This is a genomic window from Sinomicrobium sp., assembly GCA_029266035.1.
Taxonomy (GTDB): Bacteria; Bacteroidota; Bacteroidia; order Flavobacteriales; family Flavobacteriaceae; genus Sinomicrobium.
In genome coordinates this window covers 1-115343 of sequence record JAJUFH010000005.1, presented here as the reverse complement: position 1 = coordinate 115343, position 115343 = coordinate 1, and the positions used below count along the sequence as shown (strand labels likewise).

97 protein-coding genes and 1 tRNA gene (1 of these 98 running past the window's edge) are annotated in these 115343 nt (G+C 42.4%); 53 read left to right on the top strand and 45 right to left on the bottom strand.

The features are described 5' to 3' along the window. Positions 1-1696, bottom strand: partial view of an ATP-dependent DNA helicase RecG gene (gene recG, locus ACYZZR_RS04840; protein ID WP_461532883.1) — the 5' portion only. Its footprint begins 410 nt before the window's first position; the window shows 1696 of its 2106 coding nt (coding positions 1-1696); it begins with the start codon at positions 1694-1696; its stop codon lies off the left edge, out of view. Positions 1697-1928: 232 nt separating this feature from the next. On the opposite strand from recG, the gene ACYZZR_RS04835 reads away from it, so the two are divergent. From ACYZZR_RS04835 to ACYZZR_RS04825, 3 genes are all read left to right on the top strand, one after another. Continuing rightward, positions 1929-3980, top strand: a complete 2052-nt coding sequence (locus tag ACYZZR_RS04835) for a M1 family metallopeptidase (RefSeq protein WP_461532872.1) — start codon at positions 1929-1931, stop codon at positions 3978-3980. Between the two features lie 133 nt (positions 3981-4113). Continuing rightward, positions 4114-5013 (top strand): patatin-like phospholipase family protein, encoded by a 900-nt coding sequence (locus tag ACYZZR_RS04830; RefSeq protein ID WP_461532871.1) that lies wholly within the window; start codon positions 4114-4116, stop codon positions 5011-5013. 114 nt (positions 5014-5127) lie between these two features. After that, positions 5128-6039, top strand: a complete 912-nt coding sequence (locus ACYZZR_RS04825; protein WP_461532870.1) for a patatin-like phospholipase family protein — start codon at positions 5128-5130, stop codon at positions 6037-6039. Here the strand turns inward: ACYZZR_RS04825 and ACYZZR_RS04820 are convergent. Further along, a complete protein-coding gene (locus ACYZZR_RS04820; protein ID WP_461532869.1) occupies positions 6017-7138 on the bottom strand; it encodes a GNAT family N-acetyltransferase in 1122 nt (373 codons plus the stop codon). The genes ACYZZR_RS04825 and ACYZZR_RS04820 overlap by 23 nt on opposite strands. A 6-nt stretch (positions 7139-7144) precedes the next feature. After that, positions 7145-8194, bottom strand: a complete 1050-nt coding sequence (locus ACYZZR_RS04815) for a transporter (protein WP_461532868.1) — start codon at positions 8192-8194, stop codon at positions 7145-7147. A gap of 252 nt (positions 8195-8446) precedes the next feature. On the opposite strand from ACYZZR_RS04815, the gene ACYZZR_RS04810 reads away from it, so the two are divergent. The 5 genes from ACYZZR_RS04810 to ACYZZR_RS04790 are packed head-to-tail and all read left to right on the top strand — an operon-like array spanning position 8447 to position 13057. After that, complete coding sequence (locus ACYZZR_RS04810) at positions 8447-8719, top strand: DUF4834 family protein (RefSeq protein WP_461532867.1); 273 nt, start codon at positions 8447-8449, stop codon at positions 8717-8719. A gap of 25 nt (positions 8720-8744) precedes the next feature. Next, the gene (locus tag ACYZZR_RS04805; RefSeq protein WP_461532882.1) at positions 8745-11168 is read left to right on the top strand and encodes a YfhO family protein; all 2424 of its coding nucleotides are present in this window, start codon (positions 8745-8747) and stop codon (positions 11166-11168) included. 21 nt (positions 11169-11189) lie between these two features. Beyond that, entirely contained in the window at positions 11190-12500 is a 1311-nt protein-coding gene (locus ACYZZR_RS04800) for a glycosyltransferase (RefSeq protein ID WP_461532866.1), read from the top strand. A 47-nt stretch (positions 12501-12547) separates the two neighbouring features. Then, a complete protein-coding gene (locus tag ACYZZR_RS04795; protein ID WP_461532865.1) occupies positions 12548-12796 on the top strand; it encodes a type II toxin-antitoxin system Phd/YefM family antitoxin in 249 nt (82 codons plus the stop codon). Continuing rightward, positions 12797-13057 (top strand): Txe/YoeB family addiction module toxin, encoded by a 261-nt coding sequence (locus ACYZZR_RS04790; RefSeq protein WP_461532864.1) that lies wholly within the window; start codon positions 12797-12799, stop codon positions 13055-13057. Positions 13058-13125: 68 nt separating this feature from the next. On the opposite strand, the gene ACYZZR_RS04785 is transcribed toward ACYZZR_RS04790, so the two are convergent. Next, positions 13126-14298, bottom strand: coding sequence for a hypothetical protein (locus ACYZZR_RS04785; RefSeq protein WP_461532863.1), 1173 nt, complete (start codon positions 14296-14298; stop codon positions 13126-13128). Positions 14299-14374: 76 nt separating this feature from the next. After that, complete coding sequence (locus tag ACYZZR_RS04780; protein ID WP_461532862.1) at positions 14375-15031, bottom strand: ABC transporter ATP-binding protein; 657 nt, start codon at positions 15029-15031, stop codon at positions 14375-14377. Positions 15032-15264: 233 nt separating this feature from the next. On the opposite strand from ACYZZR_RS04780, the gene folE reads away from it, so the two are divergent. The 6 genes from folE to ACYZZR_RS04750 all read left to right on the top strand — a co-directional run bounded on the left by folE (position 15265) and on the right by ACYZZR_RS04750 (position 19100). Next, positions 15265-15861, top strand: a complete 597-nt coding sequence (folE, locus tag ACYZZR_RS04775; RefSeq protein ID WP_461532861.1) for a GTP cyclohydrolase I FolE — start codon at positions 15265-15267, stop codon at positions 15859-15861. Positions 15862-15877: 16 nt separating this feature from the next. Continuing rightward, positions 15878-16204 (top strand): hypothetical protein, encoded by a 327-nt coding sequence (locus tag ACYZZR_RS04770; protein ID WP_461532860.1) that lies wholly within the window; start codon positions 15878-15880, stop codon positions 16202-16204. 142 nt (positions 16205-16346) lie between these two features. Continuing rightward, the gene (locus ACYZZR_RS04765; RefSeq protein ID WP_461532859.1) at positions 16347-16973 is read left to right on the top strand and encodes an ABC transporter ATP-binding protein; all 627 of its coding nucleotides are present in this window, start codon (positions 16347-16349) and stop codon (positions 16971-16973) included. Then, on the top strand, positions 16970-18175 hold the full coding sequence (locus tag ACYZZR_RS04760) for an ABC transporter permease (protein ID WP_461532858.1): 1206 nt from the start codon (positions 16970-16972) through the stop codon (positions 18173-18175). The genes ACYZZR_RS04765 and ACYZZR_RS04760 overlap by 4 nt, the downstream gene beginning before the upstream one ends. Then, the gene (locus ACYZZR_RS04755; protein WP_461532857.1) at positions 18168-18608 is read left to right on the top strand and encodes a hypothetical protein; all 441 of its coding nucleotides are present in this window, start codon (positions 18168-18170) and stop codon (positions 18606-18608) included. Before ACYZZR_RS04760 ends, ACYZZR_RS04755 begins: the two co-directional genes overlap by 8 nt. Positions 18609-18698: 90 nt before the next feature. Continuing rightward, positions 18699-19100, top strand: coding sequence for a Fur family transcriptional regulator (locus tag ACYZZR_RS04750; protein ID WP_461532856.1), 402 nt, complete (start codon positions 18699-18701; stop codon positions 19098-19100). Positions 19101-19114: 14 nt separating this feature from the next. On the opposite strand, the gene ACYZZR_RS04745 is transcribed toward ACYZZR_RS04750, so the two are convergent. From ACYZZR_RS04745 to ACYZZR_RS04730, 4 genes are all read right to left on the bottom strand, one after another. Continuing rightward, the gene (locus ACYZZR_RS04745) at positions 19115-19423 is read right to left on the bottom strand and encodes a DUF6787 family protein (RefSeq protein WP_461532855.1); all 309 of its coding nucleotides are present in this window, start codon (positions 19421-19423) and stop codon (positions 19115-19117) included. A gap of 109 nt (positions 19424-19532) precedes the next feature. Then, positions 19533-20372, bottom strand: coding sequence for an OmpA/MotB family protein (locus ACYZZR_RS04740; RefSeq protein WP_461532854.1), 840 nt, complete (start codon positions 20370-20372; stop codon positions 19533-19535). A gap of 111 nt (positions 20373-20483) precedes the next feature. Beyond that, positions 20484-21485: a glycosyltransferase family 2 protein gene (locus ACYZZR_RS04735; RefSeq protein WP_461532853.1), complete on the bottom strand. Its 1002-nt coding sequence runs from the start codon at positions 21483-21485 to the stop codon at positions 20484-20486. A gap of 73 nt (positions 21486-21558) precedes the next feature. Then, positions 21559-22005, bottom strand: a complete 447-nt coding sequence (locus ACYZZR_RS04730; protein ID WP_461532852.1) for a type I restriction enzyme HsdR N-terminal domain-containing protein — start codon at positions 22003-22005, stop codon at positions 21559-21561. Positions 22006-22089: 84 nt separating this feature from the next. Between ACYZZR_RS04730 and holA the strand changes: the two genes are divergently transcribed. Beyond that, the gene (holA, locus tag ACYZZR_RS04725; protein WP_461532851.1) at positions 22090-23094 is read left to right on the top strand and encodes a DNA polymerase III subunit delta; all 1005 of its coding nucleotides are present in this window, start codon (positions 22090-22092) and stop codon (positions 23092-23094) included. A gap of 57 nt (positions 23095-23151) precedes the next feature. Here the strand turns inward: holA and ACYZZR_RS04720 are convergent, their stop codons facing one another. From ACYZZR_RS04720 to rplS, 4 genes are all read right to left on the bottom strand, one after another. After that, on the bottom strand, positions 23152-23532 hold the full coding sequence (locus tag ACYZZR_RS04720; RefSeq protein WP_461532850.1) for a DoxX family protein: 381 nt from the start codon (positions 23530-23532) through the stop codon (positions 23152-23154). Between the two features lie 209 nt (positions 23533-23741). Continuing rightward, a complete protein-coding gene (locus ACYZZR_RS04715) occupies positions 23742-25964 on the bottom strand; it encodes an NADP-dependent isocitrate dehydrogenase (protein ID WP_461532849.1) in 2223 nt (740 codons plus the stop codon). A 337-nt stretch (positions 25965-26301) separates the two neighbouring features. Then, positions 26302-27336, bottom strand: a complete 1035-nt coding sequence (locus tag ACYZZR_RS04710) for a PDDEXK nuclease domain-containing protein (protein ID WP_461532848.1) — start codon at positions 27334-27336, stop codon at positions 26302-26304. Positions 27337-28159: 823 nt separating this feature from the next. Next, complete coding sequence (gene rplS, locus ACYZZR_RS04705) at positions 28160-28510, bottom strand: 50S ribosomal protein L19 (protein WP_461532847.1); 351 nt, start codon at positions 28508-28510, stop codon at positions 28160-28162. A 334-nt stretch (positions 28511-28844) separates the two neighbouring features. Here rplS and ACYZZR_RS04700 point away from each other — a divergent pair, with 334 nt between their 5' ends. The 5 genes from ACYZZR_RS04700 to ACYZZR_RS04680 all read left to right on the top strand — a co-directional run bounded on the left by ACYZZR_RS04700 (position 28845) and on the right by ACYZZR_RS04680 (position 38262). Continuing rightward, on the top strand, positions 28845-29417 hold the full coding sequence (locus ACYZZR_RS04700) for an RNA polymerase sigma-70 factor (protein WP_461532846.1): 573 nt from the start codon (positions 28845-28847) through the stop codon (positions 29415-29417). A 147-nt stretch (positions 29418-29564) separates the two neighbouring features. After that, positions 29565-30533 (top strand): FecR family protein, encoded by a 969-nt coding sequence (locus tag ACYZZR_RS04695; protein ID WP_461532845.1) that lies wholly within the window; start codon positions 29565-29567, stop codon positions 30531-30533. Positions 30534-30722: 189 nt separating this feature from the next. Then, positions 30723-34241, top strand: coding sequence for a SusC/RagA family TonB-linked outer membrane protein (locus ACYZZR_RS04690; RefSeq protein ID WP_461532844.1), 3519 nt, complete (start codon positions 30723-30725; stop codon positions 34239-34241). A 16-nt stretch (positions 34242-34257) separates the two neighbouring features. Then, a complete protein-coding gene (locus ACYZZR_RS04685; RefSeq protein ID WP_461532843.1) occupies positions 34258-35745 on the top strand; it encodes a RagB/SusD family nutrient uptake outer membrane protein in 1488 nt (495 codons plus the stop codon). Between the two features lie 90 nt (positions 35746-35835). After that, on the top strand, positions 35836-38262 hold the full coding sequence (locus ACYZZR_RS04680) for a S9 family peptidase (RefSeq protein ID WP_461532842.1): 2427 nt from the start codon (positions 35836-35838) through the stop codon (positions 38260-38262). 96 nt (positions 38263-38358) lie between these two features. Here ACYZZR_RS04680 and ACYZZR_RS04675 read toward each other — a convergent pair whose 3' ends face one another. Continuing rightward, complete coding sequence (locus ACYZZR_RS04675) at positions 38359-39996, bottom strand: M1 family metallopeptidase (protein WP_461532841.1); 1638 nt, start codon at positions 39994-39996, stop codon at positions 38359-38361. A 54-nt stretch (positions 39997-40050) separates the two neighbouring features. Then, on the bottom strand, positions 40051-41679 hold the full coding sequence (locus tag ACYZZR_RS04670) for an acyl-CoA carboxylase subunit beta (RefSeq protein ID WP_461532840.1): 1629 nt from the start codon (positions 41677-41679) through the stop codon (positions 40051-40053). Between the two features lie 96 nt (positions 41680-41775). Between ACYZZR_RS04670 and ACYZZR_RS04665 the strand changes: the two genes are divergently transcribed. Both ACYZZR_RS04665 and ettA read left to right on the top strand, forming a co-directional pair. After that, positions 41776-41955, top strand: a complete 180-nt coding sequence (locus ACYZZR_RS04665) for a CAL67264 family membrane protein (RefSeq protein ID WP_461532839.1) — start codon at positions 41776-41778, stop codon at positions 41953-41955. Between the two features lie 46 nt (positions 41956-42001). Beyond that, positions 42002-43693, top strand: a complete 1692-nt coding sequence (gene ettA / locus ACYZZR_RS04660) for an energy-dependent translational throttle protein EttA (protein ID WP_461532838.1) — start codon at positions 42002-42004, stop codon at positions 43691-43693. A gap of 310 nt (positions 43694-44003) precedes the next feature. Here the strand turns inward: ettA and ACYZZR_RS04655 are convergent, their stop codons facing one another. The 4 genes from ACYZZR_RS04655 to ACYZZR_RS04640 form a co-directional block, all read right to left on the bottom strand. Beyond that, positions 44004-44753, bottom strand: coding sequence for a C40 family peptidase (locus ACYZZR_RS04655; RefSeq protein ID WP_461532837.1), 750 nt, complete (start codon positions 44751-44753; stop codon positions 44004-44006). A 36-nt stretch (positions 44754-44789) separates the two neighbouring features. Continuing rightward, positions 44790-45968 (bottom strand): acetyl-CoA C-acyltransferase, encoded by a 1179-nt coding sequence (locus ACYZZR_RS04650; protein ID WP_461532836.1) that lies wholly within the window; start codon positions 45966-45968, stop codon positions 44790-44792. Positions 45969-46083: 115 nt separating this feature from the next. Then, complete coding sequence (locus ACYZZR_RS04645; RefSeq protein ID WP_461532835.1) at positions 46084-46653, bottom strand: hypothetical protein; 570 nt, start codon at positions 46651-46653, stop codon at positions 46084-46086. Then, positions 46650-47345 carry an SIR2 family NAD-dependent protein deacylase gene (locus tag ACYZZR_RS04640; protein WP_461532834.1) on the bottom strand — a complete coding sequence of 232 codons (696 nt, stop codon included), beginning with the start codon at positions 47343-47345 and terminating at the stop codon, positions 46650-46652. The genes ACYZZR_RS04645 and ACYZZR_RS04640 overlap by 4 nt, the downstream gene beginning before the upstream one ends. A gap of 242 nt (positions 47346-47587) precedes the next feature. On the opposite strand from ACYZZR_RS04640, the gene ACYZZR_RS04635 reads away from it, so the two are divergent. Further along, the gene (locus ACYZZR_RS04635) at positions 47588-47755 is read left to right on the top strand and encodes a hypothetical protein (protein ID WP_461532833.1); all 168 of its coding nucleotides are present in this window, start codon (positions 47588-47590) and stop codon (positions 47753-47755) included. Between the two features lie 72 nt (positions 47756-47827). Further along, positions 47828-48484 (top strand): TrmH family RNA methyltransferase, encoded by a 657-nt coding sequence (locus ACYZZR_RS04630; RefSeq protein ID WP_461532832.1) that lies wholly within the window; start codon positions 47828-47830, stop codon positions 48482-48484. 42 nt (positions 48485-48526) lie between these two features. Here the strand turns inward: ACYZZR_RS04630 and ACYZZR_RS04625 are convergent, their stop codons facing one another. Both ACYZZR_RS04625 and ACYZZR_RS04620 read right to left on the bottom strand, forming a co-directional pair. Then, positions 48527-49294, bottom strand: coding sequence for a carboxypeptidase-like regulatory domain-containing protein (locus ACYZZR_RS04625; RefSeq protein ID WP_461532831.1), 768 nt, complete (start codon positions 49292-49294; stop codon positions 48527-48529). 280 nt (positions 49295-49574) lie between these two features. Further along, positions 49575-51299 (bottom strand): DEAD/DEAH box helicase, encoded by a 1725-nt coding sequence (locus tag ACYZZR_RS04620; protein WP_461532830.1) that lies wholly within the window; start codon positions 51297-51299, stop codon positions 49575-49577. A 198-nt stretch (positions 51300-51497) separates the two neighbouring features. Between ACYZZR_RS04620 and ACYZZR_RS04615 the strand changes: the two genes are divergently transcribed. Then, a complete protein-coding gene (locus ACYZZR_RS04615; protein ID WP_461532829.1) occupies positions 51498-52373 on the top strand; it encodes a phosphatase PAP2 family protein in 876 nt (291 codons plus the stop codon). A 49-nt stretch (positions 52374-52422) separates the two neighbouring features. Here the strand turns inward: ACYZZR_RS04615 and ACYZZR_RS04610 are convergent, their stop codons facing one another. Together ACYZZR_RS04610 and rlmH are read right to left on the bottom strand one after the other, a co-directional pair. Next, positions 52423-52995 carry a non-canonical purine NTP diphosphatase gene (locus tag ACYZZR_RS04610; RefSeq protein ID WP_461532828.1) on the bottom strand — a complete coding sequence of 191 codons (573 nt, stop codon included), beginning with the start codon at positions 52993-52995 and terminating at the stop codon, positions 52423-52425. Positions 52996-53021: 26 nt separating this feature from the next. Then, on the bottom strand, positions 53022-53495 hold the full coding sequence (gene rlmH / locus ACYZZR_RS04605; protein WP_461532827.1) for a 23S rRNA (pseudouridine(1915)-N(3))-methyltransferase RlmH: 474 nt from the start codon (positions 53493-53495) through the stop codon (positions 53022-53024). A gap of 215 nt (positions 53496-53710) precedes the next feature. Between rlmH and nadC the strand changes: the two genes are divergently transcribed. From nadC to priA, 4 genes are all read left to right on the top strand, one after another. Next, the gene (nadC, locus tag ACYZZR_RS04600; protein WP_461532826.1) at positions 53711-54574 is read left to right on the top strand and encodes a carboxylating nicotinate-nucleotide diphosphorylase; all 864 of its coding nucleotides are present in this window, start codon (positions 53711-53713) and stop codon (positions 54572-54574) included. 60 nt (positions 54575-54634) lie between these two features. Further along, the gene (locus tag ACYZZR_RS04595; protein WP_461532825.1) at positions 54635-55576 is read left to right on the top strand and encodes a YihY/virulence factor BrkB family protein; all 942 of its coding nucleotides are present in this window, start codon (positions 54635-54637) and stop codon (positions 55574-55576) included. Between the two features lie 61 nt (positions 55577-55637). After that, positions 55638-56069 (top strand): DUF2147 domain-containing protein, encoded by a 432-nt coding sequence (locus ACYZZR_RS04590; protein ID WP_461532824.1) that lies wholly within the window; start codon positions 55638-55640, stop codon positions 56067-56069. A gap of 50 nt (positions 56070-56119) precedes the next feature. Beyond that, positions 56120-58594: a replication restart helicase PriA gene (gene priA / locus ACYZZR_RS04585; protein WP_461532823.1), complete on the top strand. Its 2475-nt coding sequence runs from the start codon at positions 56120-56122 to the stop codon at positions 58592-58594. A gap of 6 nt (positions 58595-58600) precedes the next feature. On the opposite strand, the gene ACYZZR_RS04580 is transcribed toward priA, so the two are convergent. Continuing rightward, positions 58601-59290, bottom strand: coding sequence for a LytR/AlgR family response regulator transcription factor (locus tag ACYZZR_RS04580; protein ID WP_461532822.1), 690 nt, complete (start codon positions 59288-59290; stop codon positions 58601-58603). Positions 59291-59505: 215 nt separating this feature from the next. Here ACYZZR_RS04580 and ACYZZR_RS04575 point away from each other — a divergent pair, with 215 nt between their 5' ends. Further along, positions 59506-60561 carry an NAD(P)-dependent alcohol dehydrogenase gene (locus tag ACYZZR_RS04575; protein ID WP_461532821.1) on the top strand — a complete coding sequence of 352 codons (1056 nt, stop codon included), beginning with the start codon at positions 59506-59508 and terminating at the stop codon, positions 60559-60561. Between the two features lie 60 nt (positions 60562-60621). On the opposite strand, the gene ACYZZR_RS04570 is transcribed toward ACYZZR_RS04575, so the two are convergent. From ACYZZR_RS04570 to ACYZZR_RS04535, 8 genes are all read right to left on the bottom strand, one after another. Next, entirely contained in the window at positions 60622-61305 is a 684-nt protein-coding gene (locus ACYZZR_RS04570; protein WP_461532820.1) for a hypothetical protein, read from the bottom strand. 68 nt (positions 61306-61373) lie between these two features. Further along, positions 61374-62873 carry an SLC13 family permease gene (locus ACYZZR_RS04565; RefSeq protein ID WP_461532819.1) on the bottom strand — a complete coding sequence of 500 codons (1500 nt, stop codon included), beginning with the start codon at positions 62871-62873 and terminating at the stop codon, positions 61374-61376. A 92-nt stretch (positions 62874-62965) separates the two neighbouring features. Continuing rightward, positions 62966-64189: a porin gene (locus tag ACYZZR_RS04560; RefSeq protein WP_461532818.1), complete on the bottom strand. Its 1224-nt coding sequence runs from the start codon at positions 64187-64189 to the stop codon at positions 62966-62968. A gap of 17 nt (positions 64190-64206) precedes the next feature. Next, entirely contained in the window at positions 64207-65766 is a 1560-nt protein-coding gene (locus tag ACYZZR_RS04555; RefSeq protein ID WP_461532817.1) for a M14 family metallopeptidase, read from the bottom strand. Between the two features lie 11 nt (positions 65767-65777). Then, on the bottom strand, positions 65778-67088 hold the full coding sequence (locus ACYZZR_RS04550) for a porin (protein WP_461532816.1): 1311 nt from the start codon (positions 67086-67088) through the stop codon (positions 65778-65780). 16 nt (positions 67089-67104) lie between these two features. Continuing rightward, positions 67105-68247 carry a beta-aspartyl-peptidase gene (gene iadA, locus ACYZZR_RS04545; protein WP_461532815.1) on the bottom strand — a complete coding sequence of 381 codons (1143 nt, stop codon included), beginning with the start codon at positions 68245-68247 and terminating at the stop codon, positions 67105-67107. A gap of 11 nt (positions 68248-68258) precedes the next feature. Next, positions 68259-69623: a C4-dicarboxylate transporter DcuC gene (dcuC, locus tag ACYZZR_RS04540; protein WP_461532814.1), complete on the bottom strand. Its 1365-nt coding sequence runs from the start codon at positions 69621-69623 to the stop codon at positions 68259-68261. Positions 69624-69643: 20 nt separating this feature from the next. Further along, positions 69644-71263 (bottom strand): lamin tail domain-containing protein, encoded by a 1620-nt coding sequence (locus ACYZZR_RS04535; RefSeq protein WP_461532813.1) that lies wholly within the window; start codon positions 71261-71263, stop codon positions 69644-69646. A 247-nt stretch (positions 71264-71510) separates the two neighbouring features. Here ACYZZR_RS04535 and pdxR point away from each other — a divergent pair, with 247 nt between their 5' ends. From pdxR to menD, 5 genes are all read left to right on the top strand, one after another. Continuing rightward, positions 71511-73004, top strand: a complete 1494-nt coding sequence (gene pdxR, locus ACYZZR_RS04530) for a MocR-like pyridoxine biosynthesis transcription factor PdxR (RefSeq protein ID WP_461532812.1) — start codon at positions 71511-71513, stop codon at positions 73002-73004. A 93-nt stretch (positions 73005-73097) separates the two neighbouring features. Then, positions 73098-74009, top strand: coding sequence for a hypothetical protein (locus tag ACYZZR_RS04525; RefSeq protein ID WP_461532811.1), 912 nt, complete (start codon positions 73098-73100; stop codon positions 74007-74009). A 150-nt stretch (positions 74010-74159) separates the two neighbouring features. Continuing rightward, entirely contained in the window at positions 74160-74582 is a 423-nt protein-coding gene (locus ACYZZR_RS04520) for a PaaI family thioesterase (protein WP_461532810.1), read from the top strand. Between the two features lie 16 nt (positions 74583-74598). Next, complete coding sequence (locus ACYZZR_RS04515; RefSeq protein WP_461532809.1) at positions 74599-75735, top strand: isochorismate synthase; 1137 nt, start codon at positions 74599-74601, stop codon at positions 75733-75735. A 97-nt stretch (positions 75736-75832) separates the two neighbouring features. Then, positions 75833-77503 carry a 2-succinyl-5-enolpyruvyl-6-hydroxy-3-cyclohexene-1-carboxylic-acid synthase gene (menD, locus tag ACYZZR_RS04510; RefSeq protein WP_461532808.1) on the top strand — a complete coding sequence of 557 codons (1671 nt, stop codon included), beginning with the start codon at positions 75833-75835 and terminating at the stop codon, positions 77501-77503. A 6-nt stretch (positions 77504-77509) separates the two neighbouring features. On the opposite strand, the gene ACYZZR_RS04505 is transcribed toward menD, so the two are convergent. Together ACYZZR_RS04505 and ACYZZR_RS04500 are read right to left on the bottom strand one after the other, a co-directional pair. After that, on the bottom strand, positions 77510-78790 hold the full coding sequence (locus ACYZZR_RS04505; protein WP_461532807.1) for a mechanosensitive ion channel family protein: 1281 nt from the start codon (positions 78788-78790) through the stop codon (positions 77510-77512). 153 nt (positions 78791-78943) lie between these two features. After that, the gene (locus ACYZZR_RS04500) at positions 78944-79771 is read right to left on the bottom strand and encodes an OmpA/MotB family protein (RefSeq protein WP_461532881.1); all 828 of its coding nucleotides are present in this window, start codon (positions 79769-79771) and stop codon (positions 78944-78946) included. A 258-nt stretch (positions 79772-80029) separates the two neighbouring features. Here ACYZZR_RS04500 and fabF point away from each other — a divergent pair, with 258 nt between their 5' ends. Beyond that, positions 80030-81268, top strand: a complete 1239-nt coding sequence (gene fabF, locus ACYZZR_RS04495; RefSeq protein ID WP_461532806.1) for a beta-ketoacyl-ACP synthase II — start codon at positions 80030-80032, stop codon at positions 81266-81268. A gap of 78 nt (positions 81269-81346) precedes the next feature. Here fabF and ACYZZR_RS04490 read toward each other — a convergent pair whose 3' ends face one another. Further along, positions 81347-83491 carry a TonB-dependent receptor gene (locus ACYZZR_RS04490; RefSeq protein WP_461532805.1) on the bottom strand — a complete coding sequence of 715 codons (2145 nt, stop codon included), beginning with the start codon at positions 83489-83491 and terminating at the stop codon, positions 81347-81349. Between the two features lie 660 nt (positions 83492-84151). Here ACYZZR_RS04490 and ACYZZR_RS04485 point away from each other — a divergent pair. Next, positions 84152-84233 (top strand) — tRNA-Tyr (locus ACYZZR_RS04485). Positions 84234-84477: 244 nt separating this feature from the next. Here ACYZZR_RS04485 and miaA read toward each other — a convergent pair. The 5 genes from miaA to ACYZZR_RS04460 all read right to left on the bottom strand — a co-directional run bounded on the left by miaA (position 84478) and on the right by ACYZZR_RS04460 (position 89523). Further along, positions 84478-85398, bottom strand: a complete 921-nt coding sequence (gene miaA / locus ACYZZR_RS04480; protein ID WP_461532804.1) for a tRNA (adenosine(37)-N6)-dimethylallyltransferase MiaA — start codon at positions 85396-85398, stop codon at positions 84478-84480. Next, entirely contained in the window at positions 85395-86777 is a 1383-nt protein-coding gene (locus tag ACYZZR_RS04475) for an exonuclease domain-containing protein (RefSeq protein ID WP_461532803.1), read from the bottom strand. Before ACYZZR_RS04475 ends, miaA begins: the two co-directional genes overlap by 4 nt. Positions 86778-86838: 61 nt before the next feature. Then, a complete protein-coding gene (locus ACYZZR_RS04470; protein ID WP_461532802.1) occupies positions 86839-87498 on the bottom strand; it encodes a YggS family pyridoxal phosphate-dependent enzyme in 660 nt (219 codons plus the stop codon). Between the two features lie 159 nt (positions 87499-87657). Continuing rightward, entirely contained in the window at positions 87658-88545 is an 888-nt protein-coding gene (locus ACYZZR_RS04465) for a 3-hydroxyacyl-CoA dehydrogenase family protein (protein WP_461532801.1), read from the bottom strand. Between the two features lie 18 nt (positions 88546-88563). After that, positions 88564-89523 carry a Gfo/Idh/MocA family oxidoreductase gene (locus tag ACYZZR_RS04460; protein ID WP_461532800.1) on the bottom strand — a complete coding sequence of 320 codons (960 nt, stop codon included), beginning with the start codon at positions 89521-89523 and terminating at the stop codon, positions 88564-88566. Between the two features lie 239 nt (positions 89524-89762). Here ACYZZR_RS04460 and ACYZZR_RS04455 point away from each other — a divergent pair, with 239 nt between their 5' ends. The 10 genes from ACYZZR_RS04455 (at position 89763) to ACYZZR_RS04410 (ending at position 102541) form a co-directional block, all read left to right on the top strand. Further along, positions 89763-90404, top strand: coding sequence for a protein-L-isoaspartate(D-aspartate) O-methyltransferase (locus ACYZZR_RS04455; RefSeq protein ID WP_461532799.1), 642 nt, complete (start codon positions 89763-89765; stop codon positions 90402-90404). Positions 90405-91012: 608 nt separating this feature from the next. Beyond that, the gene (ilvD, locus tag ACYZZR_RS04450) at positions 91013-92686 is read left to right on the top strand and encodes a dihydroxy-acid dehydratase (protein WP_461532798.1); all 1674 of its coding nucleotides are present in this window, start codon (positions 91013-91015) and stop codon (positions 92684-92686) included. A gap of 71 nt (positions 92687-92757) precedes the next feature. Next, positions 92758-94491, top strand: a complete 1734-nt coding sequence (gene ilvB, locus ACYZZR_RS04445) for a biosynthetic-type acetolactate synthase large subunit (protein WP_461532797.1) — start codon at positions 92758-92760, stop codon at positions 94489-94491. A gap of 33 nt (positions 94492-94524) precedes the next feature. Beyond that, positions 94525-95049 carry an acetolactate synthase small subunit gene (ilvN, locus tag ACYZZR_RS04440; protein WP_461532796.1) on the top strand — a complete coding sequence of 175 codons (525 nt, stop codon included), beginning with the start codon at positions 94525-94527 and terminating at the stop codon, positions 95047-95049. Positions 95050-95123: 74 nt separating this feature from the next. After that, the gene (ilvC, locus tag ACYZZR_RS04435; protein WP_461532795.1) at positions 95124-96593 is read left to right on the top strand and encodes a ketol-acid reductoisomerase; all 1470 of its coding nucleotides are present in this window, start codon (positions 95124-95126) and stop codon (positions 96591-96593) included. Between the two features lie 90 nt (positions 96594-96683). Then, positions 96684-97415 (top strand): class I SAM-dependent methyltransferase, encoded by a 732-nt coding sequence (locus ACYZZR_RS04430; RefSeq protein WP_461532794.1) that lies wholly within the window; start codon positions 96684-96686, stop codon positions 97413-97415. A 53-nt stretch (positions 97416-97468) separates the two neighbouring features. Continuing rightward, positions 97469-98731, top strand: a complete 1263-nt coding sequence (ilvA, locus tag ACYZZR_RS04425; RefSeq protein ID WP_461532793.1) for a threonine ammonia-lyase IlvA — start codon at positions 97469-97471, stop codon at positions 98729-98731. 57 nt (positions 98732-98788) lie between these two features. Then, complete coding sequence (locus ACYZZR_RS04420) at positions 98789-100378, top strand: NADP-dependent glyceraldehyde-3-phosphate dehydrogenase (protein WP_461532792.1); 1590 nt, start codon at positions 98789-98791, stop codon at positions 100376-100378. 208 nt (positions 100379-100586) lie between these two features. Continuing rightward, positions 100587-101873, top strand: a complete 1287-nt coding sequence (locus ACYZZR_RS04415; RefSeq protein WP_461532791.1) for a hemolysin family protein — start codon at positions 100587-100589, stop codon at positions 101871-101873. 23 nt (positions 101874-101896) lie between these two features. Next, positions 101897-102541 (top strand): DNA alkylation repair protein, encoded by a 645-nt coding sequence (locus ACYZZR_RS04410; RefSeq protein WP_461532790.1) that lies wholly within the window; start codon positions 101897-101899, stop codon positions 102539-102541. A gap of 248 nt (positions 102542-102789) precedes the next feature. Here ACYZZR_RS04410 and ACYZZR_RS04405 read toward each other — a convergent pair whose 3' ends face one another. After that, positions 102790-104097, bottom strand: coding sequence for a dipeptidase (locus ACYZZR_RS04405; RefSeq protein WP_461532789.1), 1308 nt, complete (start codon positions 104095-104097; stop codon positions 102790-102792). Between the two features lie 324 nt (positions 104098-104421). On the opposite strand from ACYZZR_RS04405, the gene ACYZZR_RS04400 reads away from it, so the two are divergent. Then, positions 104422-105789 carry a tetratricopeptide repeat protein gene (locus tag ACYZZR_RS04400; protein WP_461532788.1) on the top strand — a complete coding sequence of 456 codons (1368 nt, stop codon included), beginning with the start codon at positions 104422-104424 and terminating at the stop codon, positions 105787-105789. 60 nt (positions 105790-105849) lie between these two features. On the opposite strand, the gene ACYZZR_RS04395 is transcribed toward ACYZZR_RS04400, so the two are convergent. After that, positions 105850-106986: a HEPN domain-containing protein gene (locus ACYZZR_RS04395; protein ID WP_461532787.1), complete on the bottom strand. Its 1137-nt coding sequence runs from the start codon at positions 106984-106986 to the stop codon at positions 105850-105852. A gap of 205 nt (positions 106987-107191) precedes the next feature. Here ACYZZR_RS04395 and ACYZZR_RS04390 point away from each other — a divergent pair, with 205 nt between their 5' ends. Further along, positions 107192-108037 (top strand): universal stress protein, encoded by an 846-nt coding sequence (locus ACYZZR_RS04390; RefSeq protein WP_461532786.1) that lies wholly within the window; start codon positions 107192-107194, stop codon positions 108035-108037. A gap of 279 nt (positions 108038-108316) precedes the next feature. On the opposite strand, the gene ACYZZR_RS04385 is transcribed toward ACYZZR_RS04390, so the two are convergent. The 3 genes from ACYZZR_RS04385 to ACYZZR_RS04375 all read right to left on the bottom strand — a co-directional run bounded on the left by ACYZZR_RS04385 (position 108317) and on the right by ACYZZR_RS04375 (position 111620). Continuing rightward, on the bottom strand, positions 108317-109015 hold the full coding sequence (locus ACYZZR_RS04385) for an OmpA family protein (protein WP_461532785.1): 699 nt from the start codon (positions 109013-109015) through the stop codon (positions 108317-108319). A 21-nt stretch (positions 109016-109036) separates the two neighbouring features. After that, complete coding sequence (locus ACYZZR_RS04380) at positions 109037-109522, bottom strand: lipocalin-like domain-containing protein (RefSeq protein WP_461532784.1); 486 nt, start codon at positions 109520-109522, stop codon at positions 109037-109039. A gap of 94 nt (positions 109523-109616) precedes the next feature. After that, the gene (locus tag ACYZZR_RS04375) at positions 109617-111620 is read right to left on the bottom strand and encodes an alpha-ketoacid dehydrogenase subunit alpha/beta (RefSeq protein ID WP_461532783.1); all 2004 of its coding nucleotides are present in this window, start codon (positions 111618-111620) and stop codon (positions 109617-109619) included. Positions 111621-111797: 177 nt separating this feature from the next. On the opposite strand from ACYZZR_RS04375, the gene ACYZZR_RS04370 reads away from it, so the two are divergent. From ACYZZR_RS04370 to ACYZZR_RS04355, 4 genes are all read left to right on the top strand, one after another. Then, positions 111798-112748: an isopenicillin N synthase family dioxygenase gene (locus ACYZZR_RS04370; protein ID WP_461532782.1), complete on the top strand. Its 951-nt coding sequence runs from the start codon at positions 111798-111800 to the stop codon at positions 112746-112748. 20 nt (positions 112749-112768) lie between these two features. Next, on the top strand, positions 112769-113122 hold the full coding sequence (locus tag ACYZZR_RS04365) for a translation initiation factor (RefSeq protein WP_461532781.1): 354 nt from the start codon (positions 112769-112771) through the stop codon (positions 113120-113122). Between the two features lie 151 nt (positions 113123-113273). Further along, positions 113274-114200, top strand: coding sequence for a DUF1835 domain-containing protein (locus ACYZZR_RS04360; RefSeq protein ID WP_461532780.1), 927 nt, complete (start codon positions 113274-113276; stop codon positions 114198-114200). Between the two features lie 19 nt (positions 114201-114219). Next, complete coding sequence (locus ACYZZR_RS04355; RefSeq protein ID WP_461532779.1) at positions 114220-115092, top strand: nucleoside phosphorylase; 873 nt, start codon at positions 114220-114222, stop codon at positions 115090-115092. Positions 115093-115343 lie beyond the last annotated feature (251 nt).

The window sequence follows — 115343 nt, the reverse complement described above, 5'->3', positions numbered from 1 at the left end:
TCATCACAGAGGCATTGGGCACGTTTACACCAACTTCTATTACCGTAGTAGCTACCATAATCTGAGTTTCACCCTTGGCAAATCGCTCCATCTCATAATCTTTGTCGGCCGCCTTCATCTGTCCGTGAACAATAGAAATCTGATATTGCGGTTTTGGAAATTCTCGTTCTATACTGGCATAGCCGTCCATCAGATCTTTATAATCCATTTTCTCCGACTCCTGAATGAGCGGATACACCACATACACCTGTCTGCCTTTGGTTATCTCTTCGCGCATAAAAGCAAATACTTTAAGCCTATTGCTGTCGTATCGGTGTACGGTTTTTATAGGCTTCCGGCCTGGGGGGAGTTCATCGATCACCGAAATATCGAGATCGCCATAAAGGCTCATAGCCAGTGTGCGCGGTATGGGCGTAGCGGTCATAACCAGTATATGTGGCGGGGTAGTATTTTTATGCCACAGCTTGGCGCGTTGGGCTACTCCAAACCGGTGTTGCTCGTCGATAATGGCGAGTCCGAGATTGTGAAAACGCACCTTGTCTTCCAGAACAGCATGAGTACCGGCAAGGATGTGCAGACTGCCATTTTCTAATGCTTCGTGTATCTCTTTTCGCTCTGAAGTCTTGGTTGAACCCGTTAGTAGTTTAATGTTTATTCCCAGTGGTTTAATCAATTCTAAAATTCCATTGAAATGCTGAGTAGCCAAAATCTCGGTAGGTGCTACTATACAGGCTTGAAATCCGTTGTCTATGGCGAGGAGTATTGACATCAGCGCGACGATGGTTTTTCCGGAACCCACATCGCCCTGCAAGAGACGATTCATCTGCGCTCCGGTTCCCATATCGTGACGAATTTCTCGGATTACCCGTTTTTGTGCTCCGGTGAGATCGAAGGGGAGGTGATGGTCGTAAAAATCCTTAAAAAGTTCGCCAACCCTGTCAAATACAAAACCCTTAATTTTCTGTTTGTTCAGAAGGTTTCGCATCAATAACTGTAGTTGAATAAAAAACAGCTCTTCAAATTTGAGTCGAAACTGTGCCTTGGCTAGTAGCTCTTGACTTTTTGGAAAGTGAATATTGAACATCGCCTCTCGCTTGGATAGCAATTGGAGCTGATGTATTAGTGGTTCCGACAGCGTTTCTGCAAAGCGTCCGCCGGTTTCTATAAACAGCTGTTGTATTATCTTGCTGATTATCCTATTGCTCACTCCCTTATTGGCCAGTTTTTCGGTAGAAGGGTATACCGGCTGCATGGCGGTGCGCAGATTTTGCTCGTGTTCCGACAGCAATTCCATTTCCGGATGAGGCATAGAGAATACACTTCCATAGCGGTTGCACTTTCCGAAAATCACATAGGGCACATTGATTTTGATACTTTCCTTTATCCATTTGTGTCCCCTGAACCACACCAGTTCCATCTCTCCTGTATCGTCTCTGAAGGTGGCTACCAGTCTTTTCCCTCGTTTCTGTTCTACCATTTTAAGGTGTACGACCTTGCCTACAATTTGCACTTCCGACGAATTGTCTTGTAATTGCCTTATTTTGTAGTAAGCGGTACGGTCTATATAGCGGTTTGGAAAGAGCTGGATAAGATCGCCGTAGGTGTATATGCTTAGCTCTTTTCGAAGCAAATCGGCCCGACTGGGACCCACTCCCTTCAGATAATCGATAGGTGTTTGTAGTAGCTGAGCACTCATAAGAGCGAAGATAATCAGAAACTGTTTAAAATTAAACTCTTTATTGCAGGCTTGTATAATTTTGTACACAAATCCCTAAATCAGCTTAGCCATATCGTTTTCTGATCCAAAATGAGTTAATTGTACGAGGAAAAATTTTTGAATTGCTCCCGAATGTGTATTTTAGATGCTTATGTGTACCACTACTCTAAAAAACCAACTTTTTTACTGCGTGCTTCTGGTCTTTTCTATCTTGAAATTACCAGCACAACAATACCGCGATGTCGATTTTACCCGAGCCGAGGCTCAACTTAGTATAGATCCGTATAAAAGAGAAGTTTCAGGAACCGTGAGTTATGATTTCCAATTGCGCAAACAAGTAGATACTGTATACTTAGATGCGCGAAATATGAAGTTTGACAAGGTGGTACTTAACGGCAGTCCGGCACAGTATACCTACAACGGTCGTTATCTGGTGTTAAACGATAGTTTTGAGAATTTGTCGAAAAACAAGCTGGAACTGACCTATCGGGTTAATCCGGAAAAAGCGATGTATTTTATTGGATGGAACGACAGTAGCGGTATCGGAAAAAAACAGCTGTGGACACAGGGACAGGGGCGATATGCCAGTCATTGGATACCTACTATAGACGACAGAAATGAAAAGGTGGAATACGATCTGTGTATATGTTTTTTAAAAGGGTATAATGTTCTGGTTAATGGTGAGTTAAAAGATGTTAATGATAATGATACTTTAACCAAATGGTGCTATGATATGAAGCGTCCTATGAGCAGTTATCTATTGGCTATAGCTATAGGAAATTACCATAAGACTACTGCGGTATCGCGCGGAGGAGTACCGCTCGAATGTTATTTTTATCCAGATGATGAAGAGCTGGCAAAATATACCTACAAACACAGTACAACTATATTTAATCATCTGGAAGAGGAGATCGGAGTAAAATACCCTTGGCAAAACTACAAACAGGTTCCGGTACGTGATTTTCTTCACGCGGGAATGGAAAACACTACTTTAACGCTGTTTTCAGATAATTTTATGGTCGATTCTATCGGACTTAAAGATAGGGACTACTCCAATGTATGTGCTCATGAGATGGCTCATCAGTGGTTTGGCAATCTGGTTACCGCTCGCAGTGATACTCATCATTGGTTACAGGAAGGTTTTGCTACTTATTACGCTCTGTTGGCCGAACGAAAGCTATTGGGAGACGATTATTACTACTGGAAATTGTACCGCTCTGCCGAAATGCTTGCAGAACAGTCGGCCGAAGGTATGGGAGAAGCGGTGATGGATCCCAAGGCCAACAGTCTTACTTTTTATGAGAAAGGAGCGCTTGCACTTCACCGTTTGAGAGCGATAACAGGAGATGCTGCATTTAGAAAGGGGGTGAAGGATTATCTTCAAAAGCACGCTTACAGCAGTGTAGAGACCTCCGATTTTTTGGATGAGATTGCAGCGAGCTCGGGCAAAGACCTCACTGGCTTTTATCAAGTATGGCTTCAGGACAGCATTTTCCCTACCGAAGAGATAATGAGCGACTTGAGAAAAAACAAGTTTGTAGATACCTATATGCGATTGGTAGCTGGTGAGTTTTCTGAAAAAGAGGAAAACGCCTTGTTGGAAGCTGATGTGTATTACCCCGTAAAACAGTATATCATTGCTAAGAGAAATGCAGATACCGTAGATGTGGCGTGGAATAGAAAATTGTTTGCATCAGGCGATTTTCATCTCAGGCAGGTACTGGCTATGAGTTTGGAGCGTATTCCTCCGGACTTGAAGTCGGAATACGAAAGTCTGTTGCAAGACCATAGCTATATTACCGCAGAACAGAGTTTGTTTCGCCTGTGGCGAAATTTTAATGCAGATGCTCCACGCTATTTAGACCAGACAAAACAGCTGAGTGGTTTTAGAGATAAGAGCCTGAGAATACTTTGGCTCGCTCTTGCTATACTCACACCCACCTATCCCGATGTAGCTGAAAATAGAGAGGAGGCCAAAGCGAGATGGCGGAATGAATTGTTGGGGTACACTTCAGAAAACTACGCCTTTGAAGTGAGACGTAATGCTTTTGCCATCGCTTCACAGATTGGATTGTTTAAAGATAATGCTGCACTGAAAAACCTAGTCAATGCCTGTGTGCACCACGTCTGGAGTTTTGCCAGCACTTCGAGAAACACTTTGGTTAAATTGCTGAAGGAACAAGAGTATAAAGATCGATTGGAAGAACTTTTACCACAGTTGGAAGCTAAGGAGAGAAAATATTTAGAAAGTGTTTTGAAGTGAATTTTGTGATAAGGATTTTGTCCCGAGCATAGTCGAGGGATCTCTGGTCTTGACGATGAGCCGGTTAAAAACCATTAAACCAAAAGAACTAACAACTACGAACCAAAAAACTAAAAAACTAAAAAACTAATCTATGAAAGCCCTGGTGATTTCAGGAGGTGGGAGTAAAGGAGCCTTTGCAGGTGGTGTGGCTCAATATCTGATAGAGGATATGCGGAAAGACTACCAATTGTATCTCGGTACCTCTACGGGAAGTTTACTGGTGTCTCATCTCGCCCTGGAGAAGGTGGAAAAGATAAAAGAGGTGTATACTTCGGTAAACCAAAAGAGTATTTTTAGTCATAATCCTTTTCGGATAAAACAGAAGTATCAAGGGCAGCAAATCGCTATCAATCACTTGAATGTGTTGTACAATTTTTTGAGGGGTAGCAAGACTTTTGGCGAGAGCTATAATTTGAAATCTCTGATTAGAAACACACTGACTCCCGACGAATTTGAGAGACTTACGGAGTTGAATAAAGATATTGTGATTACGGTGTCCAACCTTTCTCTCAATCAGGTGGAGTACAAGTCGATCAACGATTTTGAATACGACGATTTTTGTGAATGGGTGTGGATATCCTGTAATTACATACCGTTTATGACGCTAGTTCGAAAGAATGGCTGTGAGTATGCCGACGGCGGACTTTCGACTATGGTGCCCATAGAAGAAGCTATACGGAGAGGAGCCAAAGAAATCGACGCCATTATATTGCACACCGAAGTAAATTATATGAACAGAATGCCTTCTCGAAACGCTTTCGATTTGATGACTACCATGTTCAACTATATGCTCGATCGTATAGAATACCAAAATATCAAGATCGGGAAGTTTGTCGCTTCACATCAGGGTGCAATTATTAATTTTTATTACACCCCTACGGTCTTAACCACAAATTCTCTTATCTTTAACAGAAATAAAATGACAAAATGGTGGCAGAACGGTTATGATTACGCCCGCTTGAAAAATCACAGCACTTCGGAGATACAGTGATTGTCCACTGTCATCCCGACGGTAGGCCTGTCCGCCGAAGGAGGAAGGAAGGAATCTCAGACCACAAACCACAAACAATAAACCACAATAAACTACAAACTAAACAACTAACCTATGAAAGCTCTGGTAATTTCAGGAGGGGGGAGTAAGGGTGCTTTTGCCGGTGGGGTAGCTCAATATCTACTTGAAAAGGAGAATAAAAAATACGATATGTTTCTCGGAACTTCTACCGGAAGTCTTCTCATTCCTCATTTGGCTGATAATAATGTTCCGAAAGTGTACGACATTTACACTTCTGTAACTCAGCGCAAGATATTTAGCAATAATCCTTTTGTAGTGAAAAAAAAGGACGGACGGGAGTATGTGTCTATCAATTATTTCAATGTGATATGGCAGCTTATAAAGGGAAAAAGAACTTTTGGAGAGAGTAAAAACCTCCGTAAGAATATCAGGCGCAACTTTACCAAGGCTGAATTTGAACGTTTGCGACAAGACAAGGAAGTGATAGTCACCGTGTCTAATCTCTCTAAGAACAGAGTGGAGTATAAATCGATCAAGGAGTGCAGTTACGAAGATTTTTGCGATTGGATATGGATATCTTGTAATTATATACCCTTTATGTCTTTGGCCAAAAAGGAAGGTTTTGAATACGCTGATGGCGGTCTTGGGTGTGTGGTCCCCATACGGGAGGCTATAAAGCGAGGAGCCACTGAGGTAGATGCTATTATTCTGGAAGCTGAAAATATGGAGTACAACAAGGTATTGGGTAAAAACCCATTTTCCCTTATGGTGAGTCTCTTTGGTTTTCTACTCGATCAAGTGGAGTTTCACGATATAGTAGAAGGCAAATTATCGGCCATAAACAAGAATGTGAAGCTAAACCTGTACTATACACCAACCAAGCTGACAGAGAATTCACTGGTGTTTAACAAAAAACTTATGGCCACGTGGTGGGAGCAGGGGTACGTCTATGCAGGAGAAAGAATTAAACAACAGCAAGAGGCTAAAGATCCTTCACCCAAGTAACCCTTCTCTTGTGCTGTTCGTTCTTTTCGTAGTGTTTCCACATAAGTTGCGCGGCGGTATTCTCTTCCAATTCGGGATTGCACTCTACAACATCTATATTTCTATTCTGAAATACCTTGGTGGTCTCTTTAAAAATAATAGAGGTAACCCCCTTGTTCTGAAAAGCCGGATCTATACCGATAAGGTATAGCGAAGCTTTTTTGCTCTTTTTCTGAGCTCTGAGAATATGGATAAAACCAAAGGGAAACAGGCGTCCGTTAGCTTTTTGAAGCGCCTCGGAAAAGGAGGGCATGGTGATAGAGAATGCGACCATCTTACCGTTTTCATCTACGATAAACTTGACGAAATCGGGATGTATAAACTTTAGGTATTTCTTTTTGTAAAGTTCGATTTGAGGTTTTTGAATAGGGATAAAAGACTGCAAATGCTTAAACGACTGGTTCATCAGTTCAAACATATCGTCGGCATAGGCGATCAATTCGGAAGACGATTTGAACTTTAGTACTTTGAGGTTGTAACGTTTGAGGATGATATCGGCAAATTTATTTATCTTTTCAGGTATTTTATCGGGTATGTAAATGCGGTATTCCACCCAAGCCGCTCCTTCTTTGAATCCCAGTTGCTTAAAGTGTTCGGGGTAATACGGATAGTTGTAAATGGTGGTCATATTGCTGATTTCGTCAAAGCCTCTTACCAGCATTCCCGCCTTGTCCATATTTGAAAATCCCACAGGGCCTTCTATGTATTCCAGTTGGAGTTCCTTGCCTTTTTCTTCAGCTTTTTTCAGTAGAGCAGCGGTTACTTCTACATCGTCTATAACGTCAAACCATCCGAAGCGAACTTTTCTCTTTTGCATTTCGTCAACTTCAAGGTGGTTGATTATCACAGCGATACGTCCTGCGATCACTCCGTCTTTATAGGCGAGGTACAGCTGAGCCTCTCCATTTTTATAGGCCGGGTTTTTGTCGGGGTCGAACGATTCCATTTCCTCGTCGATAAGGGGAGGTACCCAGTATGGAGATTTTTTGTAAAGTCTGAATGGAAATTTTACAAAGGCTTTTAGATCCTTTTTATTTTTTACTTCTTTAATTGTAATCATGATGGCTTAGTAGTTGATGTCGAAAGGATTGGACTTCTTTCTCTTCTTCCTCACCTTTTTTTGTTTGCGTTTGTCTTCTCTTGTCTTTTTGCCAGCCTTGTGGTGTAAAGTCTTTTTCTTCTCCTTCTTTTCGCTGTCTAATGTACCATTTTTATCTTCTTCTTGTATGGGTTGGGGGATAAGAAAGTCTTTGTGGTAGTCCAATCTGTACGACAGTCCGATTCCTCCAAACACTCTTGAAGGGGTATTTTTAGTATTGATACCTGCCGAGAGGTCTACTTGTATATTGCTGTTGATAAGTCTCGCACCACCAATGCGAAAGATACCGTCGCTATACGATGAGCTACTGTAACCCTGGTGTTCTACGAAAACCGAATAGCGGCCGTCGTAGAGCGCATGAGTAAGGGTAAGCGCATAGTTAAACAGTTCTTCATCACCCCCGAGGCGGTCGATAAAAAAGTTGGTGGTAAGCACCCATCTTCCTGCAAAATGACTTTGAGTAATGACTCCTGCCTTGACCGAAATACTTCCCGATTCGTTAGGAAAAAAAGGGTTATCTCCAATAAAGATATTGGTTCCCAAATATACTGAGACGGCAGGAATCAGGTCTCTAATATCAAAATTAGTGTGGTTTGCCCGCCAGCTGTACAGGTTGGGTTCGCGGGATTTAGGTTCAAAAATCAAGTATTTAGCACCTATGGTATTGTCGTAAAAATTGTGCTGGTTTAATGTATGTGGATCTTGACCGTCGTGTTGTGTAAACCGATCCCAGAGATAGGTACCCCTCCACGACAATTCCAATTTTTCTTCGAGCATCCCTACTCTCAAGGCGAAATCGGTACCAAATTGGCTGTTTTCGGTATTGAGTTTGTCGTGCTCTCTACGCTCGTAAAAACCGCCGATTTCTATCTGATATACTCCGTTTCCAGGAGCATAGGCACTCATAGACCTGCCGGGACGATCGGAATTGATAATATCGGTGTATTGAGCCTGTGTCGTCAAGCCTACACTAAGTAAAATTGTAGTGAAAATGTACTTTATTGAAGTGTTTCTCATGAGTTGTTTGTCAAAATATTGCCTCAGTTTAGCGCCTTTGTAGTTGAATACTACAGATCTGGATAGTGATAACGTCAATAGTTGGGGTTATGGTATAATATGCCATCACCAGTTTTTCTGTTTGAGAGATCTGTATATTATCTTCGGGATAATGGGCCAAATATATAGATTTTATTATTTTTTTATGAAATTGAAGGGGGTTTTAAGGCAATAGAATTGTATTTTTGACCTAGAATCAATATCGTGTTTTGAATGCAGTTACTGAGAACCATATTTGTTATAGTTATCGTTTACTATGTGATTCGGTTTTTGAGCCGGATTTTTGCCCCTGTGCTCATGCGTTATGCTGCTCAAAAAGCACAGGAAAGATATCAAGGGCAATATCGCAGAGATACTCGGGCAGACTACAGACAGCGTGAAGGAGAGGTGGTAATCGATAAGATGCCTGAGAATAAAACCAATCGAAAAGCACCTACATCTGGAAAAAAGATAGGAGAATACATTGATTTTGAAGAAGTAGACTAACTGAAACCAAATCTTTTTTATGCGCATTAAACCTATAGTTCTTCATCTGCTTGTACTCCTTGCTTTTGTCGTAATCTCTGTAGGATATTTTTCGCCCGTACTACAGGGGAAAAAGATATTTCAGAGCGATATTGTTCAGTTTAACGGTATGGCCAAGGAGCAGCGGGACTTTAAAAGGAATACCGGACAAGAAACATATTGGACCAACAGCGCTTTTGGAGGGATGCCTACCTACCAACTCGGAGCCAATTACCCACACGACTATATCAAAAAACTGGATCGACTTATACGCTTTTTGCCCAGGCCGGCCGATTATCTCTTTTTGTATTTTATAGCCTTTTACGTTTTGATGCTCGTGCTGAGGGTAGATTACAAACTTGCCTTTCTCGGGGCATTGGCTTTTGGGTTTTCTACCTACCTCATTGTTATACTCGGTGTAGGCCATAATGCCAAGGCTCATGCCATTGGGTATTTTCCTTTGGTACTATCGGGTATTATTTTGGCTTTTAGAAAGAAATATATAGCGGGCTTTTTACTCACCGCTTTTGCCATGGCTTTGGAAATCAGTGCCAATCACATACAGATGACCTATTACCTGATGCTATTGGTACTCGCTTTGGGAGTAGTATACCTGATAGACGCAGTGAAAAAAAAGGAGCTTCCCACATTTTTCAAGACCTGTGGTATATTGCTCGCTGCTGTAGTGCTTGGAGTGCTCACCAATGCGACCAATCTTATGGCTACTCGCGAATATGCCGAGTGGAGTACCCGAGGCAGCAGCGAACTTACGGTAAATCCGGACGGTTCGCCTAAACAGCAGTCGGCGGGATTGGACAAGGCCTATATCACGGAGTACAGCTACGGCATAGTCGAAACTCTAAACTTGTTTGTACCCCGTCTTTTCGGAGGTTCTAACGGGGAGAAACTGGGAGAAGATTCTGAAACATACCAGTTTTTAGTGCGCCGTGGAGTACCTAGGGTACAAGCCCTCGATTTTACCGACAACCTGCCTTCTTATTGGGGCAGCCAACCCATAGTTGCCGGTCCGGCTTATATAGGAGCAGTAGTGTTTTTTCTGTTTGTGCTGGCGATATTTTTGGTGAAAGGAAATACTAAAAAGTGGTTGATTGCAGGAGTACTGATGTCTCTATTGTTGTCGTGGGGTAAGAATTTCGGATTGCTCACCGATTTTATGATAGACTATTTCCCCATGTACAACAAGTTTAGAGCAGTATCTTCTATACAGGTAATTTTAGAGCTCTGTGTACCGGTATTGGCAGTGTTGGGTGTAGCTCGTTTTTTGGATGGCAATGTGTCTAAAGAAGAAAAGCTAAGAGCCTTGAAATGGGCTTCGGGTATAGTGTTGGGATTGGTAGTACTTCTGTTTTTAGGAAAGGGAGGTTTTGACTTTGTAGGAGTAAACGATCAAGCTTATCGGCAGTATTACGGCAGTGAGGTTGTAGATGCGATAAAAGCCGATAGAAAAGCCATGTACAACAGCGATTTGTTCAGATCTTTATTGTTCGTTTTGCTTTCGGCGGCTTTGCTGTGGGTAAGACTAAAAGGGGTGGCAAAACGTATACATATAGTGGCAGGGCTCACCGCGCTGTTGTTGATTGACCTAGCCGGAGTGGCTAAGCGCTATGTAAACAGTGACGATTTTGTACAGGCAAAGGCTATGGATATGCCTTTCCAAGCTACCGCAGCCGATCAGGAGATTATGAAGGATAGTTCGTATTTTAGAGTCTTCGAACCGGCTATAGGACTCAACGGAGCCCGTACTTCTTATTTTCACCATTCTCTTGGAGGATATCATGCGGCAAAGCCCGGAAGATTACAGGAGCTCTTTAACTATCAGATGACAAAGAATAATATGGAGGTGCTCCATATGCTCAATGTAAAATATATTATTCAGAAAAACCAAGAAGGTAAGGAGCAAGCGATACTAAACGAAGAGGCTGCAGGAAATGCCTGGTTTGTAAAAAGCTTAGTTGCCGCAGATGATGCCGACGGCGAAATGAATGCATTGGATACACTGCAAATTAAAAATACTGCGGTTTACGACAGCAAGGCTTTTGGAGATGTAATATCGGGAGAATCTTCGTATACAGTTGGTCCTGAAGCTTCGATAAAATTGGTGAGCTACAGCCCGGACAAGTTGGAATACCGTTCGGAAAATACAGATGACGGACTAGCAGTGTTCTCAGAGATGTACTATCCCTACGGATGGAAGGCAACCATAGACGGAGAGGAAGTACCTTTTATTAGAGTTAATTACACTTTAAGAGCGCTCGAGGTTCCGGCAGGTACACATACCATCACTTTTAGTTTCGATCCGGATGTGGTAAAAAGAGGAAGTATGTTTGCCTTGGCAGGCAATATAGTACTGTTTCTCGCCTTGGCGGGAGGAATCTTATACGGGATTAAAAAGAGAGAAAAGGAAGACTAGAGCGGGGAAATTACAGCTGTTTTGAACAATCAGAAACCAAAAGTACTCATCATTACCTACTACTGGCCTCCTGCAGGAGGGCCGGGAGTGCAACGCTGGTTAAAACTGGTAAAATACCTGCCCGATTTTGGGGTCGTGCCGGTGGTATACGTACCTGAAAATCCGACCTACCCTATGGTAGACGAAGGTTTCGTGAAAGAGGTGCCCTCCGATCTTAAGGTGGTAAAAGGTAAAATCTTCGAACCCTATGCCTTGGCTTCGCGATTCTCGGGCAAAGAAAAGACGAAAGAGATCAGCGCGGGGGTTATCGGGAGTGAAAAACAGTCGTTTGCAGAAAAGCTGATGTTGTGGGTGAGGGGGAATGTCTTTATTCCTGATGCCCGAGTGCTTTGGGTAAAACCTTCGGTACGGTTTCTAAAATCGTATTTGAAAAAAGAAAATATAAAAGCAGTCATCACTACCGGTCCGCCTCACAGTCTTCACCTGATCGGAATGAAGCTCCAACAGCAGTCTGGCGTAAAGTGGATAGCCGATTTTCGCGATCCGTGGACTACCATAGGCTATCACCAAAAACTAAAACTGTCGTCTTATGCTCGTAAAAAACATATAGCTCTTGAAAATGGCGTATTGAAGAAGGCCGACAGGGTAGTGGCTACCAGTTATACTACGGCCGACGAATTCCGTGAAAAGTCGGGCAGGGCTGTAGAGGTGATTACCAATGGTTACGACAGCACCTATACCGGAACGGTAGAACCCGATGAAACCTTTACCATAGCGCATATCGGTTCGCTGCTCACCGAGCGAAACCCTGTGGTAGTTTGGGAAGCTCTGTCTGAATTGATTGCCGAACACAAAGATTTTGCCGACAATGTGGTACTCAAATTTGCGGGTACGGTAAGCGAAGAGGTCGTTGAGACGATAAAGGGATACGGATTAGCACCTTATTTGCAATTACAAGGCTATGTGTCTCACGCGGAAGCCCTGCGACTGCAAAGGGCATCGTCGGTATTGTTGCTTATAGAGATCGACAAAGCGGAGACCAGAGCTATCATCCCCGGTAAACTCTTTGAATACCTCGACGCCAAAAGGCCGATTATTGCTGTGGGTCCACAAGGATGGGATGTGACCCGTATTATGGAAGAAACCGGAATGGGACCTACCTATACCTACGAGCAAAAGGAATTGATAAAAAGCAGAATTTTTAAGTGCTACGAGCGATTCCTCGCCAAAAAATACATCATGACTCCCTCCGGTATTCAAAAGTACAGCCGAAGATCACTCGCCAACCGTATGGCCAATTTGGTGTTGGAAGTCTTGGGAGGGGAGGGGTAGATTAAATAAGGTACTTAATCAAGTACTTTTTTTAGTATATTTGTACTATGGAGACAGTGAATTACACAGAATTTCGTTCCAATCTAAAGCATTGGCTGGACAAGGTAATCAATGATATGAGTGATATCGTTATCAAACGTAAAAACGGTAAAGATTTGGTATTGATATCATTGGACGAATACAATTCTTTAAAAGAAACCACTTATTTATTGACCGGGGCAAACAGAGATGTTCTATTAAACTCTATCAAAGAACTAGAGGCTGGCAAAGGCATTCAAAAGGATTTGATCGAATAGATGAGATTGGTTTGGTCTACATCGTCTTGGGAAGACTATTTGTATTGGCAAAAGTTTGACAAAAAAATCGTAAAACGCGTTAATGAATTGATTAAAAGCGTTATGCGAACTCCTTTTGAAGGCATAGGGAAACCCGAGGCATTAAAGGGAGATTTACAAGGCTATTGGTCGAGACGGATAACCTCAGAACATCGATTGGTTTATAAATATGAAAATGGCGAAATCCTGATTGCAGCCTGTCGTTATCACTACGGAAAGTAAAACAAATCAATAAAAAAGCCTGCAGACCGAAGTACTGCAGACTTTTCATCTTTAACCTAAAAAACTAACTATCTTCGGCTTCTTACCGATGAAGATGAAGCTCTTCTCGGAGTACTCGCCTGTCTTTTTACCGTAGTTCTGGCAGACTTTTGCACTTGTCTAGGCGCTGTAGATCTCCTTACCTGTCTGGGCGCCGTAGATCTCCTTACCTGTCTGGGCGCCGTAGATCTTTGTACCTGTCTAGGAGCTGTAGATCTTTGTACCTGTCTGGGTGCTGTAGATCTCTTTACCTGTCTAGGAGCTGTAGATCTTTGTACACTATTATTACGTGTATTCCGCTGTGTACTAGTAGCTGGTCGCTGTACGCTGTTACTTCTTCTTGCAGCGGTATTACTCACACTCCGCGATGCAGCAGTGTTTCTGTAGGTAGAACGAGTGTTTGCACTGTTGCCATTGGGTGTAGTATAACTTCTTCTGTTGTTACTGGTTTGTCTCACCGTAGTCGGACCACTTTCTCTACTGCTTCTGCTGGCGAGTTCTCTCCTGTAAGAAGTATAGTCTTGTCTTTTTACCCTACGGTCGTTGGCGTATATACTTCTTCTGTTGTTTTCTTTGTAGTGATAAGTTCGCCCCACTCTGGCATACACACGTCTTGAATTATTGCGATAAGGTTTGTAATAGCTGTATCGCACAGGGTTGTAATACCTTCTGTAAGGACGGGTATTTATGATACAGTATTGAGCCATAGGCCTTGCAAAATAACGGTGAAACGGATTGTATACATAGGTTCTGTTGTACACATTGATATAACCTGTAAAGCGGCTAAAGGCTCCGTAGGCATCGTAATAGACATGCAAACCACCTATTCGTACAACTCTGTTGACATCGTAATACACATTTATCGATCCGATTCGAGAAACACGACCGTAATAATCGTAAAAAACAGGAGTGTTTAATACCTGAATAACAGCTCCGTAATCGTCGTATTGCACATAGGCGTCGTAGTTGTATCCGGAGTTAAAACTGATGTTTACATTACCTAGATTTACACCGGCACTTATATGAGGGCTGTTGTCTACATAAAAGTCGAATTCTCCATTTGGAAATACCGAAAATGTAATACCGTCTTCTACAAATATAAAGGAATCGTTATACCTAGCGGATCCGGGAGCCGAGGCCGACACCAAAGCTGGGCTCAGGCTCAGGACTATAACCGCGATTGTCATCATTATTCGTCTCATAGCTTCACTTTTTAAATTAAGAAATAACGGGGCAGTTATTAGCAGTGTATCAATGAGCGTGCCAAAATGATTTTTCCTAAATGATATTGCCGTCAACCATCACGAGTTTTCGGTCGGCCATATCGGCTAATTCCTCGTTGTGGGTGACGATTACGAAGGTTTGTTCGAATTCGTCGCGAAGTTTAAAAAAGAGTTGATGAAGGGCTTCTGCCGATTCGGAGTCCAAATTACCACTGGGTTCGTCGGCAAAGATAATGTCGGGTTTGTTAATCAAAGCTCTCGCCACGGCTACGCGTTGCTGTTCGCCTCCCGATAAAGCTTTGGGCTTGTGGTTTTTGCGGTGAGAGAGATTTAAAAAATCGAGGAGCTCAACAGCTCTAGCCTCGGTTTCTTTGCGTGCTTTTCCGGCAATAAAGGCCGGTATACAAACGTTTTCAAGAGCGGTAAACTCGGGTAAAAGCTGGTGAAACTGAAAGATAAAACCTATATGTGTATTTCGGAATCGAGCGAGCTTGCGCGCGTTGAGCCCCGATATTTCTATGTCGTTTACAAATAGTTTTCCGTCTGCATTACTCATGGTATCGAGGGTGCCGAGAATTTGCAGCAGGGTTGTTTTTCCCGCTCCAGAAGCACCTACTATAGAGACGATCTCTCCTTTGGCGATATCGAGAGAAACTCCCTTGAGTACTTCGAGATCTCCGAAGCATTTGTGGATATTTACAGCTTTTATCATAGCAATAGTTGTTTCCGCTTTTTAGAGCGTGAAAGTTCAAAAATAACTTTTATATGGGAGTTGTAAACAAAATGGGATGTGAATTTTTATTATTACCTTTAAAACGGACTTAAAACAACGCTGGAATAAGTCGGTCGGCAGGGAAGGCACAGATGTAATCAAGTGGATTGGTCTGTAGCGTTGGGTGTGGATTTGGCGAAGAATAATATTAGATACAATACAATAAACAATATATGGGATACAGAAAATTTGAGGAATACAACCTCGAGGTGACCGATGAGATAAAGCAACGTTATCAAACCATAATTTCAGATTTGGGAGAAGACCCCACACGGGAAGGACTTCTCAAAACTCCGGAGCGGGCAGCCAAAGCCATGCAGTTTCTCACCCAAGGGTATCAACAGAATCCGCAAGAGATATTGAAAGCTGCTACCTTTCGCGAAGGCTATAACGATATGGTGGTGGTAAAAGATATAGAGGTTTATTCGCTTTGTGAACATCATATGCTTCCTTTTTTCGGCAAGGCACACGTGGCTTATATTCCGAACGGACAGATTGTAGGCTTGAGCAAGATTCCGAGGGTGGTAGATGTGTTTTCCAGGCGTTTGCAAGTTCAAGAAAGACTCACTCACGACATACTGGAATGTATCAATTCAACATTAAAACCACAGGGAGTTGCCGTAGTGATCGAAGCTTGCCATATGTGTATGATGATGAGAGGAGTACAGAAACAGAATTCGGTGACCACCACCTCGGGCTTTAGAGGTGTTTTTGAAAAGGTAGAGACGAGAACAGAGTTTCTCCGCCTTATCGGATCGGATCTTTCTTAAACATATCGTTGTCGATATGACAAAACTCGAAAATATGAGTGGAAAATACAAAAAATTGCTTCTCGGTTTACTGTTCGATGCCCTTGGATATCTGTCTTTTGCAATCCCAGGTGTCGGAGAGTTTACCGATGTGATATGGGCCCCAGTTTCGGCCTGGCTAATAGCTAGAATGTACAAAGGACAAACCGGTAAAATTGCTGCAGTGGTGTCACTGGTAGAAGAATTGGCACCGGGATTTGATGTAGTGCCGACTTTTACCTTAACTTGGCTCTATGTTTATGTGATCAAAAAAGAAGCCCCGGAAGTGATAGAGGTAGATACTACAGATGAGCTGGATAAATAAGTGTTGGGTGTATAAAGTACGGCTTGCCTGAGTTCGTGTACCGCAGTGTGCGAATATAATTAACTAAAATTTAAATGCAACAAAATTGCATTAAAGAAAGTCTTTTATACCTTTGTGACAGTTATAAAACCCTTGTACTACTATGATAAAAACCACTGGTCTCCGTTTTGGATATGACGACCAACACAGCTTTGACTTTCCCGATATAGCAATAGACAAACACGGCTATCTCCTTATTTTAGGGGAGTCGGGGGTAGGGAAAACCACTTTTCTCCACCTTTTGGCGGGCTTGCTTCGTCCGCAAAAGGGGAAGATACAAATAGGGGAGACAGATATAAGTACACTGTCGCAGCGGAAACTGGACCAGTTTAGGGGACAACACATAGGCATAGTGTTTCAAAAATCTAGGTTGGTAAAAGCACTTACGGTAGTGGAGAACCTACTGTTGATACAACATCTTTCCGGGGTGGGACAAGATCGCAAAGGCGTCATGGAAATACTGGAACGACTCAATATAGGCGATAAGGCGAGTGCTTATGGGGCAAATTTAAGCGAGGGACAGAAACAGCGGGTTTCTATCGCAGCAGCCTTGGTAAACAAGCCCGATCTTATTCTGGCAGATGAGCCTACCTCTAGTTTGGACGACAAGAACTGTAGTGCAGTGATCAATTTGCTGAGAGAGCAGGCCGAACAAACCGGAGCAAGCCTGCTGGTAATTACCCACGATAGTCGTTTATCTTCTCAATTTTCCAATAGTATCCGATTATGAACATATATAAGTTAGGTATAAAAAACGCCTTGTCCAATCCGCTGAGCACATTGCTTAGCATTGTATTGATGTTGTTGAGTATTGGCCTTATTTCGCTGATGTTTCAGGTAACCCGACAGCTAGACAACAAGCTGGCTGGTAATATCAGAGGAATCGATATGGTGATGGGAGCTAAGGGGAGCCCGTTGCAACTGGTATTGTCGTCTGTATTGCACGTAGATGTCCCTACCGGGAATATCAATTTTGCCAAAGCTAAAAAGATAGTGCGAAATCCGCTGGTAAAGCAAGGGATACCGGTTTCTTATGGCGACAATTACAAAGGCTATCGCATATTGGGTACCGAAAAGCCGTTCTTGGAGTTATACCATGCAGAGATCTGGGAAGGACGTGTATGGGAGAAACCTCTTGAAGTAGTGGTAGGTGCTCTTGCCGCAGAACGGTTGCAGCTGGAAGTAGGCAGTACTTTCTCGGGCTCACACGGACTGATGGACAAGAGTGCGGAACATCACGACCACCATCCTTTTACTGTAGTGGGGATACTTAAGCCCACTAATACAGTGGCAGACCAGTTGATTATTTGTGATTTACAAAGTGTGTGGATGGTACACGATCACGGAGAAGAGCATCGCGAGCAAGCGCCAATTGCTGACGCTGATAGAGAGATTACCTCTATGCTTATCAAATTTAAAAATCCTATGGGGATGGTAAGTTTGCCGCGAATGATAAACGACAACACCAATATGCAGGCCGCCTTGCCCAATTACGAGATTGAAAGGCTTACCACTTTGCTGAGTGCAGGGAGCAGGGCTATTGCGTTTATTGCCGGGGTAATTATGTTGGTATCGGGTATCAGCATTTTTGTGAATCTCTACAAGGCGGTGAGGGAACGAAAATACGAAATGGCACTGTTGCGTACCTACGGGGCATCGAGAGGACAGCTGTTGTTGGCTGTAGTGGTAGAAGGACTGCTAATCGGTGTTGTAGGTTTTCTGGCAGGCATTGTTTTCAGCAGACTGGGAATGTTCGTACTCGGCAGTTATGTAGAAGAGAGTTACCGCTATGCTTTAGGGAGTGCAGGCATAATGAAAGAGGAGGTGTTTTTGTTTATTTTTACCGTAATATTGACGATATTTGCTACGGTATTGGCCGCAGTGCCGGTCTTTTATCTGAATGTGTCTAAAATTTTATCTGAGGATGATTAAAAAAATAATATACAGTACAGCATTGTTATTGTGGGGCTTGTGTAGCGCACAGGCACAGCAAGAAGTGACTTGGGACGATCTGACCGATGTTGAGTTTGCTTCAAAATACTTCGACGATAGCGATGGATATTTTCTGGTACCCACTTTCGGACAAAGTGTAAAAGCATTGGAGGGCAAAGAGATTTCTGTAACTGGCTATTTTCTAAACCTGTCGCCTGAAGATGGGATATTTATGCTCTCTCAAAACCCTATGGCTTCTTGTTTTTTCTGTGGTGGTGGCGGACCGGAATCGGTAATTGAAATCAAGTTTACCGAAACCCCTGAGTTTAAGACCGACGAGGTAGTCACCATTACCGGTGTGTTGGAGCTCAATGTAAACGATATAAACCACTGTAACTACATTTTGAAAAATGCCAACGGTTTTGCCCTGTAGGGGGATGGCTCGTCCATCGCCTCCCATTCCACAGCATATTTTTTATAGGGAAGGATATGGACACGGACACAGATGATGACGATTTGACGTATGGAAAAAGCAATAGATCATATTTTAAAAAACAATCGACTTAAACGGACTACCACTCGTATCGATATTTTGTCGTTGTTGCTCAACAGCAGTCACGCCATATCTTATAACGATATCAGCGAAGAGTTGGGAGAGGGCTTTGATAAATCTACCGTGTATCGAACTTTAAACAGCTTTGAGGACAAGGGGATAATCCACGCGGTAAACGACGGTAGTGGCGGAGTTAAATACGCTCTGACCTTACAAGAGGGCAAAGCGGCTCATGTGCATTTTAAATGCGATAATTGCGATCAGACCTATTGTCTTCCCGATACTGAGATCCCGGGGGTACACACTCCAAAAGGATTTGTAGTCAAAAAATCGTCTTTGTTGTTGAGTGGTATCTGCGAAAATTGTTCTTGAATACAGACTTGGTTTTATTCGTTTCCGAATATAAACCCCAGTCCCATACGCCTTAGCATTTTCTTTTCAAAATTCCAGAAAAAGGCAAACTGACCAAATAGCCACCCGAATAACACGAGTAATACTTGGTATATGGGAAAAATAAGTACTAGGCGCAGTAACCAGTACAATGCACTGTGCATACTGTCTTGATCTAACTGTAAAAATTCGAGTAGAGGTCCGGACAGCTTAGCGGAAGAAGATCCTGTAATTGCAAACACCACAATGATAACGAAGAGTTGTATATTGGAATGGATCCCCCAGCGCTTTTTTAGTCTGTTCATGCTTAGCTAAACTTGTGATATTGTAGCAAAGATAGTCATTAATTACCATAAAAAAAGGGCTGCTCAAATGCGAGCAGCCCTTTTCTAAAGCCTTGTAAGAAAGGTCTAATTATTTCTTAGACATATCTTTCATAGTATCTTCAATCATACCGTAAAACTGATCCAATTTGGGCAGTACAACGATACGAGTTCTTCTATTTCTAGCGCGTCCGGCTGCGGTGTCGTTATCGGCTACGGGAATGTAGTAGCTTCTACCTGCAGCTGTCATTCTTTCAGGAGATACGTTAAATTCGTTTTGCAATATGCGCACTACTGCAGTAGCTCTGTGTACACTGAGATCCCAGTTGTCTTCTATACCGGCGCGTTTGATAGGCATATTGTCGGTGTGACCTTCTACCATAAACTCAAAATCGGGTTTGTTGTTTACTACTGTAGCCACTTTTCCGAGTACTTCTTTAGCTCTGTCGGTTACCGTATAGCTTCCGCTTCTAAACAACAGTTTGTCTGAAATAGAAACAAATACCACACCTTTTTCAACACTGATTTCGATGTCTTCGTCGTTGAGGTTGCCCAAAACACCTTTCAAACTGGTAACCAAAGCGAGGGTTACAGAGTCTTTTTTGGTCATAGCATCTTGAAGACGCTGAATACGCATGTCTTTTTCTCTTAGACTTTCCAGTGATTTTTCTAGGTTTTCAGCACCTTTTTTAGACAAGGTGGTCAGATTTCCCATATTGTCGATAAGTGCGTTCTTTTCCGATCTCAAACTTTGATTGTCGGCTTCGAGTCTCGATTTACTCTCCAAACAAGAATTCAATTTCACTGTAGCTGAATTCAGCAAGTCTTGGGTTTCTTTTTGTTTTGCCTCTAGTTCTGAATACTTCTTTTGCGATACGCACGAAGAAAAGAAAATGGCAATACCTGCTCCAAATAATACTATTTTTTTCATCTTTTTAAAATTTATGCCTGCCTTAGCAGATCTGTTTTTGTGATTGCGTTCATTCGGTTTAAAATTCGCCTCAAAAGTATTAAAATCTTCTTATTATTCAAGATGTTTTTATTAATCTTTAAACAATTTCGGGTATACTCTTATACCGGCAATATAATACGACCAAACTACCGACCTAATAACGTAATAATACCCCGTCTTATTACTCTTAGTTCGTTTTTTTAGTATTTTTTTCAGATTTGCATAATAACTAAAATGGGCTTTTACAATAGCCCAACAGTGGTTGAACTTTAGTTGAAACACAAAACGTATACCCGCAATTCCATCCAACAACAAACGTGCCAAAACAAGGGGGAAAATACGAATTGCAGGCGCATTTTTAGTGAGTGAGAATAGCGAATTCCTAAAGTTGAGAAAGGTTTTTCTCGGGTTCATATTGTTCAGGGTAGCTCCTCCCATGTGATAGATATGACTTTTTCCGGTATACAACACCACATATCCTTTGTTTTTGGCTCTCCAGCAAAGGTCTATTTCTTCTTGATGTGCAAAGTAGTCTTCGTCAAATCCGCTCAACTCGTGAAACACTTCACTTCTTATAAACATAGCGGCACCGGTTGCCCAGAATATCTCACAGCTATCGTCGTACTGACCGAGATCTTGTTCGAGGGTTTGAAACAGCCGTCCTCTGCAAAACGGATATCCTAGCATATCTATAAATCCGCCGGCAGCACCAGCGTATTCAAACATATCTTTGCGGTAGTAATCCAGTATTTTAGGTTGGACGATGGCGATCTCTTCTCCGGATTCAAAGATCTCTAAAATGGGAGATAACCAGTTTGGGGTCACTTCTACATCGGAGTTGAGCAGACAATAAATGTCGGCATCTACCTGTTGAAGAGCATCGTTGTACCCTTTGGCAAATCCGCCGTTTTCTTTATTTCGAATAATTTTGACTTCGGGATGGTTGGCGTTTAAGTAGGCGATAGAATCGTCGGTAGAAGCATTGTCGGCCACATAGATATCGGCCCCTTTAGTGTGCTGTAATACAGAGGGAATAAATTTTTCCAATAGCGATCTTCCATTCCAGTTGAGTATAACAATAGCGGTCTTCATAGTTAAGGCTAGGCGATGTAAAATAGCAGAGAACACGCCGTCTGTATGTAATTTTATCGGTCAAGGTTGCAAATTAACGACTATAAACGGGAATATCAGGCAAAAAGATATATTTTTCCTGTTGGTAATCCATTCGGCAAAAATAATGGCGGATTCCGTTAGTTATCATCAGGAATTGTCCGTTGAGTGCGAGATTGTATCTGGCTATTTGGTCGAAGGTCTGCTGTGAGATTTCTACCGAAGGGGCCTTGCATTCTACAATAAGGGTGATTTCTCCTAGTGGACTGTATACCACAACATCGTAGCGTTTCTTTAAACCGTTTACCCGCAATTCCCTTTCTACGTTGATCAGTGAGACAGGGTAGTTCTTTTCGGTGATTAGAAATTGAACCACGTGTTGCCGTACCCATTCTTCTGGTTGGAGTTGGACGAATTTTTTACGGATGCTATCAAAAATATAGGTTTTATTTTCTCTATTTTTGAAGCGAAAGTCGTATTGTGGAAAATTTAAAGACTGCATACGACAAATATAGGGCGTTATCGGTAATTGGAGGTGAAAATATAACTAAAGCCGAAAGATAATACCATTAAACAAACAATAAATATGGAAGAGGTAAAACGGATCGTATCGGAGATCAAGTCCGGTAATATAAAACCACTTTATGTTTTAATGGGGGAAGAACCGTATTACATAGATCGAATAGCCGAATTTATAGAAGACAACGTACTCGCCGAAGAAGAAAAGGGATTCAACCAAATGGTGATGTACGGCAAAGACGTGAGCGTTGGGGATATCGTAGAAGCGGCTAAGAGATACCCTATGATGGCAGAGCGACAGGTGGTGATTGTAAAAGAAGCTCAGGAGCTCTCCCGTACTATTGAAAATCTCGCTCCATATGCCGAACAACCGCAACCCTCTACAGTATTGGTTATTTGCTATAAGTATAAAACCTTAGACAAACGCAAAAAACTGTATAAGGCCGCGAAGAAAAGCGGAGTGTTGTTTGAGAGTAAAAAACTCTATGAAAACCAGGTGGGCGACTGGATACGACGAGTACTCGCCGGTAAGAATTACAGTATAAGCCCTAAGGCAGCGTCGATGCTGGTAGAATTTCTCGGTACCGATCTCGGAAAGATCAATAACGAATTGGACAAGCTGCAGTTGGTATTACCTAAAGATACGGAGATTACTCCCTTGCATATAGAAGAAAATATTGGAATAAGCAAAGACTACAACAACTTCGAATTGCGGAAGGCAGTAGGGGAGCGCGATGTGGTCAAGGCGACGAGAATTATTAACTATTTCGGACAGAACACTAAAGACAATCCTTTTGTGGTTACGGTATCTTTGCTGTTTAACTTCTTCTCACAGTTGCTGCAGTATCACGGACTTAGCGACAAATCACCTAAAAATGCGTCATCGGTATTGCGAATCAATCCCTATTTTGTAAAAGAATATGAAATCGCCGCGAGAAATTACCCTATGAAGCGAGTAAGTGCAGCAGTAACGGCATTGCGGGAACTGGACATGAAAGGAAAAGGAGTAGGAGCCGCCAATATGCCGCAATCTGATCTGCTCAAGGAATTACTCGTGAAAATTATGAATTGATTGCTATTGTATAGATGTGAGGAAAGCCAGTAATTCTTCATCGGTGATATACTTTTGTTACCTCCCGTCTATACTCAATTTTCCCGGACCACAAAGTGCGATGCTGGCAAAGACAGTGAGATATGCCAATGCCAATTCTTTGATTTGAAGTGCATCGTTACCGTGAACGATAAAAAATGCAGTGGCCATAGTGATAATAACCGGGATACACGCCCATCTTGCCTTAAAGCCGAGTATGATAAATATCGGAGCTATAAATTCGGCCAGTGAGGCGAGAACGAGAGAAGGGATTGTACCCAAGCCTAAGGGATTAGGAAATTGTATCTCTCCTCCTTGAAACAACATTTGTACCTTGCCGAAGCCGTGTGTCATCAGCAATACAGAGGGAACGATACGAAGCAGTGCGAGACCGATATTAGATAGGTTACTTTTTTTCATAGTATAAATCTTATGTCTTAGTGATAAACTCGTTTTTAATTGTGGCCTTTTGCCTCAATGAAATAATCCGCAACGAGTTGTATTGCTAAAGTAGGAAAATATATGGAATATCGCCTCATTTTTTATAGTGACAGTAATATATGATAAAAAAACGACTGCCCGGAAATTTTCAGGCAGTCGCTTCCTCAAAGCTCTACAAGCTATACTTTTTATTTTTCCAATATCTTGTTAAATTCCTCTATAGGACGCATAGCGCCGTTGGCCAGAGCTTCGTCGGGTAGGTAATATCCACCTATATCTGTGGGCTTGCCCTGTACGTTGTTAAAGCTGTCCACTATTTGTTGTTCTTTGTCTTGTAATTGGCTGGCTATCGGACCGAATTCAGCTTTGAGTTCACTATCTTTATCCTGTGCAGCTAGAGCCTGTGCCCAGTATAAAGCCAGATAAAAATGACTGCTACGGTTGTCGGGCTCACCTGCTTTACGCGAGGGTGAACGGTCGTTTTCCAAGTACTTTTCGGTGGCGATATCCAGCGTTTCGGCAAGTACAATAGCTTTGTGATTGTCGTATTTATTTCCGAGGTGCTCTAAAGAAACCGCAAGGGCGAGAAACTCTCCGAGTGAATCCCAACGCAGGTGGTTTTCCTGGAGGAATTGCTCTACGTGTTTTGGTGCAGATCCGCCGGCTCCGGTTTCAAACAGTCCGCCTCCACTCATCAGGGGAACGATGGAAAGCATTTTTGCACTGGTACCCAATTCGAGTATAGGGAAGAGGTCTGTGAGGTAATCTCTCAGTACATTTCCTGTTACCGAAATGGTATCTTGTCCCGCTTTTAGACGTTGCAGCGTATATCTCGTGGCCTTTGCAGGAGAGAGTATCTGTATGTCCAATCCGCTTGTATCGTGTTCTGGAAGGTATTGATTTACCTTTTTGATGAGTTCGGCATCGTGTGCGCGATTTTCATCCAACCAGAAAACCACAGGGGTTTGTGTTGCCCTGGCTCGGTTTACGGCCAACTTTATCCAGTCTTGTATAGGAGCGTCTTTGGCCTGACACATACGCCAGATATCACCTTGTTCTACTTTGTGTGACATGATAACAGTACCAGATGCATCGGTGACTTCTACTGTACCATCTGCCGCGATTTCAAAAGTCTTGTCGTGCGATCCGTATTCTTCAGCTTTTTGAGCCATAAGTCCTACGTTGGGAACAGTACCCATAGTGGTGGGATCGAAAGCGCCGTGTTCTTTACAGAAGTTTATAGTTTCTTCGTAAACACTGGCATAACTGCTGTCGGGAATTACCGCTTTGGTGTCTTTTGTTTTTCCTTCGGCATTCCACATGCGTCCGGAATTTCTTATCATCGCAGGCATAGAAGCATCTATGATGACATCGCTAGGCACGTGGAGGTTGGTAATTCCTTTATCGGAATTGACCATAGCCAAATCCGGACCATTGGCGATACAGCTTTCTATCTCCGCGAGTACTGCTTTTCTGTCGGTTTCATCGAGGCTTTCTGCTGCGGCTATAATATCGCCCAAACCGTTGTTGGGGTCCCCGCCGACTTTTTCCAGTAATGCACCGTATTTTTCAAATACAGAGGCAAAGAATACTCGTACTGCATGGCCAAAGATGATAGGATCGGAAACCTTCATCATAGTGGCTTTCATGTGTAGTGAAAACAGTACGCCTTGCGCTTTTGCTTCTTCTACTTGTTGCTGTAAGAACGCAATCAGCGCTTTTCGATTCATCACCGTGCCGTCTACAATCTCTCCTTTTAATACGGAAAGCCCTTCTTTGAGTACTTGCACACTGCCGTCATTCTTTTTCAGGCTTATGGTAAGCGTATCATCTTGAGATAGGGTGTGCGATTTTTCGTTGTGCATAAAATCTCCCTCGCTCATAGTGGCTACGTGAGATTTAGATGATGCCGTCCAAGCCCCCATAGAATGAGGGTGTTTTTTGGCGTAGTTTTTAACAGCTTTTGGAGCCCTACGATCGGAGTTACCCTCCCTCAATACGGGGTTTACAGCACTACCTTTTATTTTGTCGTAGCGCGATTTGATCTCTTTTTCACTCTCGTTTTGAGGATCGTCGGGATAGCTGGGAATGGCAAATCCCTTGTCTTGTAATTCTTTGATGGCAGCAGTGAGCTGTGGTATCGAAGCACTGATATTGGGGAGTTTTACAATATTGGCTTCAGGAGTTTTGGCAAGTGCTCCCAATTCTGCCAAAGCGTCGTTTACGCGCTGTTCTTCGGTGAGAAAATCGGGAAAGGCAGCCAGTATACGTCCGGATAAGCTGATGTCTTTGACTTCGATCTCAATGCCGGAAGACTTTGTAAACGATTGAATTATGGCCAATAAAGAACGTGTAGCCAGGGCAGGAGCCTCATCTGTTTTTGTGTAGATTATCTTGGGTGTATTCGACATGATTTTAAAAGGTGATTTTGTGTAAGACAATATGCGTTCAACGCTTTTAAAGCGTAGCAAATATACGATTAAAATGTAAAAGAGGACGAAGTGAAAAATTCAAAAAAAGCAAGTAAATATTTTCAAATTGACAAAGGAGAATACGATAAGGGTAGAATGATATAAAGGTGTTGGTTAGTTGGAGAGGAGGAGATTTAGAGGTGAAGAGACGCGGTGATTCGTTATCACTCATTAACCCAATAACCCTCTCCTAAAAAGATTTAAACGAAGTCTGTTTTATGATTCTTTTCCTGAAAATTGGAGTTGTGCAACGGTTAACTTGTTATGGGCTGGTTTTTTAATAGTTTTCGTCTAACAATTTATTCAGTTCGTTTTCTAGCTGTTTTTTGTCTGGCAAGTAAAGTTGATACTTGCTTATGAACAATTGATTGCCGATACTTTCGGTGGCATATTCTACTAAAATGTTGTGTTTTGAAGCTCCTAAAACAATTCCGATTGGTGGATTGTCGCCCTCTGTGTTTTGCTCTTTTCTGAAATAGTTGAGATATAAATTCATTTGTCCAACGTCTTGATGTGTTACTTCACCACGTTTCAAGTCTATCAGAACAAAGCATTTCAAAATACGATGATAGAAAACCAAATCAACGTAAAAGTGTTTTCCACCTATTGATATTCTGTATTGTCGTTTTTCAAACGTAAAACCTTTACCAAGTTCCAATAAGAAATTTTGCAAGTTAGAAATCAGTTTTTCTTCTAATTCGCCTTCAAGGTATTGAAAATTTTCGGGAAGGTCCAAAAATTCCAATACGTAAGGGTCTTTCAAAATGTCTTCCGATTTTTGAATTTCCTGTCCTTGTTCCGAAAGTTCCAAAACTCCTTTTTTATCTTTGCTCAAAGCCAAACGATGAAACAACATACTTTTCATTTGTCGTTTGAGTTCTCGAACGCTCCAATTTTCTTTTTCAGATTGTTTGATGTAAAAACTGACTTCAAGGTCGCTATCTGCTTTTAAGATTTCAATGTAGTGGCTCCAACTTAATTTTGATTGGTATTTAGTGCTTTCAAATTGTCCAGACAGCGTCTGGATTTTTGAGAAACGCAAATAAAACTGTCTGATTTGAAATACATTGGAACGGCTAAACCCTTTCCCATATTGCTTCGAAAGGTCTTTGGAAAGTTGGTCTAAAAGTTGACTGCCATAATCCGCTTTTTCTTTTCCTCCTTGTTCAAACTCAACAATATGTTTGCCGATTAACCAATATGTTTGCACTAAAATTGTATTTACAGAATGAGCAACCTGCTCTCTGCCTTTTTGTAGCAAAGTGCCAATTTCGTTAATTAGTTCGGTATATTTTGATTGTTCAACACTCACTTTTTCTGGAAATCTGATTTCACAAATATAACGAAAAGGCCCTGTTATAATAATAAGAAAACTTTGTGTTTTAAGTTTTATTTCGGAAAATTATTCAATATTAAATACTAGAATTGTTTGGCTTAATAAGCATTCATAGCCTTTTGAAATTGTTTCTGTAGTCTGCAGTCAGATAGTTATTAATCAAACTTTTTGTTATTTCAAACGAAGTTTTTCCGTCAAATCCTTTTCCATTGTTTTCTTGTAGACTATTGTTTTTAAGTGTGTTGCTTCGTTTTGTGTCAAGACAAAATGAAGGAAGGGAATGTGTTGGCACGGAGACTTGGAGATGGAGAGGCGCGGAGGTGAGGAGATTAGGAGACATGAGGTAGTCGATTAGTTGGTGGTTCGTAGTGTTTTTATCGTTTTTCTGTGCTTTTGTTTTTCGTTTTGAAGTGCTGACATTCCGATTATTCCCAAGTTCGAAGCCTTTTCAGAAATAAGCTGAATTCCCGCGGAATCGCGTTTGCGATAGCAAAAGTAGCGTGGAGCGAGAATTCAGCTGGTTCCCCGCGATAGCTGGGGAAATTTCCTTAAAGGCTTCTTGATTTTTTGCTTCGTTTTGTATCAAGACAAAATGAAGGAAGGGTTTTGTTGACGCGGAGACTTGGAGATGTAGAATTCTTGTTCTTCTAAAGATTCATTGATCTTGGTTGGAGATTCATCACTCCGCTATGGCTCCGATCTGAATGACATTGAGCTCTCTCACAATAACCCAACAAAAAAAGACCGCCTTAAAAAAAAATTAGACGGTCTCTTTTGTCTTTTTGAGCTAAAAAGGAAATTATTTTCTGATTTCCTTGATTCTCGCTTTTTTACCTCTGAGATTTCTAAAGTAGAATATACGAGCTCTTCGTACTTTACCTTTTTTGTTTACCTCAATTTTCTGTAAGGCAGGCATATTCACAGGGAATATACGTTCCACGCCTATAGTACCAGACATTTTTCGGATGGTAAAGGTTTCAGAAGCTCCGCTCCCTCTTCGCTGAATTACCACTCCTCTAAAAAACTGAGTACGTGTTTTTTCACCTTCCTTGATTTCGTAGTACACTGTAATAGTATCTCCTGCAGCAAACTCAGGGAAATCTTTTCGGGTTACAAATTCGTCCTGTACAAACTTTACAAGATCTTCCATGTTTAAAGTGTTTATAAACAATTAATTCGAACCAACATTCACGTCCCTCGCCAGAGGTTGATTTGAAATTGGCTGCAAATTTAAATATTTCTTTTATTTTTACAAAATCGTTTTTGAAGTATGATTGCATCTAAAACCTTTTGTGTTTGCAAGCGCCATCTTGTAAGGCAAAATTTACTTTGCGGGTGAGCGATAAATGTTTTACACTTTTATCAGTAGGTGTTTTATTGCAGTGTTTTCAAAGAAGTATTCAGTTTCATAACTTTGCTTTCTCCACAACACCAGCCAAACAGAGTTTTTTGTAATTTTATGATTAATAAAAAACTATTGTACATTGAACATTAGCGAGACAAATGACTTATTATACAAAGTGAGTAAAGGCGATAGGAAGGCTTTTGAGACTTTGTATCATTTGTATGCCAACAATCTCTACGTCATTGCGAAGTCTTATTGCAAGGACAATTATGTAGCGGAAGAAATTGTACAAGGAGTTTTTGTGAATTTATGGGATAAAAGAAAAAAGCTCAATATAGAAAGAAACGTAGGAGGATATCTCTATCAGATGGTTAAAAATCGATGTATGGATGTTTTGAGAAAACCACTGAAAGTGATTTCTATCGAGGATGAAGATAAACTGAAAGAACAATACATAAGCATCAAAGCCCTTCAAGACGAAAGAGCTTCTGAACTTTTGGAAGAAGAGCTGAAAAAAAGAATATCTGATGCCGTAGCACTACTTCCCAAAACCTGTAAAAAAGTATTCGTAAAGACAAAACTGGAAGGACGAAACTACAAACAAACGGCCGAAGAACTCAATATTTCCGTAAAAACTGTGGAGAGCCATATGACCAAAGCTCTCAAGCATATGAGGCTCCATCTACGTGAATTTCTTTCATGCCTGTTATAACTGCACTAAATATTTTACTGTAAAAAGACCTAGTATTCAGTGTGTTGTGTGTTTTGAGTTAAAAAAATCAAAAAAAAACTCAGGGTACACCCTTTTCTTAACGTCTTATTAATACAGGTTTAACAGTTGTTTAAATAAACAATAAAAATGGATGACGAGATACTGATCCGATTTGTCAAAGGTCAGCTTTTTGGTAAAGAAAAGTCTGAGGTTATAAACTGGATTCGGAGATCGGAAGCAAACCAAGAGCACTACAATATGCTTGTAGCGCGATACAGTGCTTCACAATTTAACTCCAAAAGTCTGGATACTATCAAGTCGTATCAAAAGGTAAACCGAGCCACAAGACGTTTTAAACCTACCGACATACAGAAAACTCTTGGTGCAGCGGCGGTATTACTGATTGGTGTTTTATTGTTTGGAGTGTTGAAACCCGACACTCTCGATGTTTTTGATGGGGGTGATGGACAGTTGGTAAGAGCTGTAACTCCAAGGGGAGTGAGTAGGACGGTAACCTTGCCCGACGGCACCGTAGTTCAGCTCAATGTAGACAGTGAGTTGAGCTACCCCAAAGAATTTCAAGACAGTATTAGAGAAGTACATCTTATAGGAGAGGCTTATTTTGAAGTGAAACGAGACGAACAAAGACCTTTTGTAGTATATGCCGGAGAGATGAATGTACGGGTGTTGGGAACTTCGTTTAACGTGCGTTCGTATCGCAATGACAGCGAGATTAAGACCACCTTGGTAGAGGGGAGTGTTAAGCTGGAAAACAACAATATGAAGCCGATAATACTAGAACCCATGCAAACGGCATTATTTGACCGCAGCGAAAAACAGCTCGACATACGGGATATATCTGTAGAAGAGGCAGTGTCGTGGAAATCGGGAAAACTGGTGTTTAAGGGAACTCCGCTTAAAGATGTACTTGAAGATTTAGAACGCAAATACGATGTCCATTTTAGAGTTGACGATAGCAGTTTGTACGATAATCTGTTTACCGGAACCTTTGACAACCTCAGTGTTGAGGAGGTGCTTCGGGTGTTTCGGATATCGTCGTCTATAAGTTTTGATAAGAAAGGAGGTGAAATAATTTTATACAAAAACAGACGATAAGAACATTTTTTTAAAAAAATGAAGAAGGTGCTGCAACACCTTCTCCATAGGTAGTAAATTAGTAGAAATCAGCGTTGTCTGACGCCAAAATCACGTAAAAGTATGAAAAAAAACAATTGTCTAAAATTGTTGGGGGGAGGAGTATGCCCATATCCCGGAAAGATCTTTCCAACCCAAATTGTCAGGATCATGAAAATTTATGCCTTATTGGCGTTTTTTACACTCGGTGAACTTCTTGCCACCAATGTCAAAGCACAGGTGGTTTCACTTGAACTAGAAGATCAGAAACTCTCTGATGTACTTGCCAGCATAGAAGAACAGACAGAATACCATTTCTTTTACAACAATTTGTTGGTGGATGAGACTATACTGGTATCTATTGCTGCGGAAAAAAGAAATCTGGACGAGGTTTTAAAAGAGCTTTTTGAACATACGGATATAGATTTCAAAAAGGTAAAAGATCAAATTGTACTCTATCCTCGCGGGGATGAGAGTATGGCTAAGATGATGGAGGAATTTATCCGAAGGAATGAAAAGACATCTGGAAATGGGATGTTGTTTCAGCCTGTACCCTCTTTGTCGGTCAGAAGTTCTGACCTTCAAGCCGAAATTCAAGCCTCAATTTCCGGTACGGTGGTCGATCAAGACGGACTGCCATTGCCTGGAGTTAATGTGGTTGTAAAGGGAACCACTGTGGGGACTCAAACCGACTTTGATGGAAACTATACCATTGCTGCCACTGAAGGGCAGGTACTTGTATTTACCTATATCGGGCAGGAAACGGTAGAGATGACCGTAGGAAGTTCGGATGTAATAGATGTAACTATGAAAGAAGATGCTCAGCAGCTGGAAGAAGTTGTTGTTGTGGCTTATGGTACTCAGAAAAAAGAGACCATGGTAGGTGCTTCTGCAGTAGTTAGTACAGAACATATAGAAGACAGACCGCTTACCAACGTGGCCAAATCTTTGGATGGTAATGTTCCTGGGGTACAGGTAGCAACCTCTACCGGACAACCTGGTGAAGGTCTCAGTGTAAGGGTGAGAGGAGTCTCTTCTTACAATCTTTCCAACGAGCCGCTATACATTCTTGACGGAGCCATTTTTTCTGGTAGTCTCGCTGATATTAACCCCAATGATATCGCTTCTATCAACGTGCTGAAAGACGCTTCTGCAACCTCACTATACGGTGCAGCTGCAGCAAACGGGGTAGTGATGATTACCTCTAAAAAAGGCGGAAAAGGCGGAAAAGGGACTTTTAATTTTAACGCCTATACGGGAGTGGTTACCCGAGGTATTAAACAATACGACAGGGTAGGACCCGAAGATTACTATAAGCTCACCTGGAATTCTATGAGGAATGGTTATCTTCAGAGTGAAGATGATGCAACACTTGAAGAAGCAAACGCTTATGCTTCCTCAGAACTGATCTCCGGAAATCTTCAAAACAATATTTACAATGTTCCAGACGATCAGCTAATTATTGATGGGGCACTAAATCCCGAAGCATCCATGCTGTACGACAACTTTGATTGGGAAGGTCCGCTAACCCGTACAGGTATCGTTCAAAAATACGATCTCAGCTATGGAAATACCACCGAAAAAGGGAATTTCTTCAGCTCTTTCTCTTACAACAACGAAGAGGGATATGTCATCAAATCCGACTTCGAACGTTATACGGCAAGAGTCTCGACAGATCGACAGGTAACAGACTGGCTGAAACTCGGAGTGTCTATCAACGGTAACTCTTCGCATAGCAATCTGGCCGAAGACGAAGGTTCGTCGTCCTATATCAACCCCTTTTACTTTTCTCGTGGAATGGGACCAATTTACTCTCCCTATCTCTACGATGAGAACGGAAACATGGTAATGGACTTGTACGGAAATCCGGCATACGACGGTGTAGATACCAGAGGTAGAGGAGCAGGAGCCAGTTCAGGGAGGAATGTGATACAGGAAACCCTGCTAAACAGAAGATACTTTGAGGTAAACAGTATAATGTCTCGAGCTTTTGCAGAGTTTACCTTGGCTGAAAATCTGGTGTTTACCACCAATGCGACATACGATATTCGCAATCAAAAAAGGAGCTATTACCAAAATAAAGTGATTGGTGATGCAGCCGGTACCGGAGCCTTGGCACATACTAAATACAAGTATACAGGTGTAACCTTTAACCAATTGTTACAATACAGCAAGTCTTTTGACAGACACCACTTCGATATATTAGTAGGTCACGAATCGTTTGAATACGGTTATGATTACGAATACGCCAGAAAGACAGATCAGGTGGTTGATGGCATATACGAATTTGCTAACTTTTTAAATACTACCAGCAATAATAGCTACAATAGAAAGCTGACTAAAGAATCTTGGTTTTCTCGTTTGAATTACGATTTTGACAGCAAGTATATCGCCTCGCTTTCTGTGCGTAATGATGCAACTTCTCGATTTTCTGATAGTCGTAATAACGGTACTTTTTGGTCTGCCGGATTGGGGTGGAATGTTAGTCGTGAGGATTTTATGGCCAACAACAATGTCTTTGATTTCTTAAAACTTCGTACTTCTTATGGACAGGTGGGTAACGATGGAGGTATTGGTACCGAACCTGGATGGCAAGCCGATCTTAACCTCTACAATCTCGGATCGTATTTCAATGTAGGCGAACCGGGAGTGTACTATAGTCAAACCGGAAATGCCATGCTTACTTGGGAGTCTAACAACCAGTTTGATGTAGGGGTAGAATTTGCCATTTTAGACAATAGAGTGAGTGGTTCTGTAGAGTATTTTAATCGCAAGACTAAAGATATGATTTTTGAACTTCCGGTAAGAGGATCAGCTGGAGACCCAGGTAATGGAATTTTTACCAATATAGGAACGATGAAAAATACCGGATGGGAGTTCTTACTCAATTTTGAGATTCTTCGAAATGACAACGACGAAAACAGAGTAAACTGGAATCTCGGACTGTCGGCCTCACTGTACGATAACGAGGTGTTGAAATTGCCTCAAGACGAAATTATTAACGGTACAAAAAAGCTAAAAGTAGGTCGTTCTATCTACGATTTTTGGCTCAGACAATGGTATGGAGTAGACCCTTCTGATGGAGCTCCACTCTTTTTGCAGGACCCAGATATTGCTGATGATTCCGATACTCGCGTTATGGACAATGGCAATAAGGTTACGACAAATCAATCTAATGCCAAATACGACTATTCCGGATCTGCAATACCAGATGTTATAGGGTATTTTAGCACAGATCTCTCGTATAAGAGGTTCTATTTTAATGCCCTGTTTACCTATCAGCTCGGAGGTAAGATATACGACAGCAATTACAGTATGCTGATGCTTTCTAATCCGGAAGGTGATGCACTGCATACCGATATGTTGAAAGCCTGGCAAAATCCAGGTGATATAACCGATGTACCAATTATGAGTACTGAAAATGCCGTCGATGCAGCTGCACAATCTTCACGATGGCTTTCTGACGCCAGTTACCTGACCTTTAAGACTGCAACCCTCGGATATAATTTTGATCAATCCCTTACAGAGAGTTTAGGACTTTCTAACCTGAAAGTTTATCTCAGTGCAGAAAACTTGTTCTCCATTACGGATAGAAAGGGATTAGAACCAGCGCAGTCCTTTAATGGAACAACTACCTATAGGTACACTCCATCGAGAATATTTGCGCTTGGACTTAATGTTGCATTTTAACTCAAAAATCAGAAAGATGAAAAAAAATAAATTTCAAATTATATATATTGCATTTTTCAGCAGTTTGATGCTCGGCTCGTGTAGTGATGACTTTCTGGATATAAACCCTACCGATTCTGTCAAAGAAGAGGACGTGTACTCTACAGTGGAGAATCTCTATGCCGCCATCAATGGTATGCATAGAAATATGTATGTAAGGCAGAATGACAGTCAGGGACAAAACGGTTATACTGCCCAAATCATCAATGCAGATGTTATGGGGGAAGATTTGATTTTTCCAACTACAGGTAATGGCTGGTTTAGAGATATTCTACGCTGGTTACACACCGATAATGAATCGTCTACCTATACTGCCTATCCATGGAATTTTTGGTATTCTATGATAAAAAATGCCAACCTGATTATCGTCAATGGAGGCGACGCCGAAGGTGATCAGGAATTGCTTGAAAAAGTGATGGGAGAAGCTTATGCTTATCGTGCTTTTGGTCATTTTCAATTGGTGCAAACCTACGGTAAACGCTATGTGATGGGGGGCGATAACAGCAATCAGGGAGTGCTTATTCAGACCGATCCCGAAGATAGAGACCCTAAGCCAAGAGCTACTGTGGAAGAAGTTTATGCACAAATATGGAGCGATCTTGAGGAGGCTGAAAAGCGTCTCGAAAATGCAGACCAAGACAATAATTCGCACTTCTCAGTAAGCAACGTTCGCGGACTGATGGCTCGTGTGGCATTGGTACAGCAGGATTACCTGAAAGCTGAACAGTATGCCGCGATGGCGAGAGAAGGCTATAGCTTGATGTCTGTAGAAGATTACAAAATGGGCTTTAACGATTATACCAATCCGGAGTGGATGTGGGGTGTACACATACGTGAAGATCAAACTGATTATTTTGGAAACTTTCACGCCTATATGTCTAGAAACTACAATTCTACCCAAATTAGACAAGCTCCAAAGGTCATGAATGTCAACTTGTATGATGCTTTTCCTGATAGTGATGTCAGAAAACAACTGGTAGATCCTACCGGAGAGCACGAAGAGTTGAATCTACCAGATAACTTTAGCAAGTTTCCCTATACCTCCCAAAAGTTTTTGTCTGAATCTACGGCATCTAGTTTGGGTGATGTTCCTTTCATGAGAGTTGCAGAAATGTATCTGATAGAGGCCGAAGCAAAATACCAAAACGGAGATGAACCTGGATCAAAAGCAATATTGGAAGAACTCGTAGAAGCCAGAGATCCAGATTTTTCCGGATTTTCTATTACTGGTGAGGCCTATTACGAAGAAATTCTCATACAAAGACGTATGGAGCTATGGGGAGAAGGTTTCCGATTTTTTGACTTAAAACGCCTCGGAAGAAAAGTTGATCGCAACGGCACCAATGCTGTAGGAAGTGTAATCAACAATCTTTGGGAAGTAGAAGCTAATGATAGTCGTTGGCAATGGGCCATTCCAATACAGGAAATTAACGCCAACCCAGAGATAGACCAAAATCCGCTATAGCGGAACAAATTTAAGCTTAATTTTTACTAAGCCGCCGTATTTTTTGCGGCGGCTTTTGTATATTTATTCCTTGACCTAAAAAATATTTTTATGAAATTCAGATTACTTTTACTCTACAGCTTGTGTATTGGATTGTCGATACCCGTTGTAGCACAAGAACACCTGACCTATCAAAAACCTCCTAAAGAAATTGTCGACTTGGTCGATATAAAGAGACCGCCTTCGGTAATGACCGACAGCAAAAAGGAAAATATGCTGCTGCTGTATCGCAACAGTTTTAAAACCATAGCGGAACTCTCCGAAGACGAATTGCGCTTGGCAGGGCTTCGCATCAATCCGAAGACCAATATCTCCAGCAGAGCGAGGTATTACAACAATATAGAGATAAAGAAAATAAAAGGTCCTGAAGCAAAACAAGTACAGGGTTTGCCCGAAAATGCCAGACTTGCCAATTTCCGCTTTTCTCCCGACGAGAAAAAACTGGCATTTACACATACGGCAGCAAATGGTGTAGAGATATGGGTGCTCGACATAGCTTCGGCCACGGCAAAAAGACTTACCGATGCTACAGCAAATGCCAATATGGGTAATCCCATCAGCTGGTTTAAAGACGGGAAGTCGATGCTGGTGCGTATGTTGCCCAAAGAGCGTCCGCAATTGATAGACGAAGAAGAGATGGTTCCTGAAGGACCTACCATTACCGTGAGTAGTGGTGTATTGGCCCAAAATAGAACTTATCAAGATTTGTTGAAAAACAAAAATGACGAATACAATTTTGAGGTATTGGCAACCTCAGAGCTGTATAAGTTGGACTTGGACGGTACCCAGACTCTGTGGAAAGAGAAAGCAATGTACAACAGTTTGAGTTTTTCTCCAGACGGAAAGTACGTCAAAGTAGTCACTGTACAACGCCCGTTTTCGTATATCGTTCCCCTTAGTCGTTTTCCCAGAACTACTGCGGTATACGACGCGGCAGGAGCTCTGGTAAAAACCATAGAAGAAACTCCGCTTATCGAAGATTTACCACAGGGCTTTATGGCTACGCATACTGGAAAGCGAAACATCAGCTGGCGCACCGACCAACCTGCTACTCTTGCTTGGGTAGTGGCCCTCGATGGGGGAGATCCGGCTAAGGAAGTACCTTTCAGAGATGAATTATTTACCCTAGATGCCCCTTTTAGCGGGCAGCCCGTATCGCTCGTAAAGACGGTAAATCGCTTTTCTAATATTATCTGGGGCAACGACCATTATGCGGTGATTACAGATTCCTGGAGGGTAAACAGGAATACTAAAACCTATGTTTTTAATCCTTCTACTCCAGGAAAACAGGGAAGAGTAATATCTGACAGGAATTACCAAGATCGCTATAGCGACCCGGGTAAATTTCAAACTGAAGAAAACCAATACGGAGTAAGAGTGCTAAAGATGGACGGATCTAAGGCTTATCTTATAGGTGATGGCTATTCTGAAAAAGGACAATTCCCCTTTGTGGACGAAATAGACCTTTCCAATCTCAAGACAAACCGATTGTATCAATCGGCTTTTACCGATAAGTTGGAGGAAATCAGTGCTTTGATAGACGCCCAAAGAGGCGAGTTGCTCGTACGTATAGAATCTAGCAGCGAGTATCCCAATTATTTTATACGTAACCTTCGTAAGCGAATAGCTCCCATTCCTGTTACCGATTTCAAAAACCCTTTCGAGAGTATTAAGGATGCCTATAAGGAAGTGATTAGTTATAAACGAGGCGACGGACTAGAATTGAGTGGTACGCTCTATCTGCCTCCGGGATACGACATGGACAAAAAAGAAAAGCTTCCCATGATACTCTGGGCATACCCTCGGGAGTACAAAGACAGAAACAGTGCCGCTCAGACTACCGCCAATGCTAATTCGTTTACTTATCCCAGCTATGGCTCTCCGGTTTACTGGATTACCAGAGGTTATGCAGTATTAGACAAGGCGGCATTCCCTATCATTGGTGAGGGCGACCAAGAGCCAAACGACACCTTTAGAGAGCAGTTGGTAGCCAATGCAAAAGCTGCCATAGACGCCGTAGATGCCCTGGGATATATTGACCGTAATCGAGTAGCTGTGGGTGGACATTCGTATGGGGCTTTTATGACAGCCAACCTGCTCACGCATTCCAATCTGTTTGCTGCGGGTATTGCGCGCAGTGGGGCATACAACCGTACCTTAACACCTTTCGGATTTCAAAGTGAAGTGAGAAATTACTGGGAGGCCCCCGAGATATACAACGGGATGTCGCCTTTTATGCACGCTGATAAAATGAAAACTCCGCTATTGCTGATCCACGGCGTGGCCGACAACAATTCGGGAACTTACCCCATGCAGAGCGAGCGCTACTTCAATGCTTTGAAAGGTTTTGGTGCTCCGGCACGACTGGTGATGCTCCCTATGGAAAGTCACGGTTACACTGCCTTAGAATCTGTACTCCACGTACTGTGGGAACAAGATCAGTGGTTGGAGAAATATGTGAAGAATAAGGGGGAGTAAGTTATGGGGTTATTGAGTTAATGAGTTATTGGGTTATTGGGTTATTGGGTTATTGGGTTATTGAGTGCTGACTAACTAACCTAATAACTTAGTAGCCTAATAACCAACAACCTCAACCCCAATAAAGAATTTATCCGTAGCCACTTTTATATCATCAGAATTTAAGGCTTCATCCAATTGCTGCCATTGAGTAGTGGGGTGAAGCCTTTTCTCTTGGTCTTTGACAGTGATATCTACCGGCATTTTAAAATTGTTTACATCAACTGCCCAGCGGTAAGAGGTGATACTGTTTTCTGTTTTAAGTTCTAAAACGGGAATGTCTTTGTAGCGGAGGTATTGGTCGAATACCGGTTTTAGCTCGATACCGGTTTCGTGTTCAAAGAAATTGACCACCATATCGGTATCTACTATCATGTGTTTAAAAGTCTCACTGTAGTCTTTTATCAATTTCCACCAAGCCTCGTCATCGTTTACTATATGTCTTATGGTATTGAGCATAAGTGCTCCTTTTGGATACATATCTCCCGAACCTTCCTTGTTCACCCCGTAATCGCCGATAATAGGACGGTCGTTTCTCACATTTCTGCTAAGTCCATTGATGTATTTCTGTCCGTCTTCATATCCCCATCGACATTCTACATAAACCGACTCACTGTATGACGTAAAGCCTTCGTGTATCCACATATCGGCAATATCGGCAGCGGTAATGCTGTTGCCAAACCACTCGTGTCCGGATTCGTGAACGATGATATAGTCCCATTTAGTCCCTATCCCCGTTCCGGAGAGATCTCGGCCGAGATAACCTTCCATATATCGGTTTCCATAGGCGACAGCACTTTGGTGTTCCATACCGAGGTGGGCGGTTTCTACCAGTTTGTAACTGTCTTCCTTAAAAGGGTACTCCCCGAACTTTTCCTGAAAGCAGTCCATCATGAGTTTCACTTCTTCAAAGTGTTTTTTTGCTTTGTTTAAATTATAACTCAACACATAGAAATCCATGTCCAATCCCTTGTAGTTTTCTCCAAAATGCGCATAATCGCCTATATTGAGTGCCACGTCGTAATTGTTGATAGGGTTTATCACTTTCCAGTCCCATCGAGTATAGCCATTTCCAAGATCTTTTTTGCCAGTAAGTCTTCCGTTGGAAACATTCATCAGTCGGTTGGGAACAGCTACTTTTATAGTCATACCATCTTCTGGTTCATCGCTTTGGTGGTCTTTATTCGGCCACCAGGCACTGGCTCCGAGCCCTTGTACCGCAGTGGCGATCCAGGGATTTCCGTTATTGTCTGTCTTCCAGTCGAAGCCACCGTCCCAGGGCGCTCTTTTTGCGGTAACAGGCTGTCCGGAATAATAGAAAGTAATACTGTCTTTTTTGTTGTTGGCAAAGCCTTTAGGGTAATCTATAAACACTGCATTAAACTCCCGACGATAAGTCAGTTGTTGTCCGTGGGCAACAATAGAATCGACCTGCAAATTGTCGAAAAGGTCAATTTGTATGGTATTTAGTTTTTGCTGAGGGACAAATACTATGCGATTGTATCCGTAGATGTAATGTTTGTCTGGGTTTACCGTGATATTGAGGTGATAGGCTCTTACATCGAAATTGCGCTCTGTGCGCAGCGATCCTCTCAGAGTATCACCTCGAGTATAGCGATCTTTCTCATGCAAAAGTTGAGCTGTAGCGGTTTGAAATCCGATACTTATCAGTAGTAGATAGAAATTTTTTTTCATGGTGTTAAAGGGTTTGTTTTTAGAGACATTCTACAAGGAGAAGTCCGTTTTCTGTCATACCTGAATCACTCCCGGGTTATAAGGTCTTTCAATAGGAGCATGGTCTGCGGCTTCTATTCCCATGCTGATCCATTTTCTGGTATCTGCAGGGTCTATCACAGCATCGGTCCACAATCTCGCTGCGGCATAATAGGGGGAGGTCTGTTGGTCGTAGCGAGATTTTATATCGTTGAACATCGCTGCTTCTCTCTCTTCGGTGATAGGCACTCCCTTTTTCTTCAGGGAGGCTTTTTCTATTTGTAGCAATACTTTTGCTGCCTGTGCACCTCCCATAACTGCCAGTTCGGCGCTGGGCCAGGCAAAGATAAGTCGGGGGTCGTAGGCCTTTCCGCACATGGCGTAGTTTCCGGCTCCGTATGAATTGCCTATTACTACGGTAAACTTTGGTACTACACTATTGCTCACGGCATTGACCATTTTGGCTCCGTCTTTTATGATACCGCCGTGCTCGCTTTTACTACCCACCATAAAACCGGTGACGTCCTGTAGAAAGATAAGGGGAATCTTTTTCTGATTGCAGTTGGCGATAAATCGAGTGGCTTTGTCGGCACTGTCGGAGTAAATCACTCCTCCGAACTGCATTTCTCCCTTTTTGGTTTTTACTACTTTCCGCTGATTGGCCACTATGCCTACAGCCCAGCCGTCGATACGGGCATAACCAGTGAGTAGGGTTTTGCCATAACCAGCCTTGTACTCTTCAAACTCCGAACGGTCGACCAGGCGTTTTATAATCTCTCTCATATCGTACTGATCGGCTCTCGATCGAGGGAGAATACCATATATATCTTCCGGATTTTCGGAAGGTAGGGAAGGAGTGATACGATTAAATCCCGCCTTGGTATAGTCTCCTATTTTATCTATTATATTTTTGATTTTATCCAAGGCATCCTTATCGTCCTTAGCTTTGTAGTCGGTAACCCCGCTTATCTCGCAATGCGTAGTGGCCCCTCCTAAGCTTTCGTTGTCTATGCTTTCGCCTATGGCAGCTTTTACCAGATAGCTCCCCGCCAGAAATATACTTCCCGTTTTATCGACAATAAGTGCCTCATCACTCATTATAGGAAGGTAGGCACCCCCTGCTACACAACTACCCATTACCGCGGCAATCTGTACGATACCCATACTGCTCATCACAGCGTTGTTCCTAAAAATACGTCCGAAGTGCTCCTTGTCGGGAAAAATCTCGTCTTGCATGGGAAGATATACTCCGGCACTGTCTACCAAATAGATGATGGGCAGTCTATTTTCCATGGCGATTTCCTGAGCTCTCAGGTTCTTTTTTCCGGTGATGGGAAACCAGGCACCAGCCTTTACTGTAGCGTCGTTGGCCACTACTACACACTGCCTGCCTTTAATATATCCAATTTTGACTACCACTCCCCCCGAAGGGCAACCGCCGTGTTCTTCATACATACCATCTCCGGCAAAAGCACCGATTTCTATACTTTGACTGTTTTTGTCTAATAGGTAATCGATACGTTCTCTCGCTGTTATTTTCCCTTCAGAATGCAGCTTGTCTATACGTTGCTGTCCGCCTCCTTTTTTGATACGTGCAAGCCTGTTACGGCATTCAGAGACCAATAGTTTGTTGTGGTCTTCGTTCTTGTTGAAATTGATATCCATAGCTTTCAGTTAGCATGAGGCTAAAATACAAAAAGAAGCCCGAAGTTCTAAGTTCCGGGGATATTCCGTAAATTGCCCCTTTTAATAGAGATCACAATGGGAATGAATAAAAATACCATATTTGGCTGGGCCTCCCTTATCATGTTCCTCGTAGGTACTGCTTTAGTACTCTTGGGAGTGTTGAAATACCAAGATTACGCCATAGGATTTTCGGTAGTAGGAATAGGCTTTTTTGCCATGTCGTGGATTTTTAATGCGCTCAAAGGGAGGGTTTAGATATTTAAGACTAAAAAGCTACAAACGAACAAACTAATACAACAAAATGTCAGACGATAAAAAGGTTATTTTTTCGATGTCGGGCGTTTCCAAAACGTACCAGAGTACTAATAAAACAGTACTCAAAGATATTTATTTGAGTTTTTTCTACGGAGCTAAGATCGGTATACTAGGTCTTAACGGTTCGGGAAAATCTACCTTGTTGAAGATTATAGCCGGCGTAGAGAAAAATTACCAAGGCGATGTAGTATTTGCTCCGGGGTATTCAGTGGGGTATCTCGAACAAGAGCCGCAACTGGACGAGAGCAAAACCGTATTGGAAATCGTAAAAGAGGGGGTAGCCGAAGTAGTCGCTGTTTTGGACGAGTACAACCAAATCAACGATATGTTCGGACTGCCTGAGGTATACGAAGATGCCGACAAGATGCAGAAGTTGATGGACAGGCAGGCGGAATTGCAGGACAAAATCGACGCTACCAATGCCTGGGAACTCGACACCAAATTGGAAATTGCTATGGATGCATTGCGTACACCAGATCCTGAAACTCCGATAAAGGTGTTGTCCGGTGGAGAACGCCGAAGGGTGGCGCTCTGTCGACTGTTGTTGCAACAGCCCGATGTACTCTTGCTCGACGAACCTACCAACCACCTCGACGCGGAGTCGGTACTGTGGCTGGAACAGCACCTTCAACAGTACAGCGGTACGGTAATAGCCGTGACCCACGACCGCTACTTTTTAGACAATGTGGCCGGATGGATACTGGAATTAGATCGCGGCGAAGGTATACCGTGGAAAGGGAATTATTCTTCTTGGCTAGATCAAAAGGCGAAACGACTCGCTCAGGAACAAAAACAGGCTTCAAAAAGGCAAAAAACACTCGAACGAGAGTTGGAATGGGTGCGTATGGCGCCAAAGGGACGTCAGGCCAAACAAAAAGCACGTCTGAACAACTACGACAAATTACTCAACGAAGATCAAAAGCAGCTGGATGAAAAGCTGGAGATTTATATTCCTAACGGCCCCCGATTGGGTACCAATGTTATCGAAGCCAAAGGGGTAGCCAAGGCTTTTGGTGAAAAATTGCTGTATGACGATCTCAATTTTAAATTGCCACAGGCCGGTATTGTGGGGATTATCGGTCCGAACGGAGCGGGTAAGACCACTATCTTTAAAATGATCATGGGCGAAGAAACCCCCGATAAAGGACAGTTTGAAGTAGGGGAGACCGTAAAAATTGCTTATGTGGACCAGCGTCATGCCGATATAGATCCTGAAAAGTCGATATGGGAAAATTTTTCCGACGGACAGGAATTGGTGATGATGGGAGGGAAGCAGGTAAACTCGCGAGCCTATCTCAGTCGTTTTAATTTTTCTGGAAGTGAACAAAACAAAAAGGTATCTACCCTGTCTGGTGGAGAACGCAACAGGCTACACCTGGCGATGACCCTCAAAGAAGAGGGAAACGTGTTGCTACTTGACGAGCCCACCAACGATCTGGATGTAAACACCCTTAGAGCGCTTGAAGAAGGCTTGGAAAATTTTGCGGGATGTGCCGTAGTCATCTCACACGATCGCTGGTTCTTAGATCGTATATGTACCCACATTCTCGCTTTTGAAGGCAACTCAGAAGTGTATTTCTTTGAAGGAGGCTTCTCCGACTACGAAGAGAACAAACGCAAGCGACTCGGTACCGATGTGACTCCTAAACGTATTAAGTATAAGAAGTTGATAAGGTAAAAGTAATTATAGGGAGTTTTGGGTTGTAACGATAACACACCCTGTAAGGGCAACTCACTTTAGCCTAATGCAGTACATTGAGTAAAGGTACACAATGCGAACAAAGCCCTGAAAGGGCAGCTAACCTATAAAGATTGAGCTCGGCTTTCAACCCGACGAGATGGTCACGTCGCTTTGCGCTCCTCGCCATGACGATTTCTTGTGGTTGATTAGTTCGTAGTTTGTTAGTTGTTAGGGATTTTCTCCTCGTCTCCTCGTCTCCCCATCTCCAAGTCTCCTCGTCATAACGAGTTATCCAGCAAAACCTCCCTCACACAATTTTTTTTATCACTCTCAATTTATGTGTATGTCTTCGGGTGTCTACGTTAAAGATTCCGGTGTGGTCTATACGGTCTATGCGGACTTTGCCATCGGTGTGTATGATATAATTATCTTGCATAATGATTCCCGTGTGTACGATATTGCCTTCGTCGTCGTCAAAAAAGGCCAGATCTCCGGGTTCGGATTCTTCTATAAAACTCAGGGGTTCACCTTGGGTAGCCTGTAGGGCGGCTTCACGTTTTAGTTGGTAACCGTTTAGTTTGTACACCATTTGTGCCAGTCCGGCCGCATCGATACCGAATGGGGTTCTGCCACCGTGATAGTGAGGGGCATTGAGAAAGAGATAGGCGGTGGGGACGAGCTTTTGCTTGTTTTTATCTTCCTGCTGTATTCTCCCGTCATAGCTGTGGGAGAGGAAAGAAGCGTTGCCAACATGAGCCCCAATGGGAACCGGCATAAGCTGTTCGTTGTGATCGGTGATAAACTCTACCATATCGGCACAGAGTGAGGGAGTTTGTTTGTCGATAGCGGTATAGACCGACTCTTCAATAAGCAGGTATTGTTTGTTGTCTATCCAGCCTTCGTAGCCGTCGTATGCAAGCCGGATTTTGCTCCGGTATTTTTGTTTTTCGAGTACCTTAAAGTGCTCTCCGTACAGCACTTGCGAACAGAGTTCTGCACTGTCTGATGAAGTAGATCGAAGGGGAACGACACTGAGGTTACAAATTCCGTAATGCATATAAAAAAATCGGTTTAAATTCCGAATATTCTTGGTTTAAGGTCTTTCTACTACGAAGGCCGAAGCACCTCCACCGCCATTGCAAATGGCAGCAGCGCCGATTTTTGCGTTATTTTGTTTAAGCACGTTGATAAGGGTGACCAATATCCTCGCTCCGGAACATCCCAGCGGATGTCCCAGCGATACAGCTCCTCCGTTTACATTGACTTGATCTGCGCTTAGTCCGAGTATTTTGGTATTGGCAAGACCTACCACTGAAAAAGCCTCGTTGAATTCAAAGTAATCTACCTCTTCTAATTTAACCCCTGCCTTGTCAAGGGCTTTTGGAAGAGCCTTTGCAGGAGCTGTGGTAAACCATTTCGGATCTTGTGCAGCATCGGCATATCCTCTTACCACGGCAAGAGGGGTGAGATTGAGTTGTTGTGCTTTTTCTTCGCTCATCAACACCAAGGCAGCTGCTCCGTCGTTGATGGTAGAAGCGTTGGCGGCAGTTACAGTGCCGTCTTTGGTAAATGCGGGTCGAAGTGATGGAATCTTTTCTAAGAATACATTTTTATACTCTTCGTCTTCACTGATCACAATCGGATCTCCTTTGCGTTGGGGTACTTCCACCGGAATCACTTCATCTTTAAATTTTCCTTCCTTCCACGCCGCTGCTGATCTTTGGTACGACTCTATGGCAAAGTTGTCTTGATCTTCTCTCGAAAAACCGTATTCCGCTGCACAAAGGTCCCCGCATACACCCATAGCATTGTGGTCGTAGGCGTCGGTAAGTCCGTCTTTCTGCATACCGTCTTCCAAGGTAGCCGGGCCAAATTTGGTGCCTTTTCTCATGTGCACGTAATGTGGAATAGAGCTCATATTTTCCATACCTCCTGCAATGACGATCTCTGCATCGCCAAGAGCAATAGCTTGCGCTGCCTGCATGACAGCTTTCATACCGCTAGCACAAACTTTGTTTACTGTAGTACAAGGAATATGATCTGGAATACCGGCAAAAAGGGCTGCTTGCCTGGCCGGAGCCTGTCCGTTACCCGCCTGAACAACATTTCCCATAAGTACTTCATCGACCGATTTAGGGTCGAGATTTATTTTTTCCATGGCGCCTTTTATGGCCAAGGCACCCAGTTTCGGAGCCGGAATGCTTGAAAGCCCTCCAAGAAAGCTACCGATGGGAGTTCGAACCGCCGATACGATGACTACTTTTTTTGACATGCTATTACTGTTTTTTGTGTTTGTATTGTATGTAAGTGAATCCTTTAGAGAGGACAACCCTGCGAATTTAAAGAAAATCGAGCTATTTGTCCTGTCTTTGTATGAGCATATTCTCTTATTTGGAAGTTTTTGTGCATTTTTTAAGGATTTTTTTAGCCCTCGATTGATATGCGGCAGTGTGGTAGGGATAACCATCTTCTAATACAGAACAGAGCTGAGGATGTATCCACGGTATGACCGAACCTAGTAAAAAAAGGCAGTGCATGGCATAAGCCTTAAGCGCTACTTTTTCGTCACTTATAAGCCAGTCAAAACACACTTCTGCAAGTTTTTTAAGTTGTTGATCTGTAAGTTGGTCTTTTGTTTTGTTGGCCGTACCGCTAAAATAATGGTCGCACAGCAACTCGCATATTTTACCGCAGGAGCGTTTAGCGCCGTCTTCCTTAAGAGAACGCAATCCGGTAATAAAAGTATCGAGATGCGGGAGTATCCATTCCGGTTCTCGAATACATACAAGTTCTAATACCCATGCGGCTTTGGAGGTGTATTGAGGATCTCCTGAAAAACAGGCTTCCAGCAATTCGGGAAAGAGAGAAGGAGCGGTCAGTACTTCGTCGGAGAGTTTTTTCCTGTTTTTCCTGAGCGCATTGACATAGGTGAGCTTGTCGTAAATGGAATTTTTCATAAGGACGATTTGAGATGGGCTATGGCCTGGGGGACACCTACCGTAGCCTTTTCCGGAATTACCACCAGATTGGGAATAGCTCGTGAATCTATATTGGGCTTGGGGTCGATAAAGTAAATAGGGATGTCTTCAGGAGCATAGCCGATAAGTCCGGCAGCGGGATAAACCTGCATAGAGGTTCCTATAATCATAACGATATCTGCTTGAGAGATTTCGGTAATGGCAACCGGCATCATTGGCACATCTTCTCCAAACCATACGATATGCGGACGCAATTGATGTAGGTGTTCACAGAAATCTCCGAGCTGTATGTCTTTTTTCCAGTCGTACACCAATGCTTCGTCAAACGTACTTCTCGCTTTGAGGAGTTCGCCGTGAAGGTGTACAACGCGTTTGCTACCAGCTCTTTCGTGAAGGTCGTCTACATTTTGGGTGATGATACTCACTTCAAAATCCTTTTCGAGCGCCGCGAGATCGTGATGTGCCTGATTGGGGGATACTTGTAGTAATTGTTGTCTTCTCTGGTTGTAAAAATCCAATACCAGCGCAGGATTTCTTCGGAACCCCTCAGGAGAGGCTACCTCTGTGATATCATGCCCTTCCCATAAGCCATTGGCGTCCCGAAAAGTACTGATTCCACTTTCTGCACTGATACCGGCACCGGTGAGGACCACTATTTTTTTGGGTTTCATTATTTTTGTGAATTAAAAATAAACTTCGCCGTATAAAAATATAAAAAAGCACTGTATGTATAGTTGCATTTTCGCCTTGAATAGACCTATGGTATTGTCGGATAAGAAGATGTTTAAAAAAAAATGGTAAATTTGATGTATGAATATCTTAATGCACCTTTGAACTTCCCTATGATGAACTGAATTTTGGAGAAGTTATGGTAGACCTAATTTTTGTATTCTCAATTTTAAACAGTGTAAAGATGACGGTAGTAATCACTAAAAATAACTCCGAAAAGGTAAATGAGATTCTTGCTGATAGGCTTAAAAAGAAGAAGGGAATGGGGAATTTGGCCAAACATTACGGAAAGTTAAAAAGAAAAATTGACGGTTTGGAATATCAAATTGCCATAAGAGAAAATGAAGATTGATTTTATCGCAATAAGGATTTTTCCAAAATTAAAGAACTCGATTTAATACTGATTGAAATAGATTAAGCACCAATGGCAGATTTAGCGTTATTGGAATACTTGGAAGGTTTTTTAACAGAAGAGCGAAAGGCAAAATTCAGAGATATATTGTCGCGTAGGACTAGACATTTTACCGTGGCAGTAGAAGATATATTCCAGATGCATAACACCAGTGCGGTAATTCGCAGTTGTGATGTTTTCGGGATACAGGACATCCACATCATAGAAAAGCGCTTTAGAAAAAAGCTCGATAAGAATATTGCTATGGGAGCCCAGAAATGGGTGGATGTATACACTTATCAAAGTGCCCGGGAGTGTATGGATAGCTTGAGGGCAGAAGGTTATGCTATTATTGCTACGACGCCTCACGACGACGACTGTTATGTGGAAGATTTTGATGTAAGCAGGAAGTCGGCCTTGTTTTTCGGTACGGAGCGCGACGGACTTTCGCAAGAGATCCTCAGCGAGGCTGATGGCTATCTCAAAATTCCGATGCAGGGATTTACCGAGAGTTTGAATATCTCTGTTTCGGCTGCTATTATTCTACACAGTTTGAGTTCTCGTTTGAGACGCAGCGATATTCAGTGGGGTTTATCTGAGGAGGAAAAGACCGAGAAGTATATCGACTGGTCAAAAAAATCAATTCGCAGTATAGATTACGTCTTGAAGAGATACTATCAAGAAGCCTAATATCTCATTTTAAATAGCGCTCTGTGCCATTTAGAAATTTCCTTATTCTTTGACACGGTTTAGCACTTTGTACTCTTCGTAACAGTCGTGTATGGCATCGAGAATCTGAAGGTCGTTGGCCATGCGGATAAAGTCTTTGGAGTAATTGCAGTTTCTCAATATCTCATCGATATCTACACGCTCTAGCTGCAGCAATTCCGATAGAGTTTCGCGATCGAATTTTGAAGCTAGTAGATTCCTTATTTCATCATCTTCCTTAATTTTTCTCAGTTTTCGCATCTCCTTGGCTTTCTTCCCAAACATATTGTTGAGAAAATCGACTGGATTGAAGAGTGCTCCTAGTACTTTTGATATGGCTCCCGGATTGGCATCACCAGCTTCGTAACCTGTGGGCAATCCTGAAATACTATAGCGTCCGGCTGTGTTGATCGGAATATTTTTAGCGTCTATTTCCAAATAACCCGTAAGTCTATATGGTCTCACCACTACTTCTTCAAGGGCATAGGCCAATTCTGTAAGTCCGACACGGGTATTGCCAAATTTTAGCATGTCGTTGGTAACCCTTATCTTGATGGATTTAAATCCTAGAAAAGAAAAATACAGCGTATCGTTTACGCTGGCAGCAATATCAAAAACTCCATTGTTGTCGGTAACCGTTCCATTTACCTGATTGAGGTTTACTACGTGTACATTGTCTAAGGGAGCATCGGTACTGGTGTTGAATACTACTCCGTGCAGGTTCTCACTTTGCTGCGAAAAGCAATAGACAGTGCATAACAAGGCTATAATGAAAGAAATGGTCTTATTCACAGATCAATTTATTTTTCCGGGGCAGGGCGTATTAAGACAATCTTTTACGGATTATTCTTTGCCCGAGCGCCCAAATTACCGGGATTTGTCCCGGGCTAAAAATACTAAACCAAAATCAAATAAGCGGATAATCCTGTACTTTTTTAATATACAATTAACAGCCGTAAACCATAAATTATACGGTATACGGCTGTTGCTATTCTATCTGGCAGAACTGCAGTACAGCCCTGCTAATTTTACCATTTTACGGAAAGATAAGAAATAATTTACTTCTGACAATTTACCATTTTCGGTTTTTTCCTTTTTTTCCTTTTTTTCCAAAACCTCCCCGATCTGAAGAGAAGGATTTTCCTCTATTCCTACCGCGGTTTCTACGACCTCCGCCACCACCGGGATTTTGAGAAATCTCGATGTTGACAAAACGTCCGTCCATTTTAAAGTCGGTAAAGATGCCCAGTATGATGTCGGTAAATGCCGCATCTGTATTGAAGAATGAAAAACTATCCTTGACGTCAACCCTGTAAATATCGTCACGTCCTAGTTCTTCTACATTAGCCCTCAAAAAGTCTTTCAAAGTCCTCCAGTCGTAGCCGTCGCGTTCTCCTATATTGATAAAGTAACGCACGCTTCCCTCTTGAGGAATATCGGCAGCGCCTTGGTTTCTCTCTCTTTGACTGCCGGCATTGACATTGAGGTCTTTGGCATTTTTGTAGTAATTGAAAAACCTTCCAAATTCTACAGATACCATCTTTTTGATGAGTTCATCCCGATCTATATCCCTGAGCACATCGTTTATGGCGGGAAGATAGTGGTTTACTTCTTCGTTGATCTCCGTGTTTTTAATCTTATTGGCCAGGTGATAGAGCTGTATTTCACAGATTTCCATGCTACCCGGAACTTTCTTGGCATCAAATTGCTTTTTGATAATCTTTTCTATGGCTTTGATCTTGCGAAGTTCACTTTTTGCCAAGATCACCATAGAAATTCCCGATTTACCTGCCCGTCCGGTTCGTCCACTACGGTGGTTGTAGGTTTCTACCTCATCGGGTAGCTGGTAGTTGATGACGTGGGTGATATCGTCTACATCAATCCCTCTCGCAGCTACATCGGTAGCAACCAGCATTTGTATTTGTCGGTTGCGGAAAGATTTCATAACCATATCCCGCTGGTTCTGACTCAGGTCTCCGTGTAGTGCAGCGGCATTGTATCCGTCCTCTATCAGCTTTTCGGCCACGCTTTGAGTGTCTCTTTTAGTGCGACAGAACACCACCGAAAATATATCTGGGTTCGCATCGGCAAGACGCTTTAGAGCGAGATATCGATCGCGACCATTTACCAAGTAGTACTCGTGTTGTACGGTATCTGTCCCCGAGTTTTTGGTACCTACAGTGATCTCTTCGGGATGCGACATAAACTTTTTAGCAATTGAAGCGACTTCTCTAGGCATAGTAGCCGAAAACAACCAGGTGTTTTTTTCAGACGGAGTGTGAGAGAGTATAGAAGAGATGTCTTCGTAAAATCCCATATTCAACATTTCATCCGCTTCGTCCAATATGCAGTAGTCGATATGGCTTATGTTTACCATATTGCGGTTTATCATATCCTGCATTCGTCCTGGAGTGGCTACAATAATCTGTGCTCCTCGTTTTACTTCCTTAGCTTGTTCGGTAATACTGGCACCGCCGTATATAGCTACTACACGAAGTCCTTTTACATACTTGGCGTAGTTTTTAAGTTCGTTTGTAATCTGCAGGCATAATTCTCTGGTAGGAGATAAAATCAGACCTTGAGTGGTCTTGTCGCCGGAATCGATCTTCTGGATTAGCGGAAAACCGAATGCTGCCGTTTTTCCGGTTCCGGTTTGTGCCAGTGCTACCATGTCGGTATCGTTGGCAAGCAGGATGGGAATAGCTTTTTCTTGTACTTCCGAGGGTGTTTCAAACCCCATGTCTTCTATAGCGCTTAAAAGCTCTTCACCAAGTCCTAATTGTTCAAATTTGTTCATAAATAAAATTAAAATAGGGGGCAAAGGTACTCTTTATTCGCGTTTAATGACTGTTTTTTTGTGCTAATAATTGAATTCAACCGTACGGATCGGAGAAATGACTAACTTCAAATACAGGTTTTTACCTACTTTGTCACAGCGTATTTGGCTTTATTGTATATTGCAGCTTTTCTCCACAGCACAATAAAAATGCAAGTTATGATAAACCAAAAGGCGTCTTTTTTAAGAATTGTGATGGTTATTTTACTGTTGGTCAGTGAAGTGAAAAGTTATGCTCAGGAATCGGAAACTCTGTTTGATCGCGATACCGTCAGTAAACAGACACTTTGGCAAATGTTTAAGTACGACGGCGCGAGTATTTTTGGAGGTATGGGATATGCGTACAGTAGACCTTTTCACTGGAAAGGTGACGATTGGCTGGTTTTTGGCGGAGTAATGGCAGGTACGGGATTGGTATTCTTGGCCGATCAGGGGACTAGTAAATTCTTTATGAATCAAGCCGATGATATACCGGGAGTGATCAGAGATTACGGCTGGTATTACGGGAGCCCTCAAAACAATTATATGCTTACGGGAGCGGTATACCTCACCGGACTCTTTACCAAGAGTGAGAAGTGGAGGAGAGTAGGAGTGCTGCTTATCTCTTCGGCCAGTACAGCAGGATTGTTACAGCAAATAAGTAAGCTGGCAGTAGGGAGAGCGAGACCGAGAACGGGAAAATCAAAGGCTACTTTCGATCCTTTTCCCGATACTTCAGACTATCACTCTTTCCCTTCCGGACATACTATTTTATCGTTTACCAATGCCTATGCTTTAGCTAAATTGGTAAATAATCCCTGGGCGAAGGCCGGAATTTATACTGTGGGACTTATTCCTCCTGTCTCTCGTTTGTGGGAAGGAGCACACTGGCTTTCCGATGTAGTGTTGAGCCTGGCGATCAGTGTGGCGACCGTAGAAGCCATAGATCACTACCTAGATTCTAGATATGCAGCATCTTATGGACATCGAAAAAATAAGATATCTTGGAACTTTAATGTCGGAGCGGGTACCATAGGTGTTGTTGGTACGTTTTGAGGATGCGATGAGTAATATAGTTTTATGTAAGTAAGCTTACTTTTTCATATTAGTCTTTTAAAAAATCTAAGAGAAGTTTGATGGCTTTTCCTCTATGTCCGATTTGGTTTTTTATTTCCAATGGAAGCTGAGCAAAGGTTTCTGTATATCCGTCTGGAAGAAATATGGGATCGTAACCAAAACCTCTGTCTCCCTGTTTTTTTGTCGTAATACATCCTTTGACCACACCTTCAAATACGTGAGTGTATTTATCTGTACACAATGCAATTACAGTTTTAAATTGGGCTGTTCTACTTTCTTTTCGCTCTAATTCAGAAAGCAGTTTTTCCATATTGGCTTCGGCATTTTTTTCTTCTCCGGCATAGCGAGCGGAATACACTCCGGGGGCGCCGTTAAGAGCGTCGACTTCAAGACCGGTGTCGTCGGCAAAACAGTCGTAGCCATATTTTTCCTTTACATAATTGGCTTTCTGACGGGCATTGCCTTCAATGGTATCGGCGGTTTCAGGAATATCTTCACTACAGCCGATATCGGTAAGACTCAACAGTGTGATATCGGAGGGGAACAGCAATTGTACTTCTCTTAGTTTATTGAGGTTGTGAGTGGCAAAAACCAGTTTCATATTATGTTTTTTTAGAGGCTTAGTACTTATTGATGGTGATAGGGCTCGTTGTTCAGTATAGTAAAAGCTCGATACAATTGTTCGGTAAAGAACAGTCGTACCATTTGATGGGAGAAGGTCATAGGCGACAAGGATACTTTTCCCTGAGCTTTCGAATAAACAGCATCGGAAAAACCGTAGGGACCTCCTATGGCAAACACCAGTTGTTTGGTGCCGGCATTCATTTTCTTTTGCAGTAAATCTGAAAACCCTACAGAGTGGTATGCCTTGCCGTTTTCATCCAGTAATAGGAGCGTATCTCCGGCCTGGAGCTTTTTTAGTAACAGCTCACCTTCTTTAACCTTTTGTTGTGCTTCGCTCATTTTGGCGGCATTTTTAAGATCGGGAATCTGTTCTACAGAATAGCGCACATAATGTCCGAGTCGCTTTTCGTATTCCCCTATCAGCGATTGCAGTGTTTTACTGTCCGTTTTACCTATGGCTAGCAATTTTATATTCATCGTCGCAAAGTAAGCAGAGCTAGAGATATGCACAAGAAATTTTTTGTCAAATTGCAGTGATTGTAGCAAGGTGAAAAATATGTGAATATATATATATTGTTAGCGTTTCAGTTTGTACCTTTGATTTTGGAGTAGGGCCGTTCACGCTCCCGTTTTAGAACAATCAGCTGTAGGCGGACTTATAATTTTAGTATTTTAGCACAAACCTGATAGCAATGATATCAAGAGAACAATTTGAACGAGAAATCGACCTGATTATAGTCAATGCCATTCGCGAAGATGTGGGTGATGGAGATCATAGCTCGCTGGCCTGTATACCCGATACTGCTCAGGGAAAAGCCAAGCTATTGGTAAAGGACAAGGGGATAATTGCCGGTGTTGATTTTGCACAGCGCATCTTTAAATTTGTAGATCCCGGTTTAGAGATAGACATTCTTGTAAAAGACGGTACCGAGGTAGTACCCGGCGATATAGTATTTTATGTATTGGGAAGTTCGCAGTCTATTTTAAAAGCAGAGCGGTTTGTGCTCAATGCCATGCAGCGCATGAGTGCTATTGCGACCAAAACGGCAAAGTATGTAAAATTGCTGGAGGGTACGGGAGCACAGATACTGGACACCCGTAAGACTACTCCGGGAATGAGAGCCCTTGAAAAATGGGCGGTAAAAATAGGAGGGGGAGAAAATCACCGGTTTGCCCTGTACGACATGATTATGCTCAAAGACAATCATATCGATTTTGCAGGAGGTATAAGCAAAGCACTGCAGAAAACCAAAGCGTATTTGAAGTCGAAAGGAAAGGATCTTAAAATTGTAGTGGAGGCGCGAAATATGGACGAAGTAGAAGAAATATTGAGCAATGGTGGAGTATACCGCATCTTGTTAGACAATTTCGACTATAAACAGACCGCCGAGGCAGTGCGACGTATTGCAGAGCAGTGTCAGACTGAATCTTCAGGTGGTATTGACGAAAATACCATTCGAAAATATGCGGAATGCGGTGTAGATTATATCTCTTCGGGGGCGCTTACGCATTCGGTGTACAATATGGATCTCAGCCTAAAAGCTGTAGAAGAATAGGTGAGGGGATATACGGAAAATATTAAATACGATGCCTGTGAGCTATAATCAAGACTCGATATGTCTGTAGAAATAGAGGAAAAACTGGAAAAAATACCGGTGGTACGCTCCTTGGTCGCTTTTTTTAAGAAGATCAAACTCAAAGCATTTGAGGGACTTTCTGTATACGACCTGCTGGAAATGTATGCTTTGGGTATAGTGAAGGGCGCGCTCACCTATAGAGCCAGCGCCATATCTTTTAGCTTTTTTATGGCTATTTTTCCATTTTTACTTTTTGTACTTAACCTAATTCCTTATATCCCTTTTGTACTACCCGATATGACGGCAGATGATTTCAGAATGGAATTCCTCCATTTTATCGACGGCCTACTCCCCCCGGAAACGGCCTCTTATTTTAACCCTGTTTTTGGAGATATAGCCGACAAGAAAAGGGGAGGTTTGCTCTCTTCTGTCTTCTTGTTGTCCGTTTTTTTAATGACCAACGGAATCAACGCCGTTTTCGGAGGCTTTGAGAACTCCTACCACGTTAGCCTCAACCGCAATGTGATACGACAGTATATTGTAGCCCTTGGAGTAGCGGTGATTATGGCGTTGTTACTACTGCTCTCTGTGGTAGTCTTAGTGTTCTTGCAAACCGATATTATAGAGCGACTGAGCAATAGCGGATATGTGGAAAATGCAGACCAGTGGATCAATGTGATCAAATTCTTTTTCTTTGTTTTTATCACCTATCTTTTTACAGCCATACTCTATTATTACGGTACTATAGAGGGTAAAAACACCCGTTTTTTCTCTCCAGGGGCTCTACTCACCACAATTTTGTTTGTGCTTACTTCCTATTTTTTTGGGGTGTATATAGAAAATTTTTCTCAGTACAACGAACTTTACGGCTCCATAGGGGCTCTACTCATACTGATGTTGTATATATGGCTCAACTCCAATATACTGCTATTGGGTTTTGAACTTAACGCCTCCCTTCGCAGTCTGAAACGGAATTTTTAGTATATTTAGGTGGTAGTATTTAGTATGTAAAGGGGTTGGTTAAATTATAAATCACAAACTTATGAAACAGGCAATAATATGCTTTGCAGTACTGTGTATGTGTACTGTTTTTTCGGTGAGTGCACAAAGTGTATTCGGAAAGTGGAAAACTATAGACGACGAGACTGGTCAGGAAAAATCTATCGTTGAAATATACGAAGAAGACGGTAAGGTTTACGGTAAGGTTGTAGAAATATTAAACAAGGACAGGCAGGATGCCCGCTGTGATAAATGCAAGGGAGAGAAAAAAGATCAACCCATACTCAATATGATCATTATCGATGGTTTGAAAAAAGACGGAAATGAGTATTCCGGAGGCACTATTCTCGATCCCAACAAAGGAAAGGAATACAAGTGTAAGATATGGGTCGATGAGGAGGATCAGGGAAAACTGAACGTCAGGGGATATGTGGCCTTTTTGTTTCGCACCCAAAATTGGTTTAGAGTGGATTGATTTTTTGCATTCCGGTAGTCCGATAAGCGTCCCTTTCTTATCTTTGTTTTATGCAACAGTATTTTGTAGATGTTATTCTACCTATACCCTTAGAAAAACAGTTTACCTATCGCATTGCTGAAGAGGAATACCATAGCCTGCAACCGGGAATGCGTATTGCCGTTCCCTTTGGCAAGTCGAAAGTATATACAGCATTGGCATTTCGCGTGCACCGCACCCCTCCGCAATTGTACGAAGCTAAGGAGATCCACAAGATATTGGACGAGACTCCGCTGGTTACAAACAAACAGATGGAATTGTGGTTTTGGATGGCTTCGTATTATATGTGTACTGTAGGTGAGGTTTTTAGGGCAGCTCTGCCGGGGGGGCTGTTATTGGAAAGTGAGACCATAGTGTTGCGCAATGACGATTTTAAGGGTGGCGAAGAAGAGTTAAAAGACGACGAATGGCTTATTTTTGAGGCCTTACAACATCAACCTATTCTCAAAGTAAATGAAATTGCAGCTATACTGGACAAGAAAAATACGCTTCCGGTACTCAAGCGACTTTTGGAAAAAGGAATTGTAAAGGTAAAAGAGAAAATTCAAGAGCGTTACAAACCCAAACTCCTGAGATTTGTGCAAATAGCATCCCGCTATGCCGACGAAGCCTCACTGCGGGAATTGCTAGATGAGATGAGCAGAGCTCCAAAGCAAAGAGAGGTATTACTTTCACTTTTTTCCCTTTCTGCAACCACCCGAAAGCCAGTAAAACTAAAAACACTACAGGAAAGTAGCGGCGCTTCTGCAGCGGTCATCAAAAGTCTTCTCGACAAGGAAATCCTGGAAGATTATTACCTGCAAACCGACAGGGTGAAATACAGCGGTGGTAGTACAGAGCCCTCAGTTACTTTAAATGAATATCAAGACAAGGCACTAAAAGAGATAAGGGACCAGTTTGAGGAAAAGGATGTAAGTCTGCTATACGGTGTCACCTCTTCCGGAAAAACCGAAGTCTACGTAAAATTGATAGAGGAGGTCATAGCTCGTGGACAACAAGTGTTGTATCTCCTACCGGAAATAGCACTCACTTCTCAACTTATCGGTCGTTTGCAGCGCTATTTTGGTGATAAAGTGAGTGTATATCATTCAAAATACTCCAATAACGAGCGTATAGAGGTATGGTATCATCTTCTGGATCGGTCTTCCCGGGCGCAGATTGTGCTCGGTGCACGGTCGGCCGTATTCCTGCCTTTTTCCGATTTGGGCTTGATTGTGGTAGATGAAGAACACGAATCTTCTTTTAAACAGTACGATCCCGCTCCGAGATATCACGGGAGAGACATGGCCATTGTACTCGGAAAAATGTACGGAGCCAAAGTACTGTTAGGATCGGCTACTCCCAGTGTGGAGAGCAGTTATAATGCTAAAACAGGAAAGTACGGACTGGTAGGATTGAGCCGGAGATACGGAAATGTGCTGCTGCCCGAAATGGAGCTTGTAGATATTAAGGAGCGGACGAGGAAAAAGAGAATGAAAGCTCATTTTTCCGATCGGATGATTGAGGAAATTGAAGAGGTATTGTCGGAAGGAGAACAGCTTATTCTCTTTCAGAACAGAAGGGGGTATGCCCCCGTTATGGAATGTGAGGAATGCGGACATACCCCACAGTGTCCTAACTGCGACGTTAGCCTTACTTACCACCGCAACCGCAAGCAGTTGAGATGTCACTATTGTGGATATGCAATGGCTTTGCCCAAAAGCTGTGTAGCCTGTGGGAGTCATAGTTTGAATGTGAAAGGACTGGGTACAGAACAGGTGGAAGAGGAGCTGAGAACACTGTTTCCGCATGCTCGAATAGGGCGAATGGACTCCGATACCACTCGTGGTAAATACGGATATGAGAAGATTATCAGCGCTTTTGAACAGCATGAAATCGATATACTGGTAGGTACACAGATGATTACCAAGGGGTTGGATTTTAGAAAAGTTAGCCTTGTAGGCATAATGAATGCAGACAGCCTGCTCAACTATCCGGATTTTCGAGCATTTGAGCGCAGCTTTCAGTTGATTATACAAGTGGCCGGCCGTGCGGGGCGGACTGAAAAAAGGGGGAAAGTACTTATTCAGACATATAATCCCTATCATCAAATTCTGCAACAGGCTTCGATGAACAAGTATAAAGATATGCTAAACGACCAGCTCAACGAGCGAAAACAATTTGCTTATCCACCTTTTTTTAGGCTGATCAGGATATCGATACGCCATCGGAACTATCAGATAGCCGAAGAGGCTGCAAATTGGTTTGCAGGCAGCGTTAGAAACTCCTTTGTTTCAGGAGAGTGGAAAAAAGATTATATACTAGGCCCCGAATCTCCCGCTATTGGTCGTATAAGGAATCAGTATATCAAAGACATCACCATTAAGATTCCGAGAGATCAATCCCTCAAAACTGTTAAAGGCGTGCTGTGGCGTATAAAAAACAGTTTTTCTGCCATATCGACCTATCGCAGCGTGCGGCTTATCTTTGATGTGGATTGCTATTAGACAGTGCTACTTACCGAGAATTTCGGCTAGTTTCATCTTGCGATTTCTGCTCAACGGAAGTATGGTGCCACTAACTTCTACCTCTTTGCTGTTATAGCGATTTACCTTGTCAAGATTGATGATAAAGGATTTGTGAATGCGCATAAAACGATCGGGCGGGAGTTCTTTTTCAAAAGATTTCATGGTAGAAAGTATCACAATCCCTTCTTTGTCGGTAACCAGTTTTACGTAATCACCCAACGCCTCAATCCATTTAATTTCGTTGAGGAAAACCTTATGTTTTTTGAGATTGCTCTTTACAAAAATATGATCGTCATCTTCCTTGGCTGCCACTTTCAACTTATGTGTGTTGAGCGCTCTTTTTACAGCCATTTCAAAACGCTCTGGTGATACAGGCTTGTGAAGATAATCAGTAACGTCGTAATCAAAGGCTTTTAGCGCGTATTCTGCCTTTCCTGTAATCAGGATTACCTGGGGAGGATCTTGTAGTGATTCGAGAAGGTCAAAGCCGGTAATAATGGGCATTTCGATATCGAGAAAGATTAAGTCTATGTTTTTAGACTTTAGTCCGTTTTTAGCTTCCATGGCATTTCCGTATTCGGCCACGAGATGGAGATGAGGAATACTATTTATCAACTTCGCCACAGCCATACGCTGTATATTTGAGTCATCAACAATTATACAATTCATCTTCATGACATTATATCATCTTTTCGGTTAAGCCACTGCTTCAAATACCAAAATCCCTTATAAAATAGCAAGATTATTCGCGATTTGGGAGTTTTGTTAAGTTCGGGTGAAATAATAGACAATTTTACTGATTTTTTTTGCTACCACCAATTTTGCCGGGAAAAAAGAGGGTGAAAAACACCTCAAAAAGTAAACAGTTTCATATTTTTATAAAAAAAATTATGAGCACACAAACTGTAAAAGCATTTGGAACGGAGGCTCCGACAGCCGACTTGAAACAATTGAGTATTGAACGTCGGGAAGTAACAGCCAAAGACGTTGAAATAGATATTTTATACTGCGGCGTTTGCCATTCCGATTTACACACGGCGAGAAACGAATGGGGTGGTACTGTATATCCCAATGTGCCTGGACACGAGATTGTAGGCCGTATCACGAGAATCGGAAATGAGGTTTCCAAATTTCAAGTAGGTGATATGGTAGGGGTAGGTTGTATGGTAGATAGTTGTAGAGAGTGCGAAAGTTGTAAAGAAGGCTTAGAGCAATATTGTGAAGCGGGAAATACGGGAACCTACAATTCACACGACAAGCATTTAAACATTCAGACTTTTGGTGGTTATTCAGAACGTGTAGTAGTAGATGAAGATTTTGTATTGCGGGTTCCGGAAAACCTGAATCTCGCCGCAGCTGCACCTTTGCTATGTGCAGGGATTACTACCTATTCTCCCCTGAGGCACTGGAATGTAGGACCCGGTAAAAAAGTGGGAATTGTAGGTATAGGCGGTTTAGGTCATATGGCGGTAAAACTCGCCAGTGCTATGGGTGCTGAAGTCGTGGTGATTACCACTTCTGCTTCTAAAGTGGAAGATGCAAAACGGTTGGGAGCCGATAGGGTTGTCCTCTCTACCGATGCTGAACAGATGAAAGAAAATGCAGGATCACTTCACTTTATATTGGACTGCGTCTCCGCACAGCACGACATCAATTCGTACTTGAGCCTGTTGCGAAGAGATGGTTCGCTGACCCTTGTAGGCGCACCGGAGCATCCGCTTCCCGTAGCGGCATTTAGCCTGATTTCTTCGCGAAGAACTTTTGCCGGCTCTATGATTGGCGGTATTGCTGAAACTCAGGAAATGCTCGATTTCTGTGGAAAACACAATATCACTTCAGACATAGAGATGATTGCTATACAAGACATCAACAAAGCCTACGAACGCCTTTTAAAAAGCGATGTAAAATACCGCTTTGTAATCGATATGGCGAGCTTGAAGAATTAGTTTTAATAGTGCCTAATAAAAAATTGCAGATGGTAGATCGCTATCTGCAATTTTTTTATGTCAATCCACCTTCTCGTATACTTTAAATTCACCTCCTATAACCGCAGCCTTACCGATTGCGATCGATTTGTTTGTCTTAACAGAGATAGCGTAAAATCCTTTTCCTTCAATATACAATTTGGTGTGGTAATACCATATCGGAATAGGCACTAATTCGAAGTCCCTATTTTCTACAAGCACACCATTTTTGTAGACTTTAAATTTTTTATCGCTGGTAATTTCGAGTCTCTCATTTACTTTCACCTTGTAGTCGGGGGTAAAGCAAAGTCCCTTAATGCTATCCAGTTTATAGGTTCCTGTAATTTGGTTGTAGTCCAAGCCATTGCGACTGTTGTAGATATTGCCTATCCTGTCATATGCCACTACCGACAGGATAGAACCGGGGTTCTCTTTGGCAAACTTCATATACGAATCCGTCATTAGGGAATCGTCCGTCTTGAGTTTGTTCCATTTCAAATCAGATATGTAGCTACTTCCTTTTATCGTTCTGAGGGAGTCTAAGATCTTGTCTTGAACCGCAAGTTTTTCAAATTTTACGCTTGGAAGGGCGTTGAGGGAATCTATTTGAGTTTTTAAATGGTCGATTTCTAATTTCAGCTTGTTGTTCTCCGCCAGAAGTTTTTTCTTCTCTGAATTGCACGAATAGAATAGTCCGATTATAAGTATGGCTAAAAGTGTTCTCATCTAAATTTTTACAAATGATGGTTAGTACTATAAGCCAATGCTTGAACAAAATATGTGCCAGATGAAAATCAGGGGGATACTTCCATTATTTTCTTGAGTTCTTCAGGAAAAGAGTTGACTTCGGCACCCAGTATAGATGGAAGCAGAAAATAAGCGATCAGTGTAATAATAATAATCGATAATATATTCATCGCGATTCCAGTCTTTATCATATCCGGTATGCGGAGGTGCCCCGATCCAAACACTATGGCATTAGGAGGGGTGGCTACAGGTAACATAAAGGCACAGGAAGCAGCAATGGTTACAGCGATCATCATGACAAACGGATTTAGGTCCATCGAGAGTGCCATAGGAGCCAGTACGGGCAATAACATGGCCGTAGTGGCCATATTGGAGGTAACTTCGGTAAGGAAGTTTACTGCGGCTACTAAAATAAGCAGCACCAACAAGAACGGCATACCATCCAACAGGGTGAGGTTTCCGCCGAGCCAATTGGCCAGTTCTGTCTGCGTAAACCCTTCCGCCAGAGCCATTCCTCCGCCGAAGAGTAAGATTACTCCCCAAGGTAATTTAACCGCTTCTTTCCAAGTGATTAGACTTTGTTTTTCGTTCTTTGCCGGGATTAGGAAAAGAGATATCCCTGCTGCCATCGCTATGACCGTATCGTCCAATCCAGGAATAATTTTTTGAATGAAAGAACGCAATATCCAAGCCAGTGATGTGATACTGAATACTACGAGTACCGCTTTTTCCTCATAGCTTATTTTTCCCAGTTCGCGTTTCATCCTTAAAACTTCCTCACGTCCCCCCGGAAAGGATATCCCTCTAAAGTCGAAAGCATAGCGGGTGAGGTATTTCCAACAAATGATCAAAAGTATTACAGCTATGGGAAACCCGATTTTGAACCACTCTAAGAAGCCTAATTTAAAATGAAATAACTTTTCCAATATCCCCGCCAAAACAAGGTTGGGAGGGGTGCCAATAAGCGTAGCTATACCGCCGATAGATGAGCTATAAGCTATTCCCAACATCATCGCTTTTCCGAAATTAGTAGAATGTCCGGACTCGTCCTTAGGAAACTGATCTATGATGGCTATTCCGATGGGAAGCATCATTACCGCAGTGGCGGTATTGGATATCCACATAGAGATAAAAGCACTGGCCACCATAAAACCGAGAATAATACGGGTGAGTTCTGTACCTATCAACGCGATAATACTCAGTGCGATACGCCTGTGAAGGTTCCATCGTTCAATAGCAATGGCCAGCATAAAGCCGCCCATGTACAGAAAGATATACTTATGTCCAAAAGAAGCTGTAGTATCTGCTATAGGTAGGGCACCGGTAAGAGGAAACAATACTATGGGCAACAGCGCAGTAACTGCAATAGGCACAGCTTCTGTTACCCACCAAGATGCCATCCACGCGGCTACACACAGCATATGAAATGCCCCTTCCGACATGGTTTCGGGCTTTCCGATTATTTCCAGTAACAGGAATAACAGCGGACCCAGTAATTTAAAAAATATATTTTTGGCAGTCTGATTGTTAAAATTGGATGTTTTCATTTATTTTGGTTTGGCTTTTTCGTTGCAATAATGGTGTTTTTCTTCTACTTTTTTAAACAGAATAAAGCTGTAAAAATACTTTTTTTATTGCACTAAAAAACCAATTGTAATAACAATTCTCCACGGAACTCATCGAGCCCGTTCGGATTTTCAATTTTTGAAAAGCTGGTCTGTAATTTCAAGTTGTTGTTTTTAAAATACTTAGACAATCCTAAGGTATAGGCTTTAGACTCCTGTAAAAGGGAAGCAGAATAAGTGTTAAATTCAGGAAGGAGTTGCGTATACCTCAGGTCTATGCCATATCCCGACAAGGTGGTGTAGCCCAGCTGAGTGTTCCAAGCATCACCTATAATCAGGTAGGAACTGATTTGTTGTGGGAGCAGGGGAACATTGGCTGCTTCGTTCACAAAGAGTTCTTGCAATTCGGTTGCGGAGGTATTTGCGTATTCAGCGAGCAGTGAGAATCCTTGATATTTGAGCAGGATGTCGGCATAAAACTTTCGGTAATCGGGGAGTTGTACTTCTCCATCTGCATCGTAGATGGCAAATTCTCCATGTCCTTCTCCCACAGCATTACTGGCACCGTCGTTATAACTGGCTGCAGCACCGATGACCATTTTCAGCGACTGTTCGTGCAATAGGTCGGCGGTCAGATTGTCGTTGCCGGGGCTAAAATATCCCAAGGGATACACATCCAGCCTTCCGCCGTATTTGAGTCCGCCTTTATCGGTATCTCTTGAATCTGCACCAAAAGAATTCCTTCCGTCTCCCGAAGTGATGGCCACTTGAGGAGAGATCCCTACAGTACCCCATTTAAAACGCCCTTCGACAAACAATCCGAATTCCCTTCCGGTATCGCTAAATACCGTGCTGGCCATACTGCGCTCGGTAAACTGCAATTTGTCTTCGTCGTATGTCATTTCACGACTGTTGGTAAAGGTTCGCTTTTGTCCGAATGTAATGGAGATTTCTGATGTTGGATGATAGGCGACCCAAGCGTCGAGCAGGGGTTTGTTTAAGCTGAAATCAGTTCGGATCAAAAAGCTTACCTTTTCGCGCAATGCTGTTCCCGATAGGTGAAAATACGCCCTCTTGGCTCGGAATTGACTTTCTGCTTTCATGTCGTCTGCCTTAGAGTAAATAAAGCCCGGCTGAATAAATCCACCTATATTGAATTGATAATTTCCCTCGTCGAAATTAAAGTTAAGCCCTTTGCCCAACTCAAAATCGGCAGTGTTCTTGTTGATTTTTACTTCCTGCCCGACCGCAATATGTGCAGCAAAAAGAATAAGGGCATATACAATTGTGTTCTTCATGATATATTGTAGTTGGATCATTGTAGTTTTGTATTACTGTTATATCTGTAAACAGGCAATTCTTCTCCTTCTCCGGTAGGAAGCAGCCCGAAAGAGACAAAGCTGTTCTGTGCTTCGGGCTCGAGGGTTTCTATGGCGAGACCTGTGTTTTTCTGATCGGTATAAACAATATGGCTACCGGCAGGAAAGGTAACTGTTTTGTTTTCCAGCCGCGTTTTTACCTGCTGTTGTTGTACACCTTCGTATTTTTTCAAAACCTTGTAGTAGTCGGTCACGCGATAGGCCTCTACTTCAATGGTAGTCTCTTTTTTCAGTTCGTTCACCTGTAATCCGAGCACTTTGAGTTTTTCTGCCAAGGCTTTTTCTTCGGGTAGAAGTATATAAGCTTTAGGTAGAGATCTTGACAACAGGGCTTTAGAGCGCAGTGCATCCCTCAGTATAACCTCTTTATCTACTTTTGTCGCCTCGTACATATCGATAAAAGGGAGGGTAGTATTTTCCACTTTGCGGAGTGAAGTCACTACAGCATCGCTGTTTTTCCTTTGCTCCAAACTTAGTCTGAGCACTTCTTTTACGGTTTGAGACTCCGATGCTGCCGTTTTTAAATAAGAGAGTGCAGTGAGGAAAATAGTTGTCGTTCGTCGTTTGAACGAGGTTTTCCCGAGTCCTACACCTCGCACTTCCACCAAGGTAGAGATACAATTGCTCAGCGCATAAGAGGTGGCGCTTGATCGAGAGTTTACAGCCCCCTGATTAAAAACGGTATACCCTTGATAATCGGAGGTGGTGTAATACGGGTGACTGCTTAAACTGTGTTCTTCTAGCAATTTTCTGGCATTGTTAACAAAGGAATTTTCGGTATACTTTCTCAGTGTATCCGGTACGTTGAGATTTCCTGAATAGAGGAACATGACATCAAAAGGATTGGTCAAGCCAAATGGGTTCATAGCCATATAATCTCTGCGGTAGGGTCTGAATTCGTGAAAGTCTAGAGCTACTTCGGCACCGAAATTTGAGAAGGTCTGTTTTAGTGCAATACTCTCAGGAACCATCAACTTGGTTTGATCGCGATTGAGATCTCGTCCGTCGGCGGCATATCTCAACAGTTTTTCAGAGCCGTCTATATTCGCCATAGGTATAATGCCTATTTCGAGTTTGTCTAAAAGATAGGCGTAATCGCTGTTCTCCAACAATTCCGAAATCAGATACAGCACTCCTTCGGTACTGGCAGGTTCGTCGCCGTGAATTCCGGCCTGTATCCAAACTTTTACCTTGGGAGAATGGTTCTGTACTGAACGATTGATAAGCAAAAAAGGAATATCGCGTCCTTTCTGACTCTTCCCGATATAAGACAATTGAAGGACATCTGGGTGTTTTTTGACAAGAGCAGACAAAAAATCCATCATTTCAGAATAGGTGGTAAAACCTCTTTTCTTAGCAAAAGCAGGGGTGGGAATATCGACCTCCGGATCTGAAAAATAGGTGGATGTAATCTCCTTGCTCTGCGGATTAAACAGCTGTGCCATACTGGTATGGCCTATGAGCAGCACTATGATAATCGAGATTATTTTTTTCATGATATTAGTTTTTAAAAACCGACAGTAAGTATCAGTCGTCCTACCCATTCATTGCCCGCTATGGGAGTTCCGTTGTTGTCATTAGACCCTTCGGCTGCATCTGTATAGGTAAAGGATGCCTGTATTTTGGCACCGTAGTTTTTCCCTAGGTATTTACTGAGTCCGATAGTGTAATAATTGGGCCGGTTGTAAAAAGTGCCGTTGTTCATAAAAGAGTAGTTATCGGCACGCAGGTGAGTATATCGAGCATCTACAGAAATCAGGTTTTTGAACACATAACCTGCCTGAATGTTATAACCTTCACCCAGCATCATGCGATTTTTTACATAATTGCTTACGTTTTGTTGTCCGTCGATTTCGAAGCTCGACGAGACAGAGCCATCGTTGCGCACTCTTTGTGTGATATCCTTGCTCACTTTGGCCGAACCCTTTACATATTCGCCCAAAACGGAGAAGCCTTTATATTTAAACATAAAATCTATTCCTGCCTTGATATAGTCGGGAAGTTCTTCTTCACCTTCATCGTTAAGGTAGATAATGCTTCCACTGTTTCGTCCGCGACGGCTACTCACTCCGTCGTTATAGCTGTAGTTTACCCCAACTACCAGCTTAGGCGTCGGTTCGCGAGCTATATCAGCTTCCCTAAACTGGCCGAACTTGTTGAAGAGTCCGAATGGAAGAAAGTCAAGTCGTCCTCCGTATTTTAAGCCTCCGTGATCTTTTTTAAACACATTTTGTCCGTCCCCATTAGTAATAGCTAGTGCAGGTTTCAGGTACATTCCGCCCTTGCTTATGCGATAAGTTCCGTTTACAAACAATCCGAATTCCCTAATGGTACTAAACACCGATGTAACCCGACTTCTCTCAGGAAGCTGCAGGGTTTGTGAGTTGATGTTCAGTTCGCGGTTGTCGGTGGGTGTAGATTTCTGTCCAAAGGTCACAGAAATATGATCGTTTACATCATAAGAGATATAAGCGTCCAGCAGTATGTTGTTTTCAGTTTCATCGAGATCTGCTTCCGAGGTACCACTGAGGTCGAAACGAAGGCGATAGCTCCACCTCTCATCGGGTAAACTACCCGAAAGTTGCAGTCTTAGCCTGCGCATTCGGAAGCGATTATAAATGTCCGGATCGTCGTTGCCCGTATACTTTTTGGTTTCCATATAAGGCTGTACAAAACCTTCCAATCTCATTTTATATCCCTTTTCACCCGAAAAGTTAAGCCCTTCACCATACTCGTATTTGTCCAAGTATATCTGGGCCTCTCCCAGAAGAGGAATTGTGAGTATGGAAAGTAGGAGAAGTGTTTTTATCGTTTTCATGAACAGTTTTATTTAACTAAGCTTCAAAGTTACCTTTAACAACTACGGTTTTATCGCTCATCATCTGTTTGCCCATGGCAAAGACATCGGTGAGATTAAACTCGTCGTCAAAGCAACACAGGTCGGCATCACATCCTACTTTGATATGCCCTTTTTGTTTGAGCGCGAGATTTTTAGCAGGATTGGAGGTGACCAGTTTAATGGCTTCCGATATTGGAAGTCCACCTTCTCGTATCAGCGCTGTAGTCTGTTGCAGATTGAGGTCTATTGGGGCTTTGGTAAAGCCGATTAGTTTTCCGTTTTCATCGGTTTTGCCCAATCCTGCATTGCCGTCACTACTAAAGGTGAGCTGGTCTATAGAAACCCCTTGTTCGAGTGCGTAGAGCACCGATTTGTACGGGTCGGTATACTTAGTACCTCCCGTTGTGATATCTATCATTCCACCGAGTTTGGCAAATTTGAGTGATTGCTCAAACAGCGGTTTGGTGCGCCCTACATGGGTAGGGGAGATATTTTCAATAGGGTATTCGTATTTTTCCACCAATTCGAGAAGTACATCGATCTGAGACGTCATTTTTCCGAGATGTATATGGAGAATTCCCTTTTTTCCTGAGATTTGTCCCCCCACATGCACTTCACGAAGATGCCGGAGAAGCTCTATAGCTGTAGGGAAGGAAGAGCGTTCATCACTTATGGCTATCTTACAGCCCAACACCTTGTCTATAAACACCATATCGTCTTGTATAGAACTGGTAATGGTTACGGGATCTATACTGAAATAACTGGTAAACATATAAGCACTCATCCCTTCGTCGGTCAGCGCCTTGGTCTTTGCATATAGTGTTTTAACACTTCTCGCCGTACCGTCGGTACCGAGCAAACCTACCACTGTAGTTGTTCCGCAAGACATAAACTCTCCGAGCATGATTTCTGGGGTCATAGAAGCGTATCCGTGTTTTCCTCCCGCACCGATAATGTGTACGTGTTGGTCAATAAAGCCCGGAGTTACTGTTTTTCCTTCGGCATCCCAGATCGCAAAAGTTTGATGAGGGGCTATATTATCTTCCACAGCCAGTATTTGCTGGTTGCCTATAAGTATATCTTTTTTCCCGAGATGTTCGGGAGCGTATACATTAGCATTTTTTATTAAAGTCAACATAGTATTGTAATTTATATAAACAGATAAATAATCATAACAACCAATCCAGCGGCAAGAGGTATGAGGCTTCGTTTTACAATTTCGAAAGTAGATACCCCCGCCACCTCTGCCACGGCGATAAGAACTCCGGCCACAGGAGAAACTGTTCTACCCATAGAGGCTGAAAACTGCATAGGCAGAATCATAGTCGAGCTTTTCATCCCGAGTTCTGTAGCGATTTTTGGTACCAGGGGACCGAAGGCGAAAAAGGAGGCATTTCCACTCCCCATAAGAACCGATGCCATAAAAATCATTACGGTCATCACTATGGCAATTCCGCTACCGCCCAATCCGAGGTGTTGAGATGTATCTACCAATCCGTCTATAAACCCGAGGCTTATAAGTCCTTGAGAAAAGACATCAGCGGCTATGATAAGGGTAACAACACTTTTAAATATATTTCCCATACCGTTCCAAAACACCGACATAGATTGCAGCACTTCTCTCAGGTTTCTCTTTCTGATCAGTTCGAAAATAATAGCTACAAACAGGCATATAAACATAACAGTAGTCGTATTGAGTTCGACAGGCACTGCAAAAAAGTCGAATAGTTGAGAAAACAGTATGAGTAGTACCAAGGGCATTATCGGAATGATAGCATAGTACAGAGGAGCCTGTAAGCTCGACTTTTCAATTTTAGGTATCGGCTTTTCTTCCTTATCCATTTTTTTATCGTAGTGCTTGTTTACAAAATAATAAGCTACCATCATGGTAATACTCAGTGGAATAGCCAATGGAATTTGATCTTTTATAAAGTAGAGCACGGTGTCTTTTTGGATGATGTCTGTAGCACTTGCCGTTATGGCCGATGCTGGTCCCATACCCATAGCGGTACAAGAGGTGATGACCGATACGGCCGACAGTCTGCTCACTCCGAGGTTGATGAGTATAGGAAACACGGAAGCCATTAGCAATAATCCCAATCCGGCAGCCGACGGAATACAGACAAAGAGCAATTGACCTATGGGGATAACCAGTGCCGCCAGTAGATAAGGACGCTTTTTAAACAATTGCAGCGGCTTTAGCGCCAGATAAACCAGAGCTTCAGAAGCTCCTATTTTATCGATATAAGCCACAAAGCCTCCAATAGCCATAATCATAAGACCTACACCCGCATTGGTTTCAGAAAAAGAGGTATTGATGTATCGAAATAGATCGAACAAAAAGGGACCATCAGTAGTTTTGACTACTGGATCGTGGCCTGGCAACCACAAGGAGGCGGCTAGCATAAGCAATCCGGCGATGAGCAATACCGCATGAGGATAGTACTTTTTGAGCAGTAAGCGGGCTACGATTACTATAAAAATGATGGCTGTTATGGGTCCTAGATAAGACATATATCTACTTTTTTGTGAGATTAAAAAGGACTGCCGTCAGCCTTGGTTCCAGGTGTAAACTTGAAACCGTTGTCTATATCTTTATACCTTGTAAACTCTCCTGTTACATCCGGATACCTCGTCAGGGCTTCATTGGGATTGTTGGAGTAGGGTTCTACATCGAAAGTGATAATCACTTTGCCGTCGGCATCGGTTATCGTTAGTATATCAGCGTCATTATTCAGGTTGAGATCGCCAAAAGTAGAGGTCTGTACAATAGCTCCACCGAAATCTCCTGTTGGGGTTCCTCCTCCAAAGATGACCAATACACCATGTGCCGGAATTACCGTACCCTCGGGTATAAGGTGATTAGGAATATCTGCAGCCAAATTTTCGGTGTCGTATACCTTAAATCCACTTACATCTAGAGCTTCATCCGAATCGTTGTACAACTCTATAAACTCATCTTCGTTCTGTGCATACACACCATCTCCGTTGGCGTCGCCATCCAATCCGCTGTTGGAAGGGTCGTAAAGAATCTCGTTTAGTACTAGCGGAATGGACTTGTCGTCGTCTTCTATGGTAAGTATTAGGGGAGAGCTTGTATTGAGCTCGGCATTCTGGACGTCAGAAGCGGTGATTTCTATTGTTTCGTTACCTTCTTCATCGGCATCTTGTATCGCGGTGATAGTAGTGGTAATAGAGGTTTCTCCGGCGGGAATTACCAAGCTTGTATTTTCTACAGTATAATCCTCGTCCAAGGTAGCCGATCCGGAAAAATTTAGATTGATAGTCACATCCTTATCGGTTGCCATGTTCAGACTGGCTGTAATGACAGAAGCACCTTCATCTTCAGAAAATGTAGAGGGAGCTGCAGTCAGAGTTACTATTGTCTCGGCATGAGCGTCAGAGATTACCCCGAGGCGATTGCCTTCTCCCAGTTGGTTGTAGATAGCATCTGGTACGACAATATCGGCAGTGTCTGTATCACTATCAGGTCCAGGGTTACCACTCAAGTCGAGCATTTCGTCTATATTGGGGTTGTTGGAGAGGTCGATGTTTACTAAGTTGTGATCAGGCAGGAATAAATGACGCAGTTGCGTATTGGCACTTAAGTCTAATTCGGAGAGCAGTTCCGATTCTTCTGCATTTCCACTACCGTGATATCTCAGTGTGGTGAGCTCCGGGTTTCCAGAAAGATCGAGCTGACCGATAAGGTTGAAGTTAATTTCCAACTGTTCTAGAGCACTCAGGGAGGTCAGATCTATTTCTCTCACGCTGTTGGAAGTGAGTGCCAATCGCTGCAAACCGATAAAATATTCCAGTCCACTGAGATCGGTAATCTTTACATCCGCTGTTGCCAATCCCGCTTTTTGTAGGGTTTCGATATTGCTGGCTGTTTTGCTGAGCAGGAGCTCGCTTACCGAAATCACTTCCGTCGGATTGAGATAGTAATTAATTTCATTCCCATCCTGCTGTTCGTATACTCCCGGCGTTTGGTTGTAAAGCAAATACTCGCCGAAAGCGGCATCGGGAATCAGCACCGGATCGGTGGGGACAATTATACTCCCTTCTTCAACATCGTCTGTTTTACACGACACAACACCCAATAGGAGTGCTGTGACACTTAAAATATACAAAAAAGAAATTGTTGTTTTCATCTGTAGACTTTGGTTATATTGCAACTGTATTTTCTTTCGTTTTTCTCCTACCGTAAATCCGGTTCAAAGAGATTATTCACACTATGGGCTAGGCGTAAAAAAAGGAAATTGCGAAATATGTTATTTGTGTGAAAAAATTCTATCTAAAAATGTCAATAATAAAAATAAACAGTCTTTTCGCAATCAAAATTACATCCCAAATTGACTAAAGTTTTTACTATCTTTAGCATACCAGTTGCAATTAATTATGAACACCAGTTTTGATATCGTCACCAGAAAGGTACTTAGAGAGTTCGATTTAAAGACCTATCGTCCTGATCTCAGTCTGTATCTCCGCATCAGCGAATATCTCAAAAACAAGATATTGAGTAATGAGCTTTCTGAGGGCACTGCTCTTCCTTCTACAAGAGGGCTTGCTACCCATTTGAAAGTGTCTAGGAGTACAGCGATTAAGGCATACGACCTCTTACTTCTGGAAGGCCTTATAGAAGTTCGTCAGGGGGCGAGGTACAGAGTGAGAAGCGCAGCCAAGAATTCTCTATTTGATTACAAGTTGCCCGAAGATATAACATATCCCGAAATTTCAGAAAAAGGCAGGGCCTTTAGGGAAAATGTACACCTGATCAACACCACTTCTGAAGAGGCTATAGCATTTAGACCAGGTCTTCCACCTCTAGACATTTTTCCTGTAAACCAATGGAAGAAGCTTTCTAATTACTACTGGCAAACTATAAGGGCTTCTTCACTGTCTTATTCCAATTCTTCCGGAGTAGAGGTACTCAAACGAAATCTTGCCGGGTACCTGAATATGATACGGGGAGTTCGATGTCATCACGAACAGATTATCATTGTTTCGGGCTCCTTACAATCACTGTATCTCATCGGGAATGCACTGGTAAATCGTGCTGATTGTATGGTGATGGAAAATCCGACTTTCCCCAATGTACACTCCATCTTTCGCAGTCTGGAAGCCAATATTATTCCAGCTTCGGTAGACGAAGAGGGAATGCAGCTTCCCCAGGTTGCTGTTTCTCCGAAACTGGTTCATATTACCCCTTCAGGACATTATCCTACCGGAGTAAAAATGAGTTTACAACGCAAAAAAGAACTCTTACAATGGGCTTCAAAACACGGAAGTATCATCATAGAAAACGACTACGAACACGAAGTGAGCAACTGGGGTCTAAAAGAACCTTCTGTATTTAGTTTAGATCAGGAGCAGCGAACGGTTTACTTGGGAACCTTCAACCGCCTTTTGCACCCGTCTATCCGACTAGGCTATATGGTGGTGCCTTATTACTTAATGGATACGATTAAGGCATTACAGAAACATTCACATCGCTTTGTTTCTCCATCCAATCAGGTGGTGATGAATCAGTTTATCGAAAAGAATTATCTGTATCACCACATCAAAAATGTCGTAGAAATAGCCGACGAACGCAGACAACTTTTTTCAGAAATAGTAAAGAACGAATTTCATCCCTCTTTTCAGTTGCGAGAGGGCGGTGCACAGAGCTTACACTTATTGGTAGATTTCCACTTGCCCATATCCGATCATGAAGTTATAAAAAGACTCAAGGAAAAACACCTCACGGCACATGCCTATAGCAAGTGTTTTGTAGATAGACCTCAAAACGGACTCATCCTGGGGTATGCGGCTGTGAGAAAACAATTGATTTCTAAAAAGCTAAAGGAAATAGCAGTGGTGTACAATAAGATAGTGAAGCAGTACACCGATTGATAAGGAACACTACTGGTATGCAGAGATGAGCAGTACAGGTATGCTTTTGGGCGGTACCTGTACCGTAAATTTACACGTTTAATTTCATAAGCTATGAAAAACATTTTAGTTGCTCTACTGACCGCTGTAGTGTTGTGGGGATGTGACAATAACGATGCAGCACCATTAGACGATAACGAGCTCCTTTCCGGGGCGGGAAGTTTTAGCTATACCGGATACGCTCCATTGAGCGATGCTCCTGTACGTGTGTATTACTATATTCCGGAAGGAGATGTTGCAAATATGCCTGTACTTTTTGTCATGCACGGTTCGTCGAGAAATGGGGATGAGTACAGAGATGCTTGGACGGCTACGGCCAAGTCTGAAAAAGTTATCATCGTGGCTCCCGAATTTTCGGAGGAATTTTACCCGGGAGGGAGTGGATACAATATGGGAAATATGTTTTCCAACGGTAATAATCCATCACCAAGCGGCCTGAATGCCAGCTCTAAGTGGGCTTTTTCGATTATAGAACCCCTATTTGACGAGATTAAATTGCGAACTGGTAGCCATGCAGAAACCTACGATATGTTTGCCCATTCTGCCGGAGCTCAGTTCGGACACCGATTTATCATGTCTGTACCCGAAGCGAGAGTGAGAAAACTTATTGCATCTTCTGCTGGTTGGTATTCAGTACCGGACGAAAGTATTGCATTCCCTTATGGTATTGGCGGAAGTCCAATAACACGAGTGGCTCCGGAAGATTATTTTTCCAAAGAAATGATTATTCAGATAGGAGAGAACGATGTGGATCCCGACAGTGCGGGATTGAGACACAATGATATTGTAGACGAACAAGGACTCAATCGCTACGAAAGAGGACAGTACTTTTTCCATACTTCTGAGCAGATAGCTGCTGATAAAGGGAGTCCCTTTGCGTGGACTTTGGATGTTGTTCCCGGCGCTGCACACGATTTTCGTCCTGCAATCCCCTCAGCGGTTCGTATTTTGTACGGAGACCAATAAGCACTACAAAAAAGCTATAGCACAGCATTTTACCTTATGGTTTTAAAAGACCATTTCGATTTGGTGCTGCGCTTTTTTTATTTCTGATAGCCTGTAAACTTCGGCTTTCCTGCTTTCTTTCGTATTTTTACCCATTGAAATACTTGCGGAATGGAAAACAAACAGTATATACTGGATCGCTGCAACGCTATATGTAGCGGTACGCTTATGGAGACGCTCAACATCACTTATACCGATGTGGGAGAAGACTATTTAGAGGCCAGTATGCCGGTAAACAGCAGGGTACATCAACCCGACGGCGTACTGCACGGCGGAGCTATGGTGGCTCTGGCAGAGAGTGTAGGCAGTGCGGCCTGTTTTGTGTTTCTCGACACCAGCAATTTTTTAATCAGAGGAATCGAAATTTCGGCCAATCATGTAAAGAGTGTCGCATCGGGTAAAGTATATGCCCGTGCCACTGTATTACACAAAGGGAAAACTACACAGTTGTGGCAAATAATGCTCAGAGATGATGATGACAATCTCGTTTCGGTATGCAAACTTACCACTATAGCCCTAGCGAGGATGAGTTAATGTGATAGTGTAAATTATGAGGGTATCTGAAAATGATTTTTTTTACAAACTCCGGCTGCAATACGAGAAACAACTGCCGTTTGTAGCGTATAGAAAACCACCGCTGTCTAAACAAAGAGAAGGGGAGTTGTACGCTGTACTTCAGAAAGACGACAACCTGCATATAGTGGAGGATTATTCCGAACACGGATTTGTCTTTTCACCTTTCAACCAATCAGGTGATACTGTATTGATTCCTGTATCTGACAGTGCGACAAGCTCGGAGGTTTTGCACAGCTCGTATACTGCGATAAGGGAGGGTGTGGAAGATAATAAATCTCTGGAGAAGCTCGAGGGGAATTCTACAGCCAAAGAACAACACATAAAATTGGTAGAAGAAGGTATTGCCGCCATAAAAATTGGCAAACTGGAAAAGGTAGTACTATCTAGAAAAAAGCAAATACCAGTAAATCAAAAGGATGCAATAAGTGTGTTTAAGCGTTTGTTGAATATGTATCGAGATGCTTTTTGCTATATCTGGTACCACCCCAAGGTGGGATTGTGGTTTGGAGCTACCCCCGAGGTTTTGCTTCATATCAGAGACAACCACCTATATACTATGGCTCTTGCAGGCACCCAGAAATTTGTAGAAGGACAGGAGGCTGTATGGGGAAGCAAGGAAATATGGGAACAACAGCTGGTTACCGATGCCATAGTAGAAAGTTTAAAGTATAAAGTAAACCGTTTAAAGATAAGTCCGGCTAGTACTCAGAAAGCTGGAAATTTACTGCATATCAAAACGGATATAGAAGCCGAACTGGGCAGTGATTTTAAAAGCGAACAGCTGGAGTCCTTGCTTCACGGAATTCACCCTACTCCAGCTATATGCGGATTTCCAAGAGAAAAAGCCCTGCAGTTTATCTGTGAGCACGAAGGGTATAGGCGAACTTATTACTCCGGATTTCTCGGTGAGCTGAATATGAGTAGTCTTGTTTCTGAAGGTTTGAAAATCGACGAGAATTCAGCGCTTTATGTCAACTTGAGGTGTATGCAGTTTACTAAAGACGAAGCAGTCTTGTATGTAGGTGGGGGCATTACAGCCGAATCTGATGCAGAGGCTGAATGGCAGGAAACCGTAAACAAGCTGGAGACGATGAGAAAGGTATTGCTATAAGTTGGTCTGTCAGCTTATAGACTGCCATATTTAAACAGATTGCTTGCTACTTCACCACATGAGCTTTACTTTTGTGGTAGTTTAAGAAACACTAAAAATGATATACCCAAAAATACCTCTCGCTCAATATATTTTACAATGGTGTAAAAAAAGTCAGATTCGAGATATTGTCATATCGCCAGGTTCCAGAAATGCGCCTTTGACCATAGGTTTTACACACGACGATTTTTTTAGTTGTTACAGTATAGTAGACGAGAGGTGTGCTGCTTTTTTTGCACTGGGTATGGCCCGTGAGTCTGGATGCCCGACGGCTTTGGTGTGTACCTCCGGATCGGCTTTACTCAACTATTATCCCGCGGTTTGCGAGGCTTATTACAGCGATATTCCTCTTGTGGTTATCTCTGCCGATCGTCCGACTTCAAAAATCGATATCGGCGACGGGCAAACCATAAGACAGGAGAATGTATATGCCAATCACATATTGTATTCGGCCAATCTTCGCGAGGATGAAGACCGTTATAATGCCGGTGAGATACAACGGGCGCTGCACATTGCTGAAAAGGAGAGAGGACCTGTACACATCAATGTTCCCTTTGAAGAACCCCTGTACGAGATGGTAGAAACTCCTGAAGTAGAAGTTTTGGCAGAAGAGCTTTATTTTACATCGGACAAAACAGAGGATGAAAAAGAGACAGATATTTTTATCGAACGATGGAATAATGCCAATAGGAAGCTGATACTGGTAGGAGTCAATGCCCCCAAAAGCATATCGCAATACCAGCTCGACCAACTGGCGGACGACCCTTCTGTACTAGTGTTTACCGAGACGACCTCCAACCTTCACCACCCTGATTTTTTTCCGGGAATAGACAAGATTATCGCTCCTGTAGAACAGATAGAGGAGGAGTTGGAAAAACTTCGTCCTGATCTCTTACTCACTTTTGGCGGATTGATCGTATCTAAAAAAATCAAGGCCTTTCTCCGAAAGTACAGTCCGAAATGGCATTATCACATAGATTCTAAAAAAGCCTACGACACCTATTTTTGTCTCACCCATCATTTCAAGGAAGATCCGGATACTTTTTTTGACAGAATAATGCCGGTTTTGACAAGAGGAGAAGGAGACTATGCAAGCTATTGGAGAAGGGAGAGGGACAGCAGAGAGCTGTACCACAATAAATATGTGAATCAACAGCCATTTTCCGATATGAAGGTGTACGAAAGTGTTTTTGCCAGCATGCCAGAACCGAGGGTTTTGCACCTGAGCAATAGCGCTACCATCAGGTATTCCCAATTGTTTAAAATGAAACCAGGCTGGCAGATATACTGCAATCGCGGAACCAGTGGCATCGATGGCAGTACGTCTACCGCAATAGGGGCTTCGGTAAAGACATCGATCCCCACTACCTTGATAACCGGAGATCTAAGCTTTTTTTACGACAGCAACGCGCTGTGGAATCGATATATAAAAGAAGATTTCCGAATTGTACTGGTAAACAATGGCGGCGGCGGTATATTTCGCATATTGCCTGGACATAAGAATACGCCCAATTTTGACACCTATTTCGAAACTGTTCATCAACTCACTGCCGAACACCTGTGTAAGATGTACGGCATAGGATATACTGCGGTTTCGAACGAAGACGAATTGAAGTTGGCACTCAACGAATTTTACGAACCCACTGGACAGCCGAAATTGCTGGAAGTCTTTACACCTCGAACCGTAAACGATGTGGTTCTGACCGATTATTTTAAGAACTTGAAGTAGTCTCTCTTATTTTTCGGGCGACAGTCTTTTCAAATCCTTGCCGCTGGGAGCTTCGTATACTTCGAGATCGAAATACTTTACTGCCGCGAGAAGATGCTCAAAAATATCGGCCATGATATGCTCGTAATTGGCCCAACGCCTGTCGCTTGAAAACATATAGATTTCCAGGGGAATCCCTTGGGGAGTGGGAGCGAGGTGGCGAACCATAATGGACATATCTTTATTGACGGCCGGGTGATTTTTTATATAAGAGTCAGCATACTTTCTAAAAACCCCCAAGTTAGTTTGGTTTCTTCCATTGATCAGCAAACTTTTATCGGCCTGATTGTCGGTGTTGTACTTACTAATATCTTTTTGTCTGTGATCGAGGTAGGCAGCTACAAGCTGAATTCTTTTCAAGTTTTCCACATTTTGTTCAGACAGATATTTTATGCTGTTTACGGCAATATAGATTGATCTTTTAATCCTTCGTCCTCCGCTTTCCTGCATCCCTCTCCAGTTTTTAAAAGAATCTGAAATGAGGGCATAAGTAGGGATGGTGGTGATGGTTTTGTCAAAATTACTCACCTTTACCGTAGCGAGATTGATCTCCATCACATCTCCATCTGCACCGTATTTTTCCACGGTAATCCAGTCACCTATACGCACCATATCGTTGGCAGCTACCTGTATACTTGCTACAAACCCCAAGATAGAATCTTTAAAGATGAGTAGAATAACGGCAGAAGCAGCTCCCAGAGCGGTAATAAAGGCCATAGGGTCTTTGTCGGTGAGCATGGTAAAAATATAAATACCGGCTATAATCCAAGTAAAGATCATAAACACCTGTAAAAAACTGTCCAAAGGTTTGTCTTTGTACGCTTCTTTGGTAAGCAGGTAGTTTTTCATGGAGCGAAGTAGACTCCTAATCAGCCATACAGTAAGAACGGCGATATAGAGGTCGGTGAGTTTCAAGAAGAAAACCTTCCATCCTTGGAAATCAGTGAATATAATAGGAATGAGTTTAATGATAAGGATAAGAGGAATGATATGTGCAATGTATTTTGGAAAATTACTCTGCACCAGAAAATCGTCGAAAGTTGTCTTAGTCTTTACCGAAAAGACATCAAACGACTTGATTATAATTAATTTGAGTAATCGATCGATTAGAAATATTACAAAACACAGTACCAGTATATTCACCCATAAATTTAAGTGTTTTGCGAGTCCTTCTGAAACTCCTTGTTCAATGGCAAAATTATAAAATTTACGACTCCATTCAAATACCGATTCCAGTTGCAATTGCATAAAAACTAATTTTGATGGGATTGTGAAGTGCAAATGTAAGTTGGAAAACTGAAAAGAAAAACTTTTTAAGAATAACTAAAAAGGTTGTACTCGATAATACACATAAAAAAACCCGGAAAAATCCGGGTAGTATTGTAAATATTTGAGATGTATTTACGATCCGAGAAGCGCAAAGAACTTGTCGAGATTTGGGATAATCACGATACGAGTACGCCTATTTTTGGCTCTGTCTTCCGGTGTGTCATTAGACGCTATAGGCATAGTACTTCCGCGACCGGCGGCGATAAGCTGTTTAGGATCTACCTTGTACTTGTCTTGCAACAATCGGATAATAGCGGTAGATCGCTGCACACTCAACTCCCAGTTGTCTTTGATATAAGCGCCTTCCTTTACCTTTTGCGAATCGGTATGACCTTCTACCATAACTTCCATACTGGGTTCTGAATTAATCACATCAGCAAGTTTTTGCAACAATCCGTAAGCTTTGCTGTTTACTTGGTAGCTACCACTTCTAAACAATAGCTTGTCGGAAACGGAGATCATCACCACGGTTTGGTCTACATTGATATCGATATCTTCACTGTTTGAATTATCTGTAATAGACTTCTTCAAATTGTATGAAATAGCGATATTGATCGAATCTTCAAGAGTACGAGCCTTGGCCAGTTCAGCGGGATCTACCTTTGAAAGCGTTTCCAGCATTTTTTTCTTAGTATTGTTTGACATCACTGCCAAATCGCCTACCTGTACTAGCTTTTCATCGTTTTCGGCCGTGAGAGAGCTGATTTTGGCATTGTAGTCGGCCACTCTCGACTCTATTTTGGAAAACTTATCTTCCAGTGCTTCCTTTTCTACTGTTGTTTTTTGTAAAACACTCCTAGTGTTATTGAGGTCATTTTCAAGCGCCACATATTTCTTTTTTGAAACACAAGAAGTGGATGCTACCGCGACCAATACGGATAGAGCTATTGCTTTATTGATCATAATTGATATAAGTTAGAATTACAAGTTTAGTCCCTTTAATAACGATTTATACACGGGTATCTTGTATACTCCGAGCTGTAAAAATGCTATTTTAACATTTCTTTAACGTATAAGGCTTTCCGCAATATACAACAATCTTTGCGATGTTCTATGCCCTTTAGTAAAAGTTGGAGAAAACTGTTTTTACCGTATTATTGCTTGAATTACAACTGTACGGATTACCTTTGCGCGCAAATCAGTAAAGTCAAGCTAAATATGACCAGAGTTGTAATAACAGGATTAGGAGCGGTAACTCCCTTGGGACATACCGTAGACGATTTTTGGAATAACAGTGTGGCAGGGAAGAGCGGTGCTTCAAAAATCACCCGATTTGATGCTTCACAATTTAGAACCCAGATCGCTTGTGAGGTCCGTGATTTTGCACCCCAAACTCTACTCGACAGAAATGACATCAAGAGGAGTGATCTCTTTACACAATACGCGATGTATGCAGCGGTACAATCGTGGAAGGATTCGGGGCTCGATATAAGCCAAATGGATCCTTTTGACGTAGGAGTTATTTGGGGAAGTGGACAAGGAGGTATGGAAACCTATGAGACCGAGGTAACCAATTATGTAGAAGGTAACCGACAACCTAGGTTCAATCCTTTCTTTATTCCCAAATTGCTAGTCAATATGCCCTCTGGAATGATTTCTATGAAATTGGGATTGATGGGTATTTGCTACACTCCCGTTTCTGCCTGTGCTACTTCCAATACTGCCATAATGGATGCCTACAACTACATCAAGCTCGGCAAGGCCAAGGCTTTTATCACCGGAGGTTCAGAAGCGGGTATCACCTCAGCTTCCATAGGCGGATTTTCAGCTTTAAAAGCCATGTCTAAGCGCAACGACGATCCGGAAAAGGCAAGTAGACCTTTCGACAAAGACCGGGACGGATTTTTGATGGGAGAGGGTGCCGGTGCACTGGTATTGGAAGAATACGAGCATGCCAAAAAACGCGGAGCAAAAATCTATGCAGAAGTAGTAGGTACGGCAATGACCTCCGATGCCTACCATATGACCTCACCACACCCCGAAGGAATAGGAGCAGCAAAATCCATGCAACTGGCTCTACAGGAAGCCGGATTATCTCCTGAAGATGTAGACTACCTCAATGTTCACGCTACCTCTACCGGACTCGGAGATTTGGCGGAGCTAAACGGAGTGGAAAAGGCCTTTGGCTTTCCTGAAAAATTACACATCAGCGGAACCAAATCCATGACTGGACATTTACTCGGCGCCGCTGGAGCTATAGAAGCTATTTTGTGTGTAAAAGCGATAAACAACAATATCGTTCCACCGACCATCAATGTGGAGCAATTGGACGAAGCCATCGACCCGAGATTTAATATCGTAACAGGCAAGGCTTTTCACAAAGAAGTCAAAGTAGCCATGAGCAATGCCTTTGGATTCGGCGGACATAATTCGACTGTGGTTTTAAAAGAAGTATAGTGCTATACCCCAAACAGATTTTTAGGATATAGCACTAACCTCAGAGCAACTGTTGTTTTGATTTTCTTTAACGAGAAATTAGAACATCAGTTTGAATCCGCCGTTCACTACAAAGCCATCTACGGGAGCATAAATATCTCTAAACTGAGGGTTGCTCAGGCTGCCGGTGTAAATAGTGTCGAATCGAGTTTGTCGTGTATCGAGTATATTTTCTAGATTAAAAAAAATGGAAAGATGTTCTCCCAATTTCTTTTCCGACATAATTCCCGTGATCCAATACGATTTCCCGGAGGCTCCGTCACTGAGTTTTTGGGGACTGTAGTAATACGCTTCAAGTCCTATCCAGAAATTCTCGTGCTTCTCATACATCAGTACATTATTTAGCCGGTGTTTTGCCACTAGGGGGTATGCGAGTTTGCTGTTGCCATAGTGTTGTTTTACATCGGCATAGGTATAACCCACAAACAGTTTAAAATCTTTGTAGCTCCATTTCATATTGGCCTCGACACCCTGAGTATCTACATATCCATCCGGTTGTATAAATCTGTAAAAATGATCTTCTCCTAGCGAGAGTATCAAAGGATCGTCTATTCGGGTATAGAACAGGAGAGCATTTGTAGAGAGGCTTAGATCACCCGATATAGGCCATCGGTAGTTGATATCCAGATTTATTCCAGTCGATCTTTCGGCCTCGCAGTTTTCAATGTCGAGTGGGAGTATATCTCTAAACTGTAAACGCTCGGTATCTTCGGTAAAAATACTCGGTGTTTTATATCCCAATCCACCACCTGCCCGAAAAGTCAGGCGCTTGGAAGGTTCGTACATCAGCGAAAACCTCGGAAGGATAAAACCGCCGTAATCACTCTGATAATCTGCTCTCAATCCGGTTTCCAGAGTCCATTTTTCCGACATATTCCAGATATTTTGGACAAAAGCTCCGATAGTAGTATTTGAAAAACCGAGATTTTGCTCTGGATCTCCCTGGTGTTGTGTAAAATTTTCAGTCCACAGATTAAGTCCGCCAACCCACTCTGTTTTTTCGCCCAAAGCAGCTATATTCACCTCTGAAAATGATGACAGTTGCTCTCCGCCAAAAGCGTATTCCGGTATGCTGATGTCACGATTGAAAAGGCTTATACTGTTTTTAATCTGCAGTTTTGTGCGTTCAGAAAATTTATGTGTTACCAGTAATTGAGTGGAAATCCGATCGGTGTTGTTCTGTTCAAAATATCCCGTATCGCTTTTACGATCTATAAAGTCTATACTTCCACCCAAGCGATCTTCGGTAACGTAATTAAGTCCCAATTGTAATTCTGTTTTTTCGAAGTAGAAGAACATTTTTGGATTTAGAGTAAAGCGTTCAAAATCGGGAATAGCCGTAAGTCCTATATCAGCCGGATCGTAGGCAGTTCCTTTATTGTAAGAAGAAAAGACGGTAAGCCCTATTTTTCCGTATTTTTCGGCATAAAAACCACTGAGATCGAGTCCGAGTGCCGAAGTTCCGTTGGCCATAAAATTGAGTTGTCGTTTTTCTTCGGGAGTTCTAGAAATCAGGTTTACCAGTCCGGCAATAGCCCCGCCGCCGTACAGTGTAGAAGAAGATCCCTTAATCACCTCCACCTGTTTGAGGTCTAAAGGTGCAATTTGCATCAAGCTGAGTCCTCCGGAATACCCCGAATACAAGGGCAAACCATCCCGTAGGAGCTGAGTGTATTTTCCGTCCAGACCTTGGATACGAATACTCGAATTATAACTCGTTGCCGAGGTTTGCTGTGTTTGTATCCCGGTGCTTTCATTGAGCAACATTCGAATATCTCCCGGTTTCATATTTTCTTTTTCGGCCAGTTCTTCTCCGGCGATAAATTCTATACGAGTTGGAATATCTTCGATGGTTCGCGTACTGCGTGTAGAAGTGATAATTACTTCCTCCATTTCTTCATGAGATTCCTGCAGATAATACACCTGATGTTGCCGATCTGAGGGAAGGGGAAAAGACAGTTCGACCTCCAGGGGTTCATATCCTATATATTGGATAAAAAGGGTGTACGATCCTTCAGGAATATCGGAAAGGGAAGCCTGTCCATTACTGTCGGTTGAAGTTCCTTTGTTTAACGACTTAATAAACAGTGACGCTCCAAATAGCGGATTTTTAGAAGTTTGATCTTTGACAGTAGCTTCAAAAGTATATTGAGCATAGGTTATGCCGCATACCAATAACAACATAATCGTGAGAGAAATACAATGTTTCACGGGTAAAATAAATAAGGTTAAAAAAAATGATTAGACACGAAATGCGGCAGACACACGTGGAGGTCTAAACAAAGTCTTTAAAAGTGCGGTATAGGAATTAGCTTTATAAAAAGAGACTTTTATAGGAGAAGGATTTTCTGTCACCACAAGCTTGCAATCAAAAGATTGAAGTATAAAACCCGGACAACCATTACAAGTAAAAAAAGGAGAACAGGCAGCACAACTGTGATCGTCGGGTTCATTATGTGTATCGTTGCAATCAAGGTGTATGCCGTTGTCCCTGCAGTCGTCGGTAAAAGTACAACAGGGAACACTAGCCAAGCTTAGGCAAAGCGCAGCCATAATAACAGCCAAATACTTCATAGGGCTAAGGTATAAATTTTATCAAAAAATATGAATAATCATTTAAGCATTCATTTTTCGGCCCATATTTTTTCGTGATTTTACATGAGAATACCACAGGAACAAAAGTTGCATATCGATGTACAATGAATTGCACACACAAAGTTCCTTACCGTCAAACAGTTAAAATTTTAAGCTATAACTTCCTCAAATTTTTACTTGTACAAAAGCAAAACAATCCTATATTTGCAGCTCAAAATTTGCGGTACAGCTAGCGCTGTATATGGTTTTGGGGAGATACTCAAGCGGCCAACGAGGACAGACTGTAAATCTGTTGGTTTTACCTTCGCAGGTTCGAATCCTGCTCTCCCCACAAAGATTTAACCCCTCCAGCGTCAAAAGCCACAGGTTTTTGTAAGCTGGAGGGGTTAAATCTTTGAGTAAGGGGCACCCTTACGGATCACCGAGCGCAGCGAGGTAATCTGAGACTTGGAGAAGGGGAGAAAGTCCTATCAACTAACAAACCACAAACTAACCAACTGCAAGACCATGGCGAGGAGCGCCGGCGTAGCAAAGCGCGACGTGGTCATCTCTTTAAAAAACCACAAACTAATCAACTACAAAACTATCTGCTCTGAAATCTTAGCAATAATATCGAAGCTTTCCGCTTGAAAATCTACTTTGATGGTATCCGTTTGTTTGTTAAACCAGGTAAGCTGTCGTTTGGCAAACCTTCGGGTGTTTTTTTTGATCTCCGCTACGGCAAACTCCAATTCGCAATCTCCTTTGAGGTAGCTAAACAATTCTTTATAGCCAACGGTTTGAAGGGCATTGAGATTCTGGTGGGGGAGCAGTCTTTTAACTTCTTCCAGCAGGCCGTTTTGCATCATAATATCTACTCGGCGATTGATGCGGTCGTAAATCAGTTCTCGATCGGCGTCGGGAGCTACGGAAATAATCTGGAAAGGGCGGGATTGTTTTTTGCCCTTGAGAAAGGAGGAGTAGGGTTTTCCAGTTCCTCTGCTTATTTCGAGTGCTCTGATAAGCCGATGGGGATTGTGGAGATCTACCTGATGGTAATAAGAGGGATCTCGTTTTTTTAACTCCCGCTGCAATGCGGTAATGCCTTCTTGCTGTAGTGTGTTATTTAACGCATTGCGTACTTCCTGTGGCACCTCGGGAAAATCGTCGAGTCCGTATAGCACGGCATTTACATACAGACCGCTTCCTCCGGCCATGACTACGATATCGTGTTTTTGGAAGAGTTTGTCCAAAAGATTTATGGCATCATTCTCAAAATCACCTACCGTATAGGTCTCGAATATGCTTTTGTGTTGAATAAAGTAATGAGGAGCCGCCGCGAGTTCTTTCGCCGAGGGAACGGCGGTACCTATAGTCATTTCCTTGTAAAACTGCCTGGAGTCTGCAGAGATAATAGCAGTGTTGAAATGCTTGGCAAGTTGAATGGCGAGGGCAGTTTTGCCAATAGCCGTTGGCCCTATAACGCTAATCAGATATTTGTGGTGTTTTGGTTTCAAGTATTGGTGAATTCTACAATTTTATAACCTTTGTTTTTTCTGAGATAAGACTGTATAATATGCTGCGTATCTGCCGTATTACTCATAGCAGTAAGCACCTGTCGAAGTATTTTAATATTGTTGATTTGATAGTTGAGATCAAAGAATGCAATACCTTTAAAAACAGAGTTTTCTATCATCACTACACTTCGTTCACCAGTACTGCGCCCTCGATCTACGACAAGCATATTGGGATGGGGATAGCTGTATTTGCTTAGCGCGCTTTGCACTCGTTTGTTGTATTCCTCCGCCGACTCTTCGGCTATACAAGCTCCGTGACATTTTTGCACGGTATAATTGTGACAGTGCTTTTTCGCCTGAGATAATCCGTTGTGTTTCATACACAATTCAAACTCTTCGGTCAGCTTGTACAGCAGGTTTTTGGCCTCGTGTTCGGAGGTAAAGGTGGTTATCGGATTCAAACTCTTTTTGTATCTCCCCCCTGCACGCTCTACATAGAGGCGGAGGTAGCCCTTTTCATCGGCATTGCAATAGAGTCCGTAAGAGAACAGCGCATTTCTGTATTGAGGGTTGTATTTTGGTTTGTTTTTTCTGATCTCGTCGTGTTCCTTTAGCGCTGCGATAAGAATACTACCGGTTTCTTCATAGGTGATTGCGCTGACTTCCTGCTGTATGAGTTTCCACTTTTTTCCGGTACGCGAAAACTCTTTGTTTAGCTTGTTCTTTATGTTCTTGCTCTTTCCTATAAAAACAATATTGCCGTCTTTGCGGTGAACGTAGTACACACCCGTTGTTTCCGGAAGGTCTTCTATAATATTGAGCAGTTTGGGCGACAGTGTCCCGGTATCTTCAGATTTGATAGTTTCTGTGACTATGGTTTTGGATTGATCTTTGGCGAGAAGTAACTTAAACAGTTTTACCGTGGCCAGAGCATCGCCGTTTGCCCGGTGTCTGTCGCTTACCGGGATGCCGAGCGATCGCACCAGTTTACCGAGACTGTACGACTCGGCTTCGGGAATTAGTTTTTTGGAGAGTTCTACTGTACAGAGGGTTTTTCTCTTAAAATCAAATCCGAGGCGTTGAAATTCGGTACGGAGTATACGGTAGTCGAACTGAGCATTGTGAGCTACGACAGTACAGCCTTCTGTAATCTCAACAATGCGCTTTGCCACCTCGTAAAACTTTGGGGCCGACTGTAGCATAGCATTGTTTATCCCGGTCAGTTTTACCACAAAGGGCTGTATGTCTCTTTCAGGATTGATCAAGCTGATAAAACGGTCGGTTACCTTGTGTCCGTCAAAGCGGTGTATGGCTATTTCGGTGATACCTTCTTCATTGTATTGTCCTCCCGTCGTTTCGATGTCTAGTATTGCGTACATATATGCTATGCTCTGACTCTGTGCACAGAAACCGTCCTGTTGGGAGGTGTTCTGAAAAAAATTAATGATAATTCCTCGCCCCAAATATACTACTTCCTATTCTAACCATAGTGCTGCCGCAGTCTATAGCTATCTTGTAATCCCCGCTCATCCCCATGGAGAGAATCCGGATTTCTGAATCGATAGAGGCTGCCTGATCAAATAGTTCTTTTAGTCCGCCAAACTCTTTTCTTATCTGGGCTTCACTATCTGTAAAAGTAGCCATCCCCATAAGTCCGACCACCTTTACATGAGTCAACTCCCGTAACTCATTCGATTGCAACAATGCTAATACCTCACTCTCATCCAGTCCGAATTTGGTCTCTTCTTCTGCGATGTGCACCTGCAGTAGGCAGGAAATACTGCGTTGGTATTTTGACGCTTGTTTGTTTATCTCTCTCAGGAGCTTCAGACTGTCTACCCCGTGAATGAGGGAGACGTATTCGGCCATATATTTTACCTTGTTTCGCTGGACATGACCTATCATATGCCATTCGATATCCTTGGGCAACTGCTCCCATTTTTCGGTCATTTCCTGTATTTTGTTTTCTCCAAAAATTCGCTGTCCGGTCTCATAGGCCTCCATAAGGTCGGCCACCGGTTTGGTTTTGGAAACTGCAACAAGACTAACCCCTTCGGGCAATGCTGATTTTATTATTTTTAGATTCTCTGCTATGCTCATTATTATTTTTTTTGTGGGGGCTTTGCACTGCAACCTTTTTGTGAGGGCTTTGCACTGCAACCTTTTTGTGGGGTCGTTGCAGTGCAACGACCTTACATATACTACAACAACCATATATGCTGTACATATAAAGCCGTTGCAGTGCAACGGCTCTACGAGTTACAAAAACATCGATGATATTTTTTCTGCTTTTTTGCTCTCGCTGTAATCGTAAAATCCTTCTCCCGATTTCACTCCCAATTTCCCTGCGGTGACCATATTTACCAAGAGGGGACAGGGGGCGTATTTCGGGTTTTTAAATCCGTCGTACATCACATTCAGTATAGACAGGCAAACGTCCAATCCGATAAAATCGGCCAGTTGTAGCGGTCCCATAGGGTGGGCCATCCCCAATTTCATCACGGTATCGATTTCGGCAACTCCGGCTACGCCGTGATAAAGGGTTTCTATCGATTCGTTGATCATAGGCATCAGTATGCGATTGGCCACAAATCCCGGATAGTCGTTTACCGTTACCGGCACTTTTCCTAGTTGTTCAGAAAGCGAGATGATCGTATTTGCAATCTCATCGGAAGTGTCGTATCCTCGTATGATCTCTACCAGTTTCATCAAGGGTACGGGATTCATAAAGTGCATCCCAATCACCTTATTGGCTCTTCGAGTTGCCGAAGCGATACGGGTAACGGATATAGACGAGGTGTTGGTAGCCAGAATAGTTTCTGCACTACAGTACTCTTCCAGTTTGCGAAAGATGTCGAGTTTAAGATCGATGTTTTCGGTAGCGGCTTCTACGACTAGAGAAACGCCATTCACCCCTTGTTTTAAGTCAGTAGTAGGGTTTATTCTTGCCAGAGTTGCAGTTTTGTCCGCTTCACTGATGGTGTCTTTGGCGATCATGCGATCTAAGTTTTTTGCTATAGTAGCTATTCCTTTTTCCAGCGCCTGTGCTGAAATATCGATGAGTTGTACCTCAAAACCCGATTGTGCAAAAGTATGTGCAATACCGTTTCCCATGGTTCCGGCACCGATAACTGCAATATTTTTCATAGTGTATGTTTAATTTGTTTAGAAATTGGCGATGATTTCCATTGCTACTTTAAGAGCTTCTTTACCGTGAGTGAGTGTCACCACGGGCGTAGTATTATTGACTATGGCATCGGCAAAGGTTTCCAATTCGTCGAGTATGGCGTTGTTTGCCGCTATTTTCGGATTTTCGAAATAGATTTGTTTTTTCACCCCTTCGGCATTTTGTAAAATCAATGCAAATTCGTCCTCCTCTTTAGCTGCATCTTTCATTTTGACAACCTCTACTTTCTTTTCGAGGAAATCGACTGAGATATAAGCATCTCTTTGAAAAAATCGAGACTTGCGCATATTTTTCAAGGAGATTCTACTGGCCGTGAGATTGGCCACACAGCCGTTTTCAAATTCGATACGCGCATTGGCAATATCCGGCGAATTGCTGATTACCGATACACCGCTGGCATTGATGCTCTTTACGGGAGAGTTTACCAAGCTCAATATAATGTCGATATCGTGTATCATCAGGTCTAATACCACAGGCACATCGGTTCCCCTCGGATTGAATTCCGCCAGACGGTGAGCCTCAATGAACATCGGACTACTGATCTTATCTTTCACTGCCATAAAAGCCGGATTGAACCGCTCTACATGTCCTACTTGTCCTTTGAGTCCGTATTTCTCTGCGAGTGCAATGATAGCATCGGCCTCTTCGACCGTATTCGCGATGGGCTTTTCTACAAAGATATGTTTGCCTTTTTTTAGCGCTTTCTCTGCACAGTCGAAATGCGAAAGGGTAGGAGTGACAATATCTACCACATCTACGGCATCAATAAGCTCATCTATGGAAGTAAAAGAAGTATAACCAAATTCTTTGACTACTTTCTGAGCGTTTTTCTGATTTGGGTCGTAAAAACCGACCAATTCGTACTTATCAGATTGATTGAGCAATCGAAGGTGAATTTTTCCAAGGTGTCCGGCACCCAGAACTCCTGCTTTAAGCATAAAAACAATTTATTGATTTCAACAAAAATAAGGTTTTCAGAGCAATCCCACTTAAGAATATAGGGAATATTAACCACAAACTAAGAACTACCAGTTAAGAATTAATCAACTATTGTTGGGTTATTGGGTTAATGGGTTATGGGGTTAATGAGTAACTACAAACCACAAACCGACATTACGGATTTGCCCAATTGTTTTTTCGTTGTAACTTTACCTGCACATCAATTTTTATTACGACCTTGAAAGATACCCTGAAACACAGAGGAAAACGCAATCAGCTCGCAGAAATAGTTGCGAGTAAAGGGGTTTCAGACCCCCGGGTGCTCGATGCCGTGAGGCAGGTACCCAGACATCTTTTTATGGATAGCAGCTTTGAAGATCACGCCTATCAAGACAAGGCTTTTCCCATAGCTGCCGGACAAACCATCTCTCAACCATATACCGTGGCCTTCCAAACCGAATTGCTGGAAGTAGACCCGGGAAGGAAGATTTTGGAAATAGGTACAGGAAGCGGATATCAAACGGCAGTGCTTCTGGAAATGAAAGCTAAGGTGTACACTATTGAACGGCAATTGGAGCTGTTTAAGCGAACCAGCCTTTTCCTTCCCAGGCTGGGGTATCGACCTAAAAAAATGATTTTCGGCGATGGCTATAAAGGACTCCTCGAAGAGGCTCCCTTCGACGGAATTATAGTTACTGCCGGAGCACCGGAAGTGCCCAAAGCACTATTGGCACAACTAAAAATAGGAGGGAGACTGGTGATTCCAGTAGGTGATGACCCCCAGATTATGACCTTATTTATTCGGAAATCAGCAAAGGAATTTGAAAAAAGTGAATTCGGAGAATTTCGTTTTGTGCCGCTGTTGGAAAATAAGAATTGAAAGGGTAGAGAATTGTCGGGTTGTGTCAAAGAATAGCTATTCAGCGTTTCATCTCCTACAACGCAATACACTACGATTATGATTTTTGAAAGTAAAAGCAAATAAATTATACCTAACTGCTTGTCAATTAAAAAAACTTTTGGATATTTGTTCAAGCATGAAAAGACATTTTATACATATTATTACTGTCATTACTGTGGTGATTCTGTCGCCTTAGCGGGAAATGGTATGTATAAAACGATTTGAAAAGCCTTTCCTGTATTCTTGGAAAGGCTTTTTTGTTTTAAAGTAGTTATTGTGATACAGTATAGCATTATTATTGTCATTGTTGTCGTCGATCTGTTTTCGGGTTGATGCGGTGACTTTGTGTGTTGTACAAAAGACCTGTGTCGACCGAAAGCAAGACACAGGTCTTTTGTTTTTTTAGAATATTAATTTTTGGATATGATAACAGAATACAGCTTAAACAACTGTGTATCAACAATGTAGTATCTCATTGGAGTATTTGAGTTTAAAGAACGGAAATCGTGTTAAAATACTAGAGATTTTATATGAAATATTTTAGCTGCCCGTAAAGTATTATAGGAAAAACTAATTTTTATTAAAAAATGTTAAATAAGTATAGCAGACAAGTTACACAGGATCCTACACAGCCCGCTGCTCAGGCGATGTTACACGCATTGGGGCTCAGTGATGAAGACCTCAAGAAGCCGCTGATAGGTATTGCGAGCACCGGTTATGAAGGTAATCCGTGTAATATGCACCTCAACAAATTAGCCGAATACGTAAAACAAGGAACGACAGAAGTCGATCTTGTAGGTCTTATTTTTAATACCATAGGGGTGAGCGACGGTATCTCTATGGGGACCGAAGGAATGCGCTATTCCCTTCCTTCCCGAGATATTATAGCCGACTCCGTAGAGACGGTGGTCAACGGAATGTGTTATGACGGAGCTGTAACCGTAGTGGGTTGCGACAAAAACATGCCGGGTGCTCTTATGGGGCTGTTGAGAATAAACAGGCCTTCAGTACTGGTCTATGGAGGAACTATAGCTGCAGGCTGCCACAACGGTAAAAAACTGGATGTGATTTCTGCCTTTGAAGCTTGGGGTAGTAAGGTGGCCGGAAGTATTTCAGAAGACGAGTATAAAAATGTAATACACAAAGCCTGTCCGGGAGCTGGAGCTTGCGGAGGGATGTACACCGCCAATACCATGGCTTCGGCCATAGAGGCTATGGGGATGTCTATACCTCAGAGTTCTTCTGTTCCGGCAGAAAACGACGGAAAAAAAGAAGACTGTATCGCAGCCGGAAAGGCCTTGAGATACTTGTTGGAAAACGATATTAAACCCAGAGATATTGTTACTCGTAAATCGCTAGAAAACGCTTTCCGACTAGTAACAGTTCTGGGAGGATCTACCAATGCAGTCCTTCACTTTATGGCTATTGCCAAAGCCGCAGAGGTACCGTTTTCATTAGATGATTTCAGGAAGATCAGCGAAAGTACTCCACTTCTGGCCGACTTAAAACCGAGTGGAAAATACGTTATGGAAGACCTGCACGAGGTAGGGGGTATTACTGCTGTGTTGAAGTTTATGCTTAAAGAGGGAATGCTACACGGCGACTGCCTGACAGTTACCGGAAAAACTCTGGCCGAAAACCTCGAGGCTTTCCCCGATCTGGAAGAAGGACAAGACATCATACATCCGCTGGACAAACCCATCAAAGAAACCGGACACATCCGCATATTGTTTGGCAATCTTGCCACAGAAGGTGCGGTGGCTAAAATTACCGGAAAAGAAGGGCTTAGTTTTACCGGAAAAGCCAAGGTGTTTGACGGTGAATTTGCCGCTAATCAAGGGATTAGAGAAGGTAAGGTAGAAAAAGGAGACGTTGTGATTATTCGCTATGAAGGACCTAAGGGAGGTCCTGGAATGCCGGAAATGCTCAAACCTACAGCGGCCATAATGGGTGCCGGACTCGGCAAGGACGTCGCTCTTATCACCGATGGGCGCTTTTCAGGTGGTTCTCACGGCTTTGTCGTAGGTCACGTATCTCCCGAAGCTCAAGACGGAGGGAATATCGCATTGGTACAAAACGGAGATACGATCACCATAGATGCGGTAAAAAACACCATAGATGTCGCTCTTACCGAAGAGGAGTTGAACGAGCGAAGAGCCAAGTGGCAACAACCACCGCTAAAACACAAAAAAGGAATACTTTACAAATACGCCAAAACAGTTTCGTCTGCCTCAGAAGGTTGTGTGACAGACGAATTCTAAAATTTTTCACCAATAGGGTGCAAAAAACAAAAGTTGCGCACCCTATAATCGTCCAGCAATAACACATAAGTATGGAAACATTAAAGGAAAGATTAGCAGAAACGGAAACAAAAGCTGCCATAAAAATAAGTGGTGCAGAAGCCGTTATCCGTTGCCTTCTCGAAGAAGGAGTAGATCTGATTTACGGATATCCCGGAGGAGCTATTATGCCGGTATATGACGAATTGTACAAATTTCAGGATCAATTGCGTCATGTACTCACACGTCACGAACAAGGAGCTGCACATGCCGCTCAGGGTTATGCAAGGGTCAGCGGAAAAGTTGGGGTCGCAATGGCTACTTCCGGACCCGGAGCAACCAATCTCGTTACCGGTATTGCAGATGCTCAAATAGATTCTACTCCCTTGGTGTGTATCACCGGTCAGGTAGCCCGTCATTTACTAGGTACCGACGCTTTTCAGGAAACGGATATTATCGGTATATCTACTCCGGTTACCAAATGGAGCTATCAGGTTACCAAAGCTGCTGATATTCCAATAGCACTGGCTAAGGCTTTCTATATAGCGCGTTCCGGACGTCCGGGTCCTGTGTTAATCGACATCACCAAGAATGCACAATTTGAGGAATTTGATTTCACCTATAAGAAGTGTACCGGAATTCGAAGCTATGCACCAAAGCCTTCGGTAAAACCGGAAAAGGTTCAAGAAGCAGCATCCCTGATCAATGCAGCTAAAAAACCATTTATCGTTTTCGGACAAGGAGTAATCCTCGGTAAGGCTGAGACAGAATTAAAAGCATTTATAGAAAAGACGGGAATTCCCGCTGCTAGCACCGCATTAGGACTTTCGGCCTTGCCTTCCAATCACGAATTGTACACCGGAATGGTAGGGATGCACGGTAATTATGCGCCAAACATACTGACTAATGAATGTGATGTTCTCATCGCATTGGGAATGCGCTTTGACGATAGGGTTACGGGTAATCTGGAAACCTATGCCAAACAGGCCAAGGTAGTTCATTTTGAAATCGATCCGGCTGAAGTTGACAAAAACGTAAAAACCGATGTGGCCGTGCTCGGTGATCTCAAAGAAACGCTTGCACAAGTGTTGCCTTTGGTAAACGAAAATAAGCACGAAGCCTGGCATCAGGAGTTTAAAGACAAATATGCCATAGAATACGACAAAGTGATTAAAAACGATCTTTTCCCCGAGAAAGAAAAACTCACTATGGGAGAGGTCATCAGACGTATTAATAAGCGTACAAATTCTGAGGCGGTAATCGTTACCGACGTTGGTCAGCACCAAATGATCGCCTGCCGATATGCCGAGTTTAGTAAAAGTAAGAGCAATGTGACTTCGGGCGGACTCGGAACTATGGGATTTGCGCTTCCGGCAGCTATTGGAGCCAAAATGGGAGCTGAAGAAAGAGAAGTAGTTGCTATTATCGGTGATGGCGGATATCAGATGACTATACAGGAACTCGGAACCATTTTCCAAAATAGGATTCCGGTGAAAATCGTGGTACTCAACAACGACTTTTTAGGAATGGTACGACAGTGGCAACAGCTGTTCTTCGACAAGCGATACGCGTCTACCGAATTGGTAAACCCCGACTTTATCACTATTGCTAAAGGATATCATATCCCAGCAAAACGGGTGACCAAAAGAGAGGAGCTCGACGGAGCCATCGACGAAATGATAGCCTCAGAAGAAGCCTATTTTCTCGAGGTTTGTGTGGAAAGAGAAGACAATGTATTCCCAATGATTCCGACAGGAGCATCGGTAGCCGATTGCAGACTCGAATAAACAAAAGGCCATAATAAAAACCAGAACACGAAAATGAACAATACGTATACCGTTTCCGTATATTCGGAAAACAATATAGGGCTGCTAAACCGCATTTCGGCCATCTTTTTAAAACGACATATCAATATCGAAAGCCTTACAGTTTCGGAGTCTGAAATCGAAAATGTGAGCCGCTTCGTTATCGTTGCAGAGATGAGTGAAGATCAGGTGCAGAAAATAGTAGGACAATTGGAAAAACAGATAGAGGTTATCAAGGCTTATTATCACACCGATGATGAGACCATTTATCAGGAATCTGCACTGTTTAAAATCAAATCGAGCTTGCTTTTCGACGAAAGGCAAATACAAAACATCATAAAAAACAGCAATGCCAGTATCGTTACTGTGGCTCGAGATTTTTTCGTAATTCAAAAGACAGGACGACGTCACGAAACCGATGCCTTGTATAACGAGCTATTGCCTTTCGGAATTATGCAATTTGTGCGCTCGGGAAGAATATCGGTATCGAAAAGCGAAATGAACATATCTGCACTGCTAGAAGAATTCCAAAGTGTCTGATGAAATTTAAAATTAAACTACTGTATTGCAGTAAATTAAACAATCTAAATTGAATATTAAAATAAATAATAAAAATGGCAAATTACTTTAATACGCTTCCGTTGAGGCTACAGTTACAACAGTTAGGAGTATGCGAATTTATGGATAGCTCCGAATTTGACGAAGGTGTAAAAAAACTTCTCGGTAAAAAGATCGTAATCGTAGGTTGTGGTGCTCAAGGGCTCAATCAAGGGCTCAATATGAGAGATTCCGGACTGGATATCTCCTATGCCCTTCGCGAAGAAGCTATTAAAGAGCAAAGACAATCGTATAAAAATGCTACCGGAAATGGTTTTAAAGTAGGTACTTACGAAGAGCTCATCCCTACAGCTGACTTGGTGTGCAACCTGACCCCAGACAAACAGCACACTGCTGTAATCAATGCCATCATGCCTCTGATGAAAAAAGGATCTTCACTGTCTTATTCTCACGGATTCAACATCGTAGAAGAAGGTATGCAAATTCGCAAAGACATCACTGTTATTATGGTAGCCCCTAAATGTCCGGGGTCTGAGGTAAGAGAAGAGTACAAACGCGGATTTGGAGTGCCTACGCTGATTGCAGTTCACCCCGAAAACGATCCTAACGGTGACGGACTTGAGCAGGCTAAAGCCTATGCTGCAGCTACCGGAGGACACCGTGCAGGAGTATTGCGTTCTTCGTTTGTAGCAGAAGTGAAATCTGACCTTATGGGTGAGCAGACTATTTTGTGCGGATTGTTGCAAACAGGCTCTATCCTCAGTTTCGACAAAATGGTAGAAAAAGGTATAGATCCAGCCTATGCTGCCAAATTGATACAATACGGCTGGGAAACCATTACCGAAGCTTTGAAACACGGAGGAATTACCAATATGATGGACCGACTGTCTAACCCCGCCAAGATAGAAGCTTTCAGACTTTCGGAAGAGTTAAAAGACATTATGCGTCCGCTGTTCCAAAAACATATGGACGATATTATGACCGGACACTTCTCAAAAACCATGATGGAAGACTGGGCAAACGACGACAAAAACCTATTGACTTGGAGAAAAGCAACAGGAGAAACTGCTTTTGAAAAAACAGAGATTACCTCAGCACCTATTGCCGAACAGGAATATTTCGATCACGGTGTACTCATGGTAGCTTTTGTAAAATCGGGAGTAGAATTGGCTTTTGAAACCATGACGGAAGCGGGTATTATTGCAGAATCGGCTTATTACGAATCCCTGCACGAAACTCCCCTTATCGCCAATACAATTGCCAGGAAAAAACTCTACGAAATGAACAGGGTTATCTCCGATACCGCTGAATACGGATGCTATCTTTTTGATCACGCCTGTAAGCCTCTACTGGCCGACTTTATGAAAAAGATAGATACCAACGTCATAGGAAAATCGTTCAGTACAGACAATACCGTAGACAACCGAGAACTCATACAAGTCAATGACGCAATAAGACAACACCCTGTAGAAAAAGTAGGTGCCTATCTCCGCGCTTCAATGACCGAAATGAAAAAAATAGTTTAATGACATAAAGCAGCTAAGACTGTTACCCCGGCAAACCCGGGGTAATGGTTTTTATACCTATTGCTCTTATCAGAAAATATTATTATAAAAGTGGGATTCGAAAAGCAGGACTTTAAACACAAATCGACCAACGACGAGATCAGGTCGCGTTTCGACAACGATGTGGAGCGCTTTTCTAATCTTGAAACCGGTCAGAAGACAACCATAGATGCCCCAATTACACTGAGACTCATTACCAAGGCTGCCAAAGCGGCCAATCCAAATGCCACCGATCTGCTCGATGTGGGCTGTGGTGCAGGTAACTACACCCTTAAAATGCTGTCGGAGATTCCCGATCTGAACTGTAGCCTAGTAGATTTTTCACTCCCCATGCTTCGCAGAGCAGAAGAGCGTATTAGTCCGAATACAAACGGACGCATAGAAAGCTTTCACGGAGATATCAGAGACGCCCAATTTTCCGACGGGCAATTCGATATTGTGCTTGCAGGTGCAGTGATGCACCACCTTAGAGATGATGCCGATTGGGAAAGTGTTTTTCAAAAGGTATATCGCATTGTGAAACCCGGAGGAAGTTTCTGGATATCCGACCTCGTCGCTCACGATTCGGAAGAAGTACATACCTTTTTCTGGGAAGATTACGGCAATTACTTAGACGATATTGGAGGCGCCGATTACAGCAAGCACGTTTTTGAATATATAGAAAAAGAAGATTCACCCAGATCGGTGACCTGTCAAATGGAATTACTGAGAAAGACCGGCTTTCAAAAGGTGGAAATTTTACATAAAAATGGTTGTTTTGCCGCTTTTGGTGGCATTAAATAACGAAGGAGAAATACCTCATTTTATAAACAACAAGCCGAAAACAGAAAAGACTTATGGATGTGACTACAAAATATATACCTGCATTAGAACAGGTAAAAGAAGCAGCAGCGACCTTAGAAGGAGTAGCAGAGCGTACACCACTTTCTTATAGCATCACCTATTCAAGTGCATTTGATGCAAATATTTTTCTGAAACGAGAAGACCTGCAAGTGGTTAGGTCATACAAAATCAGAGGAGCATACAATAAAATCCGATCGCTTTCTGAAGACGAAAAAGCTCGTGGTATTGTCTGTGCCAGCGCGGGAAATCACGCGCAGGGAGTAGCGATGTCGTGCAATAAATTGGGAATAAAAGGAACCATCTATATGCCCGTTCCTACCCCTAAACAAAAAATAGGTCAGGTGAAAATGTTTGGCGGAGACTATATAGATATCGTATTGGAGGGAGATACTTTTGACGATTCTAATAAGGCAGCTCTGGCAGAGTGCAAGAGATTGGGCAAATCTTTTGTACACCCCTTCGACGACGAAAAAGTGATAGAAGGACAGGGTACAGTGGGGCTGGAAATACTGCAGCAAACAGATACTCCTATCGATTATGTGTTTGTTCCCGTTGGTGGAGGCGGACTGGCTTCTGGCTTGTCTACAGTGTTCAACGCCCTTTCTCCAAACACCAAGATTATAGGAGTAGAGCCCGAAGGGGCTCCTTCAATGAGTAAGTCTATTGCCAATAACCAAAATACCGAGCTGGAGCATATAGAAAAATTTGTAGACGGAGCTGCTGTAAAAAGGGTAGGGGACAAAACCTTTGAAATATGTAAACAATTGCTTCACGAGGTCATCACTGTACCCGAGGGAAAAGTTTGTCAAACCATACTCGACCTCTACAACAAAGATGCTATAGTCGTTGAACCGGCCGGTGCGCTTACCATTTCTGCACTAGATTTTTACCGGGATAAAATAAAAGGTAAAACTGCAGTTTGCGTGATAAGCGGAAGCAATAACGATATTACCCGAACCCCTGAAATCAAGGAAAGAGCATTGCTATACGCCAATTTGAAACACTATTTTATTGTGCGCTTCCCACAACGGGCGGGAGCACTTAAAGAATTTGTAGCGGATATACTCGGTCCTAGCGATGACATTACCCATTTTCAATACACCAAAAAACACAGCAGGGAAAACGCTCCTGCAGTGGTGGGTATTGAACTCAAAAGTGAGGCCGATTTGGCCCCGCTTATTGAGCGTATGAAAAAACACCATTTTTACGGGGATTACCTGAATAACAAACCAGATTTGTTTCAGTTTTTAGTGTAAATTAGAGGTGTTTGTAATCAGGTTTAAACAGACTGCTAACCACAAATATCTAAAGCCATGAAAAATGTAGAAGAAGCCTTCAGAATCAAAGAGTTATTACATCAGCAAAGTTATCTCTCTAAGGGAATTCTCCGGAAGTGGGAAGGTCCGTTTACCAAGGTGTATTCTACGATTAGAACCCAAAATGACCAAGGAGAGTACGGTCCTACCTTACTCGGATCAGTACCCGATATGGATGGAGATTCGGCCTTGGAAGCTCTAGATGCAGCCTGTAATGCTTACGATCAAGGACAGGGCTTATGGCCTACCATGAGAGTAGAGGATCGCATTACTTGTATGGAGAAGTTTGTGACTCAAATGAAAACCAAAAGAGAAGAGGTAGTCAAACTCTTGATGTGGGAAATAGGAAAAAGTCTGCCCGATTCTGAAAAGGAATTCGACAGAACTGTAGCCTATATCTACGACACTATAGAAGATTACAAACAGCTCGATAGAGATAGCGCTCGATTTGCAAAGCAAGACGGGGTATATGCCCATATCCGCCGAGGACCGCTAGGAGTGGTGCTCTGTATGGGGCCGTACAACTACCCGCTAAACGAAACCTTTGCACTGCTTATTCCCGCACTCATCATGGGAAATACCGTAATCTTTAAACCGGCAAAGCACGGGGTTTTGTTGCTTACTCCGCTGCTGGAAGCCTTTAGAAACAGCTTTCCGGAAGGAGCGGTAAATGTGATTTTCGGTAGAGGAAGGGTAGTGGCAGCCCCGATTATGGCTACCGGTCGCGTTGATGTATTGGCACTGATTGGCAATAGCAAATCGGCCATTGCACTACAAGACCAACACCCTAATAAGAACAGATTGAGATTGGTTATGGGACTGGAAGCTAAGAACCCGGCCATTGTATTGCCCGATGCCGATCTCGACCTGGCCATAGACGAGTGTATTTCAGGAACCTTGTCTTTTAACGGACAGCGTTGTACAGCACTCAAAGTGCTCTATGTACACGAAGACATTGTAGATGAGTTCAACAAGAGGTTTTCAGAGAGAGTTGATAGCCTTAAGTTCGGCAACCCTTGGGAGCCCGGAGTGATGCTTACTCCACTTCCTGAACCCGAAAAACCGGGCTATATACGACAACTGATAGATGATGCGGTAGACAAAGGAGCAAAGGTGATCAACAAAAGGGGAGGAGAAGTATCTGAAAATTATATCTTTCCCGCTGTACTTTATCCCGTAAGTAAAGAGGCTCGCGTGTACAGTGAAGAACAATTCGGTCCCGTGATTCCCATACTTCCCTTTAAAAGCATACGAGAGCCTCTAGACGATATGGCCGATTCTAATTATGGGCAACAGGTGAGTCTGTTTGGAAAAAACATCAAAACCCTGGCTCCGCTCATCGATACCCTGGTAAATTTGGTGTGCAGAGTAAATCTCAACAGTTCTTGCCAAAGAGGTCCTGACGTTTATCCGTTTACGGGAAGAAAGGATTCTGCCGTGGGAACCCTCAGTGTTCACGATGCCCTGCGTTCGTTTTCTATCCGAACTTTTGTAGCGTCTAAAGACAACGATTACAACAGACAAATACTCGAAGAGTTGTTAGACAGCAAGGCTTCCAACTTTGTCAATACAGATTATATTTTGTAGGATATTAGAGAAAAATTTATATATCCACCGTCACCGTTTGATAAGGCTTCATCGTTGTAGGCTATGCCGATACGATGGGGCTTTTTTGTGGTTTGTGGGTTAATGGGGTAATAGGTTAATGAGTTACTAAGTTAATGGGGAATGAGATTGGCGAATTGTTTATATTTGTATATAAGCTGTTATAAAAGCACAACATTATTAAACTTCAATGGAATTAATCATCATCTTGGCACTCATCGTACTGAACGGTATTTTTGCTATGTCGGAACTGGCATTGGTGTCTTCTAGAAAATTCAAGCTCGAAAACGCTAAAAGAAAAGGCAGTGAAGGAGCCAAAATCGCATTAGATCTATACGAACACCCCACCAAATTTTTATCTACTGTCCAAATAGGAATAACGCTTATCGGAATTTTATTGGGTGTTTACAGCGGCGAAAACTTGACGAATGATGTAGTTGATATTCTAAACAATATTAAAGTTTTACAGCCGTATTCACAGCAGATAGCCACCGTTGTAATCGTAGTAGCCATCACTTATTTTTCCATTGTACTGGGCGAGCTTTTACCCAAGAGAATAGGAATGACATTTCCGGAACCGATTATTACCATAGTCGCCAAACCTATGAGATGGCTGTCTATACTGACTTCGCCTTTTGTTTGGTTGCTCACAGTTTCGAATAATTTTTTACAGCGGTTGTTAGGGATAAAAAGCAATGTAGAAAATGCGGTGTCTGAAGAAGAGATAAAATCTATTGTAAAAGAAAGCGCAGAAAGTGGCGAGATTGAAGATATAGAGCAGAATATTGTAAATCGGGTTTTTGAATTTGGAGACAGGAGGGTAAACTCGCTGTTTACACATAGGAGCGATATTGTCTATTTTAATGTAGGCGATAGCTATGAAGCGATTAAGACCAAGATCAACGAAGAAAAACATTCCGCATATCCTGTTTCTACTTCAGATAGTATAGACGATATTATAGGAATTGTACTGATAAAGGATTTGTTTACATCCGATACCGAAGGGGAGTTCCATTTAAAAGATCACCTTGTTACCCCTATGTATTTCAACGAGAGTACAAGCGCTTATAAAGTTCTAGAAGTGTTTAAGGAGGAAAAAATACACTACGGAATCGTAGTTGACGAATACGGAACGGTACAGGGAATGGTCACTATGGACGATATATTGGATGCTTTAATTGGCGAAGCCACAGAGGTAGACCAAGAAGAATATCAGATAACACAACGGGATGAAAACAGTTGGCTGGTTGACGGCAAATACGCCATACACGAGTTTACCAAATACTTCGAAATCGACTTGACCGACGAGCAATACAACAAATTTACCACCGTAGCCGGACTGGTCATATTCGAATCAAATGAAATCCCCAATGTTGGAGACCGGGTGTTTGTAGAAGACTACATTTTGGAGGTGATCGACAAAGACGGACAGAAAATAGACAAAATATTGGTTACTAGAAACGGAACCGCTACTTAAATTGTATAACAAAAGTAATTGCTATGAAACTAACCCAGAAAGCTCGAGATATTTACTCACAGATAAGCGCTGAATCTACCAAACTTGGAACCTTGAGAAAGCTTGCTAAGGAGACTGGAAACAATCATCAATTAGCTTTGGAATTGTGGGCTACAGGCGAGTATTTACCCAGATTGTTTGCCATTCTTGTAATGGATAAAAAACAGCTCTCACAAGATGTCGTCGACAATCTGGTCGGGGATATGCAAAATCACAACTTTGACGAACGCAATTATCTGATGGATTGGCTAATGGCTAATCAGCTTACCAAGAGTAAAGAGACCATAGCACTTATTGAAAGCTGGGAAAACAGTTCTTCTCCGCTGCAAAGGCGCATTTATTGGTATTATCAAGCCAGGTTGAGATGGACCGGACAAACCCCTCCGGAAAATACAGCATACTTGCTTTCAGCTATAGAAAACAATATGGCTACGGAAGAACCAGAAGTTCAATGGGCTATGAATTTCACCGCGGGTTGGATTGGGGTATACGATAAAAATTACCGCGACCGTTGTATAAAAATCGGCCTAGATTCCGCCTTGTACAAGGATGAAAAAGTTGCAAAAGGATGTACTCCAAACTATTTGCCGGCATTTATAGAGATTGAGGTGAGAAAAAGAGAAAAATAAAATACTATATCTGGAATTATCAATTTTCAAATTGTATTATAATATATATTATGTAAAATAGTATTTTGTAAAATACTTCCCCATTGTATAGATATTGTTATAGATAAATATTTAATAGACTGTCGCCAAGCACGGTTAATTTAATATGAGTATTAACTTCTCAAAACTTGGTCAAATAAAAAACCGTTTAAAATAAAATCATTTAGCGAGTTTATTTCAAACGGTTTAGACTTTATTATACCGCTTACTTATTCTTTATTATAAGTAGCTGCTGCTTGAACCTCATCCAATACTCTAAAGAGATTGCCTCCCCAAAGTTTTGCAATTTGCTCTTCGGTATAACCTCTTTTAACCAATTCCAGAGTGACATTAAATGTTTCTGAGGCGTCATTCCAGCCGTATATACCACCGCCACCGTCAAAATCGGAAGAAATCCCTACGTGGTCAATTCCGATTTTATTCACCATATAATCTATGTGGTCTACAAAATCGGCCACTGTAACCGGATCACCGTTTGTGTATAGCGAATCAATGGTCGGTTTGAGTTCCACTTTCAACGCTTCGTATTTAGCATCGTAGTCAGCTCGGTCGGCTTCTGATAAAGCGCGTAGTTTAGCTCCTCTTAAAATCTCAAATCCGTTGGCTTTAGCGCCTTCGTCATAGGCTTTGTTTATCGCATCTCTCATCTTTTTGCTCTTCTCGAGATTTACGTATCCGGCAAATGCAACAGTTTGAACCACTCCTCCATTTTCTTTGATCCACTCCAGTTGTTCGTCGTCCAAATTACGACTGTGGTCACAGAGTGCGCGGGCTCCGGAATGTGAAGCGATTATAGGGGCTGTTGTGATATCCAACATATCCCGCATAGCTTTTTTAGACGGATGCGATATATCGATCATAATGCCGTATTTATTCATCTCAGCGACAACTTGTTTTCCAAGATCGCTCAGTCCGTTGTGCAGCCATGTACTATCGGCTTCTCCCGTGTTGGAATCGCTCAACTGACTGTGACCGTTGTGAGCCAGTGACATATACCTCGCTCCTCGTTCCCAAAACTCTTTTACACGGCTGATATCAGTCCCAATGGGATAAGCATTTTCTACCCCGAGCATAGCTACTTTTTTTCCTTCCGCAGCTATTTTTCGCGCCTCTTCAGAAGTCAGAGCAAGTCCCATTTTATCCGGAGCAAATTCCTCGGTAAACCAATGCACTGCATTAAACTTGTCAATAGCGTTTTTGTATGCTTTATCATATCCTTCCTGATCTAGACTCCCCTGTCCGGTATACACGCTAAACCAAATTAAATCCAAACCACCAGATTCTATTTTTGGCAAGTTAACCTGAGTATTTAAATCTTGGGTGTAATTGATACTATCGGTAAAATTTTTTGGGTCAAAATCAACGTGTGTATCCATTGTAAGTACCTTGTCGTGAATTACATGGGCACGTTGTACAGTATCATTTTTAGTGTCGTCATCCTTTTTTTGTTGTTTTGGTTGGTTGTTACAGGCAAATAGCACTGGAAGCACCAAATAAAGTGGAAAGTGTTTTCTCATTGAATTAATAATTAAGTTTTGTGGCAAAAGACTCATAAAAAAGCCTCTATTAGTTTAAAAAAATGAATATACAGTAAAATTTTTTCATTACAAACCGTAAATTATCTTTTTATTTAACTTATGTAATTATACAACTTATCTTATTTTTTAGAATTAAATAACACAATTTTTTAAATTATTTACACTAATTATAGCGATAAAATTATACATTTCGTATTTTGCAACGTCAAATTTCTCTCTGAGAGGGATGTAATTAGGTATGTTTTTTTAAGTTTGCTATTATTACACTTATACGTTTATCAATTCACAATTATAAAGTAGATCATGAAAAGGAAAATTTCTGTTTTAGCAAGTGTTTTAGGCGCTGTTGTTTTTGCCTTCGGACAGGCTCAGAATGCTGAGTGTACTCAAAACCTATCCATTTTTGCTGAGCATGCGAAAAAGAAAGATTACGATTCGGCCTATGATGCATGGAAAATGGTGTATGAAAATTGCCCTACCCTACACTGGGCCACTTATCATTACGGCGAACAGATTTTAAAGCACAAGATTAAAAGCGATGTAGCCAACAAGGATCAGTACATCAAAATGTTGAGCGGACTTTATGAGACCGCTCCAAAAAACTTCCCAGATCGATATACTGAAACAGGGAGTCTTATAGATATGGCTCTTTTAAAGCAGGATAATCAATTGGGTAGCGAAGAGGAGATATACGGTATTCTCGACAAGGCTTTTAAATCGGATAAATCTGCCTTTAAAAGTCCGAAAGCACTATACCTCTACTTCTCTACTCTTGTGGACCTTCAAGAGAAAGGCAAAAAGGATCTTCAGGAAGTTTTTGATGTGTACGACCAGGTTACTGCCAAGATTTCTGAAGAAAATCAGGAACTCGCAGAGACCATTGTAAAGTATGTATCCAAGGAAGAAGCGGGAACACTTTCTGCAAAAGAAAAGCAAATACTTGCGGCCGCTCGACAAAATGGAGCGAGTTATGAAACCATAAGTAGCAGTATCGACACCAAGCTGGGTAACTTAGCAGATTGCGACAATCTTATCCCCTTGTATCAAAAGAATTTTGATGCCAAACAAAACGACCCCGATTGGTTAAAAAGCGCTGCGGGAAAAATGGATGAAAAGGGATGTGCCGGAGATCCTCTGTTTGTAAAACTTGTGGAAGCACTCGACAAGATAGAACCTTCTGCAAATTCGAAATATTATTTGGGTTCGCTGTATGAAGAACAGGGAGATAACACCAAAGCTATGGAGTTTTTTAAGCAATCTATCGACTTGGAAACTGATGCTGTTAAAAAGGCTCAAAGACTGGCCAGTATTGCTTCTAAAGCAAGTAGCAGAGGACAAAAGACTACAGCGCGAAACTATGCGCAACAAGCGTTGGATGTAAATCCGGCTAACGGTACTCCTTATCTCATTATAGCCCACCTCTACGCCAGTAGTGCTAACGAATGTGGAAGTACTCCTTTTGAGAAAAGAGCAGTGTACTGGAAAGCTGCCGAAATGGCTCGAAAAGCAGGGCAAGTGGATCCTTCACTAAAAACTAAAGCGGCTCAGGCGGTGTCGAGTTATGAAGGTCGTGCTCCCAGTAAACAAGATATATTTAGTTCAGGAATGGCCGGAAAAACACTGACCTTCAGCTGTTGGATTGGGGGTAGCGTTAAGGTACCCAACCTATAATGTCTCATAAATTTATAATACCGGGGCCGATTTGGCCCTGGTTTTTTTATTGAAATTGCCTCATGGAGAAATCGATGGGATGTGCTTGTCTATATTGTCATTCCCCACCAATTCTTCAAGACACTGCATCGCTTCATACGGCAAAAGTGTCACGGCCATTTCCAACACGCGTTTGAGGTGTGTATTCATGGAGGGCTCACTATTATCTGTATTGTGAAGGGCCATAATACACAATGCTATAAGACTGGATATTCCGTCGAGTACTTCCTGAGGACTGCTTATTGGTAAATGACCCTTGTAATACACCTGAGATGAGTTTTGGTCGTGTTTAAAAAACGTCTTTTGCAACAACTCTTTGATTCTTTCCCTTGTTTCCCTGAGTTGCTTTGAACTGTAAAAGTTGTCCGAAGTTTCCAGTATTTCCGAAAATCTGTATCGTATAGATTGAAGGTGTTGATCAAACAAATTTGAAATATCTTGTATTAGCTTTTTGGCCTTTTTATTTAAGAGTGTGATCTGTGCTTCCGAAACCTTTATATCATTGTCGTATCTCACTCCTTTGTATGCCGAATTCAGCAGGCGCAACAAGCTGTCTTCTCCGTCGGAGAACGGGCTGTCGAGTTCCGGAATAAATGTCTTTATATACTTTAGGTGATCTTGAATATTATGACAAACCCTTTCTTTACCTACTAACATAATCTCGATAAGCCTGAGCCCTAATTCCATGGCTTGATGTATCATAAATAGCGCTTGAGAAAAATCTTTCTTGTCGGCATAAAATCCAGCTCCAGCTTTAAAGGCTTTAACTCTGTCAATATCCCGTTTAAAACGACTTTCTGCACATTGCAATGCTTCTTCGGGAGAAATATCGTCCATAAGGCTTTCCGGGGTGTCTTCCGTGTGGTTATACACTAGGTTACTCCCGTCGTATACCCTTAGAAAAAACAGATTGCCTTCTCGCAATTGTCGCAGCGCATACTGCAGAGAATAAAACCGGATTACACAGCCGCTCCTATCCTCCAAAATCTTTGAAATAACTTCCTTTTGGTCTTGTTGTAAGTTCAGAGTTCCTTCCGGATATAACACGAGAATCCATTCCAGACGATTCTCCTCCTCTCCCGTTACGAAGTGATATATGTATTCAACTTTTACCAAATTGACTATTCTGTGGACTATTTTCTGTGTATTCGCATTCATATCGATCTTTGTTTTGATTATCAATTAGAGAGCACCCTTTAGTATAGATACACCCTAACAGTAAAAAAAGCCCAAATAAATTCTTACTTTTTATTTGAATAGCCTTTTATCTCGCTCAAGAGATGGCATTTTTTTGATGATTTATAGCGCCCTAATGCGTTTTTTTTATTACCTTTTGGAGTGTTAATCTTTAAAGACCCGGCTTATGTACCACGTACTTATTCCCACGGACTTTTCAAAAAATGCCGAAAATGCCATTTATTACGCCATGGCGCTTTACGCAGGAGAGCAAACGGTCTTTTTTATCCTTAATTCCTACTCCCCAAACGCCATTAGCTCGGGCGATGCGATGAGTTCTTCGGGAGCTACTCAAACTCTTTTCAACGCCGTAAAGGCTTCTTCTGAAGAAGGGCTTAAAAAGCTTCAGGCCGAATTGACTGCAAACCGCAGTAATGAATCACACAGCTTTTCTACGATTTCAAAGTTTGATTATTTCACTAATGCAGTTGCCGATGTATGCAAAGAAAAAAACATCGATATGGTAGTTATGGGTACCGGTGGGAACAGTGGACTTAAAGAGGCTCTTATGGGAAGTAATACGGCCAATCTTATAGGAAAAATAGGAGTTCCACTCCTCGCCGTCCCCGACGGTGCTACCTTCTCTCCTATTGAAGAAATAGCCTTTGCCACCGATTACGACACCGTCTATCGACAAAAAAATCTGGATGTACTTTTCGGTATAGCCAATCGATTTTCTTCTGTAATCAGAGTGTACCACGTTTCGGAAAAGGAAAGTCTAAGTGACGGTCAGGAGCGCAGTAGACAAAGGATGGAAAAAAACTTCCCTCCGAATACCAAATTCTATATGCTCCCGGAAAAATCACTGAGCAATGCTACTCGTGTTTTTGTACACTGCCACAATATTAAATTGCTGTGTATGGTAGCCAAGAAACACCACTTTTTGCATCACTTGTTCGGTTTGAGCCATACCAGAGATATGTGTTACCATATCGATATCCCCTTGCTCATTCTTCAAAATGAAGAGAAATAGAAATCCTAACTCAGCTATTTCACTATCCTTTTTCTAATTATTTCAGGATTTCTGTCGGTATGTAAAACACCAAAAATCACAATACGTTTTTGCCTTTTTCAAAAATATAAAAAATAGCACAGGGAAAGCGCGCTACCAAAGATTGTCTTAATTCTTTATATTTCTATAGTGTGAATCCTTCTTCATACAATATCCCGGGCTTCTAAAAAATATTGAAAAAGAAAAGGAGCACATTTTTACAAAACGTACTCCTTTTCAATATTATTCTATTATCCCAGCTTACTGTGCTTTCTGTCTGGCCTCCTGTTTGAGTTGTTCATCAGCTATGATAGCTATTTCTACCCTTCGATTTTTAGCTCTTCCCTCTGCGGTACTATTGTCGTATTTAGGCTGATCTTCTCCGTACCATTTGGTGGTAAACCTTCCCGAAGACACTCCTTGGCCTGACAAATAATTAGTTACCGATTCTGCTCTTCGCTGTGAGAGTCCGGTGTTGTAGGTTGCACTTCCGGTATTGTCGGTATGGCCTTCTACAAGAATAAGGGTATTGGGATATTCTTTAAAAATTCCGGCGAGTTTGTTGAGTGTTTCAGCCGATTCAGCATTGATATCGTATTTATCTGTCGCAAAATACACTCCGCTCTTTTCGTCGAAAGTCACATTAATCCCCTCTCCCACTCTTGTCACTTCCGCACCCGGAATTTCTTCTTCTATTCGCTCTGCTTGGCGATCCATTCTATCTCCGATATAGGTACCCGCTGCACCACCTACAATACCACCGATAATCGCGCCCAAGGCCGAATTTTGCTTGTTGCCAATATTGTTTCCAAGTATGCCACCGATAACGGCTCCACCGGCAGCTCCTATTACAGCTCCTTTTTCCTTGTTTCCGGCGTTTCTAACAGTGTCACAACCTGAAATTATCAAAGAGAGCGCTACTATGGCTGCCCCCGCTCTAAACCATGTTTTTCTAATCATAATTTTTGTGTTGTATTTAATTTAATAAGATCTTGAGAAGTGATATACCACCGTAATGGGTTCTCCTTCTACCGTAGTTTGAGTTTGTAAAGTCATTTGTTGCTGATCGAGTGCGACAATATCTAGGCGATAGCCATATCCTCCACTCACATCGTTTTTCTTGTCATCAATAAATTTGAATTGTAATTGACTGCCACCTTCTCCCCTTTCATAAACAGACCATCTGATATTGCGGGTGCCTTCCATACAATCTGCCCCAGGATTAATAGTATACGATCCGGTACTATTACTGTTTCTAAAAAACCACTGGCTGTTTTTAAAACAGTCGTCAGATACGTCGTTGAACAATACCGATTTAAAATTACCACTGCTTCCAGTATAGGTAACATCGTTCAATATCCAATTGCCTACTATGGCTCCACGGTATTCTTTATTGGCTTTAGACAGCGAACACGAACTTACCGCAGCGGCAACTAACAAGACAATGATAGCACGAATTTTCGTCATGATATATGTGTTTTTTATTTTTAAAAGTACGAAAAAAAAAGAAATTTATTGTACAAGAGCAGACAATAAATAAATCATACTGAAGCAATCGACATCAGTATGCCAATAATCGTTGTAATGCACTTCGCAACCTAGATTTTGGCAAATACTCTTCTTCCAAAGCCTTCGCAAAAGGCACAGGAGTTTCCAGTCCGCCCACTCTCAGCACAGGAGCATCGAGGTATTCGAAGCAGTGTTCTGATATGAGTGCAGCAATCTCCGCAGCCATACCTCCAAAGAGGCTGTCTTCTTGTAACACGATTACTTTCCCCGTTTTTTTTACGGACTGATAAATCGTTGTGGTATCCAGTGGTTGTAGTGTCCGCAGATCGATTACCTCGGCTGTAAGCTGCATTTCATCAACGGCTTCCAGTGCCCAGTGTACTCCCATTCCATAGCTTATTATCGTAAGTTTATCTCCCGCTCTACACACCGCTGCCCGACCTATAGGAATATTGTAATAATTTTCAGGAACTTGCCCGTACAGACTTCTGTACAGAGCTTTGTGCTCAAAAAACAATACCGGATTTGGGTCTTCTACAGCTGCAGTCAACAACCCCTTAGCATCTTTTGGAAAAGCTGGATAAACCACTTTGAGTCCGGGTGTTTTGACAAACCAAGCTTCGTTGGTTTGAGAGTGAAAAGGACCTGCTCCTACTCCGCCGCCACAGGGCATTCTTACGACCACATCGGCATTTTGACTCCATCGATAATGCGATTTTGCGAGATAGTTGACCACCGGATTAAAACCGCTGGAAATAAAATCGGCAAACTGCATTTCTACCACGGCTTTCATCTGCTTTACAGCCAAGCCCATCGCAGCGGAAAGCACGGCTGATTCGCATATTGGAGTATTGCGTACTCTATCAGTACCGAAGCGTTCGGAAAATCCCTCAGTTACCTTAAAGACCCCTCCGTATTCTGCAATATCCTGTCCCATGATCACCAATTGATCAAAGCGCTCCATAGATTGATACAGTCCTTCTGAAATCGCGTCTACAAAACGGATGTTTCGCTCCAAACCTGTCGGAGGCTGTTGTTCTTGAGTATGCTGACAAAACACATCACCCAGTTCTCTGCCCTGGTCAAACTTTATCTCGGGAACTCTAGAGGCTAATTCATATTCATCGTTAATAGACGAGATTGTTTCCTTTCGAATCTTTTCATCTGCCTCCTCAGTAAGTATAGCCACATCTATCAGAAACTTTCTGTAATTTTCAATGGGATCTCTTTTTGCCCAGTACTCCCTCAATTTTTCCGGAACGTATTTTGTTCCGCTGGCCTCTTCGTGTCCACGCATTCTAAAAGTCTTAAATTCCAACAACACAGGACGTGGGTTTGCCCGCATGCTCTCTGCGAGTTCAGATACCTTGTTATAAACTTCCAAAATATTGTTACCGTCTACAATAAAAGACTCCATGCCGTATCCCTGTCCGCGATCGGCGAGATGCTCACATCGATATTGCTCTCTTGTGGGAGTCGACAAGCCGTAAGCATTGTTTTCTATGCAGAATAAAACGGGCAAATCCCATACAGAAGCTATATTGAGGGCTTCGTGAAAATCGCCTTCACTACTTCCTCCCTCTCCGGTAAAAACTGCTGTTATTTTTTTTTCTTTGCGCAATTTGTGCGCCAACGCAATTCCGTCTGCCACTCCCAATTGCGGACCTAAATGGGATATCATCCCCACAATGTGATGTTCTCGACTGCCAAAGTGAAAACTTCTATCTCGCCCTTTGGTAAATCCGCCTTCCTTTCCCTGCCATTGCAGAAAAAGCCTTTTGAGCGGTATTTCCCTCGTAGTAAACACCCCTAAATTGCGATGCATGGGAAGAATGTATTCTTCGCTTTTAAGAGCTGCCGTTACCCCTACCGCAATCGCCTCTTGTCCGATGCCGCTAAACCATTTCGACACCTTGCCTTGACGCAAGAGTACCAGCATTTTTTCCTCTATGAGTCTAGGTAATAACATTTGACGGTAAAGCCTTAGCAATTGGTCGCTATCTATATTTTTTACGTCGTATTGGAGTGTATCGGGAATAGAAGTATAAGAATTCATAAAAACACATAATTTGTCTGCATAGTCAAATGTAAATAAAATAACAATACGCAGTATTATTGTTATATTAATCTCGATTGTTGATAACTATCTTTTTAGTATAACAAGCTAATTACCTAAATTTGTAAAAGTAAGGACAATATACCCGTAAACAAGTATACGGGAAATACGGATACAATGAACAAGATACCAAGTGTAGATCTGAGGGAATTTCTTTCCGACGATCCCGAAAAAAAGAACAAGTTTATCAGGGAGTTGGGCGACGCTTATGAACAGATAGGCTTTGTGGCTCTCAAAGGACATTTTCTCTCCGATACTCTGGTTGATAGCCTATATTCAGAGATCAAGAATTTCTTTTCCCTACCCGAAGAGGTAAAGAAAAAATATGAAATTCCAGGTATAGGCGGACAAAGGGGATATACCTCCTTTGGAAAAGAACACGCCAAGGGAAGAAAGGAAGGTGACTTAAAAGAGTTTTGGCACTTTGGTCAATATGTAGAAGACGATCCGGAACTAGAAGCGGCATATCCTCCAAATGTAATTGTAGACGAGTTGCCTCGTTTTAACGAAGTGGGCAAGGAAACCTACAAAATGCTGGAGAAGACGGCTAAATACGTGTTGAGAGCTCTAGCGCTTCACCTCTCTCTCGATGAGAATTATTTCGACCAATGGATTAAAAACGGTAATTCCATATTGCGTCCAATACACTACCCTCCCATCACTTCCGAACCAAAAAATGCCATTAGGGCAGCGGCACACGGAGATATCAACCTGATTACCCTACTCATGGGAGCACAAGGAAAAGGACTACAAGTACAAAATCACAACGGAGAATGGATCGATGCCATTGCAGCACCCGACGAATTGATGATTAATGTGGGCGATATGCTTTCGAGACATACCAACAACAAACTCAAGTCGACCATACACCAAGTGGTCAATCCACCTCGAGAGCTATGGGGTACCTCGCGCTATTCCATTCCGTTTTTTATGCATCCGGTAAGTGATATGCCTCTGAATTGCCTGGAAAATTGCATCGATGAAGAACATCCGAAATTGTATGAGGATACCACTGCGGGAGAGTTTCTAAACGAACGACTTATTGAACTCGGTCTTATTAAAGCATAATTCAAACAGAGAGTTACACTATGGCAAAAGGCAACAGACTTAACAGTCTTGAGGATCTTGGGGGATTTGTGTTTTCTACGGGCGACCTGCCTGTGAATGACGAGGAAAATGACGAAAAAACACCACCTCCGAATGAGCAATATCTCGAAGCCCGTTTTAGCAATAAGGGACGTGGTGGAAAAACGGTAACCGTGGTCACCGGATTTCAGGGTAGTGAAGACGATTTAAAGACCTTGGGAAAAATGCTGAAAACCAAATGCGGCGTAGGAGGTTCGGTAAAAGATGGCGAGATTATAGTACAGGGCAATTACCGAGATAAAGTTATGGAATTGCTTAAAAGTGAAGGATATCACGTAAAACGCGTGGGAGGTTAATTCTGATGTGCGATTCGAATAATGTGATTTATATGACGTATGTTTGTATTGTACAACAGTTTGGTTTAAACGTTTTTGTAAAGAAAATAAAGTGGTTTTAGGTTCATTTATAAAACAAGTTTTTGGCTAATTGTAAACAAAAATTCTGAAAATGACTACAACCTTGCACATTACCAATGGGGATGACTTTACTTCTTATCTCAAGAAGTTAAAGTTGGAAGGAGAAATTATTACCTGGCGTGAGATGCTTTGCGAAGGGAAAACCCTCACAGAGGTAGGAAGTGAATCGTTCTGGAAAACACGCTACGAGTATTTACATCGGTACTACAAAATCAGCAAAGCCAATTTTATAGAGGCTACTCTTAAAGAATACCGACGCTTGTGCAATCAGAAGTCCCAAGAAGAAATCGTTTTGTGGTTTGACGAAGACCTCTTCTGTCAGATCAATATGATTGCAGTAGCCAGCTGGCTTAAGAAACACCGCAAGGGAGCCCAGATATCACTGGTCTGTAAAAAACAGAAAAAATCTACTCCTTTTATCCTCACCAACTTTTCGGAAGAACAACTTCACAAACTCTATCAATCGCGTATTACACTTACACAAGACGATATAGAATACGCCGACTATCTCTGGCAGCTGTACTGTAGCGACACTCCGCTCCGACTCGAAACTTTCTCTAAATTCAACTCCTCTCAGTTTCCGTATCTCACCGATGCCATAGCCCTTCACCTCCATCGCTTTCCCACGGTTAAAAACGGCTTGAACGAACTTGAAAATAAGGTGCTCCAAACGGCAGATCAAAAGCGAATAGCAAGTAAAAGCAAATTTGTACAATCGCTGGTAAAAATGGATACGCAATACGGCTATGGCGATATGCAATACATAAATATGCTCGGACACTTAAAGCCTTTATTTAAGTCATTTAGTCCCGTTAGACTCAATCAGGAAGGTAAAAATGTATTGAGCAGAGCAGAAAATTATTATCCATTTATAAAGAGTGAAGACATATACCTCGGTGGGGCAAAAAAATACAGTTTTCTGTATCATGAAGACACCTCAAAACTTCTGAAATTGTAATTACAGTACAGGCCTAAATATGAAAATTGCAGCTTCCGAACTCCTACTCAATGCAGATGGCAGTGTATACCACCTCAATTTGAGACCCGAGCATATTGCCCCTGTCATTATTTTTGTAGGTGACCCCGATAGGGTTGAAAAGATTACTCGCCATTTCGACACCGTAGAGCTCAGTGTACAAAAAAGAGAATTCAAAACACAAACAGGTACTTACAACGGACGCCGTATCTCTGTAATCTCTACAGGTATAGGCCCCGACAATATCGATATCGTACTCAACGAACTCGATGCTCTGTTCAATATCGATCTCAAAACACGCGTCCCAAAAGAGCGCTTTACCCCTTTAAAAATCATCCGTATAGGAACATCGGGAAGTCTTCAGCAAGAAGTTCCAGTAGGGAGCTTTCTCGCCAGCCGATATGCACTCGACATCAACGGAATGCTACACGCCTATCGCACCGAAAGTCTGAGAAATGTAGCTGTAGAAGACGCTTTTATCGCTCATACCGCATGGGATGAGAATAGAGCTAGACCATTGTTTATTCCCTCAAGTCATACCCTACTCGACATTTTTCACAGCCCGGAAATACACCAGGGCATTACCGCCACTGCCGGCGGGTTTTACGGTCCCCAGGGACGAGTGCTAAGACTCCCATTACAAAACCCTTCGCTAAACAGTAAGATCCGGAGTTTTACTTTTGATTCCCTTAAAATAACCAACCTGGAAATGGAAACCTCTGCCATATATGGTCTCTCTCAACTCCTGGGACACCAAGCTATCTCTCTAAGCGCTATTATCGCCAACAGAGCAAGTGGTAGCTTTGCTTCCGATCCGGATCGGGTGATAGCCCAACTCGTAACCTACGTACTCGAAAAAATTGGGGAGGTGTAGGTTAGTATGGAGATGTTAGTATTGAGGTCTTTATACCCAAAGCATAGGCAGGAAATCTCCACTCTAGCTCAAAGCATCTTAAGCAAAAAAACAAAAGCACAGAAAAACAAAATGACTACGCCTGAAATAGGTTGCCCTTTTTCGCAAGATAATACAACATGAAAAAATCAGGAACCCGACGAGTTTTTGACTTGGATTTAAAATTAAGTTTGGTAAGTCAGATTGAAAAGGGAGAATTAAAAGTATCAGAG

Coding starts and splice junctions, on each gene's coding strand:
- ACYZZR_RS04830 (WP_461532871.1), top strand. CDS start 4,114: ATGAAAGCCCTGGTGATTTCAGGAGGTGGGAGTAAAGGAGCCTTTGCA.
- ACYZZR_RS04825 (WP_461532870.1), top strand. CDS start 5,128: ATGAAAGCTCTGGTAATTTCAGGAGGGGGGAGTAAGGGTGCTTTTGCC.
- ACYZZR_RS04820 (WP_461532869.1), bottom strand. CDS start 7,138: ATGATTACAATTAAAGAAGTAAAAAATAAAAAGGATCTAAAAGCCTTT.
- ACYZZR_RS04815 (WP_461532868.1), bottom strand. CDS start 8,194: ATGAGAAACACTTCAATAAAGTACATTTTCACTACAATTTTACTTAGT.
- ACYZZR_RS04810 (WP_461532867.1), top strand. CDS start 8,447: ATGCAGTTACTGAGAACCATATTTGTTATAGTTATCGTTTACTATGTG.
- ACYZZR_RS04795 (WP_461532865.1), top strand. CDS start 12,548: ATGGAGACAGTGAATTACACAGAATTTCGTTCCAATCTAAAGCATTGG.
- ACYZZR_RS04790 (WP_461532864.1), top strand. CDS start 12,797: ATGAGATTGGTTTGGTCTACATCGTCTTGGGAAGACTATTTGTATTGG.
- ACYZZR_RS04785 (WP_461532863.1), bottom strand. CDS start 14,298: ATGAGACGAATAATGATGACAATCGCGGTTATAGTCCTGAGCCTGAGC.
- ACYZZR_RS04780 (WP_461532862.1), bottom strand. CDS start 15,031: ATGATAAAAGCTGTAAATATCCACAAATGCTTCGGAGATCTCGAAGTA.
- folE (WP_461532861.1), top strand. CDS start 15,265: ATGGGATACAGAAAATTTGAGGAATACAACCTCGAGGTGACCGATGAG.
- ACYZZR_RS04770 (WP_461532860.1), top strand. CDS start 15,878: ATGACAAAACTCGAAAATATGAGTGGAAAATACAAAAAATTGCTTCTC.
- ACYZZR_RS04765 (WP_461532859.1), top strand. CDS start 16,347: ATGATAAAAACCACTGGTCTCCGTTTTGGATATGACGACCAACACAGC.
- ACYZZR_RS04760 (WP_461532858.1), top strand. CDS start 16,970: ATGAACATATATAAGTTAGGTATAAAAAACGCCTTGTCCAATCCGCTG.
- ACYZZR_RS04755 (WP_461532857.1), top strand. CDS start 18,168: ATGATTAAAAAAATAATATACAGTACAGCATTGTTATTGTGGGGCTTG.
- ACYZZR_RS04750 (WP_461532856.1), top strand. CDS start 18,699: ATGGAAAAAGCAATAGATCATATTTTAAAAAACAATCGACTTAAACGG.
- ACYZZR_RS04745 (WP_461532855.1), bottom strand. CDS start 19,423: ATGAACAGACTAAAAAAGCGCTGGGGGATCCATTCCAATATACAACTC.
- ACYZZR_RS04740 (WP_461532854.1), bottom strand. CDS start 20,372: ATGAAAAAAATAGTATTATTTGGAGCAGGTATTGCCATTTTCTTTTCT.
- ACYZZR_RS04735 (WP_461532853.1), bottom strand. CDS start 21,485: ATGAAGACCGCTATTGTTATACTCAACTGGAATGGAAGATCGCTATTG.
- ACYZZR_RS04730 (WP_461532852.1), bottom strand. CDS start 22,005: ATGCAGTCTTTAAATTTTCCACAATACGACTTTCGCTTCAAAAATAGA.
- holA (WP_461532851.1), top strand. CDS start 22,090: ATGGAAGAGGTAAAACGGATCGTATCGGAGATCAAGTCCGGTAATATA.
- ACYZZR_RS04720 (WP_461532850.1), bottom strand. CDS start 23,532: ATGAAAAAAAGTAACCTATCTAATATCGGTCTCGCACTGCTTCGTATC.
- ACYZZR_RS04715 (WP_461532849.1), bottom strand. CDS start 25,964: ATGTCGAATACACCCAAGATAATCTACACAAAAACAGATGAGGCTCCT.
- rplS (WP_461532847.1), bottom strand. CDS start 28,510: ATGGAAGATCTTGTAAAGTTTGTACAGGACGAATTTGTAACCCGAAAA.
- ACYZZR_RS04695 (WP_461532845.1), top strand. CDS start 29,565: ATGGATGACGAGATACTGATCCGATTTGTCAAAGGTCAGCTTTTTGGT.
- ACYZZR_RS04690 (WP_461532844.1), top strand. CDS start 30,723: ATGAAAATTTATGCCTTATTGGCGTTTTTTACACTCGGTGAACTTCTT.
- ACYZZR_RS04685 (WP_461532843.1), top strand. CDS start 34,258: ATGAAAAAAAATAAATTTCAAATTATATATATTGCATTTTTCAGCAGT.
- ACYZZR_RS04680 (WP_461532842.1), top strand. CDS start 35,836: ATGAAATTCAGATTACTTTTACTCTACAGCTTGTGTATTGGATTGTCG.
- ACYZZR_RS04675 (WP_461532841.1), bottom strand. CDS start 39,996: ATGAAAAAAAATTTCTATCTACTACTGATAAGTATCGGATTTCAAACC.
- ACYZZR_RS04670 (WP_461532840.1), bottom strand. CDS start 41,679: ATGGATATCAATTTCAACAAGAACGAAGACCACAACAAACTATTGGTC.
- ACYZZR_RS04665 (WP_461532839.1), top strand. CDS start 41,776: ATGGGAATGAATAAAAATACCATATTTGGCTGGGCCTCCCTTATCATG.
- ettA (WP_461532838.1), top strand. CDS start 42,002: ATGTCAGACGATAAAAAGGTTATTTTTTCGATGTCGGGCGTTTCCAAA.
- ACYZZR_RS04655 (WP_461532837.1), bottom strand. CDS start 44,753: ATGCATTACGGAATTTGTAACCTCAGTGTCGTTCCCCTTCGATCTACT.
- ACYZZR_RS04650 (WP_461532836.1), bottom strand. CDS start 45,968: ATGTCAAAAAAAGTAGTCATCGTATCGGCGGTTCGAACTCCCATCGGT.
- ACYZZR_RS04645 (WP_461532835.1), bottom strand. CDS start 46,653: ATGAAAAATTCCATTTACGACAAGCTCACCTATGTCAATGCGCTCAGG.
- ACYZZR_RS04640 (WP_461532834.1), bottom strand. CDS start 47,345: ATGAAACCCAAAAAAATAGTGGTCCTCACCGGTGCCGGTATCAGTGCA.
- ACYZZR_RS04635 (WP_461532833.1), top strand. CDS start 47,588: ATGACGGTAGTAATCACTAAAAATAACTCCGAAAAGGTAAATGAGATT.
- ACYZZR_RS04630 (WP_461532832.1), top strand. CDS start 47,828: ATGGCAGATTTAGCGTTATTGGAATACTTGGAAGGTTTTTTAACAGAA.
- ACYZZR_RS04620 (WP_461532830.1), bottom strand. CDS start 51,299: ATGAACAAATTTGAACAATTAGGACTTGGTGAAGAGCTTTTAAGCGCT.
- ACYZZR_RS04615 (WP_461532829.1), top strand. CDS start 51,498: ATGATAAACCAAAAGGCGTCTTTTTTAAGAATTGTGATGGTTATTTTA.
- ACYZZR_RS04610 (WP_461532828.1), bottom strand. CDS start 52,995: ATGAAACTGGTTTTTGCCACTCACAACCTCAATAAACTAAGAGAAGTA.
- rlmH (WP_461532827.1), bottom strand. CDS start 53,495: ATGAATATAAAATTGCTAGCCATAGGTAAAACGGACAGTAAAACACTG.
- nadC (WP_461532826.1), top strand. CDS start 53,711: ATGATATCAAGAGAACAATTTGAACGAGAAATCGACCTGATTATAGTC.
- ACYZZR_RS04595 (WP_461532825.1), top strand. CDS start 54,635: ATGTCTGTAGAAATAGAGGAAAAACTGGAAAAAATACCGGTGGTACGC.
- ACYZZR_RS04590 (WP_461532824.1), top strand. CDS start 55,638: ATGAAACAGGCAATAATATGCTTTGCAGTACTGTGTATGTGTACTGTT.
- priA (WP_461532823.1), top strand. CDS start 56,120: ATGCAACAGTATTTTGTAGATGTTATTCTACCTATACCCTTAGAAAAA.
- ACYZZR_RS04580 (WP_461532822.1), bottom strand. CDS start 59,290: ATGAAGATGAATTGTATAATTGTTGATGACTCAAATATACAGCGTATG.
- ACYZZR_RS04575 (WP_461532821.1), top strand. CDS start 59,506: ATGAGCACACAAACTGTAAAAGCATTTGGAACGGAGGCTCCGACAGCC.
- ACYZZR_RS04570 (WP_461532820.1), bottom strand. CDS start 61,305: ATGAGAACACTTTTAGCCATACTTATAATCGGACTATTCTATTCGTGC.
- ACYZZR_RS04565 (WP_461532819.1), bottom strand. CDS start 62,873: ATGAAAACATCCAATTTTAACAATCAGACTGCCAAAAATATATTTTTT.
- ACYZZR_RS04560 (WP_461532818.1), bottom strand. CDS start 64,189: ATGAAGAACACAATTGTATATGCCCTTATTCTTTTTGCTGCACATATT.
- ACYZZR_RS04555 (WP_461532817.1), bottom strand. CDS start 65,766: ATGAAAAAAATAATCTCGATTATCATAGTGCTGCTCATAGGCCATACC.
- ACYZZR_RS04550 (WP_461532816.1), bottom strand. CDS start 67,088: ATGAAAACGATAAAAACACTTCTCCTACTTTCCATACTCACAATTCCT.
- iadA (WP_461532815.1), bottom strand. CDS start 68,247: ATGTTGACTTTAATAAAAAATGCTAATGTATACGCTCCCGAACATCTC.
- dcuC (WP_461532814.1), bottom strand. CDS start 69,623: ATGTCTTATCTAGGACCCATAACAGCCATCATTTTTATAGTAATCGTA.
- ACYZZR_RS04535 (WP_461532813.1), bottom strand. CDS start 71,263: ATGAAAACAACAATTTCTTTTTTGTATATTTTAAGTGTCACAGCACTC.
- pdxR (WP_461532812.1), top strand. CDS start 71,511: ATGAACACCAGTTTTGATATCGTCACCAGAAAGGTACTTAGAGAGTTC.
- ACYZZR_RS04525 (WP_461532811.1), top strand. CDS start 73,098: ATGAAAAACATTTTAGTTGCTCTACTGACCGCTGTAGTGTTGTGGGGA.
- ACYZZR_RS04520 (WP_461532810.1), top strand. CDS start 74,160: ATGGAAAACAAACAGTATATACTGGATCGCTGCAACGCTATATGTAGC.
- ACYZZR_RS04515 (WP_461532809.1), top strand. CDS start 74,599: ATGAGGGTATCTGAAAATGATTTTTTTTACAAACTCCGGCTGCAATAC.
- menD (WP_461532808.1), top strand. CDS start 75,833: ATGATATACCCAAAAATACCTCTCGCTCAATATATTTTACAATGGTGT.
- ACYZZR_RS04505 (WP_461532807.1), bottom strand. CDS start 78,790: ATGCAATTGCAACTGGAATCGGTATTTGAATGGAGTCGTAAATTTTAT.
- fabF (WP_461532806.1), top strand. CDS start 80,030: ATGACCAGAGTTGTAATAACAGGATTAGGAGCGGTAACTCCCTTGGGA.
- ACYZZR_RS04490 (WP_461532805.1), bottom strand. CDS start 83,491: ATGTTGTTATTGGTATGCGGCATAACCTATGCTCAATATACTTTTGAA.
- ACYZZR_RS04475 (WP_461532803.1), bottom strand. CDS start 86,777: ATGTACGCAATACTAGACATCGAAACGACGGGAGGACAATACAATGAA.
- ACYZZR_RS04470 (WP_461532802.1), bottom strand. CDS start 87,498: ATGAGCATAGCAGAGAATCTAAAAATAATAAAATCAGCATTGCCCGAA.
- ACYZZR_RS04465 (WP_461532801.1), bottom strand. CDS start 88,545: ATGAAAAATATTGCAGTTATCGGTGCCGGAACCATGGGAAACGGTATT.
- ACYZZR_RS04460 (WP_461532800.1), bottom strand. CDS start 89,523: ATGCTTAAAGCAGGAGTTCTGGGTGCCGGACACCTTGGAAAAATTCAC.
- ilvD (WP_461532798.1), top strand. CDS start 91,013: ATGTTAAATAAGTATAGCAGACAAGTTACACAGGATCCTACACAGCCC.
- ilvB (WP_461532797.1), top strand. CDS start 92,758: ATGGAAACATTAAAGGAAAGATTAGCAGAAACGGAAACAAAAGCTGCC.
- ilvN (WP_461532796.1), top strand. CDS start 94,525: ATGAACAATACGTATACCGTTTCCGTATATTCGGAAAACAATATAGGG.
- ilvC (WP_461532795.1), top strand. CDS start 95,124: ATGGCAAATTACTTTAATACGCTTCCGTTGAGGCTACAGTTACAACAG.
- ilvA (WP_461532793.1), top strand. CDS start 97,469: ATGGATGTGACTACAAAATATATACCTGCATTAGAACAGGTAAAAGAA.
- ACYZZR_RS04420 (WP_461532792.1), top strand. CDS start 98,789: ATGAAAAATGTAGAAGAAGCCTTCAGAATCAAAGAGTTATTACATCAG.
- ACYZZR_RS04415 (WP_461532791.1), top strand. CDS start 100,587: ATGGAATTAATCATCATCTTGGCACTCATCGTACTGAACGGTATTTTT.
- ACYZZR_RS04410 (WP_461532790.1), top strand. CDS start 101,897: ATGAAACTAACCCAGAAAGCTCGAGATATTTACTCACAGATAAGCGCT.
- ACYZZR_RS04405 (WP_461532789.1), bottom strand. CDS start 104,097: ATGAGAAAACACTTTCCACTTTATTTGGTGCTTCCAGTGCTATTTGCC.
- ACYZZR_RS04400 (WP_461532788.1), top strand. CDS start 104,422: ATGAAAAGGAAAATTTCTGTTTTAGCAAGTGTTTTAGGCGCTGTTGTT.
- ACYZZR_RS04395 (WP_461532787.1), bottom strand. CDS start 106,986: ATGAATGCGAATACACAGAAAATAGTCCACAGAATAGTCAATTTGGTA.
- ACYZZR_RS04390 (WP_461532786.1), top strand. CDS start 107,192: ATGTACCACGTACTTATTCCCACGGACTTTTCAAAAAATGCCGAAAAT.
- ACYZZR_RS04385 (WP_461532785.1), bottom strand. CDS start 109,015: ATGATTAGAAAAACATGGTTTAGAGCGGGGGCAGCCATAGTAGCGCTC.
- ACYZZR_RS04380 (WP_461532784.1), bottom strand. CDS start 109,522: ATGACGAAAATTCGTGCTATCATTGTCTTGTTAGTTGCCGCTGCGGTA.
- ACYZZR_RS04375 (WP_461532783.1), bottom strand. CDS start 111,620: ATGAATTCTTATACTTCTATTCCCGATACACTCCAATACGACGTAAAA.
- ACYZZR_RS04370 (WP_461532782.1), top strand. CDS start 111,798: ATGAACAAGATACCAAGTGTAGATCTGAGGGAATTTCTTTCCGACGAT.
- ACYZZR_RS04365 (WP_461532781.1), top strand. CDS start 112,769: ATGGCAAAAGGCAACAGACTTAACAGTCTTGAGGATCTTGGGGGATTT.
- ACYZZR_RS04360 (WP_461532780.1), top strand. CDS start 113,274: ATGACTACAACCTTGCACATTACCAATGGGGATGACTTTACTTCTTAT.
- ACYZZR_RS04355 (WP_461532779.1), top strand. CDS start 114,220: ATGAAAATTGCAGCTTCCGAACTCCTACTCAATGCAGATGGCAGTGTA.